This window comes from Thermodesulfitimonas autotrophica (assembly GCF_003815015.1).
Taxonomy (GTDB): Bacteria; Bacillota; Desulfotomaculia; order Desulfotomaculales; family Ammonificaceae; genus Thermodesulfitimonas; species Thermodesulfitimonas autotrophica.
This window is the reverse complement of sequence record NZ_RKRE01000003.1, coordinates 395,444-510,786: the sequence shown is the minus strand read 5'-3', so window position 1 is coordinate 510,786 and position 115,343 is coordinate 395,444. Positions and strand designations below refer to the sequence as shown.

Below are 115,343 nucleotides of genomic sequence, written 5' to 3'. Positions count from 1 at the left end.
CCGATGACCAGACCGGCGATAATCAGGTCACCGTAGCGCTTCAAGGTTCCCGCTCCTGCTGTACCGCCCGGCATAACTCCTTACCTCCGCTATACCGCCCGCCGCTTCTTCAACCGGTAAACAAGCGCGATAATCTCGGCAACCGCCTGGTAAAGGGCCGCCGGAATCTCTTCGCCTACTTCAACTTTATAGTAAAGAAAGCGGGCCACCGGCGGGTTCTCCACTACCGGCACGCCGTTCTCTGCAGCAAACTTCCTGATCCGCGCCGCGAGATAACCGGCCCCTTTCGCCACCACCCGCGGCGCATTCATCCCGGTTTCGTATTTTAGGGCTACCGCGATGTGCGTCGGGTTGGTCACCACCACCGTCGCTTTCGGAACTTCCTGTCTGATCCGGTTAAGGAGCACCTGGCGGAGCTTGCGCCGCACCCAGCCCTTAATCAACGGATCACCTTCCGTCTGGCGGTATTCCTCTTTGACCTCCGCCTTGGTCATCATCATTTCTTTCTGGTAGCTCCGCCGCTGGTAGAGGTAATCAAGCAGCGCAAGCACCACGTATGCCGCACCAGCCACCAGAGCCAAGCGGAAGGTGAAGTCGACGACGACCCCGAAGCCTTTCGCAGGTGAAGCACACAACAGAAGGAGCAGCGTCTCGAAATCCCGCCGGACCAGCCACGCCACCAGCCCGCCGATCGCACAGATCTTGAGCAGCGCCTTTAAGAACTCGAACGCCGCCCGCGTGGAAAAGAGGCGCGCGAGGCCTGCCGTAATGCTCAGCCGCTCAAACCGCGGCACAAGTGCCTGCGGCGAGAAAACGAACCCTACCTGCGCGAGGTTGACCGCCACCGCCAGCACCAGCGCGACCAGGAAGACCGGAGCCAGGAGCTGCAGGCAAAAAACCCCGACCGACCAGAGAAGCGCCGTTGCGTTGGCCGGGCTGACCTCCCAGCGGCCGAAGTTTGCAAGGTACTCCACCCAGAAACGGGCCACCGTGTAGAAAAACCAGTCCCGCATCAGGTAGCAGAGGCAGACCAGTGCCAAGACCACCACCGCCCCCGATAGCTCCGGGGAACGCGCCACCTGCCCCCTGCGCCGGGCTTCCTGCAAGCGTTTTGGGGTTGCGGGTTCGGTCTTTTCCTGTCCGTGGCCGAAAAATCCCATTTACGCAAGCCCCCGCACCAACACCAGTATGTCCGCCACCATCCGGTCAAAGAGTTGCCGTAAAACCACGCCCAAAACCGGCAAAAGTCCGGCCAGGATCAGTAGGCCCGCGGCAACTTTTAGCGGAAAACCGAGCATGAAGACGTTGATCTGCGGCACCATCCGGACCATAAGTCCTAAAGCGAGGTCCACAACCACCATGACGGCCAGCACCGGCGCCGCGAGCTGAAGTGCCGTGCTGAACATCCCGCCAATCAAGCGCGCAACATAAGGAACCACGCTGCTTTTAACGGCCCCGGTGGTTAACGGAACCATTTCAAAACTCCGCACCAGAGCAGCGATAACCGCGTGATGGCCGTCAACGCTAAAAAAGAAGATTACCCCCAGGAGAAAAACAAACTCCGCCACTACGTTATTTTGAATCCCCGCCGGATCCAGGAGCTCCGCCACGGCAAAACCGATCTGGATGCCCATCAGCTGTCCGGCCATCCGCAGCGCGTAAAAGACCAGCGCCGCGGTAAGGCCGGTGGCCAGACCGAAAAGGACCTCGTTGGCCAGGGCGAAAACGTAGCCCGCTGCCGCCGGCGCGGCAAAACCCTTCCCCGCCACCGGGGTTACAATCAGCGCCAGGATTAAAGCCAGGCCAAGCCGGAGCAGTGCTGGCACCCCCGTCAGGGCAAAGAGGGGGAAGACAGCTATAAAGCCGCTAATGCGGGCGAATACCAGCAGAAACGCCGCCAGGAAAGTAAAATCCAGCAAGAACCCCTACCCCTCTTTTTTCACTGCATTATGGCCGGAAACTGGCCGAAAACCCTGTTGGTAAAATCGATCATCAGCCGGATAAACAAAGGGAAAAAGACAATTAAAGTCAGGAAAACGGCTAAAATCTTCGGCACAAAGGAGATCATCTGGTCCTGGATCTGCGTGGTGGCCTGCAAAATACTGATCACAAAGCCAACCAGCATGCTTACCAGGAGAACAGGCCCCGCGATCACGAGGACCAGCAAGAGCGCCTGGTTAACCATATTGACGGCAAGAGTCTGCGACATTGCTCACGCCCCTTTAACGGAAACTCTCCACCAGCGATTTGACCACCAGGTACCAGCCGTCCACCAGCACAAAAAGCAGGAGCTTAAAGGGCAGCGAAATCATTACCGGCGGCAGCATAAACATGCCCATCGACATCAGGATACTGGCCACCGCCATATCGATCACTAAAAAGGGCAGGTATAGCAAGAAGCCCATCGTAAAGGCCGTTTTCAATTCGCTGGTGATGAAGGCCGGAACCACCACCGTCAGGGGCAATTCCTTACGGTTGCGCGGTTGTGGCGTCCCCGAAAGCCTGATGAAAAGAGCCAGGTCTTTCTCCCGGGTCTGCTTGAGCATAAATTCCCGCAGCGGCCCGGCCCCCCGCTTCTGCGCCTCCTCCTGGTTGATCTGGTTGTTCAGAAAGGGCTGAATCGCTTCCCGGTTTATCTGGTTGTAAACAGGCGCCATGATAAACGCCGTGAGAAAAAGCGCCAGCCCGATCAGTACCTGGTTTGGCGGCGTCTGGTGCGTCCCGAGCGCGTTGCGCAGGAAAGAAAGCACGATGACGATCCGGGTGAAGGAGGTCATCATGACCAAAAAAGCCGGCACCAGAGCCAGAACCGTCAAAAGGAGGAGGAGCTTGACGCTATCCACAACCTGCTGTGGCGTGGTAGCCTGGCCCACGGAAAGATTCACCGCCGGCACTCCCACCGGCTGAGCCATGGCGGGAGAACCAAAGGCTACCAGGCCCAGAACGAGAAGCGCTGTGCACCACCTACCCCGCATTTTGGAAGGCTCCTCCCCCAGTCTTAACGGCGCCGCATTGCCTGGCGAATTTTCATGGCGATAACCTGGTCGAATCCCGGGCTTCCCGGCTCCGGCTCCTCCGGAAAGGTTCCCTCAACCTCCCGCAGAACGGCCACGGTTCCCTCCCCGTGTCCCAAGAGGTAACACCTCTCGCCCACTTTCACCAGGCTGATGATCGTCTTTGGCCCCAGGGGAACCTGTTCGATAACCCTGATGTGCCGGCCTGATCTCACCGGTAAAAGACGGTGGGAAAGCCCGTAACGCAGCACAATATACATCAGCGCCAGGATTATGGGCAGACAAATTAAAAGCCGCACCACCGCCCAGAAAAGGTCACTGCTCATTGGCTCCACCCTCGCCGGCCATAGCGTCGGCCTGTCCCCCGCGCGGTGAATGGATAGCACTCACCCGAACGGCAAACATATCGTTAAGCACAATAACCTCGCCTAGCCCAAATTTCTGGTTATTTACCACCAGGTCAGCAGCATCCCCCGCCGCCCGGTCTAGCTCGATCACCGAGCCTTCTTTTAGATCCAGCAGCTCCCGGACCTTCATCGTAGCCTCGCCGAGTTGGACGACCAGATCCACTTTCACCTCTTCTAAGAAGCGGATGCCCGTTTTTACCGTCAACCCGCGCGCGGGCCCACCCTCAAGAGGCGGGAACTGGACCTTCGTTACCGGCGCGGTTGCCTCGCGGTCCAGATTCGCGAGAAACCGCCGGATTTCTTCTTCCGTCATCATCACTTCTTCACCTACTGCACTAAATACTCGGTGATGTAGAGGTCGCTGATCTCTAACTGCCCCCCCTCGCTCTGCTCGAGGGCGTTCAAAATTTCCTTTTTGAGTTTTTCGGTATAGTCCGGGGCGATCACTTCGGCATAGTGCTTTTTGCGGAGCAACTGAATGATACGGTCGCGGAACGCAAACTTCTTTTCTTCCAGCTTCTTTTTCACCTCTTCACCACCGGGGAAGGCCAGGACCAGCGTGATCCGGAGGTAATGGCTTGCGTCCTGGTCGGCCAGATTGACCACGATGCTATCGAGTTGCAGCGTTTCTAACTTTGTTTCTTTGGTCTCCTTTGCCGCGCGAGCCTGTTCCGGAGATGCCGGTATTTTTTTAAAGAGAAACATCTTGGCCGCGGCCGCACCCGCGGCCAAGATAAGCACCGCTACCACGATGATAATGATAAGCTTCTTTTTGCCGCCCTTCCTATGCGTCCCTTCGCCTTCCGGAGCGGCCTTCTTTTTGGCCAAGCCGATCACCCTAACCGTTAAGGATTAGCGCTTGAGGTCAATCAGTTCGCGCAACATCTCGTCCGAAGTCGTGATAACCCGGGCGTTTGCCTGGTAACCGCGCTCGGTAATGATCATGTTGGTAAACTCGAGCGACAGATCGACGTTTGACATTTCGAGGAAGCCGGCCTCGATGGTGCCGCGTCCCTCGGTTCCGGCCTCGCCAAGGCTCGGCGTTGCCGTGTTCGGCGAGACGGTGTAAAGGTTTTGCCCTTCCCGCAACAGGCTCTCCGGGTTCTGAACGTACGTGATGCCGATTTTGTTCGGTAACGTATTCACCGTGCCGTCAAGCATGATGTAGCTGATCGTCCCGTCCCGCGCCACTTGAATAGAGGCCACCTGGTCGGTAATCTGGATGGGGGCACCTGAAGTATCCAGAACGTAATACCCCTGGGAATTAACCAGGTAGCCCTCGGTATTTAGGAAGAAAGAGCCTTCCCGGGTGTAGTAAACCGCATCGCTGTCAAGGCTCTTTTTTACGGCGAAGAAGCCGTTACCCTGGATGGCCAAGTCGAGTGCGCGGCCGGTAACCTGAAGCGCCCCCTGGATGAAGACCGTGTCGATGCTGGCGATATTAATCCCGCTTCCTACCTGCAGCGGGGCCACATTGCTCACCCCGGTCGCCGAAGTAGACTTCAGCGTCTGGTAGAGGTTATCCTGAAAGCTGGCCCGCATCGCCTTAAAAGCGGTAGTATTGACGTTCGCAATGTTATTCGCCACCACATCCATCCGGAGCTGGTGGTTCCGCATTCCCGTTACGCCTGCGTATAAAGAACGGAGCATTTTTCTCCCTCCTTAGAATTACGTTCTACGTTCTACGTTCTACGTTCGATGTTCAACGTTTAGGTTCAAGGTTCAACGCTGGAGATACGTTTTCTTAGTCCCGACTCCTGAATACTGACTGCTGACTTTGGGTTGCTTCCGTCAGTCCGCAACCCGCAGGCCCCCTTTACGGACCGGCCTGATATTACTTAACGATCACCGCGCCGTCGATATTGGTGAAGACCTGCCCCTCTTCCCGCGTGACTGCCGTAACCACGGTCCGGTTTGTCGTGCTCGCGATCAACGAAAGGTCACCGTAGAGGAGCAGCACATCCCGCGTCCCCTTGGCCGCCGCAGCCTCCATCGCACGCCCGAGACGCACCAGGTCATCGGTGGTGAGGTTAATGTTTCTTTCCCGCAGGCGCCGCTCGGCATGCGCGGAGAGTCGTAAGCCGGCCGGTTGCGCGAGCTTCTCCGCGAGGACCGCCTGAAATTTTCCTGCCGGGCCCCGGGCGCCTGCTACCTGCCCGGAGGTCACCGCAGATTGATTCTCGATCCTGCTGACCATCACCTAACCTCCACCAGGTTAGCCACGTCGTACTGGTTGCCACCGACCACCAACAACACCTTGTCTCCGTTGACCACAACCTTTTCCACAGTACCACTCACCCTCTCACCGCTGCTTTCCACAACCACTTCGCGACCGATTACTGCCGCCGCTTGCGTAAGCGCCTCCAACCGGTAGAGGGACTCCATCCGCGTGCTCAGATTCAGCAACTGCTCCAGAAGGGCTATCTGCGACATTTCTGTGACGAAGGCTCCCGGATCCTGCGGGGCAAAAGGATCGGGGTGGCTCAGCTGGGCGACGAGAATCTTTAAAAAGGTATCTTTGCTCAGTCCCCCAGGAGCCGCTCTCCCCGCTTCCTTCTGTAAAGAACCGTTAATTGCCTCAAGCCCTACCGGCACGGATTTCACCTCCTTCTATATCAGGTAGTTAACGCCTTCCGGAACCACTGGCGGCTCCGCCTTTGGGGTCAGGTTGCCGGCGGCAAAAGCTACACCGCCGCTACTCCTGGGCGCCCCTTGGGATTCGCCCCCGCTGGATTCCTGGCTGAGAGAAACGTAAGCTTCGCCCAGATTGATACCTATCCGGCCAAGCTCGGCCCTCAGCCCATCAAGGCTGGCTACCAGAACCTCTTTTACGGCAACGTCTGCGGCCACGAAGTGCACCTTGAGCTTTTCGTCAGCAAAACTCAGCTTTACTGCCAGCTGGCCCAGGTGCGGTGGATCAAGCTGAAGGTCCAGCCGGACGGTGCCGCCGTGATCCCGCAGAAGAGTGACCTGCCGGGCAATCTCACGCACGAGCTGCCCCGGCAACGCCGCAAGCGGCAGGCGTTCTCCTGCGGATAGATGCTCGCGCTCGGTTCCAAGCAGGGCTTGCGCTCCGCACGAATCTGCACCGGCGTCCGGTGCGTTTAGTCCCGGTAGCTCGGGCCTTTTCACCCCGGTCGCACCGGGCAGCTGTTCCTGCACTTTTAACCCTTCCGGATTTCCGCCTTGCACCTTTGGCGCAACCGGCTCGCATACCTGCCCTGTATCCGCTACCGGCCCGGAACCCGGCGGGATAGGTGATGGTAAAGTGCCGTGCGGCGGCTGCGTCGCAGGCGAAACTGTGAAGGCCAGCCTGCTTGTCCCTCCCGCCTTTAGCCGGGGATAAACCGGACGTAACCAGAGGTCTGCCCGGGAGTTACTCGCGACTGGGCCGGACAAAGATCCGGTTACAGGGGGACCTTCGCCCGGCGATAGCTCCGGCTGCGCGACCGCCTTCTCCGGAAAAACAGGAGCAACCACAGATAGGTTCTCACCTGCCGGACGCGCGGTCTCACCCGCTGCTTGGCCTTGGACCACCGCCGCCAAACGGGCAATCTCGTCCGGCACCCGGGACAGCACTGCCGGAGGTTCGGGCAATCCGGCAGCCGCACCGGTTTCTGCAGCAACGTTTACGCCTTTTGCGACAGAGAGTTCTTCTGCCGCACCGGTGGTGTTTAACGACCGGGAAGTGGCCGCAAGTACCGTCTGGGGAACGGGTTCCGGCCCGGCACTGTCACCGCCCAGTTGAGCTGGCCCACAGCAGCCACGGTGGTCGGGCAAAAGCTCCATTCCGACACCGGCACTCTCCAGCGCTACCGGCCGACCATCCTGCGGAAACACCGGCACACCCTCGACAGGCGTACTTGCACCAGGTAGCTGCGGCACACCCTGGCTAAAGAGCAAATAGGGTAGATTCCAGGATGGCCCTTCGCCTCCGGCTACCGGCTGAGCCTCCTCGCCCCCTGTCCCGGGCATTGGGACCGAATCCACCAAGGCACTGGCCTCCGGCGGCGCCGGGACGACCCCAGATACGAGGGATAGCCAAACTTGCTCGAGATTCCTTAGAACGGCGGCCTCAGAATCAAGCCCGGCAGCATGCGCATTGCCCAGCTTAACCCTGAAACGTTCGGCCAACCCTGCTCCAGAGGCGGTATTTCCCTCCGGCGTCGAACTCCCGGCCGGCAATACTCCCGCGAGTTGCTCATTTGCACCGAGCAGACCGGCGAGAAGACCAGCGAAATCACCGTCTGCCGCGCCCGGCACCGGTTTTTCCGCCCTATCCGTTTGGCCACCACAGACGAGTGTCGCAACTACTGACGCCAACCCTTGCATACCGGTTCACCTCCCTTCTGCGATAATATAAGGCCAAAGCTGCGCTTCCTGCGGTTCACCCCCTCTCTCACGTCAGGTGTGTGACTTCTCCCGGTTCTGGAAAGCGAGCTGGGATAGCTCGTCGTACTGACGCCGCTCCTTATAACCTTCCTCCGCTAAGAAGGCAGCGTAGCGCCGCTCCTTCACCTTTTCCACGGTAAGCCGTTCCTGCCGGGCCGAAAGAACGGCGGCCCGGCACTCGTCCACCTGCGCTATGGCTTCCTTAAGCTTCGCCGCTTCCGCTTTCAACCGTTCGCGCAAGAGCTGCCGGTAAACCGCCCACTGTTGAAGCTCCGCAAGGGTTCTCCCGCTGCCCTCCAAGCTCGCCTGGTATTCCGCCGCACAGGATTTGTACGCGGTTTCTTTTTCCTCAAGGCGACGCTGGGCCTCGGCAAGGGTCTGGATGTATCGTTCTTCTTTCACCGCGCGGTACTTGAGGACCGGCTCCAGGCGGAAATTGAACCGTCCCACGGGCTACTACCCCCTTTCGATGCTAAGCAAGCGTTCCACAGCCTCGTCGTAAGCGGTATACTCGTCTGGCCCCTGCCGCAGGAAGCCGTTAATCTGGTCGTGAACCGCGATGGCCCGGTCGATGGTCGGGTTGGAGCCGGCAACATAAGCCCCGATGTTAATCAAATCCTCAGCCTGCCGGTAGGCAGCCATCAACTCCCGCTGGCGCCCGGCAGCCTGCCGGTGCTCCGGAGTCACCACGCTCGGCATCAACCGGCTAACGCTCGCCAGCACATCGATTGCCGGATAGTGGTTGGCGACCGCTAATTCGCGCTTGAGAACGATATGCCCGTCCACAATACTCCGGACCGCGTCAGCCACTGGTTCGTTCATATCGTCGCCCTCCACCAGCACCGTGTAGAACCCGGTAATCGACCCGGACTCACTGTTACCCGCCCGTTCCAAGAGGCGGGGCAGAAGGGCAAAGACCGAGGGCGGGTAACCCCGTGTCGTCGGGGGCTCGCCAACCGCAAGCCCTACCTCGCGCTGGGCTAACGCAAACCGGGTCACCGAGTCCATCAGGAGCAAGACATCCCGCCCGGTATCGCGGAAGTATTCGGCAATCGTCGTGGCGACAAAGGCCGCCCTGAGCCGCAAGAGTGCGGGCTCATCCGAAGTCGCCACCACCACCACCGATTTCTGCAATCCTTCCGGCCCCAGGTCCTTCTCGATAAACTCGAGAACCTCGCGCCCGCGCTCGCCCACCAGCGCAATCACGTTCACATCCGCACTCCCGAACCGGGCGATCATCCCTAACAACACACTTTTCCCGACCCCGCTGCCGGCAAAGATCCCGAGGCGCTGCCCGCGCCCGCACGTAATGAAGCCGTCGATCGCCCGCACGCCGGTAGCAAAGACCCGGTCGATACGCCGCCGGGCCAGGGGCGAAGGCGGACGGTTGTTAACCGGCATCGGGATGCCCCGGGGCAGGGAACGCCCGTCAATCGGTTCGCCCAGGCCGTTCAAAATCCGGCCTAACAGGTGTTCGCCGACACGCACGGTGAAAGCCCGCCGGCGCGGTTCGACCCGGCAACCGGGGCAGACCCCGGTAAGCTCCCCGTAAGGCATGAGGAGAACCACATCCTCCCGGAAACCAACCACTTCGGCCACAATCGGCTGGCTCCCCGGAACGTCAACCATGCAGACCTCACCGACAAAAGGCTTGAAGCCTTTCACCTCAAGCGTCAGGCCCACCACCTTAGTCACCACGCCAATCTGCCGCAAAAGGCTCGCCTGCTGGACTCTTTGCCGGTACACCGCCAGGTTGACCATCCTTTTCTACCCCTTGAGCTCCTCTAACAGCATCGCCCACCGCGACGCTAGCGTAGCGTCAACCACTCCCTCACCGGTATCGACAATGCAGCCGCCCCGCTCTACCCTGAGATCCGGGAGAATCCGTAATACGGCATTGTCCGGTAATAGGGCCTCAAACTGCTGGCGCGCCTGCTGGCAAATGGCAAGGTCGTCAGGATGGACCAGCACCAAAACGTGCGGCCGGTCGCGCACCAGCGTCAGCGCCTCTTTCGTAATCGCCAGGACTACCTCCTGGTTCGTTTTGAGCTCCACCGCCACTATCCGCCTGGCGATCTCCTGAGCGAGTTCGAGGATTTCTTTTTCTAGCCGGTTAATTGTTGCCGTTCGTTCGGCTTCGGCCGCCGCTAAAACCGCGCGCGCCCTTTCCATCACTTCCCGCGCGCTTTCCTCCCCGCGCGCCACGCCGTCCCGAAAACCCGCTTCAAATCCCTCTCGATACGCCTGTTCCCGGATCCTGGCCGCCTCTTCCCTTGCCGCCGCAACAATCCGCGCCGCAGCATCAGCCGCACTGGCCCTATCCTCTCCCGCCCTTGTCTCTTGGGAGCCTGGGTTCCCGGCCGCCGCGACTTTAAGCTCACGCAGCGCTAAACGCCGGTAAGCACTACCGTCCAGGGTAACCCCCTTCAAAACCCGCCGGCTATAAGATGAGGGCATCCTCGCCACCCCGCGCGATCACGATTTCGCCACTATCCTCAAGCGCCCGGATTACTTTTACGATCTTCTGCTGCGCTTCTTCCACCTGCTTCAACCGCACCGGGCCCATAAAGTCGAGCTCGTCCTTGAGCATTTTTGCCGCGCGCTGGGACATGTTCTTAAAGATCCGGTTCTTAACCTCTTCCGTAGCCCCTCGGAGCGCCACCGCCAGGTCTTTGGTGTTGACCTCCCGCAAAACCCGCTGGATGGAGACATCGTCGAGTTTCACGATATCCTCAAACATGAACATCCGCTTCCGCACCTCATCCGCGAGGGCCGGATCCTCATTTTCAAGACTCTCTAAGATGCTCTTTTCCGTAGCCCGGTCAACCATGTTGAGAATGCCAACCAGGGACTCGATGCCCCCGGCCTGGGTTTGCTCCACAGAAACCACGGTCATCATCTTGTGTTCTAAGACCCGCTGAATCTCGTGCACAATCTCCGGGGAGGTCCGCTCCATCGTCGCGATCCGCTTCACGATGTCTACCTGCATTTCTTGCGGCAGCGACGACAGGATCGCTCCCGCCTGTGAAGGCTCAAGGTACGAAAGCACGAGCGCAATGGTCTGCGGGTGCTCATCCCGCAGAAAACTAAGCAGGTGTTTCGGGTCGGTCTTCCGGAGACTGGCAAAAGGAATGATCGCCGCGCTCTGCGTCAAACGCCGGATTATCTCCTCCGCCTTCTGCGGCCCCACCACCTTCTCCAAAATTTCCCGGGCGTTCTTAACGCCACCCTGAATCAGTTGCGCCCGGACCTGCTTAAGCTCGAGAAACTCATCGAGTACGGAATCCCTTACTTCTGGCGGCACCCGACCCAAATTAGAGATGGTGTAAGTGAGGCGCTCGATCTCCGACTCTGGGAAATGCTGCTTCAAAACCTTTGCCGACAAATCCGCACCGAGGGTCAGGAGCAAGACCGCTGCTTTCTGCCGTCCTTTCAATTTCGGCTGCGCCACTTGAACCCACCCCTTGTGATGTCGAAGCTTACTCTTCGGAGAGCCAGATCCGAATCACGTCCGCTACCTCTTCAGGGTGCTTCTGCGCGGTTTCTTTGATCTGGATAAAGCGCTCGTCCGTTTTAGGAGGCGGCGACATCCCTACCTGAACCGGGATAACTTCTTCAATAAGCGGCGTTTCGGGCTTCAAATTCCGCAGCCACCGCATAAGGAGCAGGAAAAAGAGCAGCACCGCAAGGCCGATAGCCCCTTGCTTTATCAGGGTCATAATCTGCTGCTGCCGGGCTTCCTTCTTCGCCTTCGCCTCCGCCGCCGCCATTTCCGCCTCTAATTTCTTCTGGTAGCTCTTATCAAACGCGATACTCGCCACCTGGATCTGGTCACCGCGTGCAGGATCATAACCGATCGCGTTCGCCACCACATCCTGGATGCGCTGGATAGCGGCGTTATTCAGGCTGCCGTCCACTACCACCGAAGTAGTAAGCCGCCGCAACCGCCCGGGGACCTCGATCACCTTCTCTTCGCGCTGTCCTACCTGGTAGTTGCGCGTCAGCTCTTGTTTTGTGTAGCCTTGGTTACCGGTGTTCCCCGAGGGGTAAGTGGGCACAAGGTTAGAGCTCGTTCCCGGAACACCGGCAGCAATGCCGGAGCCGTTCTGTTCGGTAACGGTATGTTCGCTTACTACCGCTGGGTTGCCGTAGGCGATGGTGGTCACCGTTTCCCGCTGGCTGAAATCAAAATCGGCATTGACCACTGCCACTGCTTTATCAGGCCCCAGAACCTTCGCCAGCATCGCCGTAACCCGCTTTTCAAGCTCTCGCTCGTAGGCCCGCTCGAGTTCCTGCTGGTTCTTAAGCACCCGGGATTGCGCGCTACTTGCCATGTCCTCGGTCAGGACATTACCCGCCATATCGATGACGTGGACGTCTTCCGGCTTCAACCCCTCAACCGCGCCACAAACAAGGGCCACGATCCCCTCTACCTCTTCCGGCTTCAAATGAGCCAAGGGTTTAAGTTTGAGCGCCACCGAAGCGGAAGGCTTCTGTTGTTCCTCGACAAAGACACTCTTCTGGGGAATTACAAGGTGAACCCGGGCCTGTTCAACTTCGGCAAACTGAACAATCGTCCGCCGTAATTCCTCCTGGAGGGCCCGCTGGTAATTCACCTGTTGCTCAAAATCGGTAATACCTAACTTCGTCTTGTCAAAGAGCTCGAAACCTAAGCCCCCCCCGACAAGGCGCCGGTAGCGGCCAAATTCGCCCGAATCTTGTAAACCTCTTTTTTCGGCACCAGCACAGTGCTCCCGCCATCAGTTAGGCGGTAAGGCACCTTCATCCCGTCTAACTTCTGAATGATGGCCCCGGCGTCTTCCGGACGCAAACCGGTGAAAAGCGGCGTGTAATTGAGCTGGGTCAAAACGGCGCTAAGGTAAAAAACCGCTGCCACAAAAGCGACAGCAGCCAAGACGACAGCAGCTTTTTGCGTCGCGCTCAAAGCCTGCCAGCGATTTTTAAGCTGGGCCAGCAGGTCACGCGGATTCACTGCACAGCACCTACCCCGTCGGACATTGATCAACCATCATATCTATTGAACGAATTCAGGTGCTAAATCTGCATCCGGGAGATTTCCTGGTAAGCCTCGATGATCTTATTACGTACCTGTACGGCCAGTTCAAGCATCAAGCGTGCTTCCTCGGTGGCCAGCACCACCTGGTGGACGTCCTGCACCTCTCCGGTGAGAAAACCCTTAATCGCCTTATCCGCGTTTCCTTGCGCCTCGTTCACTTCGTTAAGCATCCGGTTCAACAGCTCGCCAAACGAGCCGCTGCCCGTCCTTTCGGCTTGCGCCTCCGGAGCTACCGGTAACGCCCCCACGCGGGTTATCTCCACCCTCGCACCTCCTCCGAAAATCGTTCAACCTTATACTGAGAGACCTTTAGGGTCCGTTCAACGTTCTGCGTTCATTGAATCATTTTCATTCCCGGTGGCGACAATGAAATCGTCGTGAGCGACTCCTTAAAAAATTAACTAAAGGCTATTAACGTTTAACCACGGCCTATCTCGAGGGCGCGCTGGGCAATATCCTTTGCCGCTTCAAATACGGTAGCGTTTGCCTCGTAAGCCCGGGTTGCGCCAATCATATCCACCATTTCGTTCGCCACGTTAATGTTCGGATAGTGCACATAACCCTGCGCGTCGGCGTCCGGATGCGAGGGATCGTGAACAAGCAGAGGCGGACTCGTATCCCGCAGGATCGCCGTAACCGCAACCCCCGCACCCTTAAAGCCGGTGGCGGCAGCTTCGAGCCGCTGCGCGAAAACCGGAACTTGGCGCCGGTAGGGGCCTCCTTCCGCCGTCCGTGTCGTGTGGACGTTAGCGATGTTATTGGCGATAAGGTCAAGCCGCAACCGCTCGGCAGTCAGGCCCGAACCGCTGATCGCAAAGCTATCAAAAAGCCGCACGCCGCTTCACCTACCTTCCACCGGAAATGACGTACCGGAGCGAACTGAACTTGCCGCTAATAAACCTGACCGCCGCCTGATAAGTGAGGTTATTGGTCACCAGGTTAATCATCTCTTCCTCCACGTCCACGTTATTACCATCGGTTCGCTGGGTGGTGGTGGTAACCCGCTCCACCCGGGGTGCAACTGAAGATAGCGAACCTGAACCGATGTGGCGCGGGTCCGTGGTTTTAAGGGCGAGAGGTTCGCCGCCCAAGACCTGCCGGAGTGCAGCCTCAAACTCTACCGTGCCTTTCTTGAAGCCCGGCGTGTCCGCGTTGGCGATGTTATCCGCAATAACGCGCTGCCGCAGGGCGGCGGCGTCGAGCGTTTTGGCGAGGGCCACCTTGACCGGATCGTTAAAGATGCTCACGCAGGGCACCCCCATCAGCCGCTACCCAAACCACTTTTCGAAGGGTTGGGTTTCGACATATTTTGATTATTTTCTCTATATTATACAACACTTCCTCCAATTCCTGCATAGACAGAAAAATTTTTGTCGAAAAATAAACCGTGACCAGAAATGGCCCTTTCCGGTCACGGAGGATATATTCTGCCACAAGAGGAAGCTGAAGCTATATCTTCTTGAGTTTTTTCATGATGCGGTAGGTCAGCGTAATCGCTTCCGCCCGCGTCAGATTGCCGCCGGGATCAAAAACGAGCTTTTTACTCTTCGGGTCCGCGCTCGGCTTCCCCACAATCAGCTTTGCCTGGTGTGCCGCCAGGACGGAAGCAGCCGCCCACGGCGCTATCTGGTCGGCATCCTCAAAGATTCTGCTAAGTTCCACCCGTACCTTTTCCTCATCATTCATAAGCCGCAGGTTCGCGACCCGGGATAAAATCACCGCTGCCTCCTGCCGCGTAAGCTTGTTCTGGGGCCTAAAGGTCTTGTCGCTATAACCGGTGATTATGCCATTCCGGGCGGCGGTCTCCACGTACTGCACCGGCAGGTGGTTGGCGTCGAAAATGTACACTCCGCCACTAACGCTACTATAGCCCGAACCGAAGTAAGCACTATCGATATCTGCCGGTCGGGCCTGGTAAAACCTTACGGTTCCAAAGGTATCCGTAAATACCTGTTCGCTTTCGCTTGCCGGTGCCTTCGTCAAGGGGTAGCCTAAACCCCTGACAAGCATGGTAGCGAACTCAAGCCGGTTCACGTCTGTAGCCAGCCCGAAGTAATTATCCGTCCGTCCAAGCGGAAGCACCTCCACCAAACCTTTGGCCCAGAGCGGCAGGACACAGGCAGAGGACCAACCGTAAGTCGGATCGTTGAAATCTTCAAAAAAGCGCTGCGCCAAGAAAACGGCGTAGTAGCCGACCCCGTTGCCGCTGAACTGAAAGGGCGCCGTAATCGTGCTGTTCTTGCTGTTCGTAACCCCGCCTAAAATGATGTTTCCCGCCGCCGCGTCCCATTGGTAAATACCGCTCGAAACGGTAACCGTGGGAGAGTACCAGATGGCCAACTGGTCTGCCACTGCGGGGTTGACGCTTGAATCGTAGGTCAGGGTAAGCTGCCCAGGATAAAGCAGGTAGGCGCCCTGCGCCACGGAAATCCGGTAGATGTTGCTCACCAGGATGTAACTCCGGGGGTCAAGGCTCCCTCCCCCGGCCAGATAGACCGTGAAAGCGACGCTTTGATCGCTGACCGGAAGCCTGTACTGGTCAACCAGCGTATTGTTCTTCGGATAGCTCAGCACGAGCATCCCGTTAAAAGCACTGATTTTGCCCGTTGCCGGCAGGGTGCTTACCGAGTACGAAGTTCCCGAAGTTACCGGTGCCGCAGTAGCCCCAAACGCTGCCGGCACGAAGAATAGGAGGAGCAGAATCACTACCACTAGACAGAGTGCTTTCGCAGCGCCGCGCAAAACAACCACCCTTTCGTGCATTGGTCTCAAATAACCCATAATTTTAATCGGCGCAAAAGCAACCGGCCTTGATATCTTGGTTACGGCCTTTCGCCAAATTCCGACCGGAGGTCTGGCATTTAGGGGCCATTTAGCCCCCCGGCACCAGGACCTTTTTCCCATTTCCATTCTTAACCCCCAGAAAAATGTGCCGAAGGACTTACTAAAGAAATAGAAGGCAGGAAAGGAGGGACGAGAGCTCCGCGGCGAATCTGCAAACCTTCGCATCGGTGTGCCAACAGATTGATGCGCGGCGCAGTTAGCATTATTTGAGAGAGGAGGCAGTCACTTATGCGCAAAACAGTAATGATTGCCGTTGCCGTAGCGGTTCTCACGCTTACTTACGCCATCCTTGCTTGGGCCGGCCCAACCGGGAATAGCTGTTCAAGTTCGACCTGCGATTGTACCTACCAGGATAGTACTTGCACCGGCGTCTACCAGAACCAAGATAAAGGTGGCGTTGGCGAAGACGTCTACGAAGATGAAGATAACGACGTGAAGGAAATCCGTACCGAGATGAAAGCGAAGGTTAAAAACAAAGGTGAAGCCAGGCTGCTGCGCGAAAAGATCCGCGCCAGGGTTAAAAACCCGGCTGCCCGGCTTGCCCTCTGGGAAGAGTTGAAGGCAATGTGTGCAGACGAAGAGGAAGCTGCCGCGACCGTAGCCGAGATGATCTACGATAACCCGCAGGATAAAGAAGCTTACAAGGAGTTTGCCAAGCTCTGGCGGAAACGGCACAAAGAGCAGGTCCTCGTCTTCGCCTCCGGTCAGAAGCTGACCTTCGACGTGCCGCCCCAAATTGTCCGGGCGCGGACGCTGATGCCCATCCGGGCGGTTGCCGAAAAGCTTGGCGCAGACGTCAACTGGGACCCGAAAACGCGCACCATAACCATCAGGAAGGGTGAAAAAGTCATCGTTCTCGTGGTCAACATGCCGCAGGCTAAGGTAGACGGGAAGGAGGTTAAACTCGACGTCCCGCCCGCCGTTACCAACGGGCGAACCATGGTCCCGCTCCGTTTTGTGATGGAGCATCTCGGCGGGAATGTCACCTGGATCCAGGACGCCCAGACGGTGGTGATCAATTAACGGCGGCGCGTTAACTGCGTCGCCAACAGTGGAGGCCCCGGAACCCCCGGGGCCTCCTTAAAACTATTTGGCGAAGTAGATTAACACCCGCCGCACCGCCCTAATCACGTCTTCCACGTCCGCGTCAGTCATCGCCGGGTAGAGTGGCAGGGTAAGAAGGCGCTTATAGATGGCTTCGGCCTTCGGGCAGGGTGGCCCTTCGTGCAGCGTGCAGACGGTCGGGTCACCGATCCACCCGTAGAGCGGGTGCAGGTAAACAGGGAGGTAGTGGACGCCGACCCTGATCCGCTCCGAAAGCAGGGCCAGGAAAATCTGGCGCCGGTCAGCGTGGAGCCGCTCGAGGTCGAGCTTCAAAACGTAAAACGGCCACGCCGGTACCGTGCCCGGACGTACCTTCAGAGGCTCCACGTACGGCAGGTCGGCAAAAGCCTCGTGGTACCGGGCGGCAATCTCCTGCCGCCGCGCCAAAAAAGTCGCGAGCTTCCCTAACTGTGCCAGCCCCAGAGCCCCCTGAAGCTCCGTCGGCCGGTAATCGTAGCCTAATTCCTGCACCTCGTAGTGCCACGGCCCCTCGCCCGCCAGCACCAGGTCTCTCACATCCCGGACTACCCCCTGATCGGTAAAGAGGCGGAGCCACCGGTAGGCATCTTCATCGTTCGTCACCACCATCCCGCCACTCCCAGCGGTAACAATCCCGTCCTGGTGAAAGCTGAAGGCCGCCGTTACCCCAAAATTCCCCGCCTGCCTCCCGCGGTACACCGCTCCTAACGCCTCGGTTGCATCCTCGATAAGCAACAGGTTATGCTTGCACGCAAGCTCCTGCAACGCTTCTATCGCGCACGGGAAACCCGCAAAGTGGGTAGCGACCACCGCCCGGGTTTTCTCCGTAATGTTCATCTCCACCAGCGCCGGATCAATGGTGAGCGTCTCCGCGTCAACATCGACAAAGACGGGCCGCGCTCCCAAGTACAGAACCGCGCTCCCGGTAGCCGGGGAAGCAAAAGGCGAAAGAATAACCTCATCCTCGCGGCTAATCCCCGCCGCGTAGTAGGCCGCGTGCAGTGCCGCCGTGCCGCTTGATACCGCCACCGCGTACCGCACTCCTAAAAGCTGGGCAAACCGCTCCTCGAACTCCCGCACCCGCGGCCCGGCGGCCAGCCGCCCTTCTCTCAGCACTGCCACCACCGCTTCCACATCGCACTCGTCGAGGTGCGGCCTGCTGAACGGAAGCTGGGTTTCCCGGACCGGCTCCCCGCCGGCAATAGCGGGCAGTCCCGGTTCGGTCACTCCTTCAGTCTTTCCCTGGCGCAAAACAATTCCCCCCGCACCACATCCCGCCAAACAGGCAGTATTTTCCCAAGCCTGGCTAAAATTATATCCTCTCCGCCCTAAAATTTATAGCCCCTTTGCAACGCTTATAGGTGCTCGGCGCAGGGCGCAAAACACGTCTACCCCAGGAATACGCGCTTGGCTTTAGCAAGAAATATGGTATAATTACGGGAAATGATGCGTGAGGAGGTCCAAAGTGGCTCTTAAATGCCCCCAATGCGGGTCCCATAGAATCGTCCCGGTAGGCCAGTATGATAAGTTCATCTACTGGAGCCTTGGCGGTACGGTTGCCGTTGGCGCCGCCGGTTTCTTCCTGCCCCTGCTCTGGTTCCTACTCCCCATCTGGTGGCTCGGCTGCCTCCTCTTTTACGTCAAGCGCCCTTTGGCCGAATGCAACGAATGCCACCACCAGTGGAACCCGCGGAAATAATCCTTTAACCCCCACAAAAGCAACCTCCTCCTGCCGCGATAATTTAACGGCCGGTATAAATTCCCGCACCAAAGCTACCGATATTAATCTTTGAAGGCAAGAGCGCCCTGACGACTTCACGAAGGAGCTTTGGATAAATGATTTCCGTCATCTTGTACGGCCGGAACGATGCGCACGGCTACAACCTCCACAAACGCGCCACCATCAGTCTTAACTGCATCGCCGAAGTGCTGACGCACCCGGAGGATGAAATCATTTTTGTTGACTGCAACACGCCGGACGACCTTCCTACTTTTCCGGAAGCGATTCAGGATATGCTAACGCCGAAGGCAAAATCACTCCTCCGCATCCTCAGGCTACGGCCTTACCTATATGAAAAATACAAGAAAAGGTCGCCCTTGAAAGCGCTTGAGCCACTCGCCAGAAACGTTGCCATTCGCCGTTCCAATCCGGCCAACCGGTGGATCCTTTCTACCAATACCGATATGGTTTTCGTAGTGCGGACCCCCGGGAAATCACTCTCTGATGTAGTTGCCGACCTGCCCGACGGGTTTTACGAACTCCCGCGCTTCGAGGTGCCGGAGGCCTTGTGGGAAACGGTTGACCGCACCAACCCGGCAGCCGTGATCGCGACCTTCGCAAGATGGGGACAGAGTCTCCACCTCAATGAAGCAATCATTTCCCGGCCCGAGCTCCGGTTCGACGCGCCTGGTGATTTCCAGCTCATGTTAAGAGACCAGATTTTTTTGATTCATGGATTCAACGAAGAGATGACGCTGGGGTGGCACGTTGACGCTAACATAGCCAAACGTTTCTACCTCTTGAACGGGGAGATAAAATCACTCGCTGACCATATCTTTGCCTACCACTGCAGCCATACGCGCCACTTCACCTCCCTCCATAACGCCCGCAGCACCCAGAACGACGAAAGGAAATTTTTCTGGGAGGTGACCTCACCTTACGTTCATAGCCAGGCAGAGACGTGGGGCATTCCCCAGGAAGAAATCGAAGAGCTTCGGCTAACCGAGGGCTTCCACACCCGGCTTCCCGCAATTTTGGAGGAATTGCTGCCCGGATTAACTGTGCCCATGACCTCCGATGTCTTTGTCCCCCAGTCTTATAACCACGGGGTGATTTACGACACCTTGCATACGTTTCCCCATCTCTGTAACCACTTGGTCCATATTGCACCAACAACGAATATAGGGTACTTCGGAGGAAATAGCGAGCTCCTGCAACTGATGGAGAAATTCCTTGGGAAGCTTGGTTACCAAGGGCGAGTGCTTGTAGACCAGGAATTAGTTAAAATTGCAATTCCCAAAGAGACGCCTCTGCCTGACCGGCTGCTCCTGGCAGATACCCAAAAAGTAATCGGGGAGGCTGACCTTTTTATTTTCGACACCGGGATGGTCTGTTTTCCGCAATATACCGACGCTAACGGAATTTCTTTCCCCAAGCCCTCCGAAGAAACAGACCGCTTTATAAAACTCCTGAGCGGGGCCTTTCTTACCTGCGTGAACTTAGAGATGGAACGCCTGCTCATTAAAAACGGGCTGCCCCGAAAATTCTTACTGGTCGGCAGCCAACATACCTGGTTTGGACAGCTCACCTTGAAGTACCTTAACATAGCGGTTGCACCCTACGCCACCCATGTCCGGTCTGGTTACGTGCGGGTTTAAGCAAAGTAAACACCAAAATGAAAACCGAAAACCAAAGGAGGTTCCACAATGCACACCCCAAAAACAGCCTTAGTAGCAGGCGCAGGAGGCTTCATCGGGAGCCACCTCGTCAAAAGACTTAAAAAGGAAGGATTCTGGGTCCGCGGGGTTGATCTAAAATACCCGGAGTTCAGTGAAACTGCCGCCGACGACTTTGTCATCGGTGACCTGAGGGATCCATACTTTTGCCGAAGCGTTATTGACATGCGCTTCGACGAAGTGTACCAGTTAGCCGCCGATATGGGCGGGGCAGGCTTTGTGTTCACCGGGGAGAACGACGCCGACATAATGCACAATTCGGCTTTAATAAACCTCAATGTCTTAGACGCCTGTTACAAAAGAAATGTCAAGCGGATCTTCTACTCCTCTTCCGCGTGTATCTATCCCAAACACAACCAGATGGATCCAGAGAACCCAAAGTGCGCGGAAGATTCCGCTTACCCTGCCGCGCCCGACAGTGAATACGGGTGGGAAAAGCTGTTTAGCGAAAGACTTTACCTGAGTTACCACAGAAACTATGGCATGGAAGTCAGAATCGCCAGATACCACAACATCTTCGGTCCCGAAGGAACCTGGCGTGGGGGACGGGAAAAGGCGCCCGCAGCGATCTGCCGCAAGGTGGCAATGGCCCCCGACGGGGGAGAGATCGAGATATGGGGCGACGGCAAACAGACCCGTTCCTTCCTCTATATTGACGAATGCCTCGAGGGGACGATAAAGCTAATGCGGTCTGATTTCACCGGACCAGTTAACATTGGTTCGGAAGAAATGGTTACAATTGACCAGTTAGCCCAAATGATAATCGAAATTTCCGGTAAAAAGCTTTCCATAAAGCATGTTCCCGGGCCTCAAGGCGTGCGGGGCAGGAATTCTGATAACCGGTTAATCAGGGAAAAATTGGGCTGGGCCCCCTCGATGCCTCTGCGTAAAGGACTGGAAATAACCTACGCCTGGATTAAGGAACAGGTCGAAAAGGCCAAACGGTAAAAAGTTTCAAGATCGAGAAAGGAGTGGATCTCCCGTGAAGCTCTCGGTAATTGGTCTCGGTAAACTCGGCGCCTGCACGGCAGCCTGCTTTGCAGCTAAGGGCTTCCCCGTCGTCGGGGTGGATATCAATAAGGCCTCTGTTGAAGCCATTAATCAGGGCCGGGCGCCTCTTTATGAGCCTGGCTTGCAGGAACTGATCGAAGCAGCCAAGGACCGGCTAAAGGCAACTCAAGACTACGAGGAGGCGGTCCGGGAGTCGGAGATAAGCTTCTTGATCGTGCCGACGCCAAGTAGAGAAGACGGACATTTCTCTGACCGGTATCTCCGCGAGGCGCTCGGACAGCTTTCCGCAGCCCTTAAAAAATCGGGAAAGAAGTACCACATATTTGTGATAACCTCTACCGTTTCGCCCGGGACCACAGAAGAGTCCCTCATCCCGCTCATTGAGTCGGCTTCGGGCAAGAAGTTAAACAAAGACTTCGGTGTAGCGTACAACCCCGAGTTTATCGCCTTAGGAAGCGTGATCAGGGACTTTCTAAACCCGGACCTGGTGCTAATCGGTGAGAGCAACCGGTTCGTAGGTGATAAACTCGAAAAGCTTTATAAGGCCGTCTGCGAAAACAAGCCTTACATCGCCCGGATGTCAATCGTCAGCGCAGAAATTACCAAGATCAGCCTAAACTCGTACATAACGATGAAAATCAGCTTCGCCAACACCTTAGCCAACATCTGCGAAAAGATACCCGGAGCAGATATAGACGAGATCACCAGGGCCTTAGGGGCAGACAAACGTATCTCTCCCTACTACCTGAAGGGGGGTCTGAGTTACGGTGGCCCCTGCTTCCCGAGAGACAATCGGGCCTTCGCTGCTTTCGCGGCGAAGTACGGCGTGGACGCCAAGCTCGCCAAGACAACCGACGAGGTGAACCGGTTGCAGGTGAACCACCTCGCAGAGACGGTCTTAAAACAGATCCCGGAAAGCGCAAGGTTGGTGGCGGTGCTCGGGCTCGCCTACAAGCCGAACACCTGCATAACAGAGGAGTCTCCCGCCGTGAGGCTTATCGAAGAGCTTTTGCAACGGGAGGTAGAAGTTATCACCTATGACCCCTTAGCAATGGACAACGCCCGGGGCTACTTCGGTGACCGCATCTCCTATGCCTCGTCGGTGAAGGAGTGTTTCTCCCACTCCTCCGTATGTGTAGTTACCACCCAGGCCGACGAATTCAAGGCTATTGACCGAAGTTACATTGTTCACAACCCAACAATAATCATTGACTGCTGGCGGATACTGGACCCTGCCCGGCTGGGCAAAAAGGTCAAGTACATCGCTGTAGGGAGGGCCTGTGATGGATCTCACCCAGCGGGTTCGCGAATACTGGAACCGGCGCCCCTGCAATATAAAGCACTCGCCTAAACCGGTAGGCACCCGCGAATACTTCGACGAAGTAGAGGCGCGCAAGTATTTCGTGGAACCTCATATCCCTGCCTTTGCCCAGTTTGAGCGGTGGAAGGGCAAGAAAGTGCTTGAGATCGGCTGCGGGATAGGGACCGACGCCATCAACTTCGCCCGCGCAGGGGCCGATCTGTCAGTGGTTGAGCTTTCGGAGAAAAGCCTGGAGATCTGCAAAAAAAGGTTCGAAGTTTACGGGCTAAAGGCTAATTTCTACCTGGGAAACGCCGAAGAACTGAGCAACTTTGTACCTGTTGAACCCTACGACCTGATCTACTCGTTCGGTGTAATCCACCACACCCCGCACCCAGAGCGAGTTTTTGCCGAAATCAAAAAGTACTGTAAGCCGGAAACAGAAATCCGGGTGATGCTTTACGCGAAGTGGAGCTGGAAGGTCTTCTGGATAATCCTCAAGTACGGCAAGGGGGCTTTTTGGAGAGCCGGTGAATTAATCCGTCAATATTCCGAAGCGCAAACAGGCTGTCCGGTAACCTACTGTTACTCCTTTCGCGATATTAGGCGGCTGATGAAAGACTTCGCTATTCTGGAGATGCGCAAAGACCACATCTTCCCTTACAAGATCGACAAGTACGTCAACTACCAGTACGAGTGGGTCTGGTACTTCCGGTGGCTGCCCAGGCCCTTCTTCCGGTGGCTGGAGGGGAAGCTGGGCTGGCATACCCTGGTAGTGGCAAGACCCAAAGAGATTTCCTAAGGAGACCCCAAGTAGGCTAGGGAGAAAAAGCGATGAAAAAGCTTCCCGAAGTTTGCAAGGCCTTAGAATTAAAGCTACCCGTAACAAGCCGGGAACTGTTCGCCGAGTTTAACCTTTTATCCGGACATCCCTGGGAGGAAACTGCCGGGTCCGAGGTAACCACCTATTACCCCTGTTTGTACGGAATCGCCCAGACCGAAAGGCCCCGGCGAATCCTGGAAATAGGCACGGCCTTCGGGATGAGCGCGGCAACCCTCCTCAAGGCTTCCCCTGAGATTGAGCTTTTCGTCTCCTTAGACCTGGGAATTTATGCCGACCAACTCGGTTTTTCTACCAACAATATTGACTTCGCGCGGGAGAAAATACACGACTGGTGCCGCCGGAAGGGGATACCGGTAGAACGGGTTAGATTCTTCCGGGCCAACACCCAGCCGCTAGGAAAGGGCGATAACGAAAACATGGGGGCGGATATCCCGCGGTGGCACCAGATCCCCGAACTCGTCAACCTCTTAAAGGAACACGAGTTCGACCTGATCTTTGTCGACGGCAAACACACGGAGGACGGCCTCTTCAACGATCTCACCACTTTCTGGCCCTTTTTAAAACCCGGCGGCCTGATAGTATGTGACGACCTCCACGATGAAGCCACCTATCAGGGAATATTCCCTTGGGCTGGGGATACCCTCCGGTCCTTCGAGCGTTTCTTAAGAGACCACGAACCAGAGATAGAGGAGTTCTTCATCTGGGACTTCCCGCAGGTGCCGCCTGAAGGCCTTTTAGGACGGAGGCCCTTTGGGTTAATCCGCAAAAAACGGCTCTTAACCCAGTCACCGGAGACCCCTAATTCCGAAGGGCTTGCCCCGCCCGACAGGACCAAGCCGGACAGCACCCAGGAGAAACGCCTCGCCTCCTCCGGACCAGACCCGACAAATAAACCCGTTTTCGCAACGGGCGCAGACCTCAAGCGGCAGCCAGCCTTTCCTGGGGACCAGGTAACCAGAAACGATTCTCGTGCTGTGCAGGAAAACCGTGAAGGAGAGCGCCTTTTTCTCCAAGGCGATGTAGAGGGGGCTTTAAAGGCTTTTACCCGGGCGATTGCGATCGCCCCGAACCTGGCCCCCGCGTATAACAACCTGGGCGTCTGCTACTGGCAGAAAGGAGAATTCGAAAACGCCGTAAACCACTTCCTCAAAGCCCTCGAGCTGGATCCCGACAATGCTGACGCGCTGGCGAACTACATCAAGATCCTGATCAGCCTCAACGAGGTGGAAGGAGCGAAAAAACTTTACTCTAACTATCTAAAAAGAAATCCTGCAGGCGATGAAGAAATCGCCTCGGTCCTAGCAAACTTCACTCCGCCTCCCTGCGTCACCATAGAGCACAAAGAAATGGGGGCTGTTGGTATCCCCGTGGTCTCCGTGAAGAACCTCCACGAAAAGTTAGGGTTTGAAAGGCCGATAAGCTACCCGGTAAGCTCATTCATCAAGCCCCTGGCGGAGTGGAAGATGGAGAGTGACGATGCCCCCACCTTCCGGTACATTTACCGCAATTTCCGCCCCCGGCGGCACCTGGAGTTCGGCACCTGGCAGGGAACCGGCACGGTCTACTGCCTCGAAGAGTGCGACGCAACGGTGTGGACGATCAACCTCCCGTTTGGCGAGGATAAACCTTCTGGCGAAGCGGCTTACGGCTGCGAGGAGGCCGAACTGCCCGCCATCCGCGCTTGGGCGAGAAAACTGGGCCTTCCCGAACAGGGTTCTTACAGGACCGACACCATTGGCTTCATCGGCAGGGTTTACCTACAGAAGGAACTAGGCCACCGGGTCTGCCAGATCTACTGCGACAGCAGGAAATGGGAGATTTCCAACTATCCTCCCGGTTTCTTCGACTCCGCCCTGATTGATGGCGGCCACACAAAAGATGTAGTCATCAACGACACCTTGAAGGCCTTCCAACTGGCGCGCTCGGGCGGCATCATCATGTGGCACGACTTCTGCCCCCCAATATGGAAAGAGTTCGCGACTACGCTCGGGGTCACCGAAGGAGTCCTCGCCATCTGGAAGGAAATCCAGAAGCAGGTGGAGCAGCTTTTCTGGATCTACCCGAGCTTTATCCTCTTGGCGGTAAAAAAGTAAAGGAATTTCTTGCCGCTTTATGCAGGAATTTGGGGCGCAGGATCGAATAAAGTTTAGCAAAATTCTGACTGCGTGCGAAGGGAGGTGGTTCCCTGGAGAGGATTCAACTGCAGAAACCTTACCGACGGCAGAGTCATCCTTACGCGTAATTTACGGAAAGGAGGGATGAGAGATCAAAACAAAAGCTTTTGGGAAAAGCGCCGGCCTCCGGGCGCTGCTGACCTTTCTCCTCTGCTTCCTGTCGCTGGCCACCACCGGCGCGGCGCTGGCCTCCTGGACGATTACGACCGGGACCACCGTGGGCAACGTCACCTACCTGAACACCGTGGCGCTGACCGGCACCTACGACTCGGGCGGTGTCACCGTGGACACTGTCTACGGTGGGGTTTACAACGCCGACGGTACGGGGCCGATTTCGCCACCGGGGGTTCTACAAGACTATCCTGTTACCAACCTCGGCAACAGTGTTTACGGATGGGACCTCGACTTCACGGGAATCACCATCGGCAACTGGGTCTACAGCGTGCAGCTCCAAGCCTACAACAGCGTGACCGGTGTCCGGAGCGACGTCACCACGAAGGTTTTCGTCTACGACACCGTACCGCCGACCCTGCCCAGCAACTACCTCGTCTGCACGCCCTCGGTCGTGGTGAAGGGAATCACGCCTGGAACGATCCTGCTCGCCGTCTACGCGGTTGACTCCTTGAGCCCGGTTCTGAATACTGGCTTTTACCTCACCTCCTACCCCGCCGGGGCCACGGTCACCGACGGGCCGTCCGGCGGCGACGCGGCCACCCCACCCGGCAGTTGGAAGGCCTGGACCATTGACACCACCAACGTGGCGCCAGGCACCTACACCGTCACGGCCCGGGTGTACGACGCCGCGGGCAACTACGCCGAGACGAGCTGCGTCATCAGCGTGCTCAAGTTTGAGATCGGCGACACCGATGCCGACCACGTCTACTATTACCGCTCAACAACGCCCGATACCATCTCCTTCACGGTTTACGGGCTTCCTACCCCTGCCAACTACGACCTCGCCTTCGGCCGGATAGTGCCGGGTAGCGGTTTCACGGTCACGGATGTGATCTACGGCTGTGTAACGAACGGTTGGCGTCTTGCCGGTACCTACAATACGGTAAGCGGGGGCCACGACTTCACGACCTCGCTCCTTACCGACGATGACAACGGCGCCTGGCCGGTGGCCGTCCAAATTTACAAAGACGGCAGCCCCTTCGGCCCGCCCTTCGTCCTCAAGTACGGGAGCCAGCCAAGCGACCTGGTCTTCGCCAACCTTTTACCCTACCCACCCGCGGACCTGATCCCGGCAGGCTGGGCCTACACCAAGTCGCAGCCGCCCTTTAAGGCGCGGCCGGCTTTGGAAACGCCGGGGCTTAACCTCCGGCAGGTCAACGCCAACTCCTCCATCGCCTTTGTGGTCTACCAGCCGCCAACCGCACCGGGTGGGTACCAGGCCATAGGAGAGATCGAGTTCGCGCAGGCGGATCCTACCAACCCCGCGACGGTTATTGATTTGCTTTACGGGGCAACGCCAGAGACAAGGCCGCAGTTCGCTACCATCTTCAAGGCGTTACGCATAGCGCTGCCTCCGGCCGGTTCCCAGACCACCTGGGTCTCCGTCTACACCGACCGGACGGCTCTTCCCGAGGCGCAGGCCTACCTCTCAGATAAGCCGGGTACGCTGAGGCTCTTCAACGTCAACGCCCTGTACCCCAACTGGGTCGCCGACTTCAGCGTCGCCCAGCTTGCTTACCCCATTCCGTTGAGTGAAGCTCTGTTGGACGTGGCGGCCTTCGCCGACAGCGGCGTGTCAACGGCGAGCGCGGTCTACTGGCCTACCGCCGCCTTCGTTTACGGCGAAGCCGGCGGCACCATCAGCCTACCGGTCACGCACTTCAGCAGCTACGCGATCTCGCCCGATGTGGGCCTGAGCGGTCTGAGCGCGAGCGCCGGAAGCTTTACCCCTGCTTTTGACCCGGACGTGACCGCCTATGCGCTGACCGTGGCCAACAGCGTTTACACCACCACGGTCACGCCCACCGTGGCTGCCAAAAACCTAACGATCACGGTCAACGGCCAGCCCGTCGCCGACGGCACGGCCTCCCAGCCGATTGACTTGGACGCTGGTCCGAACACCATCACCATTAGGGTCTCGGGTAAGGGCGGCGCGGAGACTTACACGCTGACCATCACCCGAAAGGGCGTGGTAGTATCGCCGAAAACGGTCGCGGTCTCCGAAGGCGGTCCGGGAGCGACCTACACCCTGAAGCTGGCCACGCAGCCGACCGCCACGGTGACGGTCAACGTTTACGGAGATAGCCAGGTCTCCGTGACGCCAACTTCGCTGACCTTTGACGGTACAAACTACAACCTCCCGCAGACCGTAACGGTAACGGCGGTTGACGACAGGGTGATTGAGGGCAGCCACACCGGCACGGTGACCCACAGCGCAACCAGCGTCGATCCTGACTACAACAACATCCTGATCGCCCCGGTCACCGTGAATATCGCCGACAACGACGTCCCGGGCGGCGCTCCTCCTCCGGCAGTCACCCTGACTCCCGGAACAACCGGCATCCTCTACCCGAACAACCTCCTGCTCACAGCGGTTGGCGGGGTGACTGACGTGACCGTTCCCGAAGCCGCGGTGCAGGCACTCCTCGGAGCGGGCAAGAGCGCGATCGTCCTCGACCTCACCTCCATCGGGACGCCGCTCAACGTGATCCTGTCCCCGGAGGTGACGGGCGCGGTGACCGCCAAGCGCGCCACGCTAACCATCTGGACAAAGTGGGCCGAGCTTACCCTGCCGCCCGGCGCTTTGCCTTCCGGGCACCAGGTGACGGTGAAGATCGGGCCGGCAGATCTCCCGGCGCGCCTCCCTGCAGGCGCAAAGGCTGTCGGTCAGCCGGCGAGCCTGGAGATCGCGACCCCGGAAGGCCCGGCGAAGCTCAACAAGCGGGTGACTCTTGCCCTTCCCTACGAAGCGGCAAAGGTCAGCGACACGGCCGGGCTCTTTGCCTACCGCATCAACGAGGACGGCAGCCTGACCTGCCTGGGCGGCACTGTCGCCGCGGGGAAGGTCGCGGTTGAGCTCTCCCGGCTCAGCAAATACGGGCTGTTCGAATACCGGGCAGGATTCACCGACATCACGGGCCACTGGGCCAAGCGCGACATCCTCTTCGGTGCCGCGCGGGGGATAACGAAAGGGGTCTCCGCCACCAGCTTCGCACCGGAGCGGGCGGTAACCCGCGCCGAGTTCGCCGCGCTGATGCTAAACGCTCTGGGAATCAGCCCAACGAAGCCAGTAGAGCCTACCTTCCGCGACGTAGCACCGGACAAGTGGTACTTCAGCGTGGTAGAAACGGCTTACCAGCAGGGTCTGGTCAGCGGCGTAGGCGCGGGCCGGTTTGACCCAGAGCGGCGGATAACCCGCGAGGAGATGGCGGCACTGCTTCTCCGGGCATTAAAGAAGGCTGGCGTTGACGTGGCTCTGACCACCAGCGAGACGGCCCAACTGCTCGGCCGCTTCACCGACCGGGGCCAGATCGCCCCGTGGGCCGAGAATAGCGTTGCCGCAGCGGTAAAGGCCGGGCTCCTCAGCGGCAATCCCGACGGCAGCTTCGCCCCGCGGGCAGCGACCACCCGGGCCATGGCGATCGTGGTAGCCAAGCGGGTACTCGAGGCCGTCTCCCATTTGGATTAAGATTACCGAAAAGAGAGGCGGGGGTTGTATTAACTCCCGCCTCTTTTTTTCTTGTGCGTCAAGGAAGTCATTTTCATCTCCCAACCGGCGTTGCAACCGCTAAGAAATGGTCAAACGCCTCCCTTACCTCTGGCCGGCGGAGATCCAAGACCTGTTGAAGCAACTCGGAAACCTCGCCGGCAGCCTGCTGGTCTAAACCGATCTGGGCAAGTCTTTCCAGAGTAGGCAGGAAGTAGGAGTTATGAGTCAAACTACCAACGTATCCCGCAAGCGCGCCGGTGAGGTTACCTTTTTCCTTGTAAGCCTCCGCGATAAGAAAAACTGGTTTGTATGTACCCGCGCCAGGATCGCTGTAGTACCACCTGGTGGCCTCACCTTTTTCTGCCGCCGCCAAGAACTCCCGGAGAGCCTCGTCGTAGTCCTTCTGCTTCCAGTAAGCCAAACCGATGAGGTAACTAAGGTCGGCATAACCCGAGTAAAGCTCCTGCGCGTCTCGGAGCACCCCAATCGCTTCTTGGTAACGCTCCTGTTCAATGAGGGCCAAAGAGAGGTTTCGCAGCACCAGCGCTCGGTAAGGCTCCGGTGCTTCCCGGTAGGCCATTTGGAAAGCAACTATCGCCTCCTGCCACCTGCCTATTGCCGCAGCATCCACCGCTAAAAGATGGTGGAGGTGGTAGGCGGGCAACTTCCGGCTCCACCCGGCGAACATTCTCTCCCGGCGCTTTTGGGCCAAAGAAAGAGGCCGAAGGACCCGCACGGGCGCCCACCGCCCCTCGTAAGAAAGGGGCAATTCATCCACCGCACCCAACTCCCGGATCGCCCGCCCGCGGAAAAACCGGCAAGAAGGAAATATAAACTGTTCTAAACCCCAGGCATCAAAAGACACTGCCTCCAAGAAGACTATCCTTTCTTCAGGGCTGAAAAAGGCCTCTTGGAAAGCCTGCTGGTCTTCGAGAAGTAAAGTTTCCCCCTCCGCCATCAACAACAGCCGGCCCTCCGGATCTACACTGCCAATTTGCTCGGGAGCCAAAAATTGGGGCACAACCGCAGCGCCTAAGTAAGACCTGAGATTAGCCCGTGTTTCCTCTGCCAATCCAGCGTTTGGGGAAGTGGTATAAAGACAAACGTCAAGGGAAAAGGAGGTAATCGTGTGCCGCCGCCTTTTAGACCGCAAATTCTCAAGCCGCTCCTTTAAAAGCCGGGCAGCTTCCGCCCAGGAAGACTGGGGGGTCTTCAGCTCCAACACCGGGCAGGCATATTCGCCGTTCTTGCCAGCAGCGGTCACGGCCACTAACCGAAAGAGGGGCGTTTCGGATAACCCCACACTCTCCCCTTCCCAACAGAGGTAAAAGTCAGGATCCTGAGGCACATCTTTCTCCAACTTTTCGAACAGATCGAAAGACTCTTCCTCCCCCTGCAAATACCAGTCCCGCGGCCCCCGGTGCAAAATACCCAGGGTTATCCCTTCATCCAAGAGGGCCACCGCAAGCTTACGGTTAAACTCCGCCCTCTGGGTAGAGGTAAAAAACTCCCCTACGAAAACCACTTCTAAGGCTCCCTCCGACCTTGGCCGCCCCTCGAAAACAGTCAATGCCATTTACTTACTTCACCCCAAAACACTGGTATATTTTGTGAGCTCCTGCAACGCAGCCTGAGCCGCCCTTTCCCAAGTCCACTTCTCCGCCACCTCTTCGCGGGCTCTTTGCCCTTTCCGCCGCGCTTCTTCGCGCTCTTCAAAAACATAGCGCATAAGTTTACGTAGATGTTCCACGCTGGGTTTGGCCCACCGATGGCCACGGCAAAGAGGCACATCCACACCGTCTGGCACTTCTTCCAAGCCCTCAATCTCAATGAGGAAGCTGTTCTCCTCCGTCATAAACTCCAAGTTACCGCCCCACTTAGTCCCAATAGTTGGTAAGCCACAGGCCATCGCCTCAAGGTAGGGCTGGCCCCAGGCCTCCCCCCGCGAAGGGAGGACAAAAGCATCGCAGGCGGTGTAAAGCCCGGGCATCCGGTTTGTTTCGATAGACTCCTTCAACAGAATGATCTCCGGAATCCTGTCCAAGCGGAGCCCTAAGCGCTGCCGAATGAAAGAAGCAAGTTGCATCTCAATCGTTCCTAACCGGCGGTGGTCTGGTTTCCAAACCCTAAGCAAAAGCGCTACATCCTCACCCTCCTTGAATTCTGTAAGGTAGGCCGTGAGCAAGATATCCCAGCCCTTTCGGTCTTGGAAATCAAAGTTGGCGAGGAAAACAAAACCCTTCCCGCAACGGAGGTCGAGTGGTTCTGCTTTGGGGTTGAAAAGTTCTGGGTCAACGCCTCTCGGCACTACCCGGAGTCTCGCCCGGTCCACTCCGGAAGCGTTGAAGGTTTCAACGTTGAAGCGAGAAGGAACCCAGATCTCGTCTAGGCGATTAAGCCCCTTTACCCATTCTGGGTTGAGAGGGACGAGATCAAACATTGTGCGTCCAATATTGATAGCTCCTTGGGTCTTACCGCGAAAAGCTTTATCGTCGAAAGAGAATACCGGAAGGTGGTGAACGACGATGGTCTCCCTGGAAGAGAAGAGAGGTTCCGAACGTTTTAACTCCCACGGTCCTTCCGGGTTAAAAATTCCCTTAGCGCCTTTCTTAACGCCTTCAGGAATTATCCTAACTGTAAACCACGGACTTCGGTTTAGGACAGAGATAAAGCGGCGGGCCTCCTCTCCAGAATCACTCGCTTCGTAGACCCAACCCCGCCAAACAACCTCCTTTCGGGAAACAGCAACCTCCTGCTTCCGTCCCACCACAATAACGTCCAACCCGCCAGAACTTTCCACAACGCCGCTCTTTAGAATGTCGAACCGGAGCGTACGGAGGATAACCTCGAGAAGCAGCGGCGGATAAGGACGGACGTGGGTAATATCCAGCCAGAAATTATGTGCTTGCACCTCCGGTCGCGAAAAATTGGGCGTCTGAATCGCGATGATTCCTCTGCCTTTCAAAGCCCGCGCGCAGTAATAAAGCAGCTTAACTGCCTCCGGCCCAGAAAAGTGCTCAATGATATGGCCGAGCATGACGCCGTCGTAAACCCCGCGGTGCTGCCTCAAGAAATCTAGCGCCGAAGCCACCTGAGCCCGCAAGCCTTTGGCGCGCGCTTTTTCCACCACTACTGGGTCAAGATCAATCCCTTCTCCCTCGACCCCTGCTTCCCGCAACATTTCTAGGAAGACTCCTTCACCGCAACCGACGTCCAGAACTCGGCTACAATCCCGGAAAAAAGGCAAAATTTCTTCCTTTACCTGGCGAGAAAACTCCGGGGCCGCCTCGAAAGCGTGGCTCACAGCGGCAGTTATTCTCCCCAATTCGCCCTCTTCTTCCGCAAGCGAAAAGTCTGGCTCTCCTCCCTGGTCATCCCTGGGAGCACCTTCGGATACAGGAAGCGCCCGCACCAGTCGCGTTACTTGGGACCGGTACCAACCATCCTCCCAAATGTCAAACTCCCTGGAGGAAACTGCCTTAACCAGCCTCAGGTTCTCCTGGACACTGGCGGCCTTGGAATCAAGCTGCAGGGCACTCTCATAAGCGATCTGCGCCGAACCGTAGTCGCCAAGACCCGCAAGGGCGCTACCTAAGGCTACCCAGGCCTCCGCAGAAGAAACCTCTTTTTCTAAATAAGATAATAGGTGCCTTGCCGCTAACGCGAACTCTTGCCGTTCCAAGTAAAGGAGTCCCAGGTTGTAATTAACATCCACATGGTCCGGTGCCGCTACCAGTGCCTGACGAAAAAGCTCTAATGCTTTCCCTTTATCGCCGATCGCGTAGGCTTGAAAGCCTTGTTCGAGCAACTCTTCAAGGTTATTTCCCTCAGCCTGAAGCATCTTAAGCCCCCTCCCTCTTTCCCCCATAAGCTCAGTAAAACGAGCCTTCGCCTTCTCCGCTGCCTTATTCCAGGTCAGCTTCTGGGAAACCGCCACGGCTGCCCGCTGTCCCAAGGCGCGGGCTTCAGCCGGATTTTCGTAAACCCACCGCATAAGGTATGCCAGATGTTCTACATCCGGCTCCGCCCAGCAAGGGTACCCTACCGTTTCAAAGTCTCCCACCCTTTTTCTTGGATCCCGCACAACCGAGGCGCTAACCAGCAATGCGTTCCCGGGATCACAAAAATCAAGACAGGCCCCATAATTCGTAACGATTACCGGCAGGCCACAGGCCATCGCCTCCGCCACCGGCAAGGCAAAGCCTTCGCCCCGGTACGGGTGCACCAGGCAGTCGCAGGCCCGGTAGAGGCCAGCCATCTCCCTTTCCTCAAAAGTCCCGCCTAAATAGAGAACCTCAGGAGCGTTCTCCCGCTCCGTAAGCTCCTTTACCTTTGCTCCTAGGCCCTGACCCCGGTAAAAGGTCTCCGCCCCCAAATCCTTTATAACTAAGCAAACATCATCCTTAGCCGAAAAAAACCTGAGGTAAGCCTGGAGTAAAATATCTACTCCCTTCCGCAGAAGGGTTCCCCCTACAAATAGAAACTTAAACCCCTTCCGCGTGGGAAGGATGACCGGCGTCGCTTGGGGGTGAAAGACCGCCGTATTAACCCCGCACGGAACTACAAACACCTTCTCCGGGTCAACCCCGCTCTGGACGTAACAATCCCGAACAAAGGAAGAAGGGACCCAGATCTCCGCTACCTGGTCAGTTGCCGCAAACCTTGCCCACTCCACCGGCAGTGACCCGTATTCCCAAGGTTGAATCCAGATGAGCCGGCCCTCAGCAGGTTCAAACAAAGGCGGCCAGCGGTGGCGTACCGTAAAGTCCACCCGTGCCGGCCGCAGATTCATCCGCGCCGATAGAAGGGCGAAGCGTGGGTCAACCGTCTCATCGAACTGGTCGGGCTCGTAAGGCTTGATCCCTATCTCCAACTGCTCGTCCCGTAGCAATGCCAGGACGAGCTCCCGGTTCACCAGCGCCAGACTATGGTAAACGAAGAAAGAACCTTCCCAGACAATCCCGCACTTTCCGTTAGGCTGTGGCAAAACCATCCTACCCCCACAAACAGTTGTCGGCCAACAGTCGCCAAGCTTTTAGCGCCTCTTATCGAAAAACCGGGCACCAGAAGCAGCCCCTGTTTTGAGGTAGGCGTGCATCGCCTCCTGCCCCTGGTGTAAGCGCGCTATTTCCTCTCTTAGTTCACCAAGCCAGCCCGTCAGCAGCTCTTGAGCCTGCTTTTCTCTTTCAAAGATCTGTTTCAGAAGAGGGGTAAAGCTCGACCCCCCGTTACCAGGACCGGGTAATACCTGAGCAACCTCCTCCTTTAGTTCCTCTTTTGCACCGATTACCGCCTGCAGCGTTTCCACCGGTGCCCGCCGCTGGATCGCCTCCTTTTGTATTTCAACCAGCTCAAGCCACCGGCCAAGTAAAGTACGAAGTTTCCCGCTACACCCCGCCACGGCATAGTCCTCCCCAGCTCAAACTTCCATCCCTGGAGTATTCGGCGGTGCCGCTTCTCCTGCCCCTACTGTCGCGATCACTTTGGCCCAGACTTCCCGGAGTTCCCGCAAATAACCCTCCACTTCAGCTGCGGGAACGCTGTCTTTCTTAATGTTCGCCTCGATCAGCCGCCGGTTGAAGTAATCGTAAAGCTGGGAGAGGGAATGAGCCACCTCGTATTTCATGTCCAGGGTGCTGACCAACTCCGCAATAATATCCTGGACACGGACGATCAGCTGGTTCGCTTCCTCGTAATCCTTCCTTTTTATGGCGTCAACTGCCCGGGAAAGGAAGTTGATCGCACCGTCGTAAAGCATGAGCAGAAGCCGGCCGGGTGGCGCTGTAATTACCGATGCTTGCAGGTACTGGTCCTGGAACTGTTCTTTTTGCGCAACATAAGGCATCTTCCTAACTCTCCTCCTCCTATGAGCTATTTACTGGAAGTCGAACCTTGCCCGAACTGGGCCGCAAGCCAACTACTTTGGGCGCTCATTTGGGCCAAGGCCTCTTCTAAGGCCGTGAACTGCCGCCAAAGGCTTTCTTCTTTAATACTTAAAAGATTTTCCATCCGTTGCACCTGTTTCTCGATATCGGTAATCTGATTATTTAAAGAATCAGTTTTTGCCGTTAGAAAACCGGTGCCGCTCAAGGTCCATAAGTTCACAGTGCTATCGAGTCTGGTCGCTACTCCGTCATAGTTGTTAGCCGCCGAAGCGCCGAATAGAAGGGCTACCTTGTCCGGGTTGACTTTCAATGCCGTAGTGAGCTTGTCTTCGTTCACCGTTAGGGTAGCTTCCTTACCCGAAGTGGTTATGCCAATAAGGTTTAGGGCATTAAGAGTGGGATCGGCAGTGCTAATGATTTCCGACACCTTGCGCCGCAACTGGTTTTCCAAGTCGGTAAGCGCCCGATCCCCCTGAAGTACCCCCGCGGTTTTGGTCTCCGCATCATAAGCCAGCTTTGTAGCGATATCCTCCATCAGAGCGTTGTAGCTATCCACGAAGGCCTTAATTTTTTTAACCGCGGTCTGGGTGTCGTTCTTCACCTCCAAAGTGACCGCCGCAGTCGAGGTTCCCTTAAGCGTCAAGGTAACCCCACTGATCACATCGGCGATAGTGTTGGTACTTCTGGTGATGCTCAGGCCGTTCACTGTAAATGCCGCATCCTGCGCCGCTACCAGCTGGTTCTTGATCGCCCCGGTAGTATCGAGGATCCCGAGCGATTTCAAAACCCCGGTGGTGGCGTCATCCACAAAATCAATCGTGCTCGCGGCACCGGTGGTGTTGCTGGTAATCACCAAGCGGTTATCAATCACCGTAGCCGTAACGCCAGCGTTAGCAGCGTTTATCTTGTCCCGGATGCTGTTAAGGCTGTCGGTGGTTGCCACCGTCACGGCTACTCCTTCAACCGTGAAGGTGCCGCTGAGATTCAGCGCCGCCGCCGGGTCGGCAAACCGGTCCGACGCCACGCTGTGCGCCTGGGCCAACTGCGTCACGGTGATAGAATAGACCGCCGGTGTGGCCGTAGAAGAAGCCGTAGCTGTTACCACGCCTTCGTTAGAAGAAGTAGCTACCTTTCCAGTGTAAGTAGACATCAGCTTCAGATCGAGGAGCTTGCTATGAAGGTCGGTCAGTTTACTTCTTATTTCGTCCCAAGCCGCTTTTTGCTTCTCCAAGGTTGCTTTCTTACGGTTAAGCAAGTCTACCGGCCGCCGTTCGATGGCCATTAACTTGCTAATTATTTCTTCTGTATTCAGGCCAGACATTACCCCTGTTATTCGCATTAGTGGCATAAGCAATCACATCCCCTCACCGTTTTCGGCTGGTTCAAACTCTTTTATCCATCAGCATCCCGATTAACCGCTTCATCTCCGCCCACATATCCAAGATCTTCTTCGGCGGGATCTCCCGCACCACCTCACCAGTATCCCGGTTGACTACCTGGACCATTATCTCGTGCGTCGCGTCGTGAATCCGGAAACGTAAATCATACCAAGTCAGTTCTAACATCAGATTCAGACGATTAACAAAGTCTTGAAGCTGACCGACATCTATAGCCTTATCCCCTTCGTCTTTTCCTTCTTCTGACTTTATTTGGCGTAACAATCCGACTGTGGTCGGCGGCTTGGCACTCTCTTCCGCCACGCGCGAAGGCAGCTCAACCTTCGGCAGCTTAGCTACTTCGGGAGACTCAACGCGCACCGCCAACTACCTCCCTTTCCTGGAAATTAACCGCCGCCTCCACACCCCTTAACGCCGCCCGCAACAAAGAGGACGCCGGGAATCTACGGAGTCCCTCCTCCACCACAGCCCGCGCCTCCTGGTAGCGGTGGAGCCTTGACAAGACGCTGGCAAGAGCCGTATAGCAGCGAAAGGCTTTCCCGTCCAAGGCCAGTGCGTGGCGGTAAAAAACCGCCGCCTCTTCGTCAAATCCCCTCTCCACAGCGATCTCAGCCAGCATCGCCAGTGCTTCGGCATCCTGCACTCCTGCCCCAACCGCCGCGAGCAACTCCTCCGCCGCCGAATCTTTAAAGCCGTGCTTAAAGTAAAGCTTGCCAAGTAAAAGATGCCGCTCGCGTTCCGGAATCCTTTCTACAAGCGCCAAAGCCCGCTCAAACTTTTCAAACTCCCGGAGCTCTAAAAGCTTACCGAGCAGGTCGAAAACTGCCTCTTCGCAAAGCAGCCGTTTTTCCCCTGCTCCCGGAAGGAACGATAGAGAAGAGCCGGACAGAAGAGCAGCAAAGTCCCGGTAGACAGAAACATAAGGACGCGCACCTTCTTCCCCTGCGAGCAGGTCTAGGAGCCCTGCGGCTTCAGAATATTTCTCCTGCATCAGCAGGCAAAAAACCCGGCTGAGACCCGCCTGAAAGTTGTAAGCTCCGTCTTTAATTTTCTGGAAGCAGGCCGCCGCCGCCGCATACCGGCCGAGATTCAAAAGAAGCTCCCCTTTTTGAAAAAGGAGTCTCTGAGAGGGCCCACCGCGCGAAAGCGCCGCTTCCACGTACTCCAGCGCTTCCTGGTAGCGTTTTTCAAGAAAAAAGGCCTGCCCCAAAACCTCAAGCGTCTCGGCATCGTTCAAATCGAGGTAGCGGGCGAAAAACTCCTTAACCGCCCGGATATCCTCCCGCGGAATCAGGATGCCGGCAAGGTTAAAGACCGGCCCTAAGAAGTACCGGTTGGCCTTGAGCGCCTCGGTATAGGCTCTCACCGCCTGAGCGTAGTCCCCGAGCTGCTCGTAGGTCTGGCCGAGCCCGTACCAGGCCCGGTAGCTTCCCACGCCCTGCTGGGTAACGTGCCGGGTGTTGGACTCGCCTCGGGCCAAGCATTCCTTATAAGCCGCCACCGCCGCGTCAAAATCCTTCATATCGGCGTAAACGCAGGCCTTCAAAAAGAGCAAGTCGGTATAATCGGGATAGGCCTCGATGGCGTCTGCAAGTACCGTTAGCGCTTCGCTATAACGCTTGAGTTCCCGGAGACAAACAGCGATATTCCGGAGCAAGATGGACGCATAGGCGAGCTCAAGCGTGGGAATCTTATGAAAAGCTTTCTGAAACTCTCTGAGTGCCTCCTGGTAGTTCCCCATCCGGAGGTACTCTACCCCTAAATTAAACCGGGTGAAATTATCCGCGGGCCGCTTTTTTACTTCTTCCTGAAGGATTGCTAGGTTGCGCTGAATCTTCTTTTTGCCGCGGGAAGTCTGGTTTAGATACCCGTAGTGGTTAATCCGCACGTCGGAAAAAGCTATTTGGCCACCCTGTTTTTGCACACAGGCCACAATCTGCTCGTGGATCGCTCCGGTAAAGCGGTACTCCGGACGGTTCCGGAAGACCCGGAAAGTCACATTGATTACCGCATCAATACCAGGTTTGTCGCCCACGAAGTTGATCTCCGTTAAATAGTAACCGTCTGCTTCTGCGGAAGTAAGTAGTTCTCTTAGCTTCGGGCCGTCTCCAGCTACCAACTCCTCGTCGGCGTCCAAGAAGATGATCCAGTCGCCGGTTGCTTTTTCCAGCGAGAAGTTCCGTGCCGCGCTGAAGTCGCCGGTCCAAGGGAAGTAAAAAACCTTAGCCCCAAAGCCCTGGGCGATCGCCACCGTCTGGTCGGTAGAGCCGGTATCCACCACCACGATTTCGTCCACCACCCCCTGCACGCTCCTAAGGCAGCGGGGCAGGTGTTCCTCTTCGTCTTTTACGATCATACAGAGCGATAGTTTCATTAAAAGCCCTCCTTCACCTTTTAAAATCGGCGAAAAAGGAGCGAAACTTAAGTTACCAAAGGGAAATAAGTTAAAAGGGCGGCCTTTTTAAGCCGCCCGCGCCTCTTCAGAAGATTTCTTACTACCGCAGGAGCTGCAGCACCGATTGCGGCGCCATGTTGGCCTGGGCCAGCATCGCCACGCCCGCCTGCTGCAGGATCTGGGTCTTGGTGAAGTTCATCATCTCCTGCGCCATATCCACATCGCGGATCCGGGACTCGGATGCCGCCAGGTTCTCGGCCGCCACGCTCAGGTTGGCGATAGTGTGCTCCAGCCGGTTCTGGATAGCACCAAGCTTGGCACGGTTTGCAGAAATGGCGGTAATCGCGTTGTCAATACTGGCGATCGCCTCGTTGGCACTTGCAGCAGTAGCCACGCTGATCGTGTACGCTCCGACAAGGGTAAGAGCAGCAGCCGTCGCCGTAGCGATCGTTACCGCGATCGTTTGACCAGTGTTGGCGCCAATCTGGAAGTTGAGTGCTGTCGTCGCCACACTCCCGTCCAGCAACTTCTTGGTGTTGAACTCCGTTGTGTTAGCGATCCGGTCGATTTCGGCTAAGAGACTGTTGATCTCCTGCTGGATGGCATCCCGGTCGGCAGTGGTCAGCGTGTCGTTCGCACCCTGTACCGCCAGCTCCCGCAGCCGCTGCAGGATGCTGTGCGTCTCGTTGAGCGCACCCTCCGCCGTCTGGATCAGCGAGATACCGTCCTGCGCGTTTCTAACCGCCTGGTTCAGCCCCCGCACCTGGCTGCGCAGCTTCTCGGAAATCGCCAGACCCGCCGCGTCGTCACCGGCGCGGTTGATCCGTAAGCCCGAAGAGAGCTTTTCCATTGATTTAGCCAGGTTGTTTGAGGTCGCTACCAGGTTCCGCCACGCGTTAAGCGCCTCGATGTTCTGGTTGATCCTCAGTCCCATAAGCTCATCCTCCTCCTTGAATTTTTCTCGATCCCGCGCCTCCGTGCGCAGGATTTCAGGGCCGCTCCCGTTTCTTTCCGCCGGTCGGTCGGCCGCCCCGCCGGTGAAAGTCCCTAAGCAACCCTTTCACTGTTTTACATCGCCAGCCGTATCTGGACTTTTATAGGTCTAACGTCCTATTCTTTCCGCTTATACTTCGCGGCCAAATCTTTGAGGACCGCTACCTCCGGTAGCGATGCCGCCCGAATGTTCTCCGCTTTGATGGCCTCGTAGATTTCTTTGCGGTGCACCGGTATTTCCTTCGGCGCCTTGATGCCTATCCGGACCTGATCCTCCCGGATGTCGAGCACCGTCACTTCGATCGCATCCCCGATGGTAATTACTTCCCCCCGCCGGCGCGTAAGGACAAGCATACCTCCCACCCCAATTTTAAACCTAACTTGCAGCGAATAAAGGCGTCCGGATCCCGTAATCTCCTTCCAAAATCACCTGCCGGGCCAGCGACCGCTCAGGATTGATAACCACCGGGGCCTTTAGATTAACCGTAGCCTCTTTAAAATCGCTGGGTACCGAAACGATCGCCACGACAATGCCCCGTTCCGGCGCGTCGAGGGCAATCGGCGCCAAGTCTTCCGGTCGCACCAAAACGCGGTATTCTGGGAAAAAGGTTAGAGGCTCGGCTACTAAAAAAGAGAGGTCCGGGTCGTCCACCGACTGCAGGAATTTCAAAGGGCTCCCCTGCTGGAGATCGAGAAGCACAAAACGGCGCTGCTCCGGAAAACCGGGCAGCCCCTCGGGGAAAGTGAGAATCTGATCCTCCTGAATCTCCAACATACCGAACCGCTTCGTTTTCACCAACAACGCCATCCTCTCCTTTAAACGGTAGCGTCAAGCCTCTCCGGCAGCATCTTTACCTGGATAAAGGGCCTTCTTTGGAGATAAATGAGCACGTAGGGCGGCCCGGGTGCTCCCATTTCTATTTCGCCAGGGGTAAAGCTTACCGCTACCCCGCCGGCATCAACCCTAATCTGGAGCGACTCTTCAATAAATTCCACCACCGGCCGACTGCGCGGTAAAAGCGCCAGGCCCACCTCTTTCTTCTCTTCGGGCCAGGCAAGATCCGCAACTCCCGTTCCTTTCTCGATGGCAGCCAGAAAGTCTCCCTCCACGCTTCGCCTGGCTATTCCTTTCAGTGCCGCTTGCCGGCCAAGTTCCGCCTGTTCACGCCCCAACTCACTAAGGGGTTTGAAGCCTCTCTCGCTGAAGCACCTCGTCTGGTCTATCCGGACGGCAACTTTACCGCCGGAAATCTGCAAGCGCGGTAACTGCCGCCGGAGTTGCAAAACCGGCGGGGCACTCTCCCGCACCTCCAGCCGGGGCCGGCTCTGCTGGATGCCGATAACCGCTCGCTGCTGTTCGATTACCAGCCGCACCGCCACTTAACCTACCGCAGAAAATCTACCAGCGAAGGCTGAATTATCCTTGCTCCAATCGCCAGGGTAGCCCGGTACCCGTTTTCCTGGCTCTTGAGGTCCATAAGCGCCTTAGCCATATCCGTATCTTCAATCTGGGAAAGAAGCTTTGCAAGGTCTACATCCGTAGCTTCCAGCCGGCTTACGCTCATCTCTAACCGGTTCACTCTGGCCCCTACTTCGGCCAGAACGGCGAGGGTATTGTCAATAATCTGGTCAAGCTCGGATAGACGGGAGCCGGAAATGCTGGCCACATCGTTATTCCGAAGGTCGGTTACCAGATTATCAAGGGTGGTAAAAACATTTGGCGCTACAGTGCCGTTGAAAACTGCCTGACCATCTATATTGACGGGAACCTTGACCTTGGGCGCGATTTCATATTCAAAAATGTCACTGGTCCCGTTCCAGGTTCCGGTAGCCGGGTCGTAAGGAGGCGTAGTCGTTTTAGTCCCGCCAAAGATATACCTGCCCGCATAAGTAGCGTTTGCCACGTCCCCAAGGTGTTTCTTTAGTTGTACGACTTCTGCGGCTAAAGCGTTAAGGGAGTCCTGGGGTAGCGTTTGGTTGGCACCAGCCACGGCAATCTCCCGTACTCGCTGCAGGGCGCTAACTGCATCCCGAAGCGCGGCGTCCGTCGTATTGAGCCAGGCGATAGCGTCATCCATGTTCTGTTTATACTGCCCGTTTTCCGCCCGTTCCGCTCGCAGGCGCAGTGCAGTTGCTACCCCACCCGGATCGTCTGAAGGCCGGTTAAGCCTTCTCCCGGAGGAGAGTTCTTCCTGCCGCTTAGCCATTTGGGCCAACCGATCCTCCAGGTCGCGAACAACCGTGTTGATAAGCATCCCCGTGGTAACCCGCATCACGCCATCCCCTTTTTCATAAAGGTTCAACGTTCAATGGGCAACGTTCAACGTTAAACTATAAGACAACCGCTTTTTGGTTTTTCAAGCGCCGGGAACGCGTTATTCCGGCCCTCACCTTCATCCTTCATCCTTCATCCTTCATCCTTCATCCTTACCTTCCCACCAGGCCCATCCGGTTAATGATGATGTCGAGCTGCTCGTCGAGTGTCGTCAGGGCGCGGGCGGCAGCCTGGTAGGCGTGGGTAAACTTGACGATATTGGCCATCTCTTCGTCAATCGATACCCCCATCACCGCCTGGCGGCGGTTCTCAAGCTGGTTCACTAGAATCTCTTCGTTTTCCGCCATCCGGAGCGCCTGCTCCGTGTCGATACCGAGCGTGGCTACAAGGCTGCGGTAGTAGTCGCCAAACGTGCCGGTAGGTGATCCGGGGGGCATTGTCAAAGCGTCCTTCAGCTGGGCTAGCTTCAGCGCGTTTGTGCCATCCCCGGGAAGTTTCGCCGCGTCACTGGCGGCCGCTATGGTATTAAGGTCGCTCAAGATTCCGGCAGCCACCGCAATGTCGGCCGCCCCGGTTCCGGTAAAAAAGTCGTTCCCCGTGCTGCCATCAAGCCCGTAGCCCGCCTGGTGGGTAGCGTTCACCTCGTTTATCAAGGTCTTGGCTAACTCGTCAAGCTGCCCTAAAATGTTCGCCACGCCGGTGTCCCTCGTCCAGATCATCCCGGCAAGGTTACCGCTCGCAAAATCCACCGGCGTTCCGTCGCTCCACTGAACGGCGTAAAAGTTATTGTTCAGCGGGTCGGAAACCACCTGCAGCGCATCCGCCTTAATCCCCTCCACCAGGTTCCGGCCACCGATGGCCACGGCCACCGTACCGTCGGCCTGCTCCGTTACCGAGATATCCACGAGTTTGGCCAGTTCGTCAATCAGGAGGTCGCGCCGGTCGCGTAGATCGTTGGGATTGTCGCCCACCACCACCGAGCGGGCAATCTGCCAGTTTAGGTCCGCAAGCTGCGTCGCGATGGTGTTGATTTTATCCACCGTTACCCCGACGTTAAAATTCAGGTCCTCTTGCAGCTGGGTGAGCTGCCGGTGAAGGTGCTGGATTGTCTCCGCCAGGGTAATGCCCCGCTGCCGCACCTCAGACCGGACAGCAAGACTCTCCGGGTTTTTGCTCAGCTCCTGCCAAGCGTTCCAGAAGGCGGTCATAATGTTGTTAAGCCCGTTGTCCCCTGGTTCGTTCAGGATCACTTCCACCTTCTGAAGACCGTCCCGCTTTACCTCCCAGTAACCCAAGTTGGCGGATTCGTTGCGCACCTGAAGGTCGAGAAACTGGTCGCGCACCCGCTCAATATCGGTAATGCGTACGCCCGTACCGAGCTGTCCCGGCAACTCCGGCCTGCCGAGTGACGGAACGGTATAGGGATCAAAACTCCCCGTTAAGTTCACCCGCTGGCGGCTGTAACCGGGTGTATTAGCATTGGCGATATTGTGCCCGGCAGTTTCCGTCGCCTTGCGCTGGGCCATGATTGCCCGCATGGCCGTCTCGATGCCAAGAAAGGTGCTGATCATCCCCGCCACACTCCTAAAGCGTTCTGTGTTCGACGTTAGATGTTCAACGTTCGACGTTTAATACCGGCCAGGAAGGTGAAGCCTCTCTTTCAGCAATACTCTCTAAACATTTTCGTCTAAATGGTTACGCCGCTGAAGTCGCTGCCGAAGAACGGCCAATTCTTCGGGACTAACCTCCTCTTCAACTTCCTCTTCTCCCGGTAAAAAGCGAAAAACGCGCGCGCCCTCTTTCCCCTGCCGGACGCGGAAGCGAAAAGGATAGTCAGCTAAGGTGGCGGCGGCGTTTAGCTGCTCCACGAAACGCACCAGGCGCTCGCCGTCCGCCAGGACCCGGCCGACTTCCGGAACAAAATCCGCCCGCACCTGCTGGTCCCCGCGCGCCATCCCTTCCCGCCGCACCTGGTCGAATTCAAAGACGATCTGCGACTGAAGCCCACCGGCTCCTATCTTCATGCGCGACCACCGGCCTTACGGCGCGGAAGCGGTTGGGCCTTTACGTCCTACACGGACTGGTTGACAAGGCCAACCTCCCGCGGCGCTACTGCATAGTCGTTTTTCAACCTCGCTCTGGAGAGAAGACGGGCCACGGTTTCTTCAACCGTAAGCGCCCGCTCAATGAGGAAATAGAGTCGCGCCTGGAAGAGCAATAAAACCGAAGCGTACTTCTGAAGGCGCTGGCTCAGTTCGGCAAGAGGCCCTCTGAACTCAACGGGAAGAGCGCCTGGCAGATCGCTGAGCCTGCAGTTCTTTGGTAAATGTAGTTCCTCCTCTAACTGCTGTTGCAGCACCTGCCGCTCTTTTTCCAGGTTAACGAGCAAACCGGATAGCTCTTCCTGCCGGGCCGCCGCCTTTAAGATTCGGGCATGGTCGCCGTTAACGAAGGCTTCGATCTCCTCTTCCGCCACCGTGATGATCTCTTTCAGCACCGCACTCTCTTCTTCGAGAAGACCGATCAGGCGCGTGCACCTCTCCATCTATTCCCTTCCTCCCCCGTGGTACGCAGTCAAGAAGAATTCCCGATTAAAAAACGGCGGTTACGACCGCCGGTCTAAGCGTAGTTCCTCTATGATCCCCGCCGCAATCTTTTGGGGGTCGGGTTTATAGGTCCCCGCCTCGATCTCCTGACGGAGCTTTGCCACCAGATCTTCCCGCACGTCGGGAATCGCCTGGAGCCGCTTTTGCAGCTCCTGCAGCTCCTGAATTGCGGTGGAGGGTTCAAAGCTATCCGCCGGCCGGTCAGGCTTCGCCGCTTTCTCCGGCTGCCGCTTCTTTTGTTGTATCTCGTAAAGCCTGACGACATCCGTTCTGTTGTTCGTCGGCCCAACCTTCATCCCGCATCAGTCCCTTCAAAACCACCTTCTATAGCGCTTTATCGGCAGGCACCAAGACACCTTTATAGTGCTAAGGTCCTATATCTGGATAATTCCGCATCCTCAGAACATTATACCTCATTAACAATTTCCGCAGCGATTCTTTGTAGCGGCACCACTTTGTCGACCACGCCTAATTCAATCGCCGCCTTCGGCATCCCGAAGACAACACAGCTCTCCTCCGCCTCGGCGATGGTGCGCCCCTGCCGCTTCTTGATCTCTTTCATGCCGAGAGCACCGTCCCTACCCATCCCGGTGAGGAGCACTCCCAAAACTTTCGGCCCGCGGACCTGAGCAGCCGCGGTCATTACCCCATCTACGGAGGGATGAAAAACCCCTGGCGCCGGCCGCCCCCTCCGAGCTACCAGCTTGACTTTAACCTGACCGGAACGGTCATTTTCGAAATAGAAGTCGGCGCCGGCGGGCGCAACCAAAACCTGCCCGGGCAAGACAAGATCGCCGTCAGCGGCATGTTTAACCCGAAGCGACGCCCGCCTGGCCAAATGCTCTGACAGGGGACCGGTAAAACCGACGGGCATGTGCTGGACTACGACGACCGCGGCCGGGAGATCGGCAGGAAGAGCTGGGATGATCACCTGTAGGGCTGCCGGTCCGCCGGTTGAACAACCAATCACCACCAAATCCCGCCGCCCGCCAGCAGGTGCCGTAGCTTTTCTTGGCTGTTGCGGGACCGTCTCTTGTCTTACCCCGAGAATCTTTCTTAAGGAAACAGACGCAGCCGCCTTGACCTTTGCCGCTAACTCACCTACCACCGCGGTTATTTCCGCCGTACTAGCCGGTTTAGGCATAAAATCAACGGCGCCAAGGGCTAGCGCCTCAAGGGTAGCTTGGCTTCCTGGCCGGGTGTGGCTACTTAACATCACCACCGGAAGCGGGTAGGTTTTCATCAACTCCCTGAGGGTGCTCAGACCGTCGCGCACGGGCATCTCGATGTCCAGGACGATTACGTCCGGCTTGAGTTTCGGGATTTTTTCGAGTGCTTCCTGCCCATTGGAAGCTGTTCCTACCAACTCGATTTCCGGATCTTCCGCCAGCAGTCCGCCGATGACCCGGCGGACCAGCGCCGAGTCGTCAACCATCATTACCTTAACTGGCGGCATAAAGCGCCTCCTCCGCCACGCCCCGCGTCACTTCCTGAGTTAGCGCCCGGGCATCGACGATGAGCGCCACCCGGCCGTCACCCAGGATCGTAGCGCCTGAGAGACCGGGGATGCGGCCCAGGTATTCCCCGAGCGATTTAATAACGATCTCCTGCTCCCCTAAGAGCTCTTCGACCACTACCCCGACACGCCGGTTCCCCACGCCGATGATGACCACGTAAAGCCGTGAATCGCCAATCCTCTGCCCGCCGAAGTACTCGGCCAGGCAGATAAGCGGCAGCACTTTCCCGCGGACGATAATCACTTCCGTGTTCTGAATCCTTTTTACTTCCTGCGGCGAAATCCGGATGGTTTCCATCACGTTGGTGAGCGGGAAAGCGTACACCTCGCCGCTCACGGAAACCATCAACGCGCGGATGATGGCGAGGGTAAGCGGCAGTTTAATCTCGAACTCGGTCCCCTGCCCTAAGACCGAGTTCATTTCGATGTGGCCGTTAATCTGCTCGATATTTTTTCTGACGACATCGAGCCCAACACCGCGTCCTGAAAGGTCGGTTACCTCTTGGGCCGTAGAGAACCCTGGCAGAAAAACAAAATTTAAGATTTCGCGTTCTGTCAAGCGTCCAGCCATCTCTGCGTCTACCAGACCCCGCTCCACGGCCTTCTTCCGGATGCGCTCGACATCCATCCCCCGCCCGTCGTCCTTCACCAGAATGACAATGTGGTTCTCCTGGTGGAAAGCCTTGAGCAATACCGTGCCGGTCCGCGGTTTCCCAACCCGCACCCGCTCCTCGGGAGACTCAATTCCGTGGTCCACGGCGTTCCGGAGCAGGTGGATCAGCGGGTCCCCGATCACCTCGATCACGTTGCGGTCGAGCTCGGTATCTTTACCTTCAACGATAAAATTAATCTCTTTACCGAGCTTATGGGCTAAATCCCGCACCATTCGCGGAAAACGGTTGAAAACCTGAGCTATGGGGAGCATCCGTGCCTTCATGATCTGTTCCTGAAGGTCGTTGGTTAGCTGGCCCAAGTGGTTGGAGATTTCGTTTAAAACGTCAACCAGATCGTCAGAACCGTAACGGCTGCGGAAGATAGCCGCAAAACGGTCCAGGCGCGTCCGGTCGATGACCAGTTCGCCAACGAGGTTCATCAGGTTATCGAGCTTCTGCACGTCCACCCGGACGGTTTTGGCCTGCTTTACACCCTCTTCCCGCTCCCGCGTCGCCCCGGAAGCACCCTGCTTTCCCGCGGGGGTGACCGCCTGCGAGCTCCCCGCCACCCCGGACGCCGTCACGCTTACGGCCTCGTCTTCCGGCAGGTTAATCGTTTCCACGCTCACATCGGCGATCTCAGAAATGGTCAGCAGCAGGTGTCTGATGCGGCCGGCATCCTCCTGCGTCAGTAGCACCACTTCGAAGGTGGTGTCAAACTTGCCTTCTTGCAGATCTTCGGCAGGCGGGACCGCCTTGATGATTTCACCCTGTTCCTGTAAGGTCTGAAAAACGAGGTACGCCCGCACCGATTTCATCTGGCATTCCGCATCTACCACTACTTTGATCCAGTAGGCCTGCATACCCCGCACATAAGCTGCCCGGATCACCTCCTCCTCCGCTTCCGTAAGGCTAAAAGCGCTGCCGGAGGAAGAAGAGGTTGCTGCCGCGGGGATTCCCCCCGCCATGTTTTCGGCACCCTCACCCGGGAGAAAGCGTCTCAGTTTGGCGACCACTGGTTCGATGTCGACCGGCGCCGCCTGTTCGGTAATCTCGTCCCGGAGCGATTTTAGCGTATCGAGCGCCTCAAAAAGGACGTCAATCATTTCGGTGGAAACGCGCAACCGCCCCTGGCGCAGGTTATCGAAGAGATTCTCCATCTCGTGCGTCAGGCGCGACATGCGGTCGTAACCCATGATCGCCGAAGAGCCTTTGACGGTATGCGCCGCCCGGAAGATTTCCTGTAAAACCTGCGGATCGTCAGCCTCTTTTTCGAGAAGCAGGAAGTTGTCGTTGAGAATCTGGATTTTTTCTTCTAATTCGTCTAAGAATACGCTAATCTCCGCGTCCGAAAACATGTTATTCCTCCTCACGCCGTGGCTTCAAAAGCGGCTTCTGCTTCTTCGAGGGCCTCCCTTTCATTTTCGTAGAGGATTTTTTGCAGGTTCAGGAGGATAATCATCCGCTCCTCCCAGAGCGCAATCCCGCGAAGGTAAGCAACATCCACGCCGTCAACCACCGCTGGCGGTGGTTCGATGGTTTCCGCAGGGATGCGCAGCACCTCGAGGACCGCATCAACAATCATGCCGATGGTCATGCCCCCGATCTCCACGATGATAATGCGGCTCTGTCGGGTCTGCTCCCCTTCGGGCAAGCCAAAGCGCTTCCGCAAATCGATCACCGGAATGATGCGGCCCCGGAGGTTGATGACCCCTTCCACAAACTCCGGCGCCCTGGGAACCCGGGTAATGCTCTCCATCCGGATAATCTCCGCCACCGCACCGATATCTACACCGTACGTCTGCTCCGCTAACTTAAAAACCACGATCTGCTCTTCCCTGCCGGTAACCTCTGCCTTTTGCGCCATCCTTAATTCCTCCCCGAAAAGGCTCTCCTGAGCGAAAGATTTTCATATCCTTATATTCGTCTCGGGCCGCATAAAACTTAACCGCCCGCATCCCACCCTTTTGGCCTGCCCCGGGAGCATAAAATTTTTCCCCAAACCCCTGAAGGACCCCCCCTGCCATTGCCGAATAATAGGATGAAAAAGCGAATCTTGTCAAAAGAGGGTAGGGGTATGGATATAGCGACCATCTTAGGTATCACCATAGGCATCGCCTCGCTGCTGGTGGGCTTTGTATTGGAAGGCGGACACATCGGTATGCTCATCGCCCCCTCGGCCATGATCATCATTTTCGGCGGCACCCTAGGCGCTACAATGGCCGGGTTTGCCCTCCACGAGATCATGCTGATCCCTAAGCTCTTCAAGGTGATCCTTTTTGCCAAGCCGATTGACGAACGGGCGCTCATCGATAAGATAGTGGAACTGGCTGAAAAGGCCCGCCGGGAGGGACTGCTCTACCTCGAAAATCAGCTGGGCGAAATCGAGTCGCCCTTTCTCCGGAAGGGAGTCCAGTTAGTGGTTGACGGAACAGATCCCGACCTCGTCCGGAGCATCATGGAAAACGAGATGTACTCGCTCCAGGAACGGCATAAAATCGGCCAGGAGATCTTCATGCAGGCCGGGGGTTACGCACCGACCATGGGCATCATCGGCACCGTTATGGGACTCATTCACGTTTTGAGCAATCTTTCGACACCTGAGGCTCTGGGTCCGGCGATCGCGATGGCCTTTACCGCAACCCTTTACGGTGTCTCAAGCGCCAACCTAATCTATTTCCCGATCGCCTCTAGGCTCAAAAACCTAAGCGCGAAGGAAGAGATATCCTACCAGATCATTATCGAAGGGCTACTGGCGCTCCAGGCCGGTAACAACCCGATTCTGATCAGGGAGCGGCTGAACTCTTACCTCAATCCGAAGCTGCGGGGCCAGGAGGAAAGCGGAAAGGCAGAGGAGGCCTATGAAGCGTCATAAGAAACCGGAAAAAGAAGCAAACCACGAGCGGTGGCTGATCACCTACGCCGACCTCATTACCCTCCTGCTCATTTTTTTCATTGTGCTCTGGACCTTTAGTAACATCGACGCGAAAAAGTTCGCCGGGATCGCTGAATCACTGGCGAAGGCGCTCGGTGGCGGTGCGGGTATGGTGCTCGAAGGGCCCGGGCCCTCGGTTGTCGCCGGCGCACCCGTTTCTGAAGACAGGGTAGAAACCAAGTTCAATTTAAGCGCCGAAACGAAGGAAAACTTGCAGCTCCAGAAAATAAAAGAGCAGATCGAAAAATACGCCAAAGAACAGGGCTTGGCTGGCAAAGTTACCGCCCGGATCGAAGAGCGCGGCGTGGTCGTCAGTATCCAAGAAACGGTGCTCTTCCCGTTAGGGTCAGCCGAACTTACCCCCCAGGCGCGGGAGATCGTCCGCAAGGTCGGCCAGATCTTGCTCACCACGGATAACTATATCCGCGTTGAGGGGCACACCTGCGACCTCCCCATCCATACTGCCCGCTTTCCTTCAAACTGGGAACTTTCGGTCGCTCGGGCCACAAGCGTGGTGGAGGAACTGCTGCATGCCGTTCATTTCCCACCCGAGCGTCTCGCGGCCTCGGGCTACGCCGAGTACCGGCCCATCGCGCCGAACAATTCAGAAGCCAACCGGCAGCGCAACCGCCGGGTCGATTTCGTTGTCCTCCGCTCGCGCTACAAGGAAACCGAGCCGGGCGTCCTGCCGGAATTCTTTTACGCAAAACCCAAGATAGCACCGTAAGACTCTTTTTAGGCCACGGAGCGGTTGAACTGCCTAATCATCACGGATGTGGTCAACACCGCGACGGCCACGAGCACCAGCACCCCCGGCCAGATTTCCCGCCACACCCAACCCTGTGTCGCCACGGTCCGCATCGGGCCTACTGCGTAGGAAAGCGGGTTGAACTTCGCTATCCACCGGAGCCACTCGGGCATCGCCTGGGTCGGGAAGATGGCGTTGCTGGTAAACATTAGCGGCATCGTGAAGAAGTTCATGATGGCGAACAAGGCCTCGTGGGACTTCAGCACCGCGGCAAAAGAAAGGGAAACCCCGCCCATAATCAGCCCGAAAAGGCTGGCAACCGTAAGCATGAACAGGATCCCCGGTACGCCGGTCACGATGTGCACCCCTAACAGAAGCGCGATTACCGCGATCAATAGCGCCTGAAAGAGCGATTGCACCACGAGCGCCGCGAGTTTTCCCACCGGGATAGCGGCCCGGTGGATGGGGGCGGTGAGCATCTTGTTCAAGAAGCCTATCCGCCGGTCCCAGAGGATCGAGGTCCCGCCGAAAACACCCCCGAAAAGAGCGGTCATGATCATCACGCCCGGGGTCATAAAGTCGAGGTAGTTGCCGGTGCCTAACATTCTTGCGGCCACCGGGTTGTTGGTGAGCCCGGACATGGCGTTCCCCATCAGCGCAAGCCACACCACCGGCTGCACCACCGCCATCAGGAGCCGCGACTTCTGCCGGCCGAGTTTTTTCATCTCCCGCCAGAAGACCCAGTAAACATCTGCGATAAGCCTCTGCATTACCGCCTGACCCTCCTCATTATCAGCCGCGCCCGCAGCGCCTCTTCCCTGCCGCCGCCGCTCTCCCGCATCTCCCGGCCGGTATAGTGCAGGAAGACATCGTCGAGCGAAGGCTGCTTAAAAGAAATGGCGGCGATCTTCACCGGGAAACCGCTCAGCGCCTCAAAAAGTGATGGAATTGCCGCTTCGCCGTTAGTCACGGTAGCCACGTAGCCCTTTTCCCCATTACTGGTCACATTGCTCACAAAGTCCAAGCCGCGGATGCGACCGAGCGCCGCATTTACCGCCCCGGGCTCGCCGCCGGCAAACTTGAAGGTTACCACCCCGCTCCCCAAAGAGCTTTTCAAATTGGCCGGCGTATCAATCACCTTAATCTTACCCTGGTCGATGATGGCAATCCGGTCACACAGAACGTCCGCTTCCTCCATGTAGTGGGTGGTAACGAAAATGGTCATTCCTTCCTTTTCCCGCAAGTCGTTGATGTAACGCCAGATCTCCCTGCGGGTCTGGATATCCAGCCCCAGGGTAGGCTCGTCAAGGAAGAGCAGCCGGGGCCGGTGGATGAGCCCGCAGGCGATGTCCAGCCGCTTCCGCATCCCGCCCGAATATGTCTCCACCAGGTTCTGGGCCCTCTCCTTAAGCCCGACCATTTCCAGAACCGCCGTGATCCTTTGCGCCACCTCGTCGCGCGGGATGCGGTAGAAACCCGCCTGGAGCCGCAGGTTTTCGTAGCCGGTCAGGGCGTCGTCCACGGCCAGGTCCTGGGAAACATAGCCTATCGCCAGGCGCACCTGGTAAGCTTGCCTGGTTATATCCATCCCCGCCACCCGGGCGGTACCGCCGGTAGGGCGCAAGAGGGTGGTCAGCATGGCGATGGTAGTCGATTTCCCGGCACCGTTCGGGCCGAGGAAGCCAAAGATCTCCCCCTCCGCCACCGTAAAGCTAACCCCGTCCACCGCGGTTATCCCGCCGGGGAAGATTTTGGTCAGGCTTTCGGCCTCAATCATTTTGCCCATCCGTGTCACCCCTGGCCACAGCGTTATTCTCGAGAACCCGCTTCAGCGTCGTAAGCCCTTCTATTATCTTGTACAGTTCCTCTTCGCCGGCGCGGCTCAAGATCGCATCCATATATTCGTTCACTCTCGCGTGTAAATCATCGTGCAGGGCCGCGAACTTTTCGGTAAGTTCAACGTGAACCACCCGCCGGTCTTTCTCACTCCTCGTCCTGGTAACAAAACCCCGGCCCTCAAGCCGGTCCAGAATGCCGGAAACGGTACTATCCTTAAGTCTAAGCTCCGCACTGATTTCGTGGACCGTGGCCCTGCCTCTTTTGCGCAGCACGTGAATAACGCTGAGTTGGGGAAAGGTAAGTCCGGCATCCCGGAACAGGTGCCGCATTTCTTGCCGCAAAAGGTGGTTAACCTCCCGTAGCAGGGCCGCTACTTTAGCCCCCTTCGTAAACCCGGTCATCCTTCCTACCTCCCGCGGTATATGGCGGTAACTTTATACACTAAATATTCTTTCTGCGAACATTTTGGACACTAACAATTATCATTGTAGCACATCCATAACCAGAAAACAACGGGATTAAAAAATAAAAAAGGGCTCGTTCTCGTAGAGCCCTGCGGTGAAACAAACTCTGTTTGCTTAAAGCAAATAATTTTACACCGGTAACACCTTTTAAATGGCTGGGCAAAGCACGTTCACTCTACCGTAACACTCTTGGCCAGGTTGCGCGGCCGGTCGACATCGCAGCCGCGGGCCACCGCCGCGTAGTAGGCAAAGAGCTGCAGCGGTACTACCGCTACCACCGGAGCCAACAGCGGATGAACCGGGGGCAAGCAAATTGCCTCGTCCGCCACCGCAACGATCTCGGCCGCCTTCGCACCGGTAACGGCGAGGACGTCGGCGCCCCGGGCCTTGACTTCCCGAATGTTGCTCTGCATCTTTTCCCAAAGGGCCGGTTGCGTGGCCAGAGCGATTACCGGCACACCCTCGGTTACGAGCGCCAGAGTGCCGTGCTTTAGCTCACCAGCGGCGTAGGCCTCGGCGTGGATGTAAGAAATCTCTTTGAGTTTCAGCGCTCCTTCACAGGCCACCGCCCAGTCCAAGCCCCGCCCGATGAAGAAGGTATGCTCCCAACCTTTGCGGGCCCCAGCTAACGCCGCGATCTCTTCTTCCCGGGCAAGCACAGCCTGCACGGTTTCTGATAACCCCGGCAGCCCGGCAGCGAGTTCCCGCAGGAGTTCCGGCGGTGCGCTCTCCCGCAACCTGGCCAAATATACGGCTAACAGGGTGAAAAGAACGACCTGGGCCACGTAAGCCTTCGTGGAAGCAACGGCGATCTCGGGGCCGGCCCAGGTATAAAGAACTTCGTGCGCCTCCCGGGCCACCGAACTGCCGACGACATTGGTGATCGCCAGCACCGTCGCTCCCTTCGCCTTGGCCTCCCGGAGGGCCGCAAGGGTATCCGCCGTTTCTCCCGACTGGCTCACCACCACCAAAAGGTCGCCCGGCCCGAGCAGCGGGTCACGGTACCGGAACTCGGAGGCGATATCGGCCTCCACCGGAATGCGTACCAGCCTCTCGATAAGCATCTTCCCGATGAGGCCGGCGTGGTAGGCCGTGCCGCAAGCGGTGATGTAGAGCCGGCGAAGCGACTTGAGAAACCCCGGATCGAGTTTCAACCCAGGGAAGGCGATTTCCGTCCCCTCAATCCGCCCGCGCAACGTTTCCCGGATGACCTGCGGCTGCTCGTGGATTTCCTTCAGCATGAAATGCGGGTAAGGCGCTTTTTCCGCCTGGGCCGCGTCCCAGTTTACCACAAAAACTTCTTTTGTCCGGGAGGAGCCGTTCCGGTCGTAGACGGTAACCCCTTCCGGCCGCACATCCGCTATTTCACCGTCATCCAGGACGTAGGTCCGGCGGGTGGCCGCCAGAATGGCCGGGATGTCTGACGCGACAAAGTTCTCATCTTCGCCGAGGCCCACGATCAACGGGCTGTCAAATCTTGCGGCAACCACACGTGTGGGTTCATCAACCGCTACTGCCGCTAAGGCAAAGGAGCCGCGCAGAAGCGGGATAACCCGTTTTACCGCTGATAGGAGATCACCCTCGTAAAACTCTTCTAACAGGTGCGGGATGACCTCAGTATCCGTTTCCGAAACAAACCTGTGCCCCTGGGCTACAAGCTGCTCCCGGAGCGCCAGGTAGTTTTCAATGATGCCGTTATGGACCACCGCCAGGCGGCCCGTGCAATCAAGGTGCGGGTGCGCGTTAGCATCAGTCGGGGCACCGTGGGTCGCCCACCGGGTATGCCCGATACCGGTGCGTCCCGGAGGGAAGTTGCCGTTCAGGGCCCCTTCGAGGACCGCAATTTTACCCTCCTTCTTACAAACCGCCACCCGGCCTTCGCCGATTACCGCAACGCCAGCGGAATCATAACCCCTGTACTCTAACCGTTTGAGCCCGGCAATTAAGAGAGGCAGCGCCTCCTGTTTTCCCGTGTAACCGATGATACCGCACATAACTAAAACCTCCCGTGAGGTTGCTAACCAAATGACAAACGCCGGCTGAAAGCACGGCGCCCGCAAAAACAAAAGATCTTTTAGGGGCAAAATAGCCATCCTTCGCCCTTTCCCACCTGGTGCTTTTGTCCTGGCGGTCGCCCGCCAGTTTTGTGACACCGCTTACGGCCGTGGGCAGCCGGGAGGCACCCGCCGAAAAACCTCGATTAACCTCCCCCTCGTCAACCGTTGCGCGGTGAGCTGCGCTCACCCCGACAACGGTTCTGGCGCTTGTTATTCACTTTTGGCCTTAAATTTGCACGCCTGCTTCCTGCCGCTCTTCTGCCTCACCCCCTTCGATGGCCCGGACGACAGCAGCAAGTTCATCTACCATCCGCAAGGTGGTATCGGGATCGCGGGCTTCAACCATAATCCGAATGACCGGCTCCGTGCCCGACGCGCGCACCAGAATGCGGCCGTCACCGGCAAGCCGCGCCTCCTGCTCCCGCACCGCTCTAGCCAAAAGCGGGCTCTTTAAAACCAGCTCCTTGTCGCGGACGCGGACGTTTTTAAGTAACTGTGGGTAGCGGCGGAGTTCCGCCGCTAAAGCGCCTAACGTCTTGCCCGACTCCTGCATTATTTTCAGGAGCATGAGCGCCGTGATAATGCCGTCCCCGGTTGTGTTATGGTCGAGAAAGATTACGTGCCCGGACTGCTCTCCGCCCAAAGCGGCCCCTACACGAAGCATCTCCTCGAGGACGTACCGGTCGCCTACTTTGGTCACCACCACGTTGATCCCGGACGACGCCAGAGTCCGGTGGAGTCCTAAGTTCGACATTACGGTGACCACAACGGTATTCCCAGGGAGCTTCTCTTTCGCTTTGAGGTAACGCGCCGCCGCGAGGATGATGGCGTCCCCGTCAACGATATTTCCTTTTTCATCGACGGCAATAAGCCGGTCGGCATCGCCGTCGAAGGCCAGGCCCAGGTCCGCACCGGTAGCGAAAACCAGCTCCTGGAGGACGTGTGGTTTTGTCGCGCCGCAGCCGCTGTTAATGTTAAGGCCGTCGGGCTCAACCCCTACCGGGATGATCTCTGCCCCCAGCACCCGTAAAAGCCGCGGGGCAATCTCGTAGGCCGCGCCGTGCGCGCAATCGACCGCAACCCGCAAACCTTCGAGCGTGCGGGGGCCCACAGTCAAGACGTGGGCCATATACCGGTCCGCAGCGTCCTTCACCGGAACCACCCGGCCGATACCGGCCCCCACTGGCGAAGGAACAGCCGCCATATCCCCCAGCACAAGCCCCTCAATCTCTTCTTCGACCGGATCAGGCAATTTATAACCGTCAGCCCCGAAAAATTTTATCCCGTTGTCGGGCGCAGGGTTATGGGAAGCCGAAATGACCACGCCGCCAGCGGCACCCAGGGTCCGCGTAAGATACGCCACCGCCGGAGTCGGCAGGACACCTAAAAGCAAAGCATTGACCCCCGCCGAGAGGATCCCGGCCACCACGGCTGCCTCTAACATCTCTCCCGACAAGCGGGTGTCGCGCCCCACCACAATACCCTTACCCGCACGCCGGGCCAGCACATAGGCGCCCGCCCGCCCCAACTTGAAGGCGAGATCGGGACTGAGCTCGCGGTTGGCCACACCGCGCACGCCGTCGGTACCAAAAAGAAGACCCACCGGGTCCAAGCCTCCTCCCGGCCTAAACTTTATTATGAAAAACGGTCGCTGTCAACCTTATTCTATCTTACGCGGGTCTTCAATAACTGGTTAGTCTGGAGCCGGATTCCCTGCCGCAGAAGCTCCGGCAGCAGCGTTTTTCTTGAGTAAACCGTAAGCGAAGCTATCCGCCAGCGCCTGCCAGCTCGCCTCGATGATGTTGGGAGAAACGCCAAGGGTAACCCAGGAACGGTGGCCGTCGCTCGTCTCGATCAATACCCGCACCACCGCACCCGTTCCGGCCGCCTCGTTGATTACGCGCACCTTATAGTCGATCAGGCGCATTCCCTTGATCGCCGGGTAAAACTGTTCCAAGGCCTTACGGAGCGCGTTATCGAGGGCGTTCACCGGCCCGTTGCCCTCGGCCGCGGTATGGACAATCTTTTCCCCTACCCGGAGCTTGATGGTGGCCTCCGAGTGGACAGCCCGGTTCTCTTTGAGCTCCGTCAGAATCCGGAGGCTCTCTAAAATGAAGGGTTTCTCGTAACCATTCGCAGCCCGCCGCACCAGGAGCTCGAAAGAGCCCTCGGCGCTTTCAAACTGGAATCCCTGGTGCTCAAGCTCCTTAAGCTGCCCCAGAACCTGGCGGGCCACCTCCCCTTCGTTGGGCAGATCAAGGTTGAGCTCGCGGATCTTGTAAAGCAGGTTGGAAAGCCCCGAAAGCTCCGAAACGAGTACCCGCCGCCGGTTGCCGACCGCTTCCGGATTAATGTGTTCGTAAGTGAGCGGATCCTTCATCAGGGCGCTCACGTGCACCCCGCCCTTATGGGAAAAGGCGCTCATTCCCACGTACGGCTGCTGGGGATTAGGGTGCATGTTGGCGATTTCGCTCACGTAGCGGGAAAGCTCCACCAGGTGCCGGAGTTTCTCCTCCGGAATGGTGTTCACCCCACACTTCAAGCTAAGGTTTGGCAGCACCGCACAGAGATCAGCATTCCCGCAGCGCTCGCCGTAGCCGTTGATCGTCCCCTGAACGTGCGTGGCGCCGGCCTGAACCGCCATCAGGGTGTTCGCTACCGCCATGCCGCCGTCGTTATGAGCATGGATACCCACGGGAACACTGAAGCGTTTGCAGACCAACTCTACCACTGCCTGGAGCTCCCAGGGCAGAGCACCGCCATTCGTATCGCAAAGGACGAGTACCGCCGCCCCGCCGGCAACCGCCGCTTCAAGGGTCGCCAGGGCATAAGCAGGGTTCGCTTTGTAGCCGTCGAAGAAATGCTCCGCGTCATAAACAACCTCCAGCCCCTGGTCCCGGAGGTACGCTACTGACTCCCGGATCATCGATAGGTTTTCCTCCAGGGAGGTACCGAGGGCCCGCGTGACGTGGAAGTCCCAGCTCTTCCCGAAAAGAGTAGCCGCCTTTACCCCCGACTTCAGGATCGCGGCAAGGTTTTCGTCATCGGCCGGCCGGGTGTTTTTCCGCCGCGTTGATCCGAAGGCCGTTACCGTAGCGTGCTGCAGCCCCAGCTCCCGAACACGCACAAAATACTCCATATCCTTCGGGTTGGAGCCCGGCCAGCCGCCTTCGACGTAGTGAAACCCCATCCGGTCGAGCTTGAGCGTAATTTTCAGCTTATCTTCGGCCGAGAAGGAGATACCCTCCGTCTGCGCCCCGTCGCGAAGCGTGGTATCGTAAACCGTTACCGCACGCATCGTCATCGCTCCCGTTACCTGCCGTCGCGCAGCCGGTGCCTGACATAGGGGATCAGCCCCCCCGCAGCGATTATCTCCTGCATGAACGCCGGTACCGGTCGCGCCTGGTACTCCTTCCCGGTTTCCACCACCCTAATCCGGCCCGTCGCGAGATCCACCTGGAGACGGCTTCCCGCCGGAATCTCGTCTGCCTCCGGGCACTCGAGAATGGGCAGCCCGATGTTGAAGGCGTTCCGGTAGAAGATCCGGGCGAAGCTCTTCGCCACCACGCAGGCGACGCCTGCCGCCTTGATCGCCACCGGGGCATGCTCCCGGGAAGAGCCGCAGCCAAAGTTAGCTCCGGCAACGATGATGTCCCCGGGCCGGACGCGTCCGGCAAAAGCAGGATCAGCGTCCTCCATGCAGTGACGCGCCAGTTCCGCCGGGTCGCTCGTGTTAAGGTAGCGCGCCGGAATAATCAGGTCGGTATCGACATTGTCGCCAAACCGGTGAACCATTCCCTCAAACACCTATCTCACCTCTTCCGGGCTCGCGATCCGCCCCGCAATCGCACTTGCCGCCGCCACTGCCGGATTCGCCAGGTACACTTCGCTTTCCGGGTGCCCCATCCGCCCGACAAAGTTGCGGTTGGTCGTCGCCACTGCCCGCTCCCCCTTTGCCAAAATGCCCATGTGCCCTCCCAGACACGGCCCGCAGGTGGGAGTGGAAACCGCCGCCCCGGCGGCGATGAAGGTTTCAATAAGCCCCTCCCGGAGCGCCTGGCGGTAAATTTCCTGCGTTCCGGGAATAACGATCAGCCGGACGTTCTCGTGAACCTCCTTGCCGCTTAGTACCTGGGCCGCCAGCCGCAAGTCGTCGAGCCGGCCGTTGGTGCAGGAGCCGATCACCACCTGGTCGATGGTGATGTGGGTAGCCTCGCTTACCGGCCGGACGTTATCGGGCGAGTGCGGGAAGGCTACCAGAGGCTCCAACCCCGTGACGTCGTACTCGTAAATCTCCTTGTACTTGGCGTCCGGATCACTCGTATAGACCCGGTAAGGACGGCGCGCCCGCGCCGCTACGTAGGCTTCGGTCTTCGCGTCGGGAGCAATGATGCCGTTCTTGGCGCCCGCCTCGACCGCCATGTTGCACATTGTAAACCGACCGTCCATTGACAGATTTTCGATCACCGGGCCGGTGAACTCCATCGCGCAGTAAAGCGCCCCTTCCACCCCAATGTCACCGATCGTGTGGAGGATCAGGTCTTTGCCCCCGACCCACGGCCCCAGCTCACCGTTGTAAACAAACTTAAGGGATTCCGGCACCTTGAACCAGGTCTCTCCCAAGGCCATTGCCGCCGCCAGGTCCGTAGAGCCGACCCCGGTAGCGAAGGCCCCGAGCGCCCCGTAGGTGCAGGTGTGGGAATCGGCACCGATGATCACGTCCCCGGGCCCCACCAACCCCTGTTCCGGCAAGAGACAGTGCTCGATCCCCATCCGCCCTACCTCGAAATAGTGGGGCAGCGCGTGCTCCCGGGCAAAGTCGCGGACCACTTTGGCCTGCTCCGCCGATTTGATATCTTTGTTCGGGGTAAAGTGGTCGGGAACCAGGACCACTGCCGCCGGATCGAAAACCGGTACCCCAATCTTTTCGAATTCTTTTATCGCCAAGGGGGCCGTAATATCGTTCGCCAACAGCACGTCGACCTTGGCACTGATAAGCTCCCCAGGCTCAACAAATTCCTTGCCCGCATGCGCTGACAGGATCTTTTCGGTAATGGTCTGGGCAACACGCTGCACTTTTTTCACCCCGCAAATTCGTTCAACGTTTAGCGTCTAGCGTTATGGCTCTATCCGGGGGCCGTTTACGTCCACCGCCATCTTGTTCAGGGCATCGATGTACGCCCGGGCACTCGCCTCAAGGACGTCGGTACTTAAGCCCCGCCCCAGGAAGGTTTTCCCTTTTTCATTTTTCACCCTCACGGTGACGCTGCCTACCGCGTCCTTGCCCCCGGTAACGGCATCGATCCCGTACGATTCGAGGGTGCACTTAATGCCGGTAATCTTATCGATCGCCTTGTAAATCGCATCCACCGGCCCGTTACCACAGGCCGCCTCCTCCACCAGACTCTCGCCCACTTTCAGTCCGACCGTCGCCGTCGGCACTATCGTAGTGCCGCTCGAGATGTGCAGGTAATGAAGCTCGTAGGTCGGGGCGACGCGCCCCATTTCTTCCTCCACAAGAGCTAACAGATCGTCATCGGTAATCGTTTTCTTCCGGTCGCAAAGCTCCTTGAAGCGCGCAAAGGCCGTATTGAGCTCCTCTTCGGATAGGCTGTAGCCAAGCTCGGCCAGGCGCGTTTTGAAGGCGTGGCGGCCCGAATGCTTCCCGAGAACCAGCGTCGACTTCGGGATGCCAATGACCGTAGGGTCGATGATCTCGTAAGTCGTCCGCTCCTTCAAAACCCCGTCCTGGTGGATACCTGATTCGTGGGCAAAGGCGTTTTTGCCCACGATTGCTTTGTTGGGCTGCACCGTCATGCCGGTCAGAGCGGCAACGAGCTTCGAAGTCCGGTAGATTTCTTCGGTTCTGATGCCGGTAATCATCCCGTAGAGCGGCCGCCGGGCGTAGAGCCCCATCACCAACTCTTCGAGGGCGGCGTTCCCGGCTCGCTCGCCGATCCCGTTTATCGTTACCTCCGCCTGCCGGGCGCCGTTTTTAATCGCCGCCAGGGTGTTGGCTACCGCCAGGCCGAGATCGTTATGGCAGTGGACGCTTATCGTTACCTTCTCAATCCCCGGCGTTTTTTCCCGGATCGTCCTGATGAGCTCCCCGAACTCCTCCGGCACCGCGTAACCGACCGTATCCGGAATGTTCAGCACGGTAGCTCCCGCCTCGATGGCCACCGCCAGAACCTGGCAAAGGAAGTCAGTGTCGGAGCGGGACGCGTCCTCCGCCGAAAACTCTACGTCGTCGGTGTACCGTCTGGCCCGCCGTACCGCTTCCCGCGCCGCCTCCAGCACCTGTTCCCTGCTCATCCGGAGCTTGTGCCGGAGGTGGATGTCGGAAGTGGCGATGAAGGTGTGGATGCGGGGCGCTTCCGCCTCCCGCAAGGCCTCCCAGGCCCGGTCGATATCCCCGAAGTTAGCCCGCGCCAGCGCGCAGATGCGCGCGCCCCTCACGTTCTTGGCAATCTCCGCCACCGCCGCGAAGTCGCCCGGAGAGGCCACCGGGAAACCGGCCTCGATCACGTCCACCCCTAACTTGACGAGCTGCCTGGCGATCTGCAATTTTTCCTTCACGTTGAGGCTCACGCCCGGAGACTGCTCGCCGTCCCGGAGCGTGGTATCGAAGATGTAAACTCTCTCCATCCTGCTCTCCTCCAAAAGAACCTAAGAGTCGACCGCTTCATCCAGGCCGTGACCCGATAGAACCATCGGCAGCACGTTCTCCTCCGGGTCAACCAGGCAGTTGACCAGAACCGGCCCCTCCCGCCCTAAAACCTCCCCCACGACGGCATCGAAGGCCGCCGCCGTCTCTACGGTATGGGCGGGAATGCCGTAGACACCGGCAAGAGCGGCAAAATCGGGGCAGAAAGCAAAGTCCACCGCGGAATACCGCCGGTTGCAGTAGAACTCTTGAAGCTGCCGGACCATGCCGAGCCGCCGGTTGTTGATAATGAAAATCTTGACGCCGGCTCCCTGCTCCGCCAGGGTGCCGAGTTCACTCATCGTCATCTGAAAGCCGCCGTCGCCGCAGACCAAGATTACCTGCTTCTCGGGACGGCCGAGTTTGGCACCGATCGCCGCCGGCAGCCCGTAACCCATACAGCCGAGTCCGCCTGAGGTAATGAGCGTCCGCGGGTGCTTGAAAGTATAGTACTGCGCCACCCACATCTGGTGCTGGCCCACATCGGTAACGACAATGCTCTCACCCGCCGTCAGCGCGCTCAGCCTTTCAATCACGTACTGGGGTTTAAAACCGCCGGTGCGGTCGTAGCTCAGCGGGTAATCCCGCCGGTAACCGGCCACCGTAGCCAGCCACTCCTCGTTCTTCCGGGGTGATAAAAGCAGCAGCAGGGCCTCGAGAACCTGTTTCACGTCGCCGACTATCGGCAGGTGCGGCCGAACATTCTTCCCTATCTCCGCCGGGTCGATGTCGATATGGATCACGCGGGCGTTGGGCGCGAACTTTTCCACCGCGCCGGTAACCCGGTCCGCAAACCTGGTGCCAAGCGCAATGAGCAAATCGGCGTTGGTGATCGCTAAGTTCGCACAGCGCGTCCCGTGTAGCCCCGCCATCCCTAAAAAGAGCGGGTGGTCGCCCGGAAAACCGCCAAGGCCCATCAGTGTTGCGGCAACGGGCGCCTGAATTGTTTCGGCAAGCCGGCGCACCTGCGCCGCTGCTTCCGCGCTAATCACGCCACCGCCGATGAGAAGCACCGGCCGGGTGGCCTCGGAAATCAGCCGCGCCGCCTGAGCGATCTGCGTCGGGTGTCCCTTGTAGGTTGGCCGGTAGCCCTTCAACTCCACCTTGTCCGGGTAATCAAACCTGATCCTGGCGCCCGTGACATCCCGGGGGAGGTCAACCAGCACCGGTCCCGGCCTTCCCGTGCGGGCGAGGTGAAAAGCCTTCTTAATAACGCCGGGAACGGCAGCCGGATCTTTAACTAAAAAGTTATGCTTAGTGATGGGCATAGTAACCCCGAAAATATCAACTTCCTGGAAGGCGTCGGTGCCGACCTGACTCGTCGGCACCTGTCCTGTAAAAAGGACCACGGGGACCGAATCCATGTAGGCGGTGGCAATCCCCGTAACCAGGTTTGTGGCCCCGGGACCAGAAGTCGCAAAACATACCCCCACGCGCCCCGTGGCGCGGGCATAACCGTTCGCCGCGTGGACCGCGCCCTGTTCCTGCCGGACCAGGACGTGCTTGATCCCTTTGGCGCTGTAGAGCGCGTCGTAAACGGGGAGGATGGCGCCACCCGGATATCCGAAAACAAGGTCCACCCCTTCTTTTTCCAGGCACCGGATGACCGCTTCGCCGACCGTGATCACTGATAACACTCCCTCTGAGCCGCCGAAAAACTTCGTCTGGCTTTTAAAAGAATCCAGAACATCCTTACCTGGAATTCGCGGCGCGAATTCCCTCAAAAAGAAGCCGACTTCCGACCTCCTGCCGCCAACCTCTATTTCTTCAGCCAGGACATCATCTTCCGGAGTTCTTTACCTACGCGCTCGATCTGGTGTTCACGCTCGCGCCGGCGCATCGCCTTGAGCACCGGCTGGTTGGCCTTATTTTCCAGGATCCACTCGCGGGCAAACTGGCCACTCTGGATCTCGGCCAGCACCCGCTTCATCTCTTCCCGTACCCGCTGGTCAATGATCCGCGGCCCGGTCCGGTAATCGCCGTACTCCGCGGTATTGCTGACCCGGCAACGCATTTCCGTGAGACCCCCTTCGTAAATGAGGTCCACAATAAGCTTCAGCTCGTGAAGGCATTCAAAATAGGCAATCTCCGGCGCGTAACCAGCCTCCACAAGGGTTTCGAAGCCCGCCTTGATGAGCTCCGCCACCCCGCCGCAGAGAACGCACTGCTCGCCGAAAAGGTCGGTCTCCGTCTCTTCGCGAAAGGTAGTTTCGAAAACTCCCGCCCTTGTTAACCCAATGGCCTTCGCGTAGGCTAGCGCAAGGTCCCGCGCCCGGCCGGAATAATCCTGGTAGACGGCGATAAGTCCCGGAACGCCGGCTCCTTCGGTATAAAGGCGACGCAGCATCGGGCCCGGGCTTTTCGGCGCCACCATAAAGACGTCCACCTCTTGCGGCGGCACGATCTGGCCGAAATGGATGTTGAAGCCGTGGGAAAACATCAGGGCCTTGCCCGCCTTAAGATGAGGCGCTATTTCCCCTGCGTAGACCTCGGCCTGCTGCTCGTCGGGTATGAGCATCTGGATGATGTCGGCTTCTCTGGCCGCTTCGCCAATAGGCGCCGTCGCCAGCCCATCCTCCCGCGCCAGCTCTGCCGAGGAACTCCCCGGCCGCAGCCCCACGATGACCTTTACCCCGCTGTCCTTGAGGTTTCGCGCCTGGGCCCTCCCCTGGCTCCCGTAACCGATAACCGCTACCGTTCGCTCCTGCAAGATACTCAGGTCCGCATCCTGATCATAGTAAATCCGGATCACGCTTCCGCCTCCCTGCCGTTAGTAATGATATCCTTTGTTCCCCGAAGCATGGCTACTTTCCCCGTCCGCACCATCTCGCGGATTCCGAAGGGCTTGAGGGCGTTGACCAAGGCGTTAATCTTCCCCTCGTCCCCCGTAACTTCCACTACCAGGGTCTTGCGACCGATATCCACGATGTGCGCCCGGAAAATTTCCACGATCTGAATAATCTCCGCCCTTTTCGATGGCTCGGCGTTCACCTTGATGAGCGCTAATTCCCGGTCCACGTACTCCATCCTGGTCACGTCCTGGACCTTGATGACCTCGACCAATTTGCGCAACTGCTTCGTGACCTGCTCGAGCACCCGGTCATCCCCCGCCACCACAATGGTCATCCGGGAGATTGCCGGGTTCTCCGTCTCGCCAACCGCCAGGCTCTCGATGTTAAAACCCCGCCTGCCGAAAAGGCCGGCTACCCGGGCCAGCACGCCGGGATTATTTTCCACGAGCACCGCAAGGGTGTGGCGCATAAGACTCCCCCTTTTTAACCGAGCATCTTCCTGAGCGACTCGCCGGGCGGCACCATCGGCATCACGTTTTCCTCGCGGTCGATGATGAAGTCAATGAAGACCGGCTTCGGCGAAGCGATGGCCTGCTCGAGTGCCGGTCTCACTTCCGCGGGCTTGGTGACCCGGATGCCCTCGGCGCCGTATGCCTCCGCCACCCGTACAAAGTCGGGGTTGTAAAGCTCGGTGTAGGAGTAGCGCCGCCGGAAAAAGAGCTCCTGCCACTGGCGCACCATCCCGAGGAAACCGTTATTCATAATCGCCACGTTAACCGGCAGGTCGTAACTCACCGCCGTCGCCAGCTCCTGAATGTTCATCTGGATCGAGCCGTCCCCGGCGATATCGAAAACAACCTCTTCCGGACAGGCCACCTGCACCCCGATAGCCGCCGGGAAACCAAAGCCCATCGTCCCAAGGCCGCCCGAGGAGATAAAGGAACGGGGCCTGGTAAAGGTATAAAACTGGGCCGCCCACATCTGGTTCTGCCCCACCTCGGTGGTAATGCGGGCCTCACCTTGGGTTAGGTGATAGAGTTCCCGGATGATAAACTGGGGTTTTAAGCCGTCCTCCTCGTAGGAGAGCGGGTATTCCTTCCGCCACCGGTCGATCTTTTCGAGCCAGGCCGGATGGGAAGCGACTTCAAGCACCTTCAGGAGCGCCTGGAGCACCCGCCGCACGTCGCCGATCACCGCCACGTCCACCCGGACATTTTTTCCCATCTCCGCCGGGTCAACGTCGATGTGGATAATCTTCGCTTCCGGCGCAAAGGTCTCCACCTTTCCCGTAACCCGGTCGTCAAAGCGCGCACCGATAGCGATGAGCAGGTCGCATTCGCAAACGGCGTAGTTCGCGTAGCGCGTGCCGTGCATCCCAAGCATTCCGAGCGAAAGCGGGTGGTTGCCAGGAAAACCACCGATACCCATCAGCGTCGTCGTTACCGGCGCCATTATCAGTTCCGCTAACCGGCGCAGCTCTTCGCTCGCCCCGGAACTCACCACCCCACCGCCCGCGTAGATCACGGGGCGCTCGGCGGTCGCGATGAGGCGCGCTGCCGCGAGCACCTGCTCTGGATCCGGGTCGACCACCGGCCGGTAGCCTGGCAGCTCTACCGGACCCGGTTCGACGTACTCGCACTGGGCGCCGGAGACGTCGCGCGGGATATCGACGAGTACCGGTCCCGGACGACCGGTAGTGGCGATATAAAAGGCCTCCTTGACTGTGCGGGCAAGCTCCCGGACATCTTTCACCAGGTAGTTATGCTTGGTAATCGGTAGGGTTATTCCGGTAATGTCCGCCTCCTGAAAGGAGTCGCGCCCGATAAGCGGCGTAGGCACCTGTCCGGTGAAAGCCACTAACGGGCTCGAATCCATAAACGCCGTGGCGATCCCGGTCACCAGGTTTGTTGCTCCCGGTCCCGAGGTGGCGATGCAAACTCCGGGACGGCCGGTGGCCCTGGCGTAACCATCGGCAGCGTGTGCCGCCGCCTGCTCGTGACGGGTCAGGATGTGTTGGATATCTGCGTCGTAAAGGGCGTCGTAAATCGGCAGCACCGCCCCCCCAGGGTAACCGAAGATCGTATCTACGCCCTCTTTTTTCAGCGACTCAACCAAAATCTCTCCGCCGGTTAGCCTCAAAAAGTCCACCTCCGTCCGTCAAATAAGCCTGAACTTTACGACCGCCCGCAACCCGGGGCGAAAACCGCACCACTGCTCGCCGACGAAACCTGTCTGGCGTAACGCCCCAGGTACCCGTGCGTGATTTTCGGCGCGAAGGGCGGCAGGGCCGCCAGCCGCGCTGCTATCTCCCTTTCCTCAAGCAGTACCGTGAGCCGCCGGGCCGGGATGTCAATCTCAATCATATCCCCATCCCGCAAAGCGGCAATCGGACCGCGGGCCGCCGCCTCGGGAGAAACATGGCCGATCGAGGCCCCGCGGGTAGCCCCCGAAAAGCGCCCGTCCGTCACCAGCGCCACGTCCTTGTCCCTTCCCAACCCCGCCAGGGTTGCGGTCGGGGTGAGCATCTCGCGCATCCCGGGCCCGCCGCGCGGCCCCTCGTAACGGATCACAATAACGTCGCCGCTTTGGAAGTTTCCGTTCATGATCGCGCTAACCGCTTCTTCCTCGCTATCGAAGACGCGCGCCGGCCCCCGGTGGCGCAACATTTCCGGGGCAACCGCTGATTGTTTTACCACCGCACCTTCCGGCGCCAGGTTGCCAAAAAGGATTGCCAGCCCCCCGGTAGCGCTGTAAGGGTCGTCTACAGGGCGGATCACCTCCGGGCGCCGCACCGCGCGGTCTTTTATATTCTCTTTAAGCGGCTTCCCCGTAACCGTCAGGGTTTCGCCGTCAATCAGCCCCGCCGCAAGCAGGAGATTCATCACCGCCGGGATGCCCCCCGCCTCGTCCAGATCCTGGAGGTGGAAGGGGCCCGCCGGGCTCAAACGGCAGAGGTTCGGGGTTCTATCACTCAGTTCGTTGATCGCCCGCAAATCGAGCTTTACCCCGGCCTCGTGCGCTATCGCCGTAAGGTGGAGGATGGTGTTGGTGGAGCAGCCGAGCGCCATATCCACCGTCAACGCATTCTGGAAGGCCGCCGGCGTCAGGATCCGGTCGGGAGTCAGGTTCTCCCGGACAAGCTCCACCACCTGCATCCCGGAAAGCTTCGCCAGTCGCCGCCGGGCCGCGGTCACCGCGAGGATCGTCCCGTTACCCGGCAACGCCATCCCGAGTGCCTCCGTCAGGCAGTTCATGGAGTTGGCGGTAAACATGCCCGCGCAGGAACCGCAGCCCGGGCAGGCAGCTTCTTCGAGTTCCGCCAATTCTTCCGGCGCCATCCGTCCCGCTTTCACCTGCCCTACGGCCTCAAAAACATTGCTCAAAGATACGTCCCGGCCCCGGAAGCGCCCGGCCTGCATCGGTCCGCCACTTACCACGATTGCCGGTATATTGAGCCGGGCGGCGGCCATCAGCATCCCGGGCACGATCTTGTCGCACGCCGTCACTAACACCAGCCCGTCAAAGGCGTGGGCCTCCACCATGGCCTCGATGCTGTCGGCAATAAGCTCCCGGGAGGCCAGGGAGTACTTCATTCCCCTGTGGTTCATCGCAATGCCGTCGCAAATACCGATGGTCGGGAACTCGACCGGTACCCCGCCGGCCATGCGCACCCCCGCCTTCACCGCCTCGGTAATATCCCGCAGGTGGATATGGCCCGGGATGATTTCGTTGAAGGAGTTTACCACCCCGATGAGCGGCCCGCTAAGCTCCCGGTCAGTGAAACCGAGGGCCTTGAAAAGCGAGCGGTGCGGCGCTTTTTCCAGCCCTTCCCTGACGATATCGCTCCGCAAAATCATACCTCCTCACGTCCGTTGCTCTTCCGGCATCACCCGCAGGCTATAAGCGCCCGGGGCCACCGGAACTTATTCGGGGTAAATCGCCGGCCCGTCAACCTTCGTCAATTCCCGGAAGGCGTGAATCAGCTCCCAGGTCACCGCCCCGGGCCGCCCGTCGCCGATGGGGCGGCCGTCAACCTTGACCACCGGGATGATCTCCGCCGCCGTTCCGGTAAGGAAGCACTCGTCGGCAATGAAAATATCGTGGCGGGTAAAGGTCTTCTCAAAAACCGCCATCCCTTTTTCCCGTGCCAGCGCCATTACGGTGTTGCGCGTTATCCCCTCGAGGATGCCGAGGTGGGGCGGCGGCGTGATGAGCTTACCATTTTTTACAATGAAAATGTTATCCCCGGTAGCCTCGGCCACATAGCCGTCACTGGTAAGCATGATTGCCTCCTGAACACCGTAAAGCCCTGCCTCGATCTTGGCCAGGATGTTATTCAAGTAGTTCAGTGATTTGATGCGCGGGTTCAGCGCCTCCGGCACGTTCCGCCGCGTCGGCACCGTGATCACTTCCAGCCCTTTCTCGTAAAACTCCGGCGGGTAGAGCTGAATGGTGGCCGCGATGCAGAAAACCGTCGGGCGCGGGCACTTCTTGGGGTCGAGCCCCAGGTCCCCCCGCCCCCGGGTGACCACGAGGCGAATATACCCGTCCCGGATGTTGTTCCGGCGGCAGGTTTCGAGAACCACTTCCTGCATCTCTTCCCGCGAAAGGGGAATCTCGAGAAGGATCGACTTGGCCGATTCGTAAAGCCTGTCGATATGCTCCTTGAGCTTGAAAACCCGGCCGTGGTAAGCCCTGATGCCCTCAAAAACGCCGTCCCCGTAAAGGAGACCGTGATCGAAAACCGAAACCACCGCCTTTTCCTCCGGGAGATACTCCCCATCCAGATAGATCGTAAGCCCCATCTTACCGCCTCCACGCCAAAAATTTAAACCAAAGCCTCCCGCCCCTTGTCCAGCCCGGACGTAACGCTGGCCAGGGACGAGAGGCTAACCTCCGCGGTACCACCCCGATTGCCGCCACCTCGCAGTGAAACGGCCCCTTTGTGTGTGCTTAAGAGCACACGGTTTTGGTAACGGGAAACCAACCCGGCAAAGACTACTCGGGCAAAACCTTTCGCCTTCCGGCTCCGGGGTGATAGGAAAACCGCCACTTTGCACCGGCTTTCACCCTGCCCGGCTCGCTGTCGCAAAGCCCTGCGGCTCCGGTCCCCTTCCTTGCCTTTGACCGCTATAATTTCCCCAAAGTATACAAAAAACAACAGCGGCGTGTCAAGTAGGCAAAACCGGTATTCGCCGCCCTACAGGTACCGCACCACCAGGTCGCCCACCTCGCTCGTCGAGTAGCCCATCCGGCCCGCAGCCAGACTCTTCAAATGCTTGGCACAAACCGTTTGGACCGCCTGTTCAATCCGCGCCGCCGCTTTCCTCTCGCCGAGTTCCTCCAACATCATCGCCCCCGCGCAGATGGCCGCAAGGGGGTTGATAACGTTCTGGCCCGCGTACTTCGGCGCCGACCCGCCGATCGGCTCGAACATCGAAACGCCTTCCGGATTGATGTTACCGCCGGCGGCGATGCCCATCCCGCCCTGGATGATCGCGCCCAGGTCGGTGATGATATCGCCGAACATGTTATCCGTAACGATAACGTCGAACCAGTCCGGGTTTTTGACCATCCACATACAGGTCGCGTCCACGTGGGCGTAATCGCGCTGGATATCGGGAAATTCCGCACCTACCTGGTGAAAAACCCGCTCCCACAGGTCGAAAGCATAGGTAAGCACATTCGTCTTGCCGCAGAGGGTAACCTTTTTCTTTTTGTTGCGCCGGCGGCAGTATTCGAAGGCGTAGCGAATGCACCGCTCAACCCCTTTGTAGGTGTTGATCGAGGTTTGGATCGCCACCTCGTCCTGCGTACCCCGCTTCAAAAAGCCGCCCGCACCGCAGTAAAGGCCCTCGGTATTCTCCCGCACCACCACAAAGTCAATATCGGCCGGGCCCTTATCCTTAAGCGGCGTCTCCACACCTTCGTAGAGCTTTACCGGACGCAGGTTAATGTACTGGTCGAGCTCAAAGCGCAGCCGCAGCAGAATCCCTTTCTCCAGGATGCCGGGCTTCACGTCCGGGTGACCGATTGCGCCCAGGTAGATAGCGTCAAACTGGCGCAGCTCGGCCAGAGCCGTATCGGGAAGCGTCTCGCCCGTCCGTAGGTAACGCTCCCCACCGAAATCGTAGGTCACGGCCTCGAACTTAAAACCTTCCAGTTCCGCAACCGCCGTCAGCACCTTCATTCCTTCCCTTATCTGCTCCGGACCGGTACCGTCGCCGGGAATAACCGCGATCTTATACACCAAACCCTTACCTCCCGCGGATAGACTTTTTAAATTGGGTGAAATTTTACCTCCTGCCGGATATTCTGTCAAGTAAGCGCCGGCAAAAGATGGTTTCAACGCGCCGGCGCGGCAAAAAGCATACGCCACCGGGAAGAAAAAGAAGGCCAGCAGTAGGCCTTCAAGGGATGGGGGTCAAGGATATATTCTGATTTAGCAAAATTTAGGATGTCGTCCGCAATTTAAATTCCGAAAACCGCTTAACCCTCACCGGAACGTTCCTGCAGCTCAAAGTTCAGGAACCGCTCCCGCACCTCTTCCTCCTCAAGATCCCCAAAATGCTCGATTATCTCTTTTTCCTTAAGAAAAAGCTCGCGACCCTGGGCATCGGAGATCTTGTACCACTTTGTCCCCGGCACCGGAAGCAGCCGGAGACCCGCCGTCTGAAACACATCAAAAACCCTGGCCAGGCGACTCACCGGAGGCACCCCCCTTCGGTGAGTTTGTGAAAATGATTACTTGCACTTTTTAGTATAAACGAAACGCGGCGGGGTGTCAATCCTTACCGCAACAAATTTTTTAAAGTTTCGATTCTTTCCCTTGTAAGGTCCGGCGCCGGTCCGCCGGGCACCCGGCGCGCTTTGAGCGACGCCTCCAGGCCGACTGCGGCAAACACGTCGGCGTCGATCACCGCAGCAAACTGCCGGTACTCTTCGAGGGTCAGTTCCTCGAGGGTTTTCCCGCGCTCCAGGCAGTAAAGGACCACCCGACCGACAACCGCGTGGGCGTCACGAAACGGCAGCCCCTTGCGCACGAGGTACTCCGCCAGGTCGGTAGCCGCAATAAAGCCGGCACGCGCCGCCGCAGCCAGTCGCTCCCGGTTTACCTTCATGGTGCGTAAGAGCGGCCCGAAAACCGTAAGGCACGCCTTTAAGGTGTCCACGGTATCGAAGAGCAGCGGCTTGTCCTCCTGAAGGTCCTTATTATAAGTGAGAGGCAGACCCTTGAGCAACAGCAACATCCCCGTGAGGTTCCCCACCACCCGGCCCGTCTTGCCCCGGCAGAGCTCCGCCACGTCCGGGTTCTTTTTCTGGGGCATCATGCTCGACCCGGTGGCGAAAGCATCGTCAAGTTCGACGAAGCCGAACTGCGGGGTGCTCCAGAGGATGATCTCCTCTGCCAGACGGCTCAGGTGAACCATCGTCAGCGCAGCGGCCGCACAGAACTCCACCACGAAATCCCTGTCGCTTACCGCGTCCATACTGTTTGCGGCCACGGCTTCAAAACCCAAGAGCTCCGCCACGTAGGCCCGGTCAAGAGGGAAGGTCGTGCCCGCCAGGGCCCCAGCACCTAAGGGCAGAACATTGGTCCGCCGGTAACAATCTGCTAGGCGAGCGTCATCACGGGTGAACATCTCGTAGTAGGCAAGCAGGTGGTGGGCGAAAGTCACGGGCTGTGCCGGCTGGAGGTGCGTGAAGCCCGGCATCAGCGTCTCCACGTGCTCCGCCGCCACGTCGACCAGAGCACGCCGTAGCTCTTTTAGGAGCTGCCGCACCGCATCAATCTCGTCGCGCAGGTAAAGGCGCAGGTCCGTGGCAACCTGGTCGTTCCGGCTGCGGCCGGTATGGAGCTTTTTCCCTACTTCCCCCACCCACCTGACCAGCAGGGCTTCCACTAAAGAGTGGATATCCTCTTCCCCTTCGGGCTGCACCTTCCCGGCCGCAAATTCCGCGTAAATCTTCGCGAGCCCCTTTATAATTGCCTCACCCTCGTCCGGCGCCAGCACCCCGACCTTCACCAGCATCTGCGCGTGTGCCTGGCTCCCTTTAATGTCGTAGGGCCACAGGCGGAAATCAAAGGAAAGGGAATCTTGAAACTCCCGCACCCGCCGGTCCGTTTCTTTCTGAAACCGACCACCCCACAGCGTGCCCACGCTTTCCCCTCCCGTTACTTTTTCACCAACGCTCGCACTTTCAGCGGTAGGCCGAAGAGATTGATGAAACCGGTGGCGTCCTTATGGTCGTACATCTCGTCCCGCTCGAAGGTAGCCAGGTCCTTAAGATAAAGCGAATGGGGCGACCAGATGCCCGCCGGAGAGATCGTCCCCCGGTAAAGCTTCAGACGCACCCGCCCGGTCACCGTCCGGCAAACGGAGGTCACAAAGGCATCGAGAGCCTCCCGGAGTGGCGAAAACCAGAGCCCGTCATAGACGAGTTCCGCGTACTTGAGGGCTACCATCTCCTTGAAGTGCAAGGTGGCCCGGTCGAGGGTCAATCGTTCGAGTTCCCGCAAAGCGTAAAAGAGCACCGTTCCGCCAGGCGTTTCGTAGACGCCCCGGGACTTAATCCCCACCAGCCTGTTCTCCACCATATCCACGATGCCGATGCCGTGCTTGCCACCGATTTCGTTTAAGCGCTCTACCAGCGTCACCGGGTCCAGCCGCGTCCCGTCGAGCCCAACCGGCGTGCCGGCTTCAAAGTCGATGGTCACGTAGACGGGCGCCGCTGCTGCTTTCTCTGGGGGGAGCGTTAAAAGATAAAGGTCCGCGGGCGGCTCGTTCCCCGGGTCTTCAAGATCCCCGCCCTCGTGGCTCAGGTGCCAGATATTCCGGTCCATGCTGTAGGGACGCTCCTTAGTTACCGGGACCGGGATACCCCGGGCCGCCGCGTAAGCGATCGCCTCTTCCCGCGAGCGGATGTCCCACAACCGCCAGGGGGCGATCACCTTCAGGTTGGGGTCGAGCGCCGCCACACTGACTTCAAAGCGGACCTGGTCGTTACCCTTCCCCGTAGCCCCGTGGGCCACCGCCTCGGCCCCCTCACGGTGCGCAATCTCCACTAACTTCTTGGCGATGAGCGGCCGGGCCATCGAAGTGCCGAGAAGGTACTTACCCTCGTAGACCGCTCCCGCCCGCAGACAGGGGAAGACGTAGTCGGTCAGAAATTCCTCCCGCACGTCGACGATGTAAACCTTGCTGGCACCGCTTTTTAAAGCCTTGGCTTCAAGGGGTTGGAGCTCCTCGCCCTGGCCAAGGTCACAGGCCATCGCCACGACCTCGTAGCCGAAATTCTCCTTGAGCCACGGAATGATGATCGACGTATCGAGCCCGCCCGAGTAAGCTAAAACCACCTTTTTGCTCATCCGAAAGATCCTCCTTAAAAATAACGGCCCCAAATACAGCAGATAGAAGCAAAACTTACGGCCACAAAATATTAAACGTTGAACGTCAAAACCTAAAGCACCAGCGCCAGCAGCGCCTTCTGGACGTGGAGCCTGTTTTCCGCCTCGTCCCAGACCCGGCTCGCCGGTCCGTCGATCACCTCGTCGGCGACCTCCTCGCCCCGGTGCGCCGGGAGGCAGTGGAGGAAGATGCAGTCCGGCCGCGCGTGACGGAGCAGGGAAGCGTTCACCTGGTAGGGCCTAAAGATGCGGACCCTCTCAGTGTGCTCCGCCTCCTGGCCCATGCTCGCCCAGACATCCGTCACGACAACATCTGCTTCCCGCACCGCTTCCACCGGGTCATTGAGCACCTCGACCTTGCTCCCCGCAGCCGCCTCCTTCGCCGCCGCCACAATCTCCGGGTGAGGCTCGTAGCCCGGCGGTGTAGCCACCGCGATATCCATCCGCACCCGCGGCGCCGCTAAAAGCAACGAATGACAAACATTGTTGCCGTCCCCAACCCAGGCGACCTTTAACCCCTCAAACCTGCCCTTGGCCTCGAGAATGGTCATCAGGTCGGCCAGGATCTGACACGGATGCTCCCAGTCGGTGAGCCCGTTGATCACCGGAATGGTCGCCGCTTCGGCCAGCGCAACCACGTCTTCCTGGCTGAAGGTCCGGATCATGATCCCGTCTACGTAACGGGAGAGAACCCGCGCGGTATCAGCGATTGTCTCCCCGCGGCCAAGCTGCAGGTCCTGCGCGTTGAGATACAGCGCGTACCCCCCTAACTGGTACATCGCCACCTCAAAGGATACCCGGGTGCGCGTGGAGGGCTTTTGAAAAATCATGGCTAACGTCTTGCCTTCACAGAGGGTATGCCGGTCTCCTCTGTACCTAGCCTCCTTCAGCTCCCGGGCGATATCGATCATCGCTCTGATCTCTTCGCCTGTAACGTCACCAATCGAAAGGAAATCCCGGCCGTGGAAGCGCTTACGCAACGAGGCAAACATTGTCTTAACCCCCTAAGGATTTAATTCTATCTCCCGTACCGCCGCGGTTAGAGCCGCCTGCAAAATCGCCACGGCGCGGTCGACATCCTCCCGGCTGATAGTCAGCGGCGGCACAAAACGCAAGGTATCCTCTTTCACCGCGTTCACAATCAGGCCGCGCTCCTGGCACAGAGAAACCAGCTGCTTCGCCGGCACCTTTACTACCACGCCGAGCATGAGTCCGAGGCCCCGCACCTCGGTTATCAGGCCGCTTTGCGCGCGGAGCCTTTCCAGGGCCTCCCGGAAATAGCTTCCCACCCGCACGGCGTTGGCGACTAGCCCCTCCTCTTCTATCGCCCGCAGCGCCGCCAGCGCCGCCGCCGCCGCCAGCGGGTTCCCCCCAAAGGTCGAAGCGTGGTCCCCCGGCGCAAAGGCAGAAGCAACCTCTTCCGTCGCCAGGAGCGCCCCGATCGGAAAGCCACCACCAAGGGCCTTCGCCAGACAGGTGATGTCCGCCGTAACCCCGTAGTGCTCCTGCGCCAAAAACCGTCCGGTCCGCCCTAAACCACACTGCACCTCGTCAAAAATTAGGAGTGCCCCCCGCTGCTGACAAATCTCCCACGCAACCCGGATAAATTCGTCTGTTGCCGGATAAACCCCGCCTTCACCCTGAACCGGCTCCAAGAGAACCGCCGCCGTTTTATCGGTAACCGCGGCTTCAAGCGCCGCCACGTCGTTAAAAGGAACGTACCGGAACCCGGGCACTAACGGCTCAAAACCCTGGTGGTACTTGGGCTGCCCGGTCGCGGTCACGGCACCGTAGGTGCGGCCGTGGAAGGAATTGAGCGCCGTCACGATCTCAAAGCGCCCTTCGCCCCACCTCTTCTTCGCGTATTTCCGGGCGAGCTTTAAAGCCCCCTCCACTGCCTCGGCCCCGCTGTTACAAAAGAAGACCCGGTCGTAAGGTGTGTGCTCCACCAGCCACCGGGCGAGCATGGTCTGGGGCACCGAGTAGTAAAGGTTGGAGCAGTGCATGAGTACCCCGGCCTGCTCCCTAATAGCCGCCACAACCCGGGGGTGGCAGTGGCCTAAAGAATTCACCGCCAGACCGGCAACGAAGTCAAGGTACTCCCTACCAGCCGCATCCCAGACCCTAACCCCAGCGCCGCGCACCAGGACCAGCGGAAGGCGCCCGTAAGTTTTCATTATATATTTATCGGCCAGCGCCACAACCTCTCGCGGCGAGAACCCCGCAGAATTTTCCGCTGCCAACCGGCTCCCTCCTTATTTTAAAAAAGTTACCGTTCAAGGAAGCACCATCGTGCCGATGCCCTCGTCCGTGAAAACCTCGAGGAGAATGGCGTGCAAAACCCGGCCATCGAGGATGTGGGCCCGCTTCACACCGCCCTTGATCGCCGCCGCACAGCATTCGAGCTTGGGGATCATTCCCCCGGAAATCTTCCCGGAAGCCACCAACTCCGGAATGTCGTCCACCCTTAACACCGAAATGACCGAACCTTTATCCGCCGGATCACTCAAGATCCCCTCCACATCCGTGAGGATGATGAGCTTGTCGGCCCCAAGAGCCTCAGCAATTTTCCCCGCTACCGTATCGGCGTTGATGTTGTATCCCTCGCCGTCGGGTCCCAGGCCAATCGGGGCCACTACGGGAATGTACCCCTGTTGGATGACGCTCAGCAGCAGGTCGGGATTCACCTGCGTCACCCGGCCCACAAAACCGAGGTCCTGCTCGACCTCACTGCCGTCGGCTAGCCGCACCTTCCCCGGTTTCTTCGCCGCCATGACCAAGTTGGCATCCTTCCCGCAAAGCCCCACTGCCCGTCCGCCGAGGCGGTTGATAAGCGCGGTAATTTCTTTGTTAAGCCGGCCGAGAACCATTTCTACAACCTCCATCGTTTCGGCGTCCGTTACCCGGAGGCCGTTGACGAAGGAGGTCTCTTTTCCAAGACGCTTCAGCATCTTCGAGATATCCGGTCCGCCGCCGTGGACTACTACCGGATGCATCCCGACATACTTCATCAGCACGAGGTCGGTCATCACCGCCCGCTTCAGCTCGCAGTTGAGCATCGCGTGACCGCCGTACTTCACGACGATAATCTTGCCGTAAAACTTTTTTATGTAGGGCAGGGCCTCAACCAGAATCCCCGCCTTCTCCTGTGCCGTTAAAACCATTGCCTCGCCCCGCTGTCTTAAAAATTTTGCCTCTGTCGCGCAAGACGCACCGATGATTCTTCTACGTTCTGTAGCTGGCGTTGATTCTTACGTAATCATACGTCAGATCGCAGCCCCACGCTACCGCAGCGGCCGCGCCCTCGTTGAAATCAACCGTTATCACCACCGGGTCTTGTTCCAACTCCCGGCTCGCCCTCTCCTCAGAAAAGGGAAGTCCCGCCCCACCTGCGGCCACCTGTTCTGCACCTATAAAGATGGCGACTTTCGCCGGGTCGAAGGCCGCGCCGGAATAACCGGCAGCGCAAAGGATGCGGCCCCAGTTAGCGTCCCGCCCGAAAACCGCCGCCTTCACTAAATTGGAACCGGCAATCGCCCGAGCCGCCAGGCGCGCGTCCGCAAGCGTCCTAGCGCCTGTAACCCGGACCTCGATAAGCCGCGTGGCCCCCTCGCCGTCCCGGGCGATTTTTTTCGCCAGTTCGGTGCAAACCGCGGTGAGCGCCGCCACAAAGTCGGCGTATGCTGGCCCCGCGGCGGTGAGCTTCGGGTTCCCCGCCATGCCGTTGGCTAAGACCACCACCATGTCGTTGGTGCTCGTATCCCCGTCAACCGTAATCATGTTGAAGGAGGCGTCGACCGCTTCTTTCAGCGCCCGACGCAGAAGCTCGGCCTCTATGGCCACGTCAGTGGTGATAAAGGCGAGCATCGTCGCCATATTCGGGTGAATCATCCCCGATCCCTTCGCCATCCCGCCGACCGCGCAGGTGCAGCCGCCTACGGAAAAGCGGACCGCTGCCTCCTTAGTGACGGTATCGGTGGTCAGGATGGCCTCCGCAGCGGCGGCGTGGCCCGCCACGCCCAGCGCCGCCGCCGCCGCCGGCAGCGCCGCCGCGATTTTCCCGAGTGGCAGGCGCTGCCCGATCACGCCGGTAGAACTCACCAGCACCAGTTCCTCCGGCAGTTCCATAACGGCAGCCGCAAGCCGGGCCATCGCTACCGCGTCCGCGTAGCCTTCCTCCCCGGTGCAGGCATTGGCATTACCGCTGTTAACCACCACCGCCTGGGCCACACCCCGCGCCAGCCGCGCAGCCGTTACTAAGAGCGGGGCGGCCTTCACCCGGTTGGTAGTGAAAACACCCGCCGCCGCTGCCGGCACCTCGCTGTAAATAAGCGCCAGGTCTTTTTTCACTTTCTTAATCCCCGCGGCCACCCCGCTTGCCAGGAACCCCTTGGGCAGGGTAACGCCGCCCGCGAACCACTCCACTATCGATCTGCCTCCCGAACTCGCTATGGAAAGCGCACCTTTTCCTTCTGAGGGGAAACCTTCCTCGTTATTTAATAGCCGCGCCAGTCTCGCCCCGGTTACCGGCCCAGCACTTGCCGCCCTACGGGTAGAGCCCGACGAAATCGAGACCGGTGGTCTCAGGAAGACCAAATAGCAGGTTCATATTTTGCACCGCCTGTCCCGAGGCGCCCTTAACCAGATTATCAATTGCCGCTAACAGCACCGCCCGCCCGGTGCGGGGGTCGGCCACGGCGCCCAAATGCACTATGTTCGAACCCGTCACGCTCTTCGTCCGGGGGAGCACCCCTTCCGGCAGCACCCGGATGAAAGGCTCATCCCGGTAAAACTCGCGGTAGATATCGAGAAGCGCCCCGGTCGTCAGCTCTTTCCTCAGGGTAGCGTAAACCGTCGTTAGGATGCCACGGGTCTGCGGGACCAGGTGCGGGGTAAAGGAGACCCGCACTTCCGTTCCTGCAGCCGCTGTCAGCTCCTGCTCAATTTCCGGGGTGTGCCGGTGAATGCCCACGTTATAAGCCGTAACGTTTTCGTTGACCTCGGCATAGTGGCTCCGAAGGTCGAGCTTTCGCCCGGCCCCCGAAAGGCCAGATTTGGCATCGATAATGATGGTGGCAGGATCGATAACCCCCGCCTTAAGAAGCGGCACCGTTGCGAGAAGCGATGCCGTCGGGTAGCATCCCGGATTGGCGACCAGGGCGGCGCCTCGCACCCTGTCCCGGTAAAGCTCCGGCAGGCCGTAAACCGCCTCCCGCGCTAACTCCGGCGCCTCGTGCTTTACCTTGTACCACGCCTCGTAAACGGCAGCGTCCCGGAAGCGAAAATCAGCCCCTAAATCGATCAGTTTCTTGCCCCGTTCCAAAACCGCCCTGGCGACAGGTACTGCGTGCCCGTGGGGGAGCGCCGTGAAAACCACGTCGCAAGCGGCCGCCATTTTCGCCGCATCGAAAACCTCCAGCACGCGATCGGTGCATCCGGAAAGGTGCGGGAAAACGGCCGATAGTTGCTGGCCGGCGTAACTGCGCGACGTTAAAACGGCAAGCTCCGCCTCCGGATGGCGCAGGAGTATCCGCACCAACTCCGCACCCGTATAACCCGAGGCCCCGACAATACCGACCCTGATCAAATTCCCACCCGCCATCCAAGTTTAATGTTGATAATTATACAGGACGTTGTATAAAAATACAATGGGGCGGGCAAAATATTTTTCCAGTGCGCCGCCCCAGCCCCGTAAACCGGCGTTATTCCGAACTCAGCGCTTCGCCTCCCAGACGGAGCCCACGATATCCACCGGCGCGCCGCAGGCGCCGCATTTCCCATCTTTGAGGAAGACGTTGCGCACCTTGTAGCCCTCCCGGCGGACGACCGCGGCACCGCAACCCGGACAGTAGGTGGTGTCGGCCTCCTCATCCCAGACATTTCCAAGATAAACATACCGCAGCTTCTTCCTGGCCGTCTCGCGGGCGGCATAAAGCACCTCGAGCGGCGTCGGGGGCCGCTCCATTTCGAAATTCGGGAAATACCGGGAGAAGTGAAGCGGGATACGCGGGTCAACGGCGGCAAGCCAGTCCACCAGCGCGCCGATCTCTTCTGCCGCATCATTCAATCCGGTAACGATCAGGTTCGTCACTTCTACGTGACAGTGGTCCTTCGCCACTTCCACCGTCCGGAGAACGGGCTCAAGCCGCCCAGCACAAACGTGCTGGTAATAATCATCCCGGAAGGACTTAACGTCGATATTCATCGCGTCGATGTAGGGGAGCAGCTCGCGTAACGGTTCTTCCGCGATAAACCCGTTGGTAACCAGGACGTTTTTAAGTCCTGCTTCCCGCACCTGCCGGGCGGTATCGCGGACGAATTCGTACCATACCACCGGCTCCGAATAGGTATAAGCAACGCCAACGCAGCGGGGTCCCTGGGCCTGTGCCATCGCCACCACCTGCTCGGGTGTAAGCGGTATAGTCGGCGGCGAACCGTGCGCAATCTCCCAGTTTTGGCAGAAACCGCAGCGGAGATTACAGCCGAAAGTCCCCAAAGAAAGGATGGTGTGGGCCGGGTAAAAGTGGTAGAGCGGCTTTTTCTCCACCGGGTCCGCATTGCACGAGGAGCACTGGCCGTAATTTAAGGCGTAAAGCGTCCCGCCACGGTTTTCCCGCACGCGGCAAAATCCCGTACGCCCCTCCTTAATAAGACATCCTTTCGGGCAGAGCCGGCACAAAACCGCGTTATCTTCCTGCTTTTCGTAAAAAAGCGCCTCGCGCATCCCCAACCTCCTCCGTCGCAAACCTAATGGTACCGGACGACCTCGAACCGCTCAAGCTTCACCGGCTCGTGCGGCCCGATACCCGCCTTCCGCCGGGCGATGGCGACCTGTTCCTCCGGAGTATCAACTCCCTGAATATCCGGCAGCAGAAGACCCCGGCGCCGGCCGGAAGAAACGATTACGCCGTAGCGCTTCGGGTCGAGATCCGCCAGCCCCTCAACCGGTTCTGGCGCGCCGAGGATGTCAACCGAGATGGTAAGATCGTCAACCTCCGCCGTGCTCACCGGGTCAAAGCGGGGATCCCGGGTCGCCGCACTGATGGCGTTCTCGATCACCTCTTCGACAATGTTGCGTTGCGTCGCCTCCACCGTGCCGATGCAGCCGCGCAAAACCCCGTCCTTCTTTAAAGAGACGAAAACCCCGGCCGGCCGGTCAAATTCCGGCGGCACCTCTTTCGCCTGGAGGCGCTCGCCCCTTTCTATGTAAGCCTTTATAGCCTCTCGGGCCACCCGCACCAGAAAGCTCTCCGTCCGCAACCGCTTGGCTGCCGCCGCGTTTAACTCCTCCCAGAAACGCCGCCGGTCGTCGCGCCCGCGCGGTGTGATGCACGCCACCATGTACCCAACGCCGAAAGGTCCCTCGTAAGAAAGCACCTCCGCCGCTACCGCCAAGCCGTCGAAGGCACCGAAGAGCATCACCATGGGCCGGAGCCCGCACTCGCCGGCCCGCTCGACCAGCAACGGATCCAGCCGGATCAGCGCCACCGGATCCCCCGCCGCTATGATTTCCTGCACCCGCCGGTCGAAGACTGCGCCCATCGGGTCGTATCCGTTGGGCGCTTCTGGGAGCAGGCGGTGGGAGAGGTCCCCGCTGGCCACTACGGCCACCCGCCGGCCGAGCCGCACCGCGGCCCGCTGCACGGCAACGCCAAAGCCGTAAAGCTTCCACAGGGGAATAATGGCCATCCCGCAGACGACCACGGGAAGGGCGATGCCGCCTTTTTGCAACCAGTAAAGAGGCGCCGTGATCCCGTGGTCCAGATGGTATCCGTACCCCGCGTCGATCGCCGTCTCGGGAAGCCCAAGCGCCGCCAATTCCTGGCGCAGCGCGTCTGCCAGCGGACCATCCGTCGTCAACGAAAAGCTTACTTCCGGTGCTCCGAAGCGGCTTAAGTTCCCCGCCAGTCTGGACACCGTTACCACACTAATGGCGTCCCAGAGTACCGGCCCGTGGGGCGAAATCACCACCATGGTTTCTGCACCGCTCGCCGCAATTCTGCGGCCAAGCGCCACGAGCGCTTCCTGGGTTCGCCGTACCTTCCGGGCCTCGGTACCCCCGACTTCGGGCACCATAATCGGTGGGTGAGGGACTATCCCGCCGATGCGGATAAACCCGCCAGGTGCTTCCTGCCTATCAGCCGCCGTCATGCCGAACCCTCCCGCAGCCCTAAACCTTAAGGCCCGTCAAAAATGCCAGTATTCCAGGCCTTTAAGGATAAAATACCCCGCCAGCCCGATTAGAAACAGCGCCGCCACCGTCAGCACCGCCCGGTAAAGCGCGGGACCCAGAAACCGACGCCCGCCGCCCACGACACCGGCCACAGCCGCGTACCAGACCAGGTCGGCCAGGATATGCCCGGTGAAGAAAACCGCCACGCCGCCCCAGCCCCACCGCAGAGCAACGTTCACGTACGAAAGGCCGATGGTAGCCCACCAGAGGCTCCAGTAAGGATTCGAAAGGCTCACTCCCGCCCCCAGCCCGATCAGACGTCCCACACCGGCGCTCGCCGCAGAATTACTCCCCTTTGTACCAGCGGTAAGGTCCAGCGAAACCCGCCCCTTAACGACGTCACGCAAGATCGTCGCTCCCATCCAGAGCAAGAAACCGCCGCCCACCAGCGAAATCCCCGCGACCACCCCCTGGCGCGCGATAAAAGGCCCTATCCCCAGAGCTATTGCCGCCACCAGCGCCGCCTCTAAGAGGCCGTGGCCAACCACAAGGAGCGGCCCCGCCTTCGCGCCCTGCCGGGCGCTTTCGGCAACCGTTACCGTCAGGAGCGGTCCGGGCATCATTGCTCCTGTCAGGGCAACTAAAAACGCCGTTAGAAAAAGTTCCGGTAGACCCACGGCCTAAAAGCGGTAACCCGCGGCCCGCCCCGCATATTTTTCGAGCAACTCCCGCGAGCCGGACAGAAACTGGCGAACAACCTCTAACCGCTTACCCCGCACGCCGGCATTGAGCACCGTCATCGCCAAGTGCACCGGAAGCGGCGCCAGCGTCCCGCCGCGAAAAACCCGTTCCGGCACCACAATGCTGGTATCAAGGGCCAGCAGGCGCATCTCGAGGTCCGTAAGTTCGTCGGCAGTAATCTCCCGGCCCCCGTCTCTGTTTCGCCCGCAATAGGGGCGAGACTGGAGCACCGCCTCTGGCAGCCCGATCCCGTATTCCGCCTGTAAGAAGTCCGCCAGGGCGTTAACGTGGCGCACGCGCTCCTGCTCTCTTTTGGCGTAGTCCTCTTCGCTGAGAAGGCCGAAAAGCCGGCAGCCGAACGGGCGAACCGGCGCAATGAGGCAGCCCTCCGCCGCACGGAAAGGACATTTGAGCTCCGGGTCGGCAAGCTCGAGAAAGAAAAATTCCGCCGCCCCCCGGAGGATTGCCTCCTGCTTTTCGGGAAGTTTATCGCGGATGTAGCGGTAGACGTTCAGGTACTCGAGCAAAGAAGCGGCAGGCGGATTCTGGCAACAAAGCTCACAATCCCGGCACTCCCTGTCGGGCATATCAAGGTAAATCCGCTCTAAGTCTCTCAAGAGTCCGTTATTCTCGGCGTAAATCAGGCTTGAATAAAGTTCGTTGACCCCTAACATTACCCCTACCCTTCCTCATCCAGGCTTGTCACCTTAGCAAAAACCTGGTAAAATTATTGTAATAGGATTCGGTTCCGAAATTCATATTCCTCTCCGCGCGGACAAAATAAGTATAACAAAGTCTCTACCCGTTGAATAGTCCAACCCCGTTTCTAAGGGAGTTAACAAATGGCGGCACAGTTTTCGTTTTTCGACATCATTTGGACTATCTTTATCATTTCGGCCTTCCTGCCCATGCTGAAACAGCAGCACTTAGAGATGCAGCGGATGCGTCTCATCCGGGCAATCGAGCAGAAGCGCCGCTCGCGCCTGATCACCATGATCCACCGGCAGGAACTCTTAAGCCTTTTAGGCCTTCCTCTAACCCGCTACATCAACATTGAGGACTCCGAACATATCCTCCGGGCCATCCGTTATACCCCGCCCGACATGCCGATCGACCTTCTGCTCCACACACCGGGCGGCCTTGTGCTTGCCGCCGAGCAGATCGCGCGGGCGCTCGAGAAACACCCGGCGAAGGTGACGGTTTTTATCCCCCACTACGCGATGTCCGGTGGAACGATGATTGCGCTTGCCGCCGACGAGATCGTGATGGACGAAAACGCGGTGCTCGGCCCCGTCGACCCGCAGCTCGGCAACTACCCGGCCGCCTCAATCCTGGAAACCGTCCGGCTGAAAGGAATCGAAAAGGTCGACGATACCACCGTCATCCTGGCAGACATCTCCCGCAAAGCGATCAACCAGGTCGAGGAATTCGTCCACTATCTCCTGCGCGGGAAAATGGGGAGTGAGAAGGCCCGGGCTATTGCCCACTTCCTCACCAGCGGCCGCTTCACCCACGACTACCCGATCACCTCCGAGCAGTTGAAGTTGCTGGGCCTTCCGGTCCGCACCGACCTGCCCAAAGAGATATACTCCCTGATGGAGCTTTACCCGCAGCCGAGCCAGCGCCGCCCTTCGGTGCAGTACATCCCGCTCCCGTATGGCCGCCCCGACCGCGACGGCAAACGCTGACTAAGGTGGCCCGGGCAACGTCAGCGCGCCAGCCTTGGCCGCAAAGTAGCGGACTATCCCGGCGTAGATCGCAAAGGCGACCTTGCTCTGGTAAGCAGGGTCCTGCAGGAGCTTGAATTCCTGCGGGTTAGTGATAAAGCCCACCTCCACCACCACTGCCGGCATCTGCGCCGTCCGGCCGGTGAAGTAATCGACCGCTTTCGGTAACCGCGTCGTGTTCCCCAAAAACTCCCGCAGAGCGCTCTGGATGGCGCAGGCCAGTTCCCGTCCCGCCGCCGCGCCCGGCTGGTAGAAGGTCTGGGCACCGTATTCGTTATCCTCCTCAAAACTGTTGACGTGAATGCTTACAAAAATGTCGGCCCGGTTCGCGTTAGCCATATCCACCCTGCGCTGGAGATCCTCCCGCTTCCTCCCCTTACCAACCGCCGTTTCCGGGTCGGCCAGGTCCCGGTCCTCTTCGCGCGTAAGCATTACCCGCGCGCCTCCCTGCCGGAGAAAACCGGCGAGTCTGAGCGCTACTGCCAACGTCAGGTCCTTCTCTCTGACTCCTTCCCGCACTACCCCCGGATCAGGGCCGCCGTGGCCCGGATCGACCACCACCAGCCGGTCCAACAGTACGGGGGATAGGACAGCGATTTCCTGTTCCCCGGCCCGCAACGTCGCAGAATCGTAAATCCGGACTGCGAGCAAAAGAAAAAGATAGGCCCCAGCGCCTAAAACTAACAATTTTAGTGCGTGGCCGAACTTTTCCCTGCGTCTTTTCAGAAAAAGATCCTCCTATCGGCCGTTCTCGCGAAACCGCCGGCTCCCCTACGAAATAAAGCTACGTTGTTCGCCAAGGGGTTATTACCAAAGCTCTAAAAACAAAATGCCGGAAACGGCCTGGCAGCCTTATTCCGGCATTTGAACTTCGAACCGCGAACCTTGAACGTTGAACGGCAAACGTTTTAACGCTTCGAGAACTGCGGTGCCCGCCGCGCCTTCTTGAGCCCGTACTTGCGGCGCTCTTTCATCCGCGGGTCACGCGTCAGAAAGCCGGCCTTTTTCAGAACCGGACGCAGGTTCGGATCCGCCTCGACCAGCGCCCGGGCGATACCGAGCCGCACCGCACCCGCCTGCCCGCTAATGCCGCCGCCGACCACCCTGGCCTTAACGTCAAAGCGCCCGAGCATCCCGGTGACTTCCAGCGGCTGTTTTACCAGCACCTCTAAGGTTTTCCGCCCAAAGTAAGCATCCAGCGGGCGCTCGTTAACAACCATATTGCCTTCACCGGGCGTGAGAAACACCCGGGCAATCGCGTTTTTCCGCCTTCCCGTGCCGTAAAAATGAACCTTGGCCAAAGCTCTACCCCCCTTTTTTAAAGCTCCATCGCTTCCGGCTTCTGCGCTTGGTGCGGGTGTTCCGGACCGGCATAAACCCGCAGTCTCCTGGCCATGCGCGCGCCAAGTCTGGTCTTCGGCAACATGCCCTCTACCGCCTTGCGCACAGCCAGTTCCGGACGCGTTTTCATGAGCGTGGCGTACTTCATCACCTTCAAGCCGCCCGGATAACCGGAATGCCGGATGTAGAGCTTCTTCTCTAACTTGTTCCCCGTAAGGAGGACCTTATCCGCATTCACGATAATCACGTGATCACCCGTATCGACATGCGGCGTGAAGATCGGCTTATGCTTCCCGCGCAGGATGTGCGCCGCTTTGCTCGCCAGCCGCCCGAGGGATTTCCCCGCAGCGTCGAGTACGTACCAGCGCCGCTCGACCTCTTCGGGCTTTGCCATATAGCTGCGCATTTTACTTAACCTCCTCTGCTGCTCACGATCGTTCGCGAACCAAATTGCGCCGTAAACTCTGCGGTGCTCCGGAAAAGGATGTGAAATCATACAAGGAAAAGTTTAATATACCCCGTTTCCAGATGTCAAGAGTGCGAATTCGACCATTCGCTCGGCAACGGAAACGCGTACCACCTGTACCCGGACAGGGTCGCCTAGCCGAAAACGGCGACCGGTGTTCTGGCCCGTAAGGGTGTAGCGGCGTTCGTCGTAAACGTAAAAATCATCGGTGAGCGTCCGAACGTGGACCAGACCTTCGACGGTATTCTCAAGCTCCACGTAGAAACCCCAGGCGGTCACCCCGCTGATGAAACCGGCGTAAACGTTCCCGATTTTATCCTCCATGAAGGCCACCTTTTTAAGCTCGGTCGCCTCGCGCTCCGCCTCCATCGCCACCCGCTCGCGTTCGGAGGATAGCGCCGCCGCCAAGGCCGCCTTCGCCCGTAGTGCCGCCGCCCGCTCGTCGGGCAGGGTCCCACTCGCAAGCGCTTCCCGCAGCACCCGGTGGATGAAAAGGTCGGGATACCGCCGGATGGGCGAAGTAAAGTGGGTGTAGTACTCCGAGGCCAGCCCGAAGTGCTCCGTCCGCTCCGGAGCGTAACGCGCCTGCTTCATAGAGCGGAGCATGACGCCGTTTACCAGCCGTTCTTCCGGCTTCCCGGCAACCGCCTCGAGCACCGCCTGAAAACTCGCCGGTTCGAGGCGGCTAAGTCCCTGCGCGCTGTAACCGAGACCGGATAGAAGCTCCTCCAGCGCCGCAACCTTTTCCGGGTCCGGCTTCGGGTGAATCCGGTAGATAAAAGGCAGGCCAAGCCGGGCCGCATGGCGCGCCACCGTTTCGTTTGCCAAGAGCATGAACTCCTCAATGATCTGTTCGGCAATGCTCCGCTGCACCCGGTGAACCGCCACCGGGCGCCCCGCCGCGTCAAGCTCCACCTTCGTCTCCGGAAGGTTGAAGTCGATTGCCCCCGCCGCGAGGCGGCGGCGGCGCAAGACAAGGCAGAGATCGCGCATCCTTTCGAGCATCGGCACCACATGGGCATACAGCGCCCGCAGTTCCGGTTCTCCCTCCAGGATGGCGCGCACCGCCGTATAGGTCATCCGCTCCCGCGACCTAATAACCGACGGAAAGATGTCGTAGGCCAGCACGCGCCCCGCAGGATCAAGCGTCATTTCGACCGAGAATGTCAACCGGTCCGCGCCGGGATTTAGACTGCAGATATCGTTGGAAAGCCGGGGCGGGAGCATCGGCACCACCCGCCCCGGGAGGTAAACGCTCGTCCCCCGTTTCAGCGCTTCCCGGTCGAGGGCGCTGCCTTCCCGCACGTAGAACCCCACATCCGCAATATGGACCCCCAGCCGGTAAAAGCCATCAGGCAGAAGAGTGAGGCTCACCGCGTCGTCAAAATCTTTGGCGTCCTCCCCGTCAATGGTAATGATAAGCTCCTCCCGCAGGTCGCGGCGGGCGTTAAGTTCCGTGGCGGGAATGGTTTCCGGTACCGCCTCGGCTTCCCGGAGCACCCTGGCGGGAAAATCGTCCGGCAGGTCGTAGCGCCGGCAAAGAACCATGATATCCATGCCCGGCGCGTCCGCCGGACCCAAAACCTCGACCACCCGCCCCTCAGCCGGCGTCCGCGGCGCCGGATAGGCGGTGAGCTCGAGCACTACCTTGTCGCCGCTCTTTGCCCCCGCCAGCCGCCCCCGCGGCACGATGATGTCCGCTCCGAGGCGCTGGTCGTCCGGCACCACCACTGCAAAGCGCCGTTTCTTATGAAGCGTCCCCACCACGCGCTGGTTGGCGCGCTTTAGGACCCGGACAACCTCTCCCTCCCGCGTCTTTCCCCTGCCGCCGGGCACCAGCCGCACCGCCACCCGGTCGTTGTGCATTGCCCCGTTAAGGCTCCCCGGGGGGATAAAAACGTCCGCCGTCCCTTCCCGGTCGGGGATAAGGAAGGCAAAGCCCTTCGGGTGCCCCTCAATCCGCCCGACCAGCAAGTTAAACTGCTCCGGTAGGCCGTAGCGCGCGGCCCGCGTCTGGTAGATAAGCCCCTCCGCTTCCATCTCCCGGAGGAGCTTCTTAAAAGCGGTGAGATTCTTCCCGTCAGGGAGGAAAACCCGCGCCAACTCCGCCACCGTAAGCGGGCGGTAGGCCTTCCGGCGCATGTATTCGAGAATTTCGTCCCTCGTCATTACTTAACTTTCACCGTTTCTTTCTGTGTCGCCACGTCAGGGGTAGTAGCGCAGATAAACTTTCCGGTAGCCGTCGCCGCCACCGCCCCGTCAAGGAAAAGAACCGTCGCTCCTAAAATAGCCATCTTCCTCCGGACCTCTACCAGTTCCGCCCGCACCTCGAGCACCGCACCTACAGGAACCCCTTTCTTGAAGCGTACCGCGAGCTCGCCGGTATAGGCCTCAACCCCACGGCGCCAAAGCCACTGCGCCATCGCCTCATCGCAAAGCGTAGCTATAAGCCCCCCGTGCAGGTGCCCGGGCCAACCCTGATGCTCCGGCCGCACCACAAAGACGGCGCGCACCACCCCGTCTTCCTCTTCGAAGGAAAGCTTAAGCCCGATCGGATTTCGCGGGCTACAAGCAAAACACATGTTCTCTTCCGGATTCAGCGCCACGGCGTAGTCCTCCGTTACCATCCCCGCCCAATAGTCTTATTTTAACCTAAAAATAACGCCTCTGGCAAATAAAAAGCGGGGCTTTGCGCCACCGCCGATAAAAGACCTGCTTCTCAGGTGAAGTTTTGGTCCTGCCACTTCCGGAAACATAGCCGTTGCCGCAACCGTTTTACTGCACTTCTACCGTTACCTGCCACTCTGCCCTCCGGATAGCCGGCGCATCATTTCCGCCGCCAGAGCGCCGAAGCTGCTTTCCTCCCCGTGAATGCGGCCAAGTTCGAGAAGACCTTTTATCCCGTACTGGGTGATCAGCCCCGAGAGGTTCCGGTTGAACTCTAACTCCTTGTCGGGGAGAAACATCCGCTGAAAGAGCGTCGCGTGAAAGACCCGAACCGATAGGAGGCACTTCGGCCGCCAGCCGCTTTTAGTGCCCATGTAGTACCGGTAGCCGAGCAATAGCGCGTCATCCTCAAACCCCTGCTTTCCTTTCAGGAAGCGCAGGTCGTACCCGCCGACTTCCCTCAGCGCCACCGACCGGTGCACCACGGGGTGAACGAAACCAGCCACCACCCGCTCCTCCGTCAGCGTGGCCAGCAGCCGGCAAAGCGCCGCCAGGTCGTACAGGGGTACGACCGGTACCACCTTTTTCCCTTTACCTTCGGGGTGGAGTTCTCCTTCCCGCGTGAGGATGCCGGGACAGACCATCGGTTCCCCGGTGCGTTTCAGAAAAGCGAGCAGCGGGGAAACCCACCCCATAGGGAAGGCCATATCCACGTGAAGCTCCGAAATAAAGGCGACTTCCGGAAAATTGGCCCAAACATGTTCAAAACAGGCCGTCCGGCCCGCCGCAATCCCCACGTTCTCCCCCCGGCCCAGGATTTCCGCACGAAGGTTGTACCGGTTGGCGAACGAGCGCAGCGCCTCGTTCGTGAGCAAGCCCTGGTTGTAGAAGACCACCAGCGCCCCGGGCGCGCTGCGAGCCAGGCTTCCGAGGCAGAGGTCCGCCATCGCCAGGTCGTCCTTATCCCGCACCAAAAAGAGGAGCGTGTGGGCAATTTCTGTCACCTTTCCACCGACCTACCCTTCGGAAGACATTACCGAAACCAGCAGGTACCCCGGGAAAAGGCCCCTTTCCTCCACCGGAAGCTGCCCTAAAAACGCCTCCGCCGCCGCCCTCACCACCCGGCCGTTGGGAACATAATCCAAGAAGGCAAGCCCCGCCAGAAGACCGATGGTGTACTCTTTTTTCAGGGTTAGCCCCGCCTCCTGGCACACCGGCGCCAAGCTGACCACCGGGTTTTCCGCCCCGTACGGCCACATACCGGTACATTCTGCCGCCCACTTGCCTACCCGGTAGGGCAGGCACCGCGCGTTCGGGTTGAAGCTCACCACCAGCCCTCCCGGCCGCGTAACCCGCTTCATCTCCTTAAGCGCCTGGACCTGCCCGCGGTAATCAAGGTGTTCCAAAACCCCCGCATTCCACGCAAAATCAACATAATGGTCCGGAAGCGGTAGCTCCGTGATGTCAGCAAGCAGGTACTCCGCCTCAAGGTTCCGGCACTGGAAGTTCTTGCGGGCGAGAAACAAAGCCTCTACTGAAAAATCGACCAGCACTACCGCCGCTCCCGCAGCGGCCAAGCGCAGGGAAATCCGGCCAGAACCGGCTCCCGCCTCCAGCACCCTTTTGCCGGTAACACCGCCCCACTCCCTCATCAGAGTGTCGTAGATCTCCTGGGAGAGCGGGTCCCATTCCAGATGCTCCCCCCGCGCCCACAGCGCGTCCCAGAGTTCCTTATCGCTCACGCATCCCGCCTCCTCCCGCCGCTACTCCCGCCAGCGAACAAGCCGGGGGAAAGCATCCAGGATCGTCTCGTACTGTTCCTTTATCCCCCACACCCCCTCAGGATCAAGCTGCCGGTAGCGCAGGTACTTGGATAGACGGTCCGCAGGCCTCATCCAGCCGAGGTGCTTCACCCGCAGCGCGCTCTGGATCCCAGGCAAGAGCGTCACGTTCGCGGGAAAACGGCCGCAATGAAGCGGATTCTGCGACCAGGTATACGGGAAAAAGGGCTGGTAGCGCACCAGAAGAACGAAGTAGCGAAAGTGCGCCGACCAGAGCGGCTCCTCCCGGTAGTCCTCCGGCGTCCAGAAGTCATAGAGGCGGAAGGCGTAATAATCGAAATCCGCCTGGTTGACCATCCGCCTGAGCACCGGTGCCGCCTCCGCCTCAAAAAGTTCATCGGCGTCGAGGCACAAGATCCAGTCGGGCCCGGTTTTTACCGTCTCTTCCCACAACATCCGTCTGAGGGCCGCTTCGTTGCGCGCAAAGAGGGACCCCTCGCTGCGAATTAACTTGAGTGGCAGACCTTGCAGCACCTCGCGCACCACTTCCGGCGTCGTGTCGGTACTGCCATCATCGATCACCACAGCGTCATCCACAATCTCCCGCGCCTGCTCCAGTACCAGCCGGAGGAAGCGGTCGGCCTCGTTGCGCACCACCATCGCTAAAGTGATCCGGTTGCCCGTGGCCTTCGCCACCCTTTGTCCCCAGGGGAAACACCGGGGCGCTTCTCGCCGCGGTGCCGGCTTAAAGTCCAAATCGGTGACCCGCCATTCGCCGCCCTTCTTCGCCAGTTTCACCGTTGCAGCCTGCTCCGTAATGAAATTACGCTCCCCGAGAATCCCGAAGCTTTTCACCTTCGCCCGAACGGTCGCCGTGGTACCGTCCGCTGCGCCGAGGCTCATCTCCGGGACTTCCGTGAAGGCCACGTACTTCCCGCGGCGCACCTCTTCAAGAAGCCCTGCCCGCTCCTCGCGAACCAACTCCTGCAGCGCCCCGTCGAAACAGCCGAGCCCAACTTCCGGGTCCGCTGCGTAGCAACCGGTACTTCCCCGGAAAATGAGTGCCCGCCGCGCACAGTCGAGTACCCGGTGCCATTCGCCGAACCGGTCGTCACCGGTAACGATCCCGTTTTGGTGCATGTAATCTAGGGCTTCCGGCAGGTCGGTTTCCCGGTAAAAATGGAAGGCGGGGCAGCAGGTATCAACAAAAAGTTCGTAACCGTGGGCTACGGCGCGCAGACAGAAGTGGCGGTCCTCCCCCAAAAAGAAAGGTTGTAGAGGGGCGAAAAATCGATACCCTTTTCGAGGACGCCGCGCGCGATGAGCGTGCAGGCCCCGAGCCCCCCGACCCTGTAAAGCCCCGGCTCCGCCAGGCGCTCCAGCCACCGCTGCTGGCGCAGCAGCGCCTCCTCCGGCGCCACCCGCTCGCCGGGAAGGACCTCGTAAAGGGTGTAGTGATCGCAGCCCCACACCTGCGGGAGTTTCCCACAGCCGGGCTGCCACTCCGTCCAGAAGATCTCCGCCACAATCTCTTTACCCGTAGCGCAAAGCTGGAGGAGCGTCGCGGGATGAAGCACCAGATCGGAATCCACCAGGAAGAGGCGGTCGTAGCCCTGCTCCAGCGCGGCGGCGATGAGCCGGTTTTTATGCGCAGCCACACGCCAGACAAGCTCCCGTGACCAGCGGTGGGTCACCCCGTCGCAAACGTATTCCCCCGCCGGTTCCACCCTTTCTACAAAGACCCGCGGGTTTTCTGTAGCAAACGTCGCGAGGAGTTGCGAGGCGCTTTGCTCCTCGTTATCGTCGATGAAGAAATAGTCGACCTCCAGCCCCTCCCGCCGCAGCGCGCGGAGGCTCTGCAAAAAGCACGCCAAAATCAGGGGCTTTTGCCGTACCGGTGCGCCGATCAGAATCCATTCCGCCACGGCCCGCACCTCCCCCCACCATATAATACGCCCATCCCGACCGGCGCGTTAAATTTTATCGCGCAACCGACGCCGTCAGCGGGCGACAAAAAACCCGCGCCTACCACGCGGGCTCCTCTTATAGCCGGCACCACCTTACAAACGGATACAACCTTATACTGAAGCCGCCTTAACCGCCCGTTTTATCCGTCGCACCGGGATACTCGCCACCAGAGCCACCATGTTCTCTGACGTGTCGAGCGTAACCTCTAACCCTTTCTCGTCGATTTCCATGTAGCGCGAGATCACCTGGACAAGCTCATCTTTGAGCAGCTTCAGGAGTTCCGGAGAGACATTTGCCCGGTCGTGCACTAAAACCAGGCGCAATCGCTCTTTAGCAATCTCTTTGCTCGCCGGCGACTGCCGGAAAAGGCGCATCAAGAAATCCAGCAAAACCCTTCCTCCTCTCTACCCGCTACCCCAGCCCGATGATCTTCCGCAGCCGGGCAAAAAGGTTCCCGTTACGCTCCAGGTCCATGAGGGGCACTTCCTCCCCTAAAATCCGCCGGGCGACGTTACGGAAGGCTTCCCCGGAGCGCGAGCGCTGGTCTTGCACCACCGGCTCCCCTTTGTTGGTGGTGACGATGATCTGTTCGTCCTCCGGGATTACCCCTAACAGGTCCACCGCCAGAATATCGAGAATATCGTCGATATTCATCATCTCTCCCTGTTTCACCATCCGCGGGCGTAACCGGTTGATGATGAGCTTCGGCTCCCGCAGGTCCGCCGCTTCAAGCAGCCCGATTACCCGGTCGGCATCGCGGACAGCGGAAACCTCCGGGGTCGTCACCACAATCGCCTTCTCCGCACCGGCGATCGCGTTTTTAAACCCCTGCTCGATGCCGGCCGGACAGTCGATAATCACGTAATCAAACTCCTCTTTGAGCTGGTGGCAGATTTCTTTCATTTGCTCGGGCTTGACCGCCGTTTTATCTTTGGTCTGGGCGGCCGGCAAAAGGTAGAGGCCGTCGAAGCGTTTATCCTTGATGAGTGCCTGCTTCAGACGGCAGTGGCCGTGAGCCACATCGACCAGGTCGTAAACGATCCGGTTCTCCAGACCCAGGACGACATCCAGGTTTCGCAGGCCGATATCGGCGTCAACGAGGGCCACCTTATAGCCCCGCATGGCCAGGCCCGCACCGATGTTCGCCGTAGCCGTGGTCTTGCCCACGCCTCCCTTGCCGGAAGTTATGACAATGACTTCACCCATTCTTTGTCCTCCCCACCATTAAATTTCCCCGGTAAAACATCCTCCTGGCCCTCTCCGGAAGCCCCGCGCCACTCTTCCCTTTCCGGCTGCCCGCCCTTCGGTGACAGCGCAAACCGCGGAGCGTTTCCAGCGCGTTCCCCTCCCGGAACGTAGGCCTCAATGGTCACAACCCCGTTCTTTATCCGCGCCACCTCCGGTTGCTTCGCCGGTATCATCCCCTCCGGTGGCCGCGAGATGTGGTTGGCAATCCGCAGTTGTGTCGGCTCGAGCCGGAAGGCAACCACCATCGCGCCCTCGTCGCCGCCAGCACCGGCATGGACCATCCCGCGTAGCGCACCAACCACAATTACGTCCCCTGTGGCTGTCACCTGAGCCCCGGGGTTAACGTCGCCGATAATAACCACATTTCCGGGATAAAAGACGCTTTGCCCCGAACGCAGGGTCCGCGAAATCAGGATCGTTTGCTTTTCCTGCTGGCCCACCGTCCAGGAACCGGCCCCGGATTCCAACGCCATACCTGATCCCTCCCCCTTTCCTACTCCCTATTCGCCGCCTTTAAACCAAATCCTGCTAAACGCACCTGAAAAAACCGTTGGTTTTTAGGCTTTTTTCTTTCTTTTTTTGACAAAAATTACAAGCAATATCAATCCCCGGCACCCGTTTTCTGTATCTCCTGCCCCATTTTTAACGGCAACCCGAAATAAGCAGCAAAAATGTCCCGCGCCACCGGCGCCGCTACCGAACCGCCGTGCCCCGCGTTCTCCACCACAACCGCTACGGCCACCTCCGGCTTCTCCACCGGGGCGTAGGCGATAAAAAGCGCGTGGGTTCCCTTCCGGCCGGAAACCTCGGCCGAACCTGTCTTTGCGGCCACATTCACGGGCAGGTCATAAAAGGCACCGTACGCCGTGCCGCCCGGTTTCGTCACCAGCGCCATTCCCTCCTGGATCACTTTCAGAGTTTCCGGCTTCACCTTCGCCCTCCCGGCAACCTCTGGCCCGAATGCCGCGATGAGCTCGCCTCCCGGCCCCACAACTTTTTTCACTAAGTACGGCCGGTACCGGACGCCGTTGTTCGCAATGGTCGCGGCATAGTTGACGAGTTGCAAAGGGGTATAGAGGTTGTAACCCTGCCCAATGGCGGTGTTGAGCGTATCGTAAGCCCGCCACTGCAGATCCCAGGCGTAGCGTTCGTACTCCGCCTGGATCGCGGCGAGTTTTCTGTCCCGCTCCCGCTCTAACCGCGCGCGCGATTCGCCATCCGGCGCCTGATTGATAAGCGCTGCGTATTTTTTCCGGACCGCTTCAAACCGCGGGTCGAAAACGGCGTCGAGATAAGCTTTGACCGTCCTGTATTTGTATTCGGGTGTCGGAACCACACCGGCGACCTCACCGGGAAGACCGAGGCCCGTCGTTTCCCCCAGCCCGAACTCCCGCGCGATCCGCGCAATCTCGTTAATGCCGGTCAGGTTGCCGATGGTCCAGAAATAGACGTCGCAGGAAACCTGGATAGCCTTAACGAGGTCGACGCGGCCATGGCCCCCGGGAAGCCAGTCGTGAAAGACCCGCCCGAGGACGTAAACGCCGGTATCATAGATGGTAAATTTGGGCGTGATCTTCCCGGATTCGAGCGCCGCCATCGCCGTGACCATCTTAAAGGTCGAACCTGGTGGGTAGGCCCTGAGCGCCCGGTTAAGAAACGGCTTATCGGGCGCGCCGAAGAGCTGGGCTACCTCCTGTGGTTTTAGGTCCCGGGTAAAGGCTGCCGGGTCGTAGGCCGGAAAACTCGCGAGCGCCAGGATCTCACCCGTCCGCACGTCCTCCGCCACCGCAGCGCCACCGGGCGCCGGGTAGCCCTCGCGCCGCGCGGCCTCAACCGCCCGTTTGAGCGCCTCCTCCGCGACCCGCTGGAGCTTAAGGTCAATGGTCAGGGTAACGTTCGCCCCCGACACCGGTGGTTTTACGCCGAGGTCGCGCACCGGCCGTCCCGTAGCGTCAACCTCTAAGTAGCGGGCGCCATCCTCGCCCCGGAGGTAGCGCTCGCAGACGTACTCGATGCCGTCCTGCCCGAAGGGGTCCCCTAACTTGTAGCCTTCGTCCTTATACTTCTCAAGCTGCTCGGGCTTGATCTCCTGCACGTACCCGATAACGTGGGCCAGCGTCGTCCCGTAAGGATAAGCACGCACAGGCGTTATATCCACCAGCACCCCAGGGAAATCCTCCTGGTGCTCTTCGATAAAGGTGACCACCGACAGCGGCACGTCAGTTGCAACCCTGACCGGCTCATAGGGAAGCACCTGCGCCTTCATTTTTTCGCGCAGCTCCGCCTCGTCCTTACCTAAAAGGCGCGCCAACCGCTTAATCACGGCCGGGGGCACTGGTTTCCCTAAGTTGGCGATTGAAAGCGTATAGACGGGCCGGTTGCCGACGATTTTCTGCCCGTGCCGGTCATAAATCTCACCGCGCGGGGCACGAATGGTCATTAAGCGGAGGCGGTTTTCCCGTGCCAGGACCGCGAACTGTTCCGTCCGGAAAATCTGGAGCTCAGCGAGACGGAAAAAAAGGACCGCGAAAACAACCACGGCCAGCATGATGAAAACCCTGACTTTTTTCTCCACCACTTTTCGTTCCAAAGTTAGAAGCGTTCCTCCTTCAAGATTCCGTAAAAAGTCGCCCGGTGGAAAAGGCGATAAAAAAGAAGGCTTACCAGTCCGTTATAAACCGCGACCGGAAAGATCACCCGGATAAAGGCTTCTACAGGGGCAACAAAGATGCCCAGGGTCGCAAGCAGGAGGTAGACCACGGCGCCGGCGACAATACTTGTCCCCCAGACCACCACCGCCGCTACGAATAGGCTTTCCTTGTAAACCCGCACCTCCACCAGACCAGCTACGTAGCCGGCGCAAAGCTTGCTCAGCGCGTGCAGCCCGATGTAGTGGCCGCAGGCAAAGTCTTCTATCAGCCCGCCGATAAAACCCCAAAAGGCCCCTTCACGGGGGCCTTTCAGGATGCCGTTGAAGATGACCAGCAGCAGCACCAGATCGGGTTTTACTCCGGCCACCCGGAGGAAGTGCAGCACCGTCTTCTCTAAAAGCAGCGCCGTCCCGATCAGGATCAGAAACGCAACCGTCCGCACGCTTCGTCCAACCCCAATCAAAACCCAGCATTTGGGCGGGAAGAAGAAACCCGCAGTTAACCCGCAATCATTGCTTTTTTAGTAACACCAGCACCTCTTCCAGCCGGTTGAGGTCCGCCGCAGGGTGCAGGTAGAGGGTTTTAAAAAGACCGCTCTTTTCCTCTTCCACCCTGGTTACCGTACCTACAGGTATCCCCGGCGGGAAAACCCCGCTCAGGTTGGAGGTGAGCACGAGGAAGCCCCGCCGTACCGGCGCATCCTTCGACACGTACCACATCTTGAGGCCGCCGGCTTCACTCAGGTTCCCGTGGATAATGCCGGGCGTCTGCGTCTCGTAAACAACAGCCCCCACCGCGCTCCGGGGATCAGTGATGAGGAGCACCTCGGCCGTATGCTGGCTCGCCGCCAGCACCCGCCCGACAAGCCCAGCAGGAGTGAGCACCGGCGCGCCCGGCATTACGCCCTCGGCCCGGCCGCAGTTGATGGTAACCGTACCGAACCAGTTATCCGGGTTCCGGCCGATCACCGCCGCCGCTAACGAAGCCTCGAAACGGGCCGTCCGGTAGTTAAGCAGCGCTTTTAGGCGCGCGTTCTCCGCTTCAACCGCCCGGAGCCGCCGCACCTCGCCCTCCAGCGCTGCTACCCGCTTCTCCAGGGCCCGGGTTCGGCCGTTCTCCCGGCCCAGCGAAAAAACGAAGGCCGTCCCGGCTTCCACCGCCTGTGCAGCCCGCCAGACTGCCTGCTGGACCGGCGCCGCCACGTCCCGCGTCCACGCCGCTATTGGGTTAAGGTCCACCGGTCGGTCGGCCCGGGTCAGGTGAATCGTGCCCACTGTCAAGCCAACTAAAATGAATGTTAGAAAAAATTTCTTCGCCGTGCGCCAGGAAGGCGCCATTTACCCCACCTTCCGCGGTTGCAGGACCACCCGCCGCAGAATCTCGATGTTGTCCAACACGTAACCCGTCCCCCGAACCACCGCCAACAGTGGATCATCCGCCAGGCTGACTGGCATCCCGGTTTGCTCGCTCACCAGCCGGTCAAGCCCTTTCAAAAGCGCGCCGCCCCCGGCCATGATGATCCCGCGGTCCATAATGTCGGCCGCTAACTCCGGCGGCGTCCGCTCGAGAGTTGCCTTGATCGCCTCCAGGATTGCGGCCACAGGTTCCGATAACGCTTCGTAAATCTGTTCCGCCGAAACCCTGACGGTCTTCGGCAGGCCGGTCACCAGATCCCGGCCGCGCACATCCTCGCTGCCGAGCCCTTCCGGCTTATAAGCCGAACCGATTTTGATCTTGATCTCTTCCGCGGTGCGCTCACCGATCATGAGGCTATACTGCTTTTTCACGTACTGGATAATCGCCTCGTCCATTTCGTCGCCGGCAACGCGAATGGAGCGGCTGGTCACGATGCCCCCCAAAGAGATGACCGCCACCTCAGTCGTTCCCCCGCCGATGTCCACGATCATGTTGCCGGTCGGTTCATGCACCGGAAGCCCGGCGCCGATCGCCGCCGCGAGCGGCTCCTCGATGAGGTAAACCTCCCGTGCGCCAGCCTGAAGCGCCGCTTCCCGTACCGCCCTCTCTTCCACCGTCGTCACGCCGGACGGCACACCGATAACCACCCGCGGCCGGAGGAAAAAGCGCCGCCCCCGCAGCGCCTTGTTGATAAAATACCTGATCATCGCCTGCGTGGTATCGAAATCGGCAATGACGCCGTCCTTAAGCGGTCTGATGGCCACGATGTTCCCGGGCGTCCGCCCGATCATCTGTTTCGCCTCTTCGCCCACCGCGAGTATCTGTCCGGTATCCTTCTGGATGGCCACCACCGATGGCTCGCGCAGCACCACGCCGCGCCCTTTCACGTAGACGAGGCTGTTAGCCGTACCCAGGTCAATCCCTAAATCTCTGGAAAAAATGCCGAAACGCAGCACCTTGAAGCTCCCTTCTCCATTAAGGCCTTTTTTTAGGCAAATCAGAGCAGTTTTTCCGCTTTGAGACTGATATACTTATTATCCCCGACGATGATATGGTCTAAGATTTCGATCCCTAAAAGTTCCCCCGCCTGCGCGAGCCGCTTCGTTAGCGCCACGTCCTCGCGGCTCGGGGTCGGGTCGCCGCTCGGGTGGTTGTGCACCAGGATCACCGTGGCGGCGCTCCGCCGCACCGCGCCCTTGAAAACCTCCCGCGGCTGGACCCCCGCGCTGTTGAGGCTCCCTACCGCCACCGTCTCTACCCCGATTACCCGGTTTTTCGTATCCAGCAGGATAACCCGGAACTCCTCCCGCTCAAGATGGCGCATTTCAGGCATTACCAGCGCCGCGGCGTCCTCGGGGGTGTTCACCGCCACCCGGAACCGGACGGCCGCGCCAAGCCGCCGCCCTAGCTCCAGCGCCGCCGCCACCTGCGCCGCCTTCGCCGGACCAACGCCCTTAACCACGCTCAGTTCTTCCGGCGACGCCTTTCCCAGCCCCACCAGCCCGCCGAAGCGCCCCAGGAGGTAGCGGGCCAGATCAAGGGCCGATCCTTCCTGCGAACCGGTCCGCAAGATGATCGCCAAAAGCTCTGCTTCGGCGAGGGCCCCCGGGCCATCCCGCCAGAGCCGCTCCCGTGGTCGGGCGCTCTGGGGCAGCTCCCGCATCGCCACCCGGTAGGCCGGCCGCGCCTCCCCGCCTAAATCAACCCGCCCCATCCCTTTAAAACCCCCGTGTCGTGCGCGTTTAGGAACCACTATCTTCGCGCAGCAGCAAGTTGACGCCGAACCCCTTTAACATTTCCCCTAAAAGATGAAGAGGTAGTCCCACCACGTTGAAATAGCAGCCTTCAAGCCGCCGGATAAAAAGCGCCCCGAGACCTTGCGCCGCGTACCCTCCCGCCTTATCTAGCGGCTCCCCGGTAGCGACGTAGGCGGCAACCTCCGCATCGCTAAGCGGGGCGAAACAAACCCGCGTCGCCGCGTGGGCCGCCACCGCCCTGCCTTCCGGCACCGCCACTACCGCCACGCCGGTAAAGACCGTGTGGCACTCCCCTTGAAGCTCCCGGAGCATCCTGCAGGCCTCCGTCGCGTCGCGCGGCTTCCCTAACACCCGCCCCCGGTGCACCACCACCGTATCGGCACCGATAACCAATGCTGCCTCCGCAAGCTTGGCGGCTACCGCCTGCGCCTTCCGGAGCGCTACCTCTTCGACCGCCTTCCCCGGCGGCAGAGGTGGCAGCGTTTCGTCCACCGGGACCGCTAACACCGTAAACTCGAGGCCCAGGCTCGCCAAGAGCACCCGCCGCCTGGGCGAAGTAGAAGCAAGGTATAACTTCCTCACAGCCGGCGGTAGGCAAGGTAGCCGATGATGAACCCCAAAGCGGTCAGCGGTCCGACCACCAGCGAAAAACCAAAGGTGAGCGTCAGGAAGCGGAGGTTGAGCGTTGCCGGCCCGAAAGCAACCCGGGAAACCGCTTTGAGCGCCGGAACATACGCGGCGAGCCACTCGCCGAGGGCGCTGCCCGCCAGCCCGCCGATTAGGAGCAGGGTGACCAGCAGCCAGGGGCTCGCGGCCGAAGACTTAAATCCCTTTGCCAAAATTTAGCCCCCTTGAAAAAGAACACGCAATTTGTCCGAAGACAGTTTATCTTAAACCGGTTAACTTGACAAGCGGGGAAGGCCGGACACCAGAATATACCGCACCCGTAAAATGCCGGCGTTCACTTAACGGGTATTTACCTTTACTACCAGCGCGAGCTCTACCGCCGCGCCAAGCGGCAAGGCGCTTGCCCCCACCGCTACCCGGGCGTGCCGCCCAGCCTCTCCGAAGATCTCCTCCATTAGCTGTGATGCGCCGTTTAGGACCTGTGGCTGGCCGAAAAAATCGGGAGCGCTCGCCACATAACCAGTCAGTTGGACCACCTGCACGACGTTGTCGAGGCTCCCCGCCGCCGCCCGCACCACCGCCAAGGCGTTGAGCGCGCAGAGGCGTGCCGCCTCCCGCCCTTCCTCTACCGTCAGCTCTGCCCCTACCCGCCCGGTGTAGCAGATCTTCCCTGCTACGACCGGAAGCTGCCCCGCGGTAAAGACCAGACCGTCTACTATGACGTAAGGAACGTAGGCCGCCACCGGCCGCGGCGCCTCCGGCAGCATGATCCCCAGCGTCGCAAGACGTTTCTCAATGCTCATCCCAAGCCTCCTCTGCCCGTCTTAATCCTTTATCCTCCGGCTTTTCCTTCTATCGCCGCCATCCCAAAGCCTAATCCTCGCTTAACATCATCGTCTCCTCTCATTCTACCATAAAATCCGCTTTCAGCCGCGTAGTTCCGGGGGTAAAAGCCACCCTTCAACCGCCTCGGAAACCGGGCGCACCAGCGCTTCGATCCCCTTGGTGACGTTCGGCAGCGGCCAGTGAAAAATCTGCCCCACGGCTAAGATAAAGCCGAGGAGGGAAATGATGATGAAGGCGTAAAGCTCCCGGCGCATCCCGTTTTTGAGCATTCGGGGCACCTCGAAGTAGGTGACGGTAACGTAGAAAAGGAGCAAGAGCAAAACATAAAGCAAATCCTGCTCACCGTCCCAAGACTAAAGAACGCCCCCGCCGGCCACGTGCGGGGCTAATCCCGGCTAACTTTTCTGTCCGGACCCGCCTTCAGCGTACTTCCTTCCGGAGTACGGGGCCCATGCGGAGGCCCGTGCGCCTGATTTTAGCGTCGGCTATCACTTTCACCTCCACCGCAGGGAAGTACTCCTCTGCCCAGAGGTCCCGCATCGCCCGCCACTCGCGGGGGTAGCGCCGGTGAAAAGCGGCCCCGAAGCCGAAGGCGTCGCTCCTGTACTCCTGGGCACGTTCCACAGCGCTCCTTACCTCTTGTTCGATCGCCTTCGCTTGAAGCGCTTCGATCCTTTTTATTGTCTCTACCTTCCCAATATCGATGGGGCAGTCCGTCTCGGCAAGATTCGCCTCCTCCTGAATCTTTACTGTAACCCTCAGCCGCCCGTCGCGGGTGATTTCCGGCATGATCTGGGCCTTCGACCGGAGGATGTTGAGCGATACGTAAGTTCCCTTTTTATGCGGGCAGGGCACCTCAAGGTGCCCCCCCTGGACTTTACCCTGCGTCCAGAGGAGTCCCCGCGTCTCGTGTTCGTTTAAATACCCGGCCAATTTATCATCCCGGAAGAGGGCCGCCCCTCCAATCTTAACATCGAGGTAGGGCTCCGGCGCCGGGTTGAAAGGCTTTCGCGGGACCAGAGTAAAGGTGGGGTTTCGCTCCACCCGCACCACTGCGCAGTAGGCCTCCTGTCCCTCCGTAGCCATTAAGCCCAGGAAATCGCCTAAATTCACCGGCGGGAAGTGGTTGGCCTGCCATTGCTCGCGCATCAACGCGTCGATCCGGAGGGCCGGGCAGGTCTCGTGGGGGTTGGGGACATCCAGAGCATCAATCATCTTTCCCCGCACCACCATAACGTAGGCGAGCTTTCTGATGTCGACGCTCCGGTCGAAATAGTCAATCACTTCCCTGAGCCCCTTCCGCGCCAGTTTTTCACCAAAGAGAATCTCGCGGTTCTGGGCAAAAAAAAGCCTCTTGGGCACAATTAGGGAAAGCTCCCGTACCGCGTCGCAGATGGTCCGACCGACCACCATATAGTTCCGGTATCACTTGGCCGAAATGCTGGTGCCGGGCGTTATCGCCCCCCGAACGCCGCCGCCTACCACGCGGGGGTTCAGTATCTGCACCAAAAGCTTAACCTCTCCCCGCGGCGCAGCATCCACCCCGACGCCGGCTACCAAACCCAGATCCTCAATCTCCTTCAGGTCCCAGCAACCGGCGGTAAAAAGCGCGAGCACCAGTAAAATCAGCGCCGCGAACCGCCGCAAACCAACCACCCCCTCTCCGACCTCTATTCCTCCGGCGGTGGCCCGGGTTTGAGCCCCGGGGGCATCCGGTACCAGTTGCGTTTGGCCGTCTCGGGACGGGTGCGCATCATCCAGAGGGGCGCCCGCACCAAGACATCCTTCAGATCGGCGAACTTGAGCGGCGCCACGGGAGAAAGGTACGGCACCCCGAAAGAGCGCAGCCCCGCTAGGTGGACAAGCATTGCTAACAGCCCGGCCGTGAGCCCAAAAAGGCCGAAGCTTCCGGCCAAAACCATCAACGGGAAGCGCAGGAGGCGCATCGGGATCGCCAGTTCGTAAGAAGGCGTGGCGAAAGACGCAATGCCGGCCAGCGCCACTATAATCACCATTAGCGGCGAGACCACCCCCGCCGTAACCGCCGCCTCCCCGATAACCAGGGCCCCGACGATGCTCACCGCCTGACCGACGGGCCGCGGGAACCTTATCCCTGCTTCCCGCAAAAGCTCAAAGGTTAGCTCCATCACGAGCGCCTCGAGGACCGCCGGCAGTGGCACCCCCTCCCGGGCCGCCGCCACGGAAAGGAGGAGCCGGAAGGGAATCATCTCCTGGTGGAAGGTGGTGATCGCCACGTAGAGCGGCGAAGCCGTCACCGAAATAAAGAAGGCCAGGTAGCGCAGCCAGCGGATGGCAGTGCTGATGACGTAGGGATGGTAGTAATCTTCCGGCGATTGCAAAAGGGCGGCAAGGGTGGCTGGCAAAATCAACGCCATCGGCGCAGTATCTATCAGGCAAACCACTTTCCCCTCGCACAGGGCCGCCGCTACCCGGTCGGGACGCTCGGTGGCGATGGTCTGCGGGAAAAGAGAATGCGGGCTGTCAGCTACCATCTCCTCCACGTAATGGCAGCCGAAAACGGCATCCACATCTATCCTCTTGACGCGCGACCGGACCTCCGCGACCAACTCCGGCATCGCCAGCCCTTTAATATAAAGGAGAACCACTACCGACTGGGTCAGTCGCCCAAGGTTAAACCTTTCCACCACTAAGTTTGGGGTCTTTAGTCGCCGCCTAACGAGCATAATGTTCCGCTCAATATCCTCTACGAAGGCGTCCCGGGGACCGCGGACCACACTCTCGATCTCGGGATCACCAATAGGCCGCGTCTCGTAGCCCCGAGTATCCAGCCCTAACGCCTGCGGTTCGCCCGCTAAGAAAAGAACCGCTTTCCCGGCTAAAACCACTTCCGCTACCTGCCAGAAGTTTTGGCAGTCTTCGAGCTCGGCAACGGTAATCACCCGCTCCCTAACGGCCACCATGTTCACCGCCGTTCCTGCGGGGTAATCGAGCATCAGTCGCTCAAGGATGTGGTAGTTGAGCTGCGCCCGCTCCACCATCCCCGAAAGGTAGGCGAGCGCCGCGGGCACCTTACCTGCTGCCTTGAATTCCCGGATAACAAAATCGGTATTGCCCCCTAACAACCCGCGGAGCACCCGGAGATTTGCTGCCAGATCCGGCACAACCGGCATCTCCTTCAGCTCCGCCGGTTCCCAGACCCGTCCCGAACCGCCCTGCGGCGGTGGTGGGGACGGCGGCGGCGTCTCTTCCACCCACCCGGGTCTCTTGGACTGGATTAAAAGATCGCTAAGCTTTCTTATCAGCCGCCGGCGCACGCCGCTCACCCACCTTGTTTTGTCCCTGCGCCTCCTTACGAACCAGGGCCACGAAAAGGAGCAAAACCGTTAGGAGGAAATTGACCAAAATCGCCATATACGGAAAAATATGTACCGAAAAGTCCGCAAGCTCCGTAACGCTATCCCAAGACTGAATTGAAAGGGCCGCCAAAAGCGCCCCTACCGGGAAGATGAGGGGGCGGTAGCTTTTTAACCCTAACCATTGCCCTAAGCCCAGCATCCCGGCGTGGAAAAAAGTTGCTAAGTTAAGGAACATCCCGCCCATCCAGAGCATCATGAAGATGGCGTCCAACCGGTCCAAGACCGGCAAGCTGGCCACGTGAACCCGCCGGAAGAGGGTAAAGGCAGGGAACAAAAGACGGCTTACCGTCTCCGCTCCCATCGCGCCGATAGCGGTCACCAGTACCACTTCGCCCAGAAAAAACACGCTTAGTACCGCGGTTAAACTCGTGCGGAGCACCCGCCACCGGTCGCTTATAAAAGGGACCAGCATAAAGACCACTGCCATCTGCGCCAGCCACCCGGCCGGCGCAATCGTCCCGCATATTACCGGACCAATCCCAAACTCCATCAGGGGGAGAAAGCGGGTTACCTGAATATCCTTGACCAGCAAAAGTAAAAGCAGGAGGAAGACCGGGGCAAAGACCCCCCAAACCAAAATAACCCGGCATAAAACCTCCAGTCCCAAATAAGTCACGTAACACGCCAACAAACCGAGAACCACGATAAAAACGATAATCGGGGTATGGGGGTAATAAGCCGTGGCCATGAGCTCCCCGAACTGGCGCATAACGTAATAGCCCCCGTAGAAAAAGTAAAAGGTGTAGATAAAGCCGACCAACTTGCCGCCAAACTTTCCGAGAAGCCGGGGTGCATACTCCACCACCGTTTCTTCCGGAAAACGCAGGGCCAATCTGGTGGCGATAAAAACCACCAGGAAGCCGAAAAGACAGGCGAGAAACCCGGAAAGCCACGCGTCCTGCCGCGCTTTGGTCACCATGATTGAAGGGACAAAAAAAACGGCCGTCGCCAGCACAATGGCCACCTGGTAAACCATCGCCGTGAAGGCGGAAATCCTTCCTTCCTCGCGCACCGCTTTACCACCCGCTCTATATTTTTTCTCTGCCAGCAAAAAATAATAGCCCCGCCTGCGTCCCGCCTCTCGCTCCCCTCATAACGCATCCCCTGCCGCCAGAAAGCTAATAATAGAAAAAACGGATCGGAGGCGCTGGATGCGGCCAAAAATAATTTGGCTCACCACCAACAGCTGTGCCGGAGATATCCTTTCGCTCCTCAACGCACGTCACCCTAACTTCTGCCAGATGGCAGAAGACTATTTTGACTTCCGCTTCGAACCCTTCACCATGGCAGCCGAAGGGGACCTCGCGCTTGAGCCGCTCGCAGCAGCTTTGAATGGCGCGGCAGGGGAGTACATCCTGGTGGTCGAAGGGAACATCCCGACGGCAGCACAAGGCCGTTATTGCGTCATCGCGTACCGCGCCGGCCAGCCTTGGACGGCCCTCGAAGCGGTGCAAGAGCTGGCGGCAAAAGCACGGTATGTGGTAGCCGCCGGCACCTGCGCCGCCTTCGGCGGCCCTTACGCCGCCCACCCCAATCCCACCGGAGCCAAGCCGGTAAGCGCTGTGGTCCCGCAAAAGGTAATCAACGTCCCCGGTTGCCCGGTTCACCCGGACTGGCTCGCCGGCACCCTTTATCACTTAGTGGCCCACGGCGAGCCAGAACTCGATGCCTATAATCGGCCCCTCATTTACTTCGGCGAAACGGTGCACGATCGCTGTCCGCGGCGCGCGGACTTCGAAAACGGCAACTTCGCCTCGCAGCCGGGCGAACCCGGGTGCCTGTACCGGCTCGGCTGCAAGGGGCCGGTGACCCACGCCGACTGCCCGGTGCGCCAGTGGTGCGGCGAGCACACCAATTGGCCGGTCGGAGCCAACACCCCCTGCATCGGCTGCGCGAGCCCCGAGTTCCCCGACGGCCTTTCCCCCTTCTTTGAACACCTGCCGGACTTCAAAGCGCCGCCCCTGCGCCTTAGCGCCGACCGCGCGGGTCTGTTTACGGGGGCGCTGACGGCACTCGGCATCGGCGCGCACCTAACCGCCAACATTGCTACCGGCAGGCTGGCCCAAACGCTGAAGAAAGCGCGTAAGGGGAAAACCCGCACCGCGCGGGCGTTACGCAAGCTCCTGCCGCGGCGCCTGGACTAACGGCGCACTTCAACCTTAAACGCCAAAACAGTTCAAGGAGAGAATCTCATGCGCGATACGGTTTATACCGGCGTTGTCGCAGGGACAGCGGGAGGGCTTAGCAAGCTCGCGGTCAACCTCCTACTCTACTGGGCCGGGGCAGCCAAAACAACGAGCCTCCATTTCGCCGCCGCCGCCCTCCTGCCGCCAAACGTTCCCCTCAATACCCTGCCCGCACTGCTGGTGGGCTTCGCCGTGGACTGGCTGACGGCCGTTCTGGGGGGACTTGCCGGCGTTTATTTCCTCAGGGCTACGGGGTGGGATTTCCTCTACCTCAAGGGGATAGTTTTCGGCGGTCTTTTATGGCTTGTGGGCTACGGCTTTCTCGCTCAGATGGTAGTCCCCGAGCGGCTACTCCGCCCGGACGTTGGGACGAGCGCCACCTTGCTGGTCGGCCACCTCGTCTTTGGCCTTGTCCTCTTCACCGTGGCCGCGCGGCTTAAGACCGGGGAGGTGCAAAGATAGGTCTGGCGTTCTCACGGCAATAAAAGCAGTAAATATTATGAATAACTCCTTAACAGAGAGGTGAGCCCGTGCGAAAGCAGATTGTGCTAAGCCCCATCACCCGCGCTAACAACTGCGGCCACGTAGAGATAACCGTTGCTGACGGCAGGGTTGCGGACTGCCGCGTCGGGGCCCTTTTTTTTCGCGGCTTTGAGCTGCTGCTCCGCGGCCGCGACCCGCGCGACGCTCCCTATCTTGCCCAGCGCATCTGCGGCATCTGCGCCGCAGCCCACGCCACCGCCGCTGCCTACGCGCTCGAAAACCTGGCGGGTGTGGTGCCGCCGCAAAACGGCCACCTCATCCGGAACCTCATCCTAGCGGCCGAAACCCTCCAGAACCACATCCGGCACTTCTACTTGCTTGCCCTGCCCGATTACGTCCGGGGGCCCGCGAAACCGCCGTTCACCCCTCGCTACCGGTATGATTACCGCTTGCCGCCGGAGGTTGAGGCCCGCCTGATGGCCCATTACTCTGAAGCTGTCGGCATCGCCCGCGTCACCCACGAAATCGTCGCCGCGCTTGGCGGGAAGGCGCCCCACCAGCACGGTATTCTTGCCGGCGGCGCCTCTTTTCCACCGGATGGCGCCCTGATCCTAGACTTAAAAGCCAAGCTCGACCGCCTCGGTCGGTTTATCGCCGCGAAGATGCTCCCCGATGCCGAAACGCTCGCGGCCGCCTACAAGGACTACTTCGAACGTGGCCAGCGCCCCCTGCGCCTCTTGACTTTCGGCATGTATCCGGTAAACCCGGAAAGAACGCACTTCCACTTCCCTGGCGGCGTGGTCGAAGATGATAACGGTGCCCAAGCAGTAGACATAAACGCCGTCGCCGAGCACCTCCGCCACGCCTATTTTGAAGCGGCAGCGGCCCCGGAGGCGCCCGGCCGGGCTGCAACCCGGCCGCAGCCGGACAAACCCGGCGCCTACTCCTGGATTAAGGCGCCGCGCTACGCGGGAAAGGCGTTCGAGGGCGGTCCCCTCGCCCGTCTCTGGGTAACAGGGCGTTACCGCCGGGGGGTTAGCGTTCTCGACCGGCTTCTGGCCCGCGTGAAAGAAACGGAAATACTCTGCCAATTAATGGCGCAGTGGATAGAGGAGCTTGAACCGGGCAGACCCATCTTCACCCCTTACGAAATCCCGCGGGCAGGAGAGGGCCTCGGCCTCACCGACGCCATGCGAGGGCCTCTTTTGCACTACCTCCGGGTGGAAGGAGGGCGCCTCAGCCGTTACGAAATCATCACCCCGTCGGCGTGGAACTTCTCCCCGCGGGATGACAAAGGCAAGCCCGGGCCGGTGGAGGAGGCGCTTATAGGGACCCCGGTGGCCGACCCGGCAGAACCGGTCGAAATCGGGCGGATCATCCGTTCCTTCGACCCCTGCTACGCGTGCGCCACCCACCTTATTAGGAAGGATGAAGGATGAAGGATGAAGGATGAAAAGACTGGAGAGTGAAGATAAAAAGGCACCGAAAAATCTCGCCTTGCTCAGGAGGAGGAAGATGATGCAATTACGCCACCCGCTACCCGCAAGAATCTTTCACTGGACGCTCGCCCCCCTGGCCATCACCCTTGTGGCTACCGGCCTTTACCTTACCAATCCGCCCTACCACGGTAGCCCCCGCACCGCGCGGAAGCTTCATTCGCTCGCCGGCTTTCTCTTCACCGGCGGCTTTGTCGCCCGCCTCTATTACGCTGCCCTGCGCCGGGAGTGGCGGTTGATCCTCCCCGAGCGGCACGACCTCAAGAAATTACCGTCTTTTGCCAGGTACCACCTCTACCTTACGGACAAAAAACCGCAGTTCCGCAAATACAATATTGGCCAGAAGTTCCTCTATACCTTCTGGCCGCTCGAAGCCATCTTCGCTTTACCCTTAGGGTTCTTCCTCTACGCGCCGCACACCTTTTCCCGGCCCGTTAAGTGGCTGGGAGGGCTTGCCCGCATCCGGCAGCTCCTCTACTCCCTCACCCTCCTAACCGCCGCCACCATGGCCGGCCACATCTACCTGGCCTTAACCGACAGCGTAGGAAAACTGAAATCTATATTTACGGGATATTACAAGCAGGGAACATAGTAAGCACCCTAAAAAATAGAGCCACAAGCCGGTCACAAAAATCATGTGTCACCAGTCAACGTGGCGTGGAAAACAGAATTCCGGAGCTAAAATTCAACCCAGAACAAAAAAAGAGGCCAGGATCCTCTCCTCTTTTTCTGACTTCCGACCTCCGGCTTCTAACTTCTGTTTACGGCTTCTTCCGCCCCTCCGTCGTTTCGTCGGGCCCTTCCACATCACTCAACCGCGAGGGTTTCTTGCGTTCGATAGTATCGCGCTCAACAAGCCGGGCGAGCATCGAGGCGAGTGCCCGGCGCTCGATCTCGTTGCCCTGGTCCCACAGCTCTTTTATCAACCGCTGCTCCCGGTTGGCCGAATCAACGTAGCGGTTCAAGAGCTCGCCAAAGCGGTAGCTGATATCCTCCGCGTTCTCATCAGATACACCTAAAAGCCGCAGCGCCTTCAACCCCTTGCCGAGCCACTCCTTAAACTCGTTCCAGCCAAGATCGATTTCCATACTTCCACCCCGAAAAATAGTTTTTCCCCGCTCTGAACCTATTATTTGCTCATTTGCGGGGGTACCATTCTCCGGGTTTTTAAGAGACGTCCGGTCTTCTCAAGCCTAATAAAGCGGCCCGCGCCGCGGCAATGAGGTAAAGCGAGCCAGTGATAACCACTACGTCTTCCGGCCCGGCAAAGCCGAGTGCCTGCGCCACCGCCGCCGCAATCTCCTCGACCTCGTAAACCGCCGGGGCGTGCCGCCGTGCCAGCGCTGCCAGCTCCCGCCAATCGCCGGCGCGCGTTCCTGGCGGGCGCGTCACTACCACCGCGCCGGCAAGAGGGCAGAGGGTCGCCGCCACTGCCGCCCGCTCCTTGTCGGCGAACATGCCGATGACCAGCACGAGGCGCCGGCCCGGAAAGTAGTCTGTCAGGGCCTCTTTGAGCGCTTCCGCCCCTGCGGCGTTGTGCGCCCCGTCGAGAACGACTAACGGCTTTTCCCGCACAACTTCCAGCCGCCCCGGCCAAGTCGCTGCCGCTAATCCCTTGGTTATCGCTGCCGCGTCCACCCGCCAACCCCGCTCGGCAAGCAGTTGGGACGCGGCAACGGCACAGGCCGCGTTCCGCTGCTGGTGGCGTCCGGGGAGCCGCAACCGCAGGCCTTCATACGCACCCCACCAGCCACACACCGCGAGCACCTGCCCCGAAAGATCATTCTCCCGTTCAACCGGGTAAAAATCACGTCCCAAAACAAAAAGAGGCGCCCCCTTTACGTCGCATTCCCGCGCAATCACCTCGAGCGCCGCGCCCGTGGCGCCCGTCACCACCGGAACACCGGATTTAATGATCCCTGCCTTTTCCCAGGCGATTTTTTCCACTGTTTCGCCGAGGTAGTCGGTGTGGTCCACCGTCACGTTCGTGATCACGGCAACCTCTGGGAAAATGACGTTGGTGGCGTCAAAACGGCCGCCCAAACCCACTTCAACCACGGCAATATCCACCGCTTCCCGGGCAAAAAAGAGAAAGGCGAGCGCCGTATGAATCTCGAATTCCGTAGGGACGACGCCTTCCCGCCGCAGAGATTCCAGCGCTGGCTTAACTTCCCAGATGAGCTCAGTTAGTCGCGCCGGCGCCACGGGGCGGCCGTCTATCCGGAACCGCTCGGTATAGGAGTGAAGGTGCGGCGAGGTGAAGGTGCCTACTCTGTACCCGGCGGCCACCAGCACTGCCGTAAGACACGCGCAGACCGAGCCCTTCCCGTTGGTTCCGCCGACGTGCACCGCCCGCAGGCACCTTTCGGGGTTGCCCAGCCGCCCGAGCAGAGCCGCGATTCGCTCCAGCCCGGGCTTGATCCCCACAGCCGCCGCGTTTTGCATGTAGCGGATCGCTTCTTCGTAATCCATCATCGCCATTTCAATGCCAACGCCCGAAACACCGCGCCTATTCTGGCCTGATCCCCCGAGCGCCACTACGCGCCGGCCTCAGCCCAGCATTTTCAGCCGCCCTGCCAGCACCTCCTGCTTGCGGGACAGCTCCGCCTGCTTCGCCCGCTCCTTGGCTACCACTTCCGGCGGCGCCTTAGCCACAAAGTCGGGGTTGCCGAGCTTTCCTTCCACCCGCGCCAGCTCCCTCGCTACAGCGCCGAGCTCCTTCGCCAGCCGCGCCCGCTCCTTCTCAAAGTCGATCAGCCCCCCGAGCGGGAGGTATATCTCTACCCCCGCCGCGACCGCGTGGGCCGCCTGTTCGGGCTTCGCCGCCAGTTCAACCGCCACCGTAACCGTACCTAACACCAGCTCTTCGATGTAGTTCCTGTTCTGCTCGACGAGCAAGCGACTGCCCGCATCGGGCGCCACCAGGATCACTGTCGCCCGTCGCCCCGGCGGAACATTCATTTCCGCCCGGATGTGCCGCACCGCCCGGATGATCTCGATGAGCCGGCCCATATCCGCCTCAGCCGCCGGGTCGGCAAGCTCCGGCTCGTCCGCCGGCCAGGTCTGCGCGATGAGCGGCTTCGCCCCTGGTTCCAGGTGGTGCCAGATCTCCTCGGTGACAAAAGGAATGAAAGGATGCAGGAGTCTTAAGGTGCCGCCCAGCACTTTCCGTAGGACGCTACGGGCAACCGCCCGCTCCCCAGGCGTCCCCCGGTAAAGGCGGGATTTAACCAACTCGATGTACCAGTCGCAGAATTCGTCCCAAATAAAGTCGTAGAGCACCCGCGCGGCCTCGCCCACCTCGTAGGCCTCCAGATAAGCCGTGCTCTTTGCTACGGCCTCCCGGTAGCGACTCAGGATCCAGCGGTCGGCGAGTTCGTAAGCCGCCGGCTCCTCCGGCGGCGCCACCCCGTCGCCCAGGTTCATCAGTACGAAGCGCGAAGCGTTCCAAAGTTTATTGATAAAGTTCCGCGCCCCGTCTAATTTTTCAAAGTGGAAACGGAGATCGTTGCCTGGTGTATTACCGGTAACCAGCATAAAGCGCAGGCTGTCGGCGCCGTGGCTATCGATCACCTCGATCGGATCGACCCCGTTGCCAAGCGACTTGGACATTTTCCGGCCGAGGGCGTCCAGGACCAGCCCGTGGATGAAGACCTCCCGGAAAGGCACCTCGCCCATGAAGGCGAGCCCCATGAAGATCATCCGCGCCACCCAGAAAAAGATGATATCCCGACCGGTGACGAGAACGGAAGTGGGGTAGAAATAGGCGAGGTCGGCAGTCTTTTGGGGCCAGCCAAGCGTGGAAAAGGGCCAGAGGGCTGAGGAAAACCAGGTGTCGAGCACATCCGGATCTTGCTCCACCCGTGCAGAGCCGCAGTGGGGACAACGCTTAACCTCTTGGCGCGAGGCGGTGCTCGCCCCACAGTCGGGGCAGTGCCAAACCGGGATCCGGTGACCCCACCAGAGCTGTCGCGAGATGCACCAGTCCCGGATGTTTTCAAGCCAGTTCAGGTATATCTTCGTGAAACGCTCGGGAATGAAGCGCACCCGGCCGTCCCGCGCGGCAGCAATCGCCGGCTCGGCCAGCGGCTTCATGCGCACGAACCACTGCCGCGAGACCATCGGTTCGATAACCGTATCGCACCGGTAGCAGTGACCGACCGCGTGGGTTAAGTCCTCCACTTTCAGGAGCAGTCCTTCGCGCTTGAGGTCCTCCACCACTAATTTGCGGCATTCCCACCGGTCGAGTCCCTGGTAGCGCGCCCCCGCCTCCGCCGTCATCCGCGCGTCCGCGCCGATCACCTTAACCGACGGCAGGTTGTGGCGCCGCCCGATCTCGAAATCGTTCGGGTCGTGCGCCGGCGTCACTTTGAGCGCCCCCGTCCCGAACTCCATATCCACGTAATCGTCGGCAATCACCGGTATCTCCCGGCCCACGAGGGGAAGGACGAGCGTTTTCCCGATGAGGTGCCGGTACCGTTCATCCTCCGGGTGCACGGCTACCGCCGTGTCGCCAAGCATCGTCTCCGGCCGGGTGGTGGCGATGACCACAAAGCCCGTACCGTCTTTTGCCGGGTACTTGATGTAGTAAAGATGGCCGGCCGTTTCCTTATGCTCCACTTCGATGTCGGAAATCACCGTCCGGCAGTGGGGACACCAGTTGACGATGTAGTAATCCCGGTAGATAAGCCCCCGCTCGTAAAGGCGCAGGAAGACCTCTTTCACCGCCTCGGAGCAGCCCTGGTCCATCGTGAAGCGCTCCCGGTCCCAGTCACAGGAAGCGCCGAGACGCCTGAGCTGGGTGGTGATAACGTTACCGTACTTCTCCTTCCACGCCCAGACCCGCTCTAAGAACCGCTCCCGCCCCAAATCAAAGCGCGTGAGCCCCTCCTTCGCTAACATTGCCTCCACCCGTGCCTGGGTAGCAATTCCGGCGTGGTCCGTGCCGGGAAGCCAGAGCGCCGCATAGCCCTGCATCCGTCGCCAGCGGATGAGCACGTCCTGCAGGGTGTTATCGAGCGCATGGCCCATATGCAGTTCTCCGGTTACGTTCGGCGGCGGCATTACGATGCAAAAAGGTTTTTTCTGCGGCTCGACCGTCGCCCGGAAGTACTTACCCTCTTCCCAGAAGCGGTACCATTTCCCTTCAACGTTCTTGGGGTCATAAGCCGAAGGCAGTGACTTTTCCAATTTGGCTCCATCCTCCCGGTAGCGCTGATTCGCCGCCTTTAATTAACAAGCTCCGGCGGCCCGGTATCCTTCAATATTACCAATAATCTTATCCATCCCGGCCCGATGGTGTCAACTCGGGCCGCATATTTGCGCCCCGCCGGCATAGAAATCCACCGGAGATACATTAGTGGAGGTATCCCTTTGCGCGCACCCGCCCGGGTTTGTCTGCTTCTTCTCCTTGCCGCCGCCGTGGCGCTCTTTCTTTTCGCGCTCCTGAAAAGAGAGCGACCGCCGGAACGCCCGGTCTTTTTTATCGCCGTATCTCAACCGCAGGTGGAACTTATCCCGCTTTACCTTGCTGCCGCCCGTGGCACCTTCGCGGCCGCGGGAATCGAAGTTCGGTTCACCAACGCCGGTGCCGGTCGGCCGCTACCGCGGGGAGCCGTGCTGCGCGTCCGCGGGCTTGAAGAGGTGATTTACCGCGCCATCGCAGGGCAGCACGAAAAGGCGGTGCTCGCCCTGACGCAGCAGGCGGACGCCGTCCTGCTCGGCCGCCGCCCCCCGTTCTCCTGGAGCGGGCTCAAGCAAAAAACCATCATCAGCCCCGAACCTACCAGCGCTACCACCGCGCTAGTAGAAACGCTGCTCCGCCGCAACGGCGTTTACCCGCACCGGGAAGCCGTGCTGCTTATGAACCTCCCGCCGCCGCTTAGGATACCCGCTTTCCTGGCGGGAGTAGGCGACTACCTTGTCGCGCCGGAGCCCGCAGCTACTCTTCTCTGGCAGCAGAAGCGCGCCTTCTTTGCCGCCCCGCTGCAACTCTCGCGCCCCCTCTGCCTTACGGTTGTAGCCGCACCGGAGGAGTGGGCGTTGCCAAACCGCGCGGCCCTCGCGGCTTTCCAGCGCGCCGCGGCCGCAGGCGCCGCCTACCTTTACGCCCACCCGGCCGCCGAAATCGCATGGCTGGTAGCCCCCTATTTCCCCCACCTGAGCCTTCCGACCTTAGAAAAGGTGATCGCCCGGGGCCAGCGCACGCGTCTCTGGTACGTTACCGCTAACCCCGGTCCGGACCGCCTGAATTCCCTCCAGGAGTTGTTACAGCAGGCGGGCGAACTCCCCGCCCCGCTCCCTTACGAAACAATTTTCCTCGGCCCCACACCAAGCCGAAAGCAACCTCGCCCCGGACAATAAACCTCCCAATCCCGTCCCTCTTTGTCGCCAACAGCGCAATTAAAACAAATCAGGGGCGGCTCCGCCCGCCCC

General features: G+C 59.2%; 114 protein-coding genes (1 of these 114 cut by a window edge). 16 read left to right on the top strand and 98 right to left on the bottom strand.

The window, feature by feature from the left end:
- The 22 genes from flhA to EDD75_RS09945 form a co-directional block, all read right to left on the bottom strand.
- Positions 1–74: the beginning of a flagellar biosynthesis protein FlhA gene (gene flhA, locus EDD75_RS10050; RefSeq protein WP_123931661.1), read on the bottom strand. It extends 1,996 nt beyond the left edge of the window; the window shows 74 of its 2,070 coding nt (coding positions 1–74); its start codon is at positions 72–74; its stop codon lies off the left edge, out of view.
- A 15-nt stretch (positions 75–89) separates the two neighbouring features.
- Positions 90–1,160, bottom strand: coding sequence for a flagellar biosynthesis protein FlhB (gene flhB, locus EDD75_RS10045; RefSeq protein WP_123931659.1), 1,071 nt, complete (start codon positions 1,158–1,160; stop codon positions 90–92).
- Positions 1,161–1,919: a flagellar biosynthetic protein FliR gene (fliR, locus tag EDD75_RS10040; RefSeq protein ID WP_123931657.1), complete on the bottom strand. Its 759-nt coding sequence runs from the start codon at positions 1,917–1,919 to the stop codon at positions 1,161–1,163. It lies immediately after the preceding gene.
- Between the two features lie 20 nt (positions 1,920–1,939).
- Entirely contained in the window at positions 1,940–2,209 is a 270-nt protein-coding gene (locus EDD75_RS10035; protein WP_123931655.1) for a flagellar biosynthetic protein FliQ, read from the bottom strand.
- 13 nt (positions 2,210–2,222) lie between these two features.
- A complete protein-coding gene (fliP, locus tag EDD75_RS10030; protein WP_425451663.1) occupies positions 2,223–2,885 on the bottom strand; it encodes a flagellar type III secretion system pore protein FliP in 663 nt (220 codons plus the stop codon).
- Positions 2,886–2,998: 113 nt separating this feature from the next.
- Entirely contained in the window at positions 2,999–3,340 is a 342-nt protein-coding gene (fliO, locus tag EDD75_RS10025; protein WP_123931652.1) for a flagellar biosynthetic protein FliO, read from the bottom strand.
- Entirely contained in the window at positions 3,330–3,737 is a 408-nt protein-coding gene (locus EDD75_RS10020; RefSeq protein WP_123931650.1) for a FliM/FliN family flagellar motor switch protein, read from the bottom strand. Before EDD75_RS10020 ends, fliO begins: the two co-directional genes overlap by 11 nt.
- 11 nt (positions 3,738–3,748) lie before the next feature.
- A complete protein-coding gene (locus EDD75_RS10015; protein ID WP_123931648.1) occupies positions 3,749–4,249 on the bottom strand; it encodes a flagellar basal body-associated FliL family protein in 501 nt (166 codons plus the stop codon).
- 24 nt (positions 4,250–4,273) lie between these two features.
- Positions 4,274–5,071, bottom strand: a complete 798-nt coding sequence (gene flgF / locus EDD75_RS10010; protein ID WP_123931646.1) for a flagellar basal-body rod protein FlgF — start codon at positions 5,069–5,071, stop codon at positions 4,274–4,276.
- Between the two features lie 184 nt (positions 5,072–5,255).
- The gene (locus tag EDD75_RS10005; RefSeq protein ID WP_123931644.1) at positions 5,256–5,618 is read right to left on the bottom strand and encodes a TIGR02530 family flagellar biosynthesis protein; all 363 of its coding nucleotides are present in this window, start codon (positions 5,616–5,618) and stop codon (positions 5,256–5,258) included.
- A complete protein-coding gene (locus EDD75_RS10000) occupies positions 5,618–6,016 on the bottom strand; it encodes a flagellar hook capping FlgD N-terminal domain-containing protein (RefSeq protein ID WP_170157801.1) in 399 nt (132 codons plus the stop codon). The genes EDD75_RS10005 and EDD75_RS10000 overlap by 1 nt, the downstream gene beginning before the upstream one ends.
- Positions 6,017–6,031: 15 nt before the next feature.
- Complete coding sequence (locus tag EDD75_RS09995) at positions 6,032–7,753, bottom strand: flagellar hook-length control protein FliK (protein ID WP_123931640.1); 1,722 nt, start codon at positions 7,751–7,753, stop codon at positions 6,032–6,034.
- A 72-nt stretch (positions 7,754–7,825) separates the two neighbouring features.
- Positions 7,826–8,263, bottom strand: coding sequence for a flagellar export protein FliJ (gene fliJ / locus EDD75_RS09990; RefSeq protein WP_123931638.1), 438 nt, complete (start codon positions 8,261–8,263; stop codon positions 7,826–7,828).
- Between the two features lie 6 nt (positions 8,264–8,269).
- Positions 8,270–9,574 (bottom strand): flagellar protein export ATPase FliI, encoded by a 1,305-nt coding sequence (gene fliI, locus EDD75_RS09985; protein ID WP_123931636.1) that lies wholly within the window; start codon positions 9,572–9,574, stop codon positions 8,270–8,272.
- Positions 9,575–9,580: 6 nt separating this feature from the next.
- Positions 9,581–10,270 (bottom strand): FliH/SctL family protein, encoded by a 690-nt coding sequence (locus tag EDD75_RS09980; RefSeq protein ID WP_123931634.1) that lies wholly within the window; start codon positions 10,268–10,270, stop codon positions 9,581–9,583.
- A complete protein-coding gene (gene fliG, locus EDD75_RS09975; RefSeq protein WP_123931632.1) occupies positions 10,254–11,264 on the bottom strand; it encodes a flagellar motor switch protein FliG in 1,011 nt (336 codons plus the stop codon). The genes EDD75_RS09980 and fliG overlap by 17 nt, the downstream gene beginning before the upstream one ends.
- A gap of 28 nt (positions 11,265–11,292) precedes the next feature.
- Positions 11,293–12,450: a flagellar basal-body MS-ring/collar protein FliF gene (gene fliF, locus EDD75_RS09970; RefSeq protein WP_123931630.1), complete on the bottom strand. Its 1,158-nt coding sequence runs from the start codon at positions 12,448–12,450 to the stop codon at positions 11,293–11,295.
- Positions 12,451–12,482: 32 nt separating this feature from the next.
- Positions 12,483–12,806: a hypothetical protein gene (locus EDD75_RS11465; RefSeq protein WP_170157800.1), complete on the bottom strand. Its 324-nt coding sequence runs from the start codon at positions 12,804–12,806 to the stop codon at positions 12,483–12,485.
- Between the two features lie 62 nt (positions 12,807–12,868).
- Positions 12,869–13,153 (bottom strand): flagellar hook-basal body complex protein FliE, encoded by a 285-nt coding sequence (gene fliE / locus EDD75_RS09960; RefSeq protein ID WP_123931626.1) that lies wholly within the window; start codon positions 13,151–13,153, stop codon positions 12,869–12,871.
- A gap of 155 nt (positions 13,154–13,308) precedes the next feature.
- Complete coding sequence (gene flgC, locus EDD75_RS09955) at positions 13,309–13,725, bottom strand: flagellar basal body rod protein FlgC (RefSeq protein ID WP_123931624.1); 417 nt, start codon at positions 13,723–13,725, stop codon at positions 13,309–13,311.
- Between the two features lie 10 nt (positions 13,726–13,735).
- Entirely contained in the window at positions 13,736–14,137 is a 402-nt protein-coding gene (gene flgB, locus EDD75_RS09950) for a flagellar basal body rod protein FlgB (RefSeq protein ID WP_123931622.1), read from the bottom strand.
- A gap of 202 nt (positions 14,138–14,339) precedes the next feature.
- Positions 14,340–15,632, bottom strand: a complete 1,293-nt coding sequence (locus EDD75_RS09945) for an S-layer homology domain-containing protein (RefSeq protein WP_170157799.1) — start codon at positions 15,630–15,632, stop codon at positions 14,340–14,342.
- Positions 15,633–15,962: 330 nt separating this feature from the next.
- On the opposite strand from EDD75_RS09945, the gene EDD75_RS09940 reads away from it, so the two are divergent.
- On the top strand, positions 15,963–16,757 hold the full coding sequence (locus EDD75_RS09940) for a copper amine oxidase N-terminal domain-containing protein (protein WP_123931618.1): 795 nt from the start codon (positions 15,963–15,965) through the stop codon (positions 16,755–16,757).
- 63 nt (positions 16,758–16,820) lie between these two features.
- On the opposite strand, the gene EDD75_RS09935 is transcribed toward EDD75_RS09940, so the two are convergent.
- Positions 16,821–18,068 (bottom strand): DegT/DnrJ/EryC1/StrS family aminotransferase, encoded by a 1,248-nt coding sequence (locus EDD75_RS09935; protein ID WP_211328172.1) that lies wholly within the window; start codon positions 18,066–18,068, stop codon positions 16,821–16,823.
- A gap of 214 nt (positions 18,069–18,282) precedes the next feature.
- Here EDD75_RS09935 and EDD75_RS09930 point away from each other — a divergent pair, with 214 nt between their 5' ends.
- The 7 genes from EDD75_RS09930 to EDD75_RS09900 all read left to right on the top strand — a co-directional run bounded on the left by EDD75_RS09930 (position 18,283) and on the right by EDD75_RS09900 (position 29,245).
- Positions 18,283–18,516 (top strand): hypothetical protein, encoded by a 234-nt coding sequence (locus EDD75_RS09930; protein ID WP_123931616.1) that lies wholly within the window; start codon positions 18,283–18,285, stop codon positions 18,514–18,516.
- Between the two features lie 137 nt (positions 18,517–18,653).
- The gene (locus tag EDD75_RS09925) at positions 18,654–20,195 is read left to right on the top strand and encodes a hypothetical protein (RefSeq protein WP_123931614.1); all 1,542 of its coding nucleotides are present in this window, start codon (positions 18,654–18,656) and stop codon (positions 20,193–20,195) included.
- Positions 20,196–20,243: 48 nt separating this feature from the next.
- On the top strand, positions 20,244–21,221 hold the full coding sequence (locus tag EDD75_RS09920) for an NAD-dependent epimerase/dehydratase family protein (RefSeq protein ID WP_123931612.1): 978 nt from the start codon (positions 20,244–20,246) through the stop codon (positions 21,219–21,221).
- 34 nt (positions 21,222–21,255) lie between these two features.
- Entirely contained in the window at positions 21,256–22,635 is a 1,380-nt protein-coding gene (locus EDD75_RS09915) for a UDP-glucose dehydrogenase family protein (RefSeq protein WP_123931610.1), read from the top strand.
- Positions 22,568–23,386 carry a class I SAM-dependent methyltransferase gene (locus EDD75_RS09910; protein WP_123931608.1) on the top strand — a complete coding sequence of 273 codons (819 nt, stop codon included), beginning with the start codon at positions 22,568–22,570 and terminating at the stop codon, positions 23,384–23,386. The genes EDD75_RS09915 and EDD75_RS09910 overlap by 68 nt, the downstream gene beginning before the upstream one ends.
- A gap of 32 nt (positions 23,387–23,418) precedes the next feature.
- Positions 23,419–25,521 (top strand): class I SAM-dependent methyltransferase, encoded by a 2,103-nt coding sequence (locus EDD75_RS09905; RefSeq protein ID WP_123931606.1) that lies wholly within the window; start codon positions 23,419–23,421, stop codon positions 25,519–25,521.
- Positions 25,522–25,819: 298 nt separating this feature from the next.
- On the top strand, positions 25,820–29,245 hold the full coding sequence (locus tag EDD75_RS09900; protein ID WP_123931604.1) for an S-layer homology domain-containing protein: 3,426 nt from the start codon (positions 25,820–25,822) through the stop codon (positions 29,243–29,245).
- Positions 29,246–29,318: 73 nt separating this feature from the next.
- On the opposite strand, the gene EDD75_RS09895 is transcribed toward EDD75_RS09900, so the two are convergent.
- The 19 genes from EDD75_RS09895 to EDD75_RS09805 form a co-directional block, all read right to left on the bottom strand.
- Positions 29,319–30,791 (bottom strand): tetratricopeptide repeat protein, encoded by a 1,473-nt coding sequence (locus EDD75_RS09895; RefSeq protein WP_170157798.1) that lies wholly within the window; start codon positions 30,789–30,791, stop codon positions 29,319–29,321.
- Between the two features lie 60 nt (positions 30,792–30,851).
- Positions 30,852–34,253 carry a glycosyltransferase gene (locus EDD75_RS09890; protein WP_170157797.1) on the bottom strand — a complete coding sequence of 1,134 codons (3,402 nt, stop codon included), beginning with the start codon at positions 34,251–34,253 and terminating at the stop codon, positions 30,852–30,854.
- 48 nt (positions 34,254–34,301) lie between these two features.
- Positions 34,302–34,667, bottom strand: coding sequence for a flagellar protein FliT (locus tag EDD75_RS09885; RefSeq protein WP_123931598.1), 366 nt, complete (start codon positions 34,665–34,667; stop codon positions 34,302–34,304).
- An 18-nt stretch (positions 34,668–34,685) separates the two neighbouring features.
- The gene (gene fliS / locus EDD75_RS09880) at positions 34,686–35,111 is read right to left on the bottom strand and encodes a flagellar export chaperone FliS (protein ID WP_123931596.1); all 426 of its coding nucleotides are present in this window, start codon (positions 35,109–35,111) and stop codon (positions 34,686–34,688) included.
- Between the two features lie 26 nt (positions 35,112–35,137).
- Positions 35,138–36,499, bottom strand: coding sequence for a flagellar filament capping protein FliD (gene fliD, locus EDD75_RS09875; protein WP_123931594.1), 1,362 nt, complete (start codon positions 36,497–36,499; stop codon positions 35,138–35,140).
- A 34-nt stretch (positions 36,500–36,533) separates the two neighbouring features.
- Positions 36,534–36,908, bottom strand: a complete 375-nt coding sequence (locus tag EDD75_RS09870; RefSeq protein WP_170157796.1) for a flagellar protein FlaG — start codon at positions 36,906–36,908, stop codon at positions 36,534–36,536.
- The gene (locus tag EDD75_RS09865) at positions 36,898–38,922 is read right to left on the bottom strand and encodes a tetratricopeptide repeat-containing glycosyltransferase family 2 protein (protein WP_123931590.1); all 2,025 of its coding nucleotides are present in this window, start codon (positions 38,920–38,922) and stop codon (positions 36,898–36,900) included. Before EDD75_RS09865 ends, EDD75_RS09870 begins: the two co-directional genes overlap by 11 nt.
- Positions 38,923–39,043: 121 nt before the next feature.
- On the bottom strand, positions 39,044–39,877 hold the full coding sequence (locus tag EDD75_RS09860) for a flagellin N-terminal helical domain-containing protein (protein ID WP_211328171.1): 834 nt from the start codon (positions 39,875–39,877) through the stop codon (positions 39,044–39,046).
- 176 nt (positions 39,878–40,053) lie between these two features.
- Positions 40,054–40,290 carry a carbon storage regulator CsrA gene (gene csrA, locus EDD75_RS09855; RefSeq protein ID WP_123931588.1) on the bottom strand — a complete coding sequence of 79 codons (237 nt, stop codon included), beginning with the start codon at positions 40,288–40,290 and terminating at the stop codon, positions 40,054–40,056.
- Positions 40,291–40,312: 22 nt separating this feature from the next.
- The gene (gene fliW / locus EDD75_RS09850) at positions 40,313–40,732 is read right to left on the bottom strand and encodes a flagellar assembly protein FliW (protein ID WP_245963170.1); all 420 of its coding nucleotides are present in this window, start codon (positions 40,730–40,732) and stop codon (positions 40,313–40,315) included.
- 20 nt (positions 40,733–40,752) lie between these two features.
- Entirely contained in the window at positions 40,753–41,316 is a 564-nt protein-coding gene (locus EDD75_RS09845) for a DUF6470 family protein (RefSeq protein WP_123931584.1), read from the bottom strand.
- 5 nt (positions 41,317–41,321) lie between these two features.
- Positions 41,322–42,209: a flagellar hook-associated protein FlgL gene (gene flgL, locus EDD75_RS09840; protein ID WP_123931582.1), complete on the bottom strand. Its 888-nt coding sequence runs from the start codon at positions 42,207–42,209 to the stop codon at positions 41,322–41,324.
- Positions 42,210–42,363: 154 nt separating this feature from the next.
- Positions 42,364–43,782, bottom strand: coding sequence for a flagellar hook-associated protein FlgK (gene flgK, locus EDD75_RS09835; protein ID WP_123931580.1), 1,419 nt, complete (start codon positions 43,780–43,782; stop codon positions 42,364–42,366).
- A 102-nt stretch (positions 43,783–43,884) separates the two neighbouring features.
- Positions 43,885–44,235 carry a hypothetical protein gene (locus EDD75_RS09830; protein WP_123931578.1) on the bottom strand — a complete coding sequence of 117 codons (351 nt, stop codon included), beginning with the start codon at positions 44,233–44,235 and terminating at the stop codon, positions 43,885–43,887.
- Positions 44,236–44,282: 47 nt separating this feature from the next.
- The gene (gene flgN / locus EDD75_RS09825; protein ID WP_123931576.1) at positions 44,283–44,756 is read right to left on the bottom strand and encodes a flagellar export chaperone FlgN; all 474 of its coding nucleotides are present in this window, start codon (positions 44,754–44,756) and stop codon (positions 44,283–44,285) included.
- A gap of 60 nt (positions 44,757–44,816) precedes the next feature.
- Entirely contained in the window at positions 44,817–45,113 is a 297-nt protein-coding gene (flgM, locus tag EDD75_RS09820; RefSeq protein ID WP_123931574.1) for a flagellar biosynthesis anti-sigma factor FlgM, read from the bottom strand.
- A 110-nt stretch (positions 45,114–45,223) separates the two neighbouring features.
- Positions 45,224–46,273 (bottom strand): chemotaxis-specific protein-glutamate methyltransferase CheB, encoded by a 1,050-nt coding sequence (gene cheB, locus EDD75_RS09815; RefSeq protein ID WP_123931572.1) that lies wholly within the window; start codon positions 46,271–46,273, stop codon positions 45,224–45,226.
- Positions 46,260–48,344, bottom strand: a complete 2,085-nt coding sequence (locus tag EDD75_RS09810) for a chemotaxis protein CheA (protein WP_123931571.1) — start codon at positions 48,342–48,344, stop codon at positions 46,260–46,262. Before EDD75_RS09810 ends, cheB begins: the two co-directional genes overlap by 14 nt.
- An 11-nt stretch (positions 48,345–48,355) precedes the next feature.
- Complete coding sequence (locus EDD75_RS09805; protein WP_123931569.1) at positions 48,356–48,853, bottom strand: chemotaxis protein CheW; 498 nt, start codon at positions 48,851–48,853, stop codon at positions 48,356–48,358.
- A gap of 210 nt (positions 48,854–49,063) precedes the next feature.
- On the opposite strand from EDD75_RS09805, the gene EDD75_RS09800 reads away from it, so the two are divergent.
- Both EDD75_RS09800 and EDD75_RS09795 read left to right on the top strand, forming a co-directional pair.
- Complete coding sequence (locus tag EDD75_RS09800; RefSeq protein WP_123931567.1) at positions 49,064–49,861, top strand: flagellar motor protein; 798 nt, start codon at positions 49,064–49,066, stop codon at positions 49,859–49,861.
- Positions 49,848–50,648 (top strand): OmpA/MotB family protein, encoded by an 801-nt coding sequence (locus EDD75_RS09795; protein WP_123931565.1) that lies wholly within the window; start codon positions 49,848–49,850, stop codon positions 50,646–50,648. The genes EDD75_RS09800 and EDD75_RS09795 overlap by 14 nt, the downstream gene beginning before the upstream one ends.
- A gap of 8 nt (positions 50,649–50,656) precedes the next feature.
- Here the strand turns inward: EDD75_RS09795 and EDD75_RS09790 are convergent, their stop codons facing one another.
- The 28 genes from EDD75_RS09790 to EDD75_RS09655 all read right to left on the bottom strand — a co-directional run bounded on the left by EDD75_RS09790 (position 50,657) and on the right by EDD75_RS09655 (position 83,524).
- A complete protein-coding gene (locus EDD75_RS09790; RefSeq protein WP_123931563.1) occupies positions 50,657–51,439 on the bottom strand; it encodes an ABC transporter permease in 783 nt (260 codons plus the stop codon).
- Positions 51,439–52,455, bottom strand: a complete 1,017-nt coding sequence (locus tag EDD75_RS09785; RefSeq protein ID WP_123931561.1) for an ATP-binding cassette domain-containing protein — start codon at positions 52,453–52,455, stop codon at positions 51,439–51,441. Before EDD75_RS09785 ends, EDD75_RS09790 begins: the two co-directional genes overlap by 1 nt.
- Complete coding sequence (locus tag EDD75_RS09780; protein ID WP_123931559.1) at positions 52,439–52,909, bottom strand: MarR family winged helix-turn-helix transcriptional regulator; 471 nt, start codon at positions 52,907–52,909, stop codon at positions 52,439–52,441. The genes EDD75_RS09785 and EDD75_RS09780 overlap by 17 nt, the downstream gene beginning before the upstream one ends.
- Positions 52,910–53,142: 233 nt before the next feature.
- Complete coding sequence (gene glmS, locus EDD75_RS09775; protein ID WP_123931557.1) at positions 53,143–54,966, bottom strand: glutamine--fructose-6-phosphate transaminase (isomerizing); 1,824 nt, start codon at positions 54,964–54,966, stop codon at positions 53,143–53,145.
- 289 nt (positions 54,967–55,255) lie between these two features.
- A complete protein-coding gene (glmM, locus tag EDD75_RS09770) occupies positions 55,256–56,632 on the bottom strand; it encodes a phosphoglucosamine mutase (protein ID WP_123931555.1) in 1,377 nt (458 codons plus the stop codon).
- Between the two features lie 90 nt (positions 56,633–56,722).
- Positions 56,723–58,327 carry a citramalate synthase gene (gene cimA, locus EDD75_RS09765; protein ID WP_123931553.1) on the bottom strand — a complete coding sequence of 535 codons (1,605 nt, stop codon included), beginning with the start codon at positions 58,325–58,327 and terminating at the stop codon, positions 56,723–56,725.
- A 14-nt stretch (positions 58,328–58,341) separates the two neighbouring features.
- Entirely contained in the window at positions 58,342–58,824 is a 483-nt protein-coding gene (locus tag EDD75_RS09760) for a 3-isopropylmalate dehydratase small subunit (RefSeq protein ID WP_123932012.1), read from the bottom strand.
- A 12-nt stretch (positions 58,825–58,836) separates the two neighbouring features.
- Complete coding sequence (leuC, locus tag EDD75_RS09755; RefSeq protein WP_123931551.1) at positions 58,837–60,105, bottom strand: 3-isopropylmalate dehydratase large subunit; 1,269 nt, start codon at positions 60,103–60,105, stop codon at positions 58,837–58,839.
- Between the two features lie 42 nt (positions 60,106–60,147).
- The gene (locus EDD75_RS09750; protein ID WP_123931549.1) at positions 60,148–61,677 is read right to left on the bottom strand and encodes a 2-isopropylmalate synthase; all 1,530 of its coding nucleotides are present in this window, start codon (positions 61,675–61,677) and stop codon (positions 60,148–60,150) included.
- Between the two features lie 21 nt (positions 61,678–61,698).
- Positions 61,699–63,363 carry a biosynthetic-type acetolactate synthase large subunit gene (gene ilvB / locus EDD75_RS09745; protein ID WP_123931547.1) on the bottom strand — a complete coding sequence of 555 codons (1,665 nt, stop codon included), beginning with the start codon at positions 63,361–63,363 and terminating at the stop codon, positions 61,699–61,701.
- A gap of 131 nt (positions 63,364–63,494) precedes the next feature.
- Entirely contained in the window at positions 63,495–64,487 is a 993-nt protein-coding gene (gene ilvC, locus EDD75_RS09740) for a ketol-acid reductoisomerase (RefSeq protein WP_123931545.1), read from the bottom strand.
- Complete coding sequence (gene ilvN, locus EDD75_RS09735) at positions 64,484–64,996, bottom strand: acetolactate synthase small subunit (RefSeq protein ID WP_123931543.1); 513 nt, start codon at positions 64,994–64,996, stop codon at positions 64,484–64,486. Before ilvN ends, ilvC begins: the two co-directional genes overlap by 4 nt.
- A 14-nt stretch (positions 64,997–65,010) precedes the next feature.
- Positions 65,011–66,666 (bottom strand): biosynthetic-type acetolactate synthase large subunit, encoded by a 1,656-nt coding sequence (gene ilvB / locus EDD75_RS09730; protein WP_123931541.1) that lies wholly within the window; start codon positions 66,664–66,666, stop codon positions 65,011–65,013.
- A 35-nt stretch (positions 66,667–66,701) separates the two neighbouring features.
- On the bottom strand, positions 66,702–68,378 hold the full coding sequence (gene ilvD / locus EDD75_RS09725; protein WP_123931539.1) for a dihydroxy-acid dehydratase: 1,677 nt from the start codon (positions 68,376–68,378) through the stop codon (positions 66,702–66,704).
- A gap of 72 nt (positions 68,379–68,450) precedes the next feature.
- Entirely contained in the window at positions 68,451–69,332 is an 882-nt protein-coding gene (gene ilvE, locus EDD75_RS09720; RefSeq protein WP_123931537.1) for a branched-chain-amino-acid transaminase, read from the bottom strand.
- A gap of 395 nt (positions 69,333–69,727) precedes the next feature.
- Entirely contained in the window at positions 69,728–70,777 is a 1,050-nt protein-coding gene (locus EDD75_RS09715) for a 3-isopropylmalate dehydrogenase (protein ID WP_245963169.1), read from the bottom strand.
- Between the two features lie 239 nt (positions 70,778–71,016).
- Positions 71,017–71,235, bottom strand: a complete 219-nt coding sequence (locus tag EDD75_RS09710; protein WP_123931535.1) for a hypothetical protein — start codon at positions 71,233–71,235, stop codon at positions 71,017–71,019.
- A gap of 83 nt (positions 71,236–71,318) precedes the next feature.
- A complete protein-coding gene (gene argH, locus EDD75_RS09705) occupies positions 71,319–72,689 on the bottom strand; it encodes an argininosuccinate lyase (protein ID WP_123931533.1) in 1,371 nt (456 codons plus the stop codon).
- 14 nt (positions 72,690–72,703) lie between these two features.
- The gene (locus tag EDD75_RS09700; protein WP_123931531.1) at positions 72,704–73,897 is read right to left on the bottom strand and encodes an argininosuccinate synthase; all 1,194 of its coding nucleotides are present in this window, start codon (positions 73,895–73,897) and stop codon (positions 72,704–72,706) included.
- A 92-nt stretch (positions 73,898–73,989) separates the two neighbouring features.
- Positions 73,990–74,928 (bottom strand): ornithine carbamoyltransferase, encoded by a 939-nt coding sequence (argF, locus tag EDD75_RS09695; RefSeq protein ID WP_123931529.1) that lies wholly within the window; start codon positions 74,926–74,928, stop codon positions 73,990–73,992.
- Positions 74,929–74,940: 12 nt separating this feature from the next.
- Positions 74,941–76,113: an acetylornithine transaminase gene (locus EDD75_RS09690; protein WP_123932007.1), complete on the bottom strand. Its 1,173-nt coding sequence runs from the start codon at positions 76,111–76,113 to the stop codon at positions 74,941–74,943.
- Between the two features lie 99 nt (positions 76,114–76,212).
- Entirely contained in the window at positions 76,213–77,100 is an 888-nt protein-coding gene (argB, locus tag EDD75_RS09685) for an acetylglutamate kinase (RefSeq protein WP_123931527.1), read from the bottom strand.
- Positions 77,101–77,161: 61 nt separating this feature from the next.
- On the bottom strand, positions 77,162–78,361 hold the full coding sequence (argJ, locus tag EDD75_RS09680; protein WP_123931525.1) for a bifunctional glutamate N-acetyltransferase/amino-acid acetyltransferase ArgJ: 1,200 nt from the start codon (positions 78,359–78,361) through the stop codon (positions 77,162–77,164).
- 121 nt (positions 78,362–78,482) lie between these two features.
- Entirely contained in the window at positions 78,483–79,523 is a 1,041-nt protein-coding gene (gene argC, locus EDD75_RS09675; protein WP_123931523.1) for an N-acetyl-gamma-glutamyl-phosphate reductase, read from the bottom strand.
- Between the two features lie 126 nt (positions 79,524–79,649).
- Positions 79,650–80,660 (bottom strand): AmmeMemoRadiSam system radical SAM enzyme, encoded by a 1,011-nt coding sequence (gene amrS, locus EDD75_RS09670; protein ID WP_123931521.1) that lies wholly within the window; start codon positions 80,658–80,660, stop codon positions 79,650–79,652.
- A 23-nt stretch (positions 80,661–80,683) separates the two neighbouring features.
- Positions 80,684–82,087: an AmmeMemoRadiSam system protein A gene (gene amrA / locus EDD75_RS09665; RefSeq protein WP_123931519.1), complete on the bottom strand. Its 1,404-nt coding sequence runs from the start codon at positions 82,085–82,087 to the stop codon at positions 80,684–80,686.
- 36 nt (positions 82,088–82,123) lie between these two features.
- Positions 82,124–82,732: a LysE family transporter gene (locus tag EDD75_RS09660; RefSeq protein WP_245963146.1), complete on the bottom strand. Its 609-nt coding sequence runs from the start codon at positions 82,730–82,732 to the stop codon at positions 82,124–82,126.
- Between the two features lie 57 nt (positions 82,733–82,789).
- The gene (locus EDD75_RS09655; protein WP_123931514.1) at positions 82,790–83,524 is read right to left on the bottom strand and encodes a YkgJ family cysteine cluster protein; all 735 of its coding nucleotides are present in this window, start codon (positions 83,522–83,524) and stop codon (positions 82,790–82,792) included.
- Positions 83,525–83,692: 168 nt separating this feature from the next.
- Here EDD75_RS09655 and EDD75_RS09650 point away from each other — a divergent pair, with 168 nt between their 5' ends.
- The gene (locus EDD75_RS09650; protein WP_123931512.1) at positions 83,693–84,538 is read left to right on the top strand and encodes an SDH family Clp fold serine proteinase; all 846 of its coding nucleotides are present in this window, start codon (positions 83,693–83,695) and stop codon (positions 84,536–84,538) included.
- On the opposite strand, the gene EDD75_RS09645 is transcribed toward EDD75_RS09650, so the two are convergent.
- The 25 genes from EDD75_RS09645 to EDD75_RS09525 form a co-directional block, all read right to left on the bottom strand.
- Positions 84,539–85,228 (bottom strand): N-acetylmuramoyl-L-alanine amidase, encoded by a 690-nt coding sequence (locus EDD75_RS09645; RefSeq protein ID WP_245963145.1) that lies wholly within the window; start codon positions 85,226–85,228, stop codon positions 84,539–84,541.
- 257 nt (positions 85,229–85,485) lie between these two features.
- The gene (rpsI, locus tag EDD75_RS09640) at positions 85,486–85,878 is read right to left on the bottom strand and encodes a 30S ribosomal protein S9 (RefSeq protein WP_123931508.1); all 393 of its coding nucleotides are present in this window, start codon (positions 85,876–85,878) and stop codon (positions 85,486–85,488) included.
- A 17-nt stretch (positions 85,879–85,895) separates the two neighbouring features.
- Positions 85,896–86,324: a 50S ribosomal protein L13 gene (rplM, locus tag EDD75_RS09635; RefSeq protein ID WP_123931506.1), complete on the bottom strand. Its 429-nt coding sequence runs from the start codon at positions 86,322–86,324 to the stop codon at positions 85,896–85,898.
- Positions 86,325–86,426: 102 nt separating this feature from the next.
- Complete coding sequence (rnr, locus tag EDD75_RS09630; protein WP_123931504.1) at positions 86,427–88,553, bottom strand: ribonuclease R; 2,127 nt, start codon at positions 88,551–88,553, stop codon at positions 86,427–86,429.
- Complete coding sequence (locus EDD75_RS09625; protein WP_123931502.1) at positions 88,553–89,011, bottom strand: PaaI family thioesterase; 459 nt, start codon at positions 89,009–89,011, stop codon at positions 88,553–88,555. Before EDD75_RS09625 ends, rnr begins: the two co-directional genes overlap by 1 nt.
- 165 nt (positions 89,012–89,176) lie before the next feature.
- Positions 89,177–90,055, bottom strand: a complete 879-nt coding sequence (locus EDD75_RS09620) for a glycosyltransferase (protein WP_211328170.1) — start codon at positions 90,053–90,055, stop codon at positions 89,177–89,179.
- 12 nt (positions 90,056–90,067) lie between these two features.
- Complete coding sequence (locus EDD75_RS09615) at positions 90,068–90,793, bottom strand: class I SAM-dependent methyltransferase (RefSeq protein WP_123931500.1); 726 nt, start codon at positions 90,791–90,793, stop codon at positions 90,068–90,070.
- A 21-nt stretch (positions 90,794–90,814) separates the two neighbouring features.
- Positions 90,815–91,972, bottom strand: coding sequence for a glycosyltransferase family 2 protein (locus EDD75_RS09610; protein WP_123931498.1), 1,158 nt, complete (start codon positions 91,970–91,972; stop codon positions 90,815–90,817).
- Between the two features lie 86 nt (positions 91,973–92,058).
- A complete protein-coding gene (locus tag EDD75_RS09605) occupies positions 92,059–92,757 on the bottom strand; it encodes a hypothetical protein (protein ID WP_123931496.1) in 699 nt (232 codons plus the stop codon).
- A gap of 153 nt (positions 92,758–92,910) precedes the next feature.
- Positions 92,911–93,189: a cell division topological specificity factor MinE gene (gene minE, locus EDD75_RS09600; protein ID WP_123931494.1), complete on the bottom strand. Its 279-nt coding sequence runs from the start codon at positions 93,187–93,189 to the stop codon at positions 92,911–92,913.
- Positions 93,190–93,211: 22 nt separating this feature from the next.
- The gene (gene minD, locus EDD75_RS09595; protein ID WP_123931492.1) at positions 93,212–94,006 is read right to left on the bottom strand and encodes a septum site-determining protein MinD; all 795 of its coding nucleotides are present in this window, start codon (positions 94,004–94,006) and stop codon (positions 93,212–93,214) included.
- Positions 93,985–94,521 (bottom strand): septum site-determining protein MinC, encoded by a 537-nt coding sequence (locus EDD75_RS09590; RefSeq protein WP_123931490.1) that lies wholly within the window; start codon positions 94,519–94,521, stop codon positions 93,985–93,987. Before EDD75_RS09590 ends, minD begins: the two co-directional genes overlap by 22 nt.
- A 128-nt stretch (positions 94,522–94,649) precedes the next feature.
- The gene (mrdA, locus tag EDD75_RS09585) at positions 94,650–96,638 is read right to left on the bottom strand and encodes a penicillin-binding protein 2 (protein ID WP_123931488.1); all 1,989 of its coding nucleotides are present in this window, start codon (positions 96,636–96,638) and stop codon (positions 94,650–94,652) included.
- A 2-nt stretch (positions 96,639–96,640) separates the two neighbouring features.
- Positions 96,641–97,141, bottom strand: coding sequence for a rod shape-determining protein MreD (gene mreD, locus EDD75_RS09580; protein ID WP_123931486.1), 501 nt, complete (start codon positions 97,139–97,141; stop codon positions 96,641–96,643).
- Between the two features lie 67 nt (positions 97,142–97,208).
- The gene (mreC, locus tag EDD75_RS09575) at positions 97,209–98,036 is read right to left on the bottom strand and encodes a rod shape-determining protein MreC (RefSeq protein WP_123931484.1); all 828 of its coding nucleotides are present in this window, start codon (positions 98,034–98,036) and stop codon (positions 97,209–97,211) included.
- Complete coding sequence (locus EDD75_RS09570) at positions 98,037–99,068, bottom strand: rod shape-determining protein (RefSeq protein WP_123932003.1); 1,032 nt, start codon at positions 99,066–99,068, stop codon at positions 98,037–98,039.
- Between the two features lie 44 nt (positions 99,069–99,112).
- Positions 99,113–99,829, bottom strand: coding sequence for a RadC family protein (gene radC, locus EDD75_RS09565; protein WP_123931482.1), 717 nt, complete (start codon positions 99,827–99,829; stop codon positions 99,113–99,115).
- 28 nt (positions 99,830–99,857) lie between these two features.
- Positions 99,858–100,454, bottom strand: coding sequence for a Maf family protein (locus EDD75_RS09560; RefSeq protein ID WP_123931480.1), 597 nt, complete (start codon positions 100,452–100,454; stop codon positions 99,858–99,860).
- Positions 100,451–100,711 (bottom strand): DUF4321 domain-containing protein, encoded by a 261-nt coding sequence (locus tag EDD75_RS09555; RefSeq protein ID WP_123931478.1) that lies wholly within the window; start codon positions 100,709–100,711, stop codon positions 100,451–100,453. Before EDD75_RS09555 ends, EDD75_RS09560 begins: the two co-directional genes overlap by 4 nt.
- 126 nt (positions 100,712–100,837) lie before the next feature.
- The gene (locus EDD75_RS09550) at positions 100,838–101,302 is read right to left on the bottom strand and encodes a RidA family protein (protein WP_123931476.1); all 465 of its coding nucleotides are present in this window, start codon (positions 101,300–101,302) and stop codon (positions 100,838–100,840) included.
- 123 nt (positions 101,303–101,425) lie between these two features.
- Positions 101,426–101,677 (bottom strand): hypothetical protein, encoded by a 252-nt coding sequence (locus EDD75_RS09545; RefSeq protein WP_123931474.1) that lies wholly within the window; start codon positions 101,675–101,677, stop codon positions 101,426–101,428.
- Between the two features lie 88 nt (positions 101,678–101,765).
- Positions 101,766–102,758 (bottom strand): Ger(x)C family spore germination protein, encoded by a 993-nt coding sequence (locus tag EDD75_RS09540; RefSeq protein WP_123931472.1) that lies wholly within the window; start codon positions 102,756–102,758, stop codon positions 101,766–101,768.
- 12 nt (positions 102,759–102,770) lie between these two features.
- Complete coding sequence (locus tag EDD75_RS09535; RefSeq protein ID WP_123931470.1) at positions 102,771–102,992, bottom strand: hypothetical protein; 222 nt, start codon at positions 102,990–102,992, stop codon at positions 102,771–102,773.
- Positions 102,993–103,015: 23 nt separating this feature from the next.
- The gene (locus EDD75_RS09530; RefSeq protein WP_245963143.1) at positions 103,016–104,641 is read right to left on the bottom strand and encodes a spore germination protein; all 1,626 of its coding nucleotides are present in this window, start codon (positions 104,639–104,641) and stop codon (positions 103,016–103,018) included.
- Entirely contained in the window at positions 104,613–105,755 is a 1,143-nt protein-coding gene (locus tag EDD75_RS09525) for a GerAB/ArcD/ProY family transporter (protein WP_123931468.1), read from the bottom strand. Before EDD75_RS09525 ends, EDD75_RS09530 begins: the two co-directional genes overlap by 29 nt.
- Before the next feature lie 139 nt (positions 105,756–105,894).
- On the opposite strand from EDD75_RS09525, the gene EDD75_RS09520 reads away from it, so the two are divergent.
- The 4 genes from EDD75_RS09520 (at position 105,895) to EDD75_RS09505 (ending at position 109,500) form a co-directional block, all read left to right on the top strand.
- Positions 105,895–106,887 carry a hydrogenase small subunit gene (locus EDD75_RS09520; RefSeq protein WP_123931466.1) on the top strand — a complete coding sequence of 331 codons (993 nt, stop codon included), beginning with the start codon at positions 105,895–105,897 and terminating at the stop codon, positions 106,885–106,887.
- A gap of 48 nt (positions 106,888–106,935) precedes the next feature.
- Positions 106,936–107,391: a hypothetical protein gene (locus tag EDD75_RS09515; protein WP_123931464.1), complete on the top strand. Its 456-nt coding sequence runs from the start codon at positions 106,936–106,938 to the stop codon at positions 107,389–107,391.
- A gap of 68 nt (positions 107,392–107,459) precedes the next feature.
- Positions 107,460–108,851: a nickel-dependent hydrogenase large subunit gene (locus EDD75_RS09510; protein ID WP_123931462.1), complete on the top strand. Its 1,392-nt coding sequence runs from the start codon at positions 107,460–107,462 to the stop codon at positions 108,849–108,851.
- A 76-nt stretch (positions 108,852–108,927) separates the two neighbouring features.
- A complete protein-coding gene (locus tag EDD75_RS09505; RefSeq protein ID WP_170157793.1) occupies positions 108,928–109,500 on the top strand; it encodes a cytochrome b/b6 domain-containing protein in 573 nt (190 codons plus the stop codon).
- Positions 109,501–109,669: 169 nt separating this feature from the next.
- Here EDD75_RS09505 and EDD75_RS09500 read toward each other — a convergent pair whose 3' ends face one another.
- The 3 genes from EDD75_RS09500 to EDD75_RS09490 form a co-directional block, all read right to left on the bottom strand.
- Positions 109,670–109,996: a DUF3243 family protein gene (locus EDD75_RS09500; protein ID WP_123931458.1), complete on the bottom strand. Its 327-nt coding sequence runs from the start codon at positions 109,994–109,996 to the stop codon at positions 109,670–109,672.
- A 79-nt stretch (positions 109,997–110,075) separates the two neighbouring features.
- Positions 110,076–111,446, bottom strand: a complete 1,371-nt coding sequence (locus EDD75_RS09495; protein WP_245963142.1) for a bifunctional folylpolyglutamate synthase/dihydrofolate synthase — start codon at positions 111,444–111,446, stop codon at positions 110,076–110,078.
- A gap of 12 nt (positions 111,447–111,458) precedes the next feature.
- Positions 111,459–114,098, bottom strand: a complete 2,640-nt coding sequence (locus tag EDD75_RS09490; RefSeq protein WP_123931456.1) for a valine--tRNA ligase — start codon at positions 114,096–114,098, stop codon at positions 111,459–111,461.
- A gap of 183 nt (positions 114,099–114,281) precedes the next feature.
- Between EDD75_RS09490 and EDD75_RS09485 the strand changes: the two genes are divergently transcribed.
- A complete protein-coding gene (locus EDD75_RS09485; RefSeq protein WP_170157792.1) occupies positions 114,282–115,271 on the top strand; it encodes an ABC transporter substrate-binding protein in 990 nt (329 codons plus the stop codon).
- Positions 115,272–115,343: the final 72 nt, after the last annotated feature.

What these genes read in the sequence shown, in the direction of transcription:
- flhB (WP_123931659.1), bottom strand. Translation starts at nt 1,160, where the DNA reads ATGGGATTTTTCGGCCACGGACAGGAAAAGACCGAACCCGCAACCCCA.
- EDD75_RS10035 (WP_123931655.1), bottom strand. Translation starts at nt 2,209, where the DNA reads ATGTCGCAGACTCTTGCCGTCAATATGGTTAACCAGGCGCTCTTGCTG.
- fliO (WP_123931652.1), bottom strand. Translation starts at nt 3,340, where the DNA reads ATGAGCAGTGACCTTTTCTGGGCGGTGGTGCGGCTTTTAATTTGTCTG.
- EDD75_RS10020 (WP_123931650.1), bottom strand. Translation starts at nt 3,737, where the DNA reads ATGATGACGGAAGAAGAAATCCGGCGGTTTCTCGCGAATCTGGACCGC.
- flgF (WP_123931646.1), bottom strand. Translation starts at nt 5,071, where the DNA reads ATGCTCCGTTCTTTATACGCAGGCGTAACGGGAATGCGGAACCACCAG.
- EDD75_RS10005 (WP_123931644.1), bottom strand. Translation starts at nt 5,618, where the DNA reads ATGGTCAGCAGGATCGAGAATCAATCTGCGGTGACCTCCGGGCAGGTA.
- EDD75_RS09995 (WP_123931640.1), bottom strand. Translation starts at nt 7,753, where the DNA reads ATGCAAGGGTTGGCGTCAGTAGTTGCGACACTCGTCTGTGGTGGCCAA.
- fliI (WP_123931636.1), bottom strand. Translation starts at nt 9,574, where the DNA reads ATGGTCAACCTGGCGGTGTACCGGCAAAGAGTCCAGCAGGCGAGCCTT.
- EDD75_RS09980 (WP_123931634.1), bottom strand. Translation starts at nt 10,270, where the DNA reads ATGCCCTCATCTTATAGCCGGCGGGTTTTGAAGGGGGTTACCCTGGAC.
- EDD75_RS09940 (WP_123931618.1), top strand. Translation starts at nt 15,963, where the DNA reads ATGCGCAAAACAGTAATGATTGCCGTTGCCGTAGCGGTTCTCACGCTT.
- EDD75_RS09925 (WP_123931614.1), top strand. Translation starts at nt 18,654, where the DNA reads ATGATTTCCGTCATCTTGTACGGCCGGAACGATGCGCACGGCTACAAC.
- EDD75_RS09920 (WP_123931612.1), top strand. Translation starts at nt 20,244, where the DNA reads ATGCACACCCCAAAAACAGCCTTAGTAGCAGGCGCAGGAGGCTTCATC.
- EDD75_RS09910 (WP_123931608.1), top strand. Translation starts at nt 22,568, where the DNA reads ATGGATCTCACCCAGCGGGTTCGCGAATACTGGAACCGGCGCCCCTGC.
- EDD75_RS09905 (WP_123931606.1), top strand. Translation starts at nt 23,419, where the DNA reads ATGAAAAAGCTTCCCGAAGTTTGCAAGGCCTTAGAATTAAAGCTACCC.
- fliS (WP_123931596.1), bottom strand. Translation starts at nt 35,111, where the DNA reads ATGCCTTATGTTGCGCAAAAAGAACAGTTCCAGGACCAGTACCTGCAA.
- fliD (WP_123931594.1), bottom strand. Translation starts at nt 36,499, where the DNA reads ATGCCACTAATGCGAATAACAGGGGTAATGTCTGGCCTGAATACAGAA.
- EDD75_RS09865 (WP_123931590.1), bottom strand. Translation starts at nt 38,922, where the DNA reads ATGAAACTATCGCTCTGTATGATCGTAAAAGACGAAGAGGAACACCTG.
- EDD75_RS09860 (WP_211328171.1), bottom strand. Translation starts at nt 39,877, where the DNA reads ATGGGACTGAGGATCAACCAGAACATCGAGGCGCTTAACGCGTGGCGG.
- csrA (WP_123931588.1), bottom strand. Translation starts at nt 40,290, where the DNA reads ATGCTTGTCCTTACGCGCCGGCGGGGGGAAGTAATTACCATCGGGGAT.
- flgL (WP_123931582.1), bottom strand. Translation starts at nt 42,209, where the DNA reads ATGCGGGTTACCACGGGGATGCTTATCAACACGGTTGTTCGCGACCTG.
- flgK (WP_123931580.1), bottom strand. Translation starts at nt 43,782, where the DNA reads ATGATCAGCACCTTTCTTGGCATCGAGACGGCCATGCGGGCAATCATG.
- EDD75_RS09830 (WP_123931578.1), bottom strand. Translation starts at nt 44,235, where the DNA reads ATGAAGATAGGAGCCGGTGGGCTTCAGTCGCAGATCGTCTTTGAATTC.
- flgN (WP_123931576.1), bottom strand. Translation starts at nt 44,756, where the DNA reads ATGGAGAGGTGCACGCGCCTGATCGGTCTTCTCGAAGAAGAGAGTGCG.
- flgM (WP_123931574.1), bottom strand. Translation starts at nt 45,113, where the DNA reads ATGAAGGTTGGGCCGACGAACAACAGAACGGATGTCGTCAGGCTTTAC.
- cheB (WP_123931572.1), bottom strand. Translation starts at nt 46,273, where the DNA reads ATGCCGCCAGTTAAGGTAATGATGGTTGACGACTCGGCGCTGGTCCGC.
- EDD75_RS09810 (WP_123931571.1), bottom strand. Translation starts at nt 48,344, where the DNA reads ATGTTTTCGGACGCGGAGATTAGCGTATTCTTAGACGAATTAGAAGAA.
- EDD75_RS09805 (WP_123931569.1), bottom strand. Translation starts at nt 48,853, where the DNA reads ATGGCGCAAAAGGCAGAGGTTACCGGCAGGGAAGAGCAGATCGTGGTT.
- EDD75_RS09800 (WP_123931567.1), top strand. Translation starts at nt 49,064, where the DNA reads ATGGATATAGCGACCATCTTAGGTATCACCATAGGCATCGCCTCGCTG.
- EDD75_RS09795 (WP_123931565.1), top strand. Translation starts at nt 49,848, where the DNA reads ATGAAGCGTCATAAGAAACCGGAAAAAGAAGCAAACCACGAGCGGTGG.
- EDD75_RS09790 (WP_123931563.1), bottom strand. Translation starts at nt 51,439, where the DNA reads ATGCAGAGGCTTATCGCAGATGTTTACTGGGTCTTCTGGCGGGAGATG.
- EDD75_RS09785 (WP_123931561.1), bottom strand. Translation starts at nt 52,455, where the DNA reads ATGGGCAAAATGATTGAGGCCGAAAGCCTGACCAAAATCTTCCCCGGC.
- EDD75_RS09780 (WP_123931559.1), bottom strand. Translation starts at nt 52,909, where the DNA reads ATGACCGGGTTTACGAAGGGGGCTAAAGTAGCGGCCCTGCTACGGGAG.
- glmS (WP_123931557.1), bottom strand. Translation starts at nt 54,966, where the DNA reads ATGTGCGGTATCATCGGTTACACGGGAAAACAGGAGGCGCTGCCTCTC.
- cimA (WP_123931553.1), bottom strand. Translation starts at nt 58,327, where the DNA reads ATGCGTGCGGTAACGGTTTACGATACCACGCTTCGCGACGGGGCGCAG.
- EDD75_RS09760 (WP_123932012.1), bottom strand. Translation starts at nt 58,824, where the DNA reads ATGGTTCACCGGTTTGGCGACAATGTCGATACCGACCTGATTATTCCG.
- EDD75_RS09750 (WP_123931549.1), bottom strand. Translation starts at nt 61,677, where the DNA reads ATGGAGAGAGTTTACATCTTCGATACCACGCTCCGGGACGGCGAGCAG.
- ilvN (WP_123931543.1), bottom strand. Translation starts at nt 64,996, where the DNA reads ATGCGCCACACCCTTGCGGTGCTCGTGGAAAATAATCCCGGCGTGCTG.
- ilvE (WP_123931537.1), bottom strand. Translation starts at nt 69,332, where the DNA reads ATGGGGCTTACGATCTATCTGGATGGGGAGTATCTCCCGGAGGAAAAG.
- EDD75_RS09700 (WP_123931531.1), bottom strand. Translation starts at nt 73,897, where the DNA reads ATGAGCAAAAAGGTGGTTTTAGCTTACTCGGGCGGGCTCGATACGTCG.
- argF (WP_123931529.1), bottom strand. Translation starts at nt 74,928, where the DNA reads ATGTTTGCCTCGTTGCGTAAGCGCTTCCACGGCCGGGATTTCCTTTCG.
- EDD75_RS09690 (WP_123932007.1), bottom strand. Translation starts at nt 76,113, where the DNA reads ATGAAAACTTACGGGCGCCTTCCGCTGGTCCTGGTGCGCGGCGCTGGG.
- argB (WP_123931527.1), bottom strand. Translation starts at nt 77,100, where the DNA reads ATGGTTTTAACGGCACAGGAGAAGGCGGGGATTCTGGTTGAGGCCCTG.
- amrS (WP_123931521.1), bottom strand. Translation starts at nt 80,660, where the DNA reads ATGCGCGAGGCGCTTTTTTACGAAAAGCAGGAAGATAACGCGGTTTTG.
- amrA (WP_123931519.1), bottom strand. Translation starts at nt 82,087, where the DNA reads ATGACGGCGGCTGATAGGCAGGAAGCACCTGGCGGGTTTATCCGCATC.
- EDD75_RS09660 (WP_245963146.1), bottom strand. Translation starts at nt 82,732, where the DNA reads ATGATGCCCGGACCGCTCCTGACGGTAACGGTTGCCGAAAGCGCCCGG.
- EDD75_RS09655 (WP_123931514.1), bottom strand. Translation starts at nt 83,524, where the DNA reads ATGTTAGGGGTCAACGAACTTTATTCAAGCCTGATTTACGCCGAGAAT.
- EDD75_RS09650 (WP_123931512.1), top strand. Translation starts at nt 83,693, where the DNA reads ATGGCGGCACAGTTTTCGTTTTTCGACATCATTTGGACTATCTTTATC.
- rplM (WP_123931506.1), bottom strand. Translation starts at nt 86,324, where the DNA reads ATGCGCAGCTATATGGCAAAGCCCGAAGAGGTCGAGCGGCGCTGGTAC.
- rnr (WP_123931504.1), bottom strand. Translation starts at nt 88,553, where the DNA reads ATGACGAGGGACGAAATTCTCGAATACATGCGCCGGAAGGCCTACCGC.
- EDD75_RS09625 (WP_123931502.1), bottom strand. Translation starts at nt 89,011, where the DNA reads ATGGTAACGGAGGACTACGCCGTGGCGCTGAATCCGGAAGAGAACATG.
- EDD75_RS09610 (WP_123931498.1), bottom strand. Translation starts at nt 91,972, where the DNA reads ATGCACCAAAACGGGATCGTTACCGGTGACGACCGGTTCGGCGAATGG.
- minD (WP_123931492.1), bottom strand. Translation starts at nt 94,006, where the DNA reads ATGGGTGAAGTCATTGTCATAACTTCCGGCAAGGGAGGCGTGGGCAAG.
- EDD75_RS09590 (WP_123931490.1), bottom strand. Translation starts at nt 94,521, where the DNA reads ATGGCGTTGGAATCCGGGGCCGGTTCCTGGACGGTGGGCCAGCAGGAA.
- mreC (WP_123931484.1), bottom strand. Translation starts at nt 98,036, where the DNA reads ATGGCGCCTTCCTGGCGCACGGCGAAGAAATTTTTTCTAACATTCATT.
- radC (WP_123931482.1), bottom strand. Translation starts at nt 99,829, where the DNA reads ATGGGGCGGGTTGATTTAGGCGGGGAGGCGCGGCCGGCCTACCGGGTG.
- EDD75_RS09550 (WP_123931476.1), bottom strand. Translation starts at nt 101,302, where the DNA reads ATGAGCATTGAGAAACGTCTTGCGACGCTGGGGATCATGCTGCCGGAG.
- EDD75_RS09540 (WP_123931472.1), bottom strand. Translation starts at nt 102,758, where the DNA reads ATGGTGGTCGGTCGGACCATCTGCGACGCGGTACGGGAGCTTTCCCTA.
- EDD75_RS09520 (WP_123931466.1), top strand. Translation starts at nt 105,895, where the DNA reads ATGCGGCCAAAAATAATTTGGCTCACCACCAACAGCTGTGCCGGAGAT.
- EDD75_RS09515 (WP_123931464.1), top strand. Translation starts at nt 106,936, where the DNA reads ATGCGCGATACGGTTTATACCGGCGTTGTCGCAGGGACAGCGGGAGGG.
- EDD75_RS09505 (WP_170157793.1), top strand. Translation starts at nt 108,928, where the DNA reads ATGATGCAATTACGCCACCCGCTACCCGCAAGAATCTTTCACTGGACG.
- EDD75_RS09500 (WP_123931458.1), bottom strand. Translation starts at nt 109,996, where the DNA reads ATGGAAATCGATCTTGGCTGGAACGAGTTTAAGGAGTGGCTCGGCAAG.